Source organism: Spirosoma sordidisoli (assembly GCF_004138325.1).
Taxonomy (GTDB): Bacteria; Bacteroidota; Bacteroidia; order Cytophagales; family Spirosomataceae; genus Spirosoma; species Spirosoma sordidisoli.
On the sequence record NZ_SBLB01000002.1, the window covers coordinates 1 to 115343 of the forward strand.

At 57.0% G+C, this 115343-nt stretch carries 86 protein-coding genes; 39 read left to right on the forward strand and 47 right to left on the reverse strand.

The genetic code is table 11. The features are described 5' to 3' along the window. Positions 1-160 precede the first annotated feature (160 nt). Positions 161-1213 carry a transglutaminase domain-containing protein gene (locus EQG79_RS08545; protein ID WP_129601177.1) on the reverse strand — a complete coding sequence of 351 codons (1053 nt, stop codon included), beginning with the start codon at positions 1211-1213 and terminating at the stop codon, positions 161-163. A gap of 72 nt (positions 1214-1285) precedes the next feature. Between EQG79_RS08545 and EQG79_RS08550 the strand changes: the two genes are divergently transcribed. Next, positions 1286-1738 (forward strand): PPC domain-containing DNA-binding protein, encoded by a 453-nt coding sequence (locus tag EQG79_RS08550; protein WP_236648795.1) that lies wholly within the window; start codon positions 1286-1288, stop codon positions 1736-1738. 62 nt (positions 1739-1800) lie between these two features. Here EQG79_RS08550 and EQG79_RS08555 read toward each other — a convergent pair whose 3' ends face one another. From EQG79_RS08555 to EQG79_RS08565, 3 genes are all read right to left on the reverse strand, one after another. Next, entirely contained in the window at positions 1801-2400 is a 600-nt protein-coding gene (locus EQG79_RS08555; protein ID WP_077921930.1) for a bifunctional nuclease family protein, read from the reverse strand. A 132-nt stretch (positions 2401-2532) separates the two neighbouring features. Next, on the reverse strand, positions 2533-3495 hold the full coding sequence (locus tag EQG79_RS08560) for an electron transfer flavoprotein subunit alpha/FixB family protein (RefSeq protein ID WP_077921929.1): 963 nt from the start codon (positions 3493-3495) through the stop codon (positions 2533-2535). Positions 3496-3576: 81 nt separating this feature from the next. Next, positions 3577-4314 (reverse strand): electron transfer flavoprotein subunit beta/FixA family protein, encoded by a 738-nt coding sequence (locus EQG79_RS08565; RefSeq protein ID WP_077921928.1) that lies wholly within the window; start codon positions 4312-4314, stop codon positions 3577-3579. A 163-nt stretch (positions 4315-4477) separates the two neighbouring features. On the opposite strand from EQG79_RS08565, the gene EQG79_RS08570 reads away from it, so the two are divergent. Then, complete coding sequence (locus tag EQG79_RS08570; RefSeq protein WP_077921927.1) at positions 4478-4807, forward strand: enzyme of heme biosynthesis; 330 nt, start codon at positions 4478-4480, stop codon at positions 4805-4807. 6 nt (positions 4808-4813) lie between these two features. Here the strand turns inward: EQG79_RS08570 and EQG79_RS08575 are convergent, their stop codons facing one another. From EQG79_RS08575 to EQG79_RS08600, 6 genes are all read right to left on the reverse strand, one after another. Continuing rightward, on the reverse strand, positions 4814-5623 hold the full coding sequence (locus EQG79_RS08575; RefSeq protein WP_129601179.1) for a hypothetical protein: 810 nt from the start codon (positions 5621-5623) through the stop codon (positions 4814-4816). Between the two features lie 154 nt (positions 5624-5777). Beyond that, a complete protein-coding gene (locus tag EQG79_RS08580) occupies positions 5778-6971 on the reverse strand; it encodes an Nramp family divalent metal transporter (protein ID WP_129601180.1) in 1194 nt (397 codons plus the stop codon). An 84-nt stretch (positions 6972-7055) separates the two neighbouring features. Then, positions 7056-7580 (reverse strand): Dps family protein, encoded by a 525-nt coding sequence (locus EQG79_RS08585; RefSeq protein WP_077921924.1) that lies wholly within the window; start codon positions 7578-7580, stop codon positions 7056-7058. Positions 7581-7651: 71 nt separating this feature from the next. Beyond that, on the reverse strand, positions 7652-8590 hold the full coding sequence (locus EQG79_RS08590) for a sugar phosphate isomerase/epimerase family protein (RefSeq protein WP_077921923.1): 939 nt from the start codon (positions 8588-8590) through the stop codon (positions 7652-7654). A 176-nt stretch (positions 8591-8766) separates the two neighbouring features. After that, entirely contained in the window at positions 8767-12609 is a 3843-nt protein-coding gene (locus tag EQG79_RS08595) for a hydantoinase B/oxoprolinase family protein (protein ID WP_129601181.1), read from the reverse strand. A gap of 3 nt (positions 12610-12612) precedes the next feature. Continuing rightward, positions 12613-13365: a DeoR/GlpR family DNA-binding transcription regulator gene (locus EQG79_RS08600; RefSeq protein ID WP_129601182.1), complete on the reverse strand. Its 753-nt coding sequence runs from the start codon at positions 13363-13365 to the stop codon at positions 12613-12615. A gap of 53 nt (positions 13366-13418) precedes the next feature. On the opposite strand from EQG79_RS08600, the gene EQG79_RS08605 reads away from it, so the two are divergent. After that, positions 13419-14009, forward strand: a complete 591-nt coding sequence (locus EQG79_RS08605; protein ID WP_077921920.1) for an NUDIX domain-containing protein — start codon at positions 13419-13421, stop codon at positions 14007-14009. Between the two features lie 30 nt (positions 14010-14039). On the opposite strand, the gene EQG79_RS08610 is transcribed toward EQG79_RS08605, so the two are convergent. Further along, entirely contained in the window at positions 14040-16556 is a 2517-nt protein-coding gene (locus EQG79_RS08610) for a PIG-L family deacetylase (RefSeq protein ID WP_129601183.1), read from the reverse strand. Between the two features lie 225 nt (positions 16557-16781). Here EQG79_RS08610 and EQG79_RS08615 point away from each other — a divergent pair, with 225 nt between their 5' ends. Together EQG79_RS08615 and EQG79_RS08620 are read left to right on the forward strand one after the other, a co-directional pair. After that, complete coding sequence (locus EQG79_RS08615) at positions 16782-19478, forward strand: sodium-translocating pyrophosphatase (RefSeq protein ID WP_077921919.1); 2697 nt, start codon at positions 16782-16784, stop codon at positions 19476-19478. A 125-nt stretch (positions 19479-19603) separates the two neighbouring features. Further along, entirely contained in the window at positions 19604-20371 is a 768-nt protein-coding gene (locus EQG79_RS08620; protein ID WP_129601184.1) for a hypothetical protein, read from the forward strand. A 73-nt stretch (positions 20372-20444) separates the two neighbouring features. Here the strand turns inward: EQG79_RS08620 and EQG79_RS08625 are convergent, their stop codons facing one another. The 3 genes from EQG79_RS08625 to EQG79_RS08635 all read right to left on the reverse strand — a co-directional run bounded on the left by EQG79_RS08625 (position 20445) and on the right by EQG79_RS08635 (position 23216). Beyond that, complete coding sequence (locus tag EQG79_RS08625; protein WP_129601185.1) at positions 20445-21518, reverse strand: saccharopine dehydrogenase family protein; 1074 nt, start codon at positions 21516-21518, stop codon at positions 20445-20447. Positions 21519-21624: 106 nt separating this feature from the next. Next, complete coding sequence (locus EQG79_RS08630; protein ID WP_077921916.1) at positions 21625-22191, reverse strand: 50S ribosomal protein L25/general stress protein Ctc; 567 nt, start codon at positions 22189-22191, stop codon at positions 21625-21627. Between the two features lie 83 nt (positions 22192-22274). Next, a complete protein-coding gene (locus tag EQG79_RS08635) occupies positions 22275-23216 on the reverse strand; it encodes a ribose-phosphate pyrophosphokinase (protein WP_077921915.1) in 942 nt (313 codons plus the stop codon). Positions 23217-23388: 172 nt separating this feature from the next. On the opposite strand from EQG79_RS08635, the gene EQG79_RS08640 reads away from it, so the two are divergent. Then, a complete protein-coding gene (locus EQG79_RS08640; RefSeq protein ID WP_129601186.1) occupies positions 23389-24558 on the forward strand; it encodes an acyl-CoA dehydrogenase family protein in 1170 nt (389 codons plus the stop codon). Beyond that, complete coding sequence (locus EQG79_RS08645; RefSeq protein ID WP_129601187.1) at positions 24539-25300, forward strand: PIG-L deacetylase family protein; 762 nt, start codon at positions 24539-24541, stop codon at positions 25298-25300. The genes EQG79_RS08640 and EQG79_RS08645 overlap by 20 nt, the downstream gene beginning before the upstream one ends. Here the strand turns inward: EQG79_RS08645 and EQG79_RS08650 are convergent. Then, the gene (locus tag EQG79_RS08650) at positions 25254-26159 is read right to left on the reverse strand and encodes an aldo/keto reductase (RefSeq protein ID WP_129601188.1); all 906 of its coding nucleotides are present in this window, start codon (positions 26157-26159) and stop codon (positions 25254-25256) included. The genes EQG79_RS08645 and EQG79_RS08650 overlap by 47 nt on opposite strands. A 154-nt stretch (positions 26160-26313) precedes the next feature. Here EQG79_RS08650 and EQG79_RS08655 point away from each other — a divergent pair, with 154 nt between their 5' ends. Both EQG79_RS08655 and EQG79_RS08660 read left to right on the forward strand, forming a co-directional pair. Then, the gene (locus tag EQG79_RS08655) at positions 26314-27888 is read left to right on the forward strand and encodes a M81 family metallopeptidase (RefSeq protein WP_129601189.1); all 1575 of its coding nucleotides are present in this window, start codon (positions 26314-26316) and stop codon (positions 27886-27888) included. Positions 27889-28081: 193 nt separating this feature from the next. Then, positions 28082-28672 (forward strand): class I SAM-dependent DNA methyltransferase, encoded by a 591-nt coding sequence (locus EQG79_RS08660; RefSeq protein ID WP_129601190.1) that lies wholly within the window; start codon positions 28082-28084, stop codon positions 28670-28672. A gap of 62 nt (positions 28673-28734) precedes the next feature. Here the strand turns inward: EQG79_RS08660 and EQG79_RS08665 are convergent, their stop codons facing one another. After that, entirely contained in the window at positions 28735-29136 is a 402-nt protein-coding gene (locus EQG79_RS08665; RefSeq protein ID WP_077921758.1) for a c-type cytochrome, read from the reverse strand. Between the two features lie 172 nt (positions 29137-29308). Here EQG79_RS08665 and EQG79_RS08670 point away from each other — a divergent pair, with 172 nt between their 5' ends. The 5 genes from EQG79_RS08670 (at position 29309) to EQG79_RS08690 (ending at position 37289) form a co-directional block, all read left to right on the forward strand. Next, positions 29309-30046: a class I SAM-dependent methyltransferase gene (locus tag EQG79_RS08670; protein ID WP_129601191.1), complete on the forward strand. Its 738-nt coding sequence runs from the start codon at positions 29309-29311 to the stop codon at positions 30044-30046. Between the two features lie 143 nt (positions 30047-30189). Continuing rightward, positions 30190-33237 (forward strand): SusC/RagA family TonB-linked outer membrane protein, encoded by a 3048-nt coding sequence (locus tag EQG79_RS08675; protein ID WP_129601192.1) that lies wholly within the window; start codon positions 30190-30192, stop codon positions 33235-33237. A gap of 18 nt (positions 33238-33255) precedes the next feature. Continuing rightward, entirely contained in the window at positions 33256-34752 is a 1497-nt protein-coding gene (locus EQG79_RS08680) for a RagB/SusD family nutrient uptake outer membrane protein (RefSeq protein WP_129601193.1), read from the forward strand. 101 nt (positions 34753-34853) lie between these two features. Then, positions 34854-36275, forward strand: a complete 1422-nt coding sequence (locus tag EQG79_RS08685) for a glucoamylase family protein (RefSeq protein ID WP_129601194.1) — start codon at positions 34854-34856, stop codon at positions 36273-36275. A gap of 84 nt (positions 36276-36359) precedes the next feature. After that, positions 36360-37289 carry a heme-dependent oxidative N-demethylase family protein gene (locus tag EQG79_RS08690; RefSeq protein ID WP_129601195.1) on the forward strand — a complete coding sequence of 310 codons (930 nt, stop codon included), beginning with the start codon at positions 36360-36362 and terminating at the stop codon, positions 37287-37289. Between the two features lie 21 nt (positions 37290-37310). On the opposite strand, the gene EQG79_RS08695 is transcribed toward EQG79_RS08690, so the two are convergent. From EQG79_RS08695 to EQG79_RS08705, 3 genes are all read right to left on the reverse strand, one after another. Beyond that, the gene (locus tag EQG79_RS08695) at positions 37311-39485 is read right to left on the reverse strand and encodes a DUF5686 family protein (RefSeq protein ID WP_129601196.1); all 2175 of its coding nucleotides are present in this window, start codon (positions 39483-39485) and stop codon (positions 37311-37313) included. An 18-nt stretch (positions 39486-39503) separates the two neighbouring features. Continuing rightward, complete coding sequence (locus tag EQG79_RS08700) at positions 39504-39878, reverse strand: carboxypeptidase-like regulatory domain-containing protein (protein ID WP_129601197.1); 375 nt, start codon at positions 39876-39878, stop codon at positions 39504-39506. A gap of 594 nt (positions 39879-40472) precedes the next feature. Further along, positions 40473-42161, reverse strand: coding sequence for a VRR-NUC domain-containing protein (locus EQG79_RS08705; protein WP_129601198.1), 1689 nt, complete (start codon positions 42159-42161; stop codon positions 40473-40475). A gap of 108 nt (positions 42162-42269) precedes the next feature. Between EQG79_RS08705 and EQG79_RS08710 the strand changes: the two genes are divergently transcribed. The 3 genes from EQG79_RS08710 to EQG79_RS08720 all read left to right on the forward strand — a co-directional run bounded on the left by EQG79_RS08710 (position 42270) and on the right by EQG79_RS08720 (position 45867). Beyond that, positions 42270-43262 (forward strand): DUF2157 domain-containing protein, encoded by a 993-nt coding sequence (locus EQG79_RS08710; protein ID WP_077921766.1) that lies wholly within the window; start codon positions 42270-42272, stop codon positions 43260-43262. Beyond that, positions 43249-44475, forward strand: a complete 1227-nt coding sequence (locus EQG79_RS08715) for a hypothetical protein (protein ID WP_129601199.1) — start codon at positions 43249-43251, stop codon at positions 44473-44475. Before EQG79_RS08710 ends, EQG79_RS08715 begins: the two co-directional genes overlap by 14 nt. Before the next feature lie 204 nt (positions 44476-44679). Continuing rightward, on the forward strand, positions 44680-45867 hold the full coding sequence (locus EQG79_RS08720) for a phosphoglycerate kinase (protein ID WP_077921768.1): 1188 nt from the start codon (positions 44680-44682) through the stop codon (positions 45865-45867). Positions 45868-45951: 84 nt separating this feature from the next. Here EQG79_RS08720 and EQG79_RS08725 read toward each other — a convergent pair whose 3' ends face one another. The 3 genes from EQG79_RS08725 to EQG79_RS08735 are packed head-to-tail and all read right to left on the reverse strand — an operon-like array spanning position 45952 to position 49361. Continuing rightward, positions 45952-47472, reverse strand: coding sequence for a tetratricopeptide repeat protein (locus EQG79_RS08725; protein WP_129601200.1), 1521 nt, complete (start codon positions 47470-47472; stop codon positions 45952-45954). Positions 47473-47487: 15 nt separating this feature from the next. After that, the gene (locus tag EQG79_RS08730; RefSeq protein ID WP_077921770.1) at positions 47488-48243 is read right to left on the reverse strand and encodes a zinc ribbon domain-containing protein; all 756 of its coding nucleotides are present in this window, start codon (positions 48241-48243) and stop codon (positions 47488-47490) included. 17 nt (positions 48244-48260) lie between these two features. Then, positions 48261-49361, reverse strand: coding sequence for a Nif3-like dinuclear metal center hexameric protein (locus EQG79_RS08735; protein WP_129601201.1), 1101 nt, complete (start codon positions 49359-49361; stop codon positions 48261-48263). A gap of 147 nt (positions 49362-49508) precedes the next feature. Here EQG79_RS08735 and EQG79_RS08740 point away from each other — a divergent pair, with 147 nt between their 5' ends. Beyond that, positions 49509-50666: a patatin-like phospholipase family protein gene (locus EQG79_RS08740; RefSeq protein ID WP_077921772.1), complete on the forward strand. Its 1158-nt coding sequence runs from the start codon at positions 49509-49511 to the stop codon at positions 50664-50666. A gap of 10 nt (positions 50667-50676) precedes the next feature. Here EQG79_RS08740 and accC read toward each other — a convergent pair whose 3' ends face one another. After that, entirely contained in the window at positions 50677-52182 is a 1506-nt protein-coding gene (accC, locus tag EQG79_RS08745; protein ID WP_129601202.1) for an acetyl-CoA carboxylase biotin carboxylase subunit, read from the reverse strand. 224 nt (positions 52183-52406) lie between these two features. On the opposite strand from accC, the gene EQG79_RS08750 reads away from it, so the two are divergent. Together EQG79_RS08750 and EQG79_RS08755 are read left to right on the forward strand one after the other, a co-directional pair. Beyond that, positions 52407-53711 (forward strand): aminotransferase class I/II-fold pyridoxal phosphate-dependent enzyme, encoded by a 1305-nt coding sequence (locus EQG79_RS08750; protein ID WP_129601203.1) that lies wholly within the window; start codon positions 52407-52409, stop codon positions 53709-53711. A gap of 145 nt (positions 53712-53856) precedes the next feature. Then, a complete protein-coding gene (locus EQG79_RS08755) occupies positions 53857-54042 on the forward strand; it encodes a histone H1 (protein ID WP_077921775.1) in 186 nt (61 codons plus the stop codon). Between the two features lie 318 nt (positions 54043-54360). Here the strand turns inward: EQG79_RS08755 and EQG79_RS08760 are convergent, their stop codons facing one another. After that, a complete protein-coding gene (locus EQG79_RS08760) occupies positions 54361-54768 on the reverse strand; it encodes a MaoC family dehydratase (protein ID WP_077921776.1) in 408 nt (135 codons plus the stop codon). 132 nt (positions 54769-54900) lie between these two features. Here EQG79_RS08760 and EQG79_RS08765 point away from each other — a divergent pair, with 132 nt between their 5' ends. Beyond that, the gene (locus EQG79_RS08765) at positions 54901-56145 is read left to right on the forward strand and encodes an acyltransferase family protein (protein ID WP_077921777.1); all 1245 of its coding nucleotides are present in this window, start codon (positions 54901-54903) and stop codon (positions 56143-56145) included. Between the two features lie 11 nt (positions 56146-56156). Here EQG79_RS08765 and EQG79_RS08770 read toward each other — a convergent pair whose 3' ends face one another. Then, positions 56157-56618, reverse strand: a complete 462-nt coding sequence (locus EQG79_RS08770; RefSeq protein WP_077921778.1) for a YybH family protein — start codon at positions 56616-56618, stop codon at positions 56157-56159. Between the two features lie 66 nt (positions 56619-56684). Between EQG79_RS08770 and EQG79_RS08775 the strand changes: the two genes are divergently transcribed. The 5 genes from EQG79_RS08775 to argC all read left to right on the forward strand — a co-directional run bounded on the left by EQG79_RS08775 (position 56685) and on the right by argC (position 62400). Continuing rightward, positions 56685-57662: an NADPH:quinone oxidoreductase family protein gene (locus EQG79_RS08775; RefSeq protein ID WP_129601204.1), complete on the forward strand. Its 978-nt coding sequence runs from the start codon at positions 56685-56687 to the stop codon at positions 57660-57662. Between the two features lie 424 nt (positions 57663-58086). Next, on the forward strand, positions 58087-58824 hold the full coding sequence (gene fabG / locus EQG79_RS08780) for a 3-oxoacyl-ACP reductase FabG (RefSeq protein ID WP_129601205.1): 738 nt from the start codon (positions 58087-58089) through the stop codon (positions 58822-58824). Between the two features lie 223 nt (positions 58825-59047). Then, positions 59048-59941 carry a diacylglycerol/lipid kinase family protein gene (locus tag EQG79_RS08785; RefSeq protein ID WP_077921780.1) on the forward strand — a complete coding sequence of 298 codons (894 nt, stop codon included), beginning with the start codon at positions 59048-59050 and terminating at the stop codon, positions 59939-59941. Positions 59942-60040: 99 nt separating this feature from the next. Further along, positions 60041-61249, forward strand: a complete 1209-nt coding sequence (locus tag EQG79_RS08790) for an argininosuccinate synthase (protein ID WP_077921781.1) — start codon at positions 60041-60043, stop codon at positions 61247-61249. Positions 61250-61419: 170 nt separating this feature from the next. Beyond that, positions 61420-62400: an N-acetyl-gamma-glutamyl-phosphate reductase gene (gene argC, locus EQG79_RS08795; protein WP_077921900.1), complete on the forward strand. Its 981-nt coding sequence runs from the start codon at positions 61420-61422 to the stop codon at positions 62398-62400. Positions 62401-62405: 5 nt separating this feature from the next. Here the strand turns inward: argC and EQG79_RS08800 are convergent, their stop codons facing one another. The 13 genes from EQG79_RS08800 to EQG79_RS08860 form a co-directional block, all read right to left on the reverse strand. Further along, positions 62406-63506 (reverse strand): ABC transporter ATP-binding protein, encoded by a 1101-nt coding sequence (locus EQG79_RS08800; protein WP_129601206.1) that lies wholly within the window; start codon positions 63504-63506, stop codon positions 62406-62408. A 2-nt stretch (positions 63507-63508) separates the two neighbouring features. Next, on the reverse strand, positions 63509-64825 hold the full coding sequence (locus tag EQG79_RS31210) for a hypothetical protein (RefSeq protein ID WP_077921783.1): 1317 nt from the start codon (positions 64823-64825) through the stop codon (positions 63509-63511). Then, the gene (locus EQG79_RS08810; protein ID WP_129601207.1) at positions 64822-66276 is read right to left on the reverse strand and encodes a glycoside hydrolase family 130 protein; all 1455 of its coding nucleotides are present in this window, start codon (positions 66274-66276) and stop codon (positions 64822-64824) included. The genes EQG79_RS31210 and EQG79_RS08810 overlap by 4 nt, the downstream gene beginning before the upstream one ends. Positions 66277-66295: 19 nt before the next feature. Next, the gene (locus EQG79_RS08815) at positions 66296-67102 is read right to left on the reverse strand and encodes a carbohydrate ABC transporter permease (protein WP_129601208.1); all 807 of its coding nucleotides are present in this window, start codon (positions 67100-67102) and stop codon (positions 66296-66298) included. Positions 67103-67234: 132 nt separating this feature from the next. After that, on the reverse strand, positions 67235-68086 hold the full coding sequence (locus EQG79_RS08820) for a carbohydrate ABC transporter permease (protein ID WP_077921786.1): 852 nt from the start codon (positions 68084-68086) through the stop codon (positions 67235-67237). An 89-nt stretch (positions 68087-68175) separates the two neighbouring features. Continuing rightward, positions 68176-69471, reverse strand: coding sequence for an extracellular solute-binding protein (locus EQG79_RS08825; RefSeq protein WP_077921787.1), 1296 nt, complete (start codon positions 69469-69471; stop codon positions 68176-68178). A 76-nt stretch (positions 69472-69547) separates the two neighbouring features. Then, positions 69548-70612 carry a LamG domain-containing protein gene (locus EQG79_RS08830; protein ID WP_077921788.1) on the reverse strand — a complete coding sequence of 355 codons (1065 nt, stop codon included), beginning with the start codon at positions 70610-70612 and terminating at the stop codon, positions 69548-69550. Positions 70613-70657: 45 nt separating this feature from the next. Beyond that, positions 70658-72160: a RagB/SusD family nutrient uptake outer membrane protein gene (locus tag EQG79_RS08835; protein ID WP_129601209.1), complete on the reverse strand. Its 1503-nt coding sequence runs from the start codon at positions 72158-72160 to the stop codon at positions 70658-70660. Positions 72161-72171: 11 nt separating this feature from the next. Further along, on the reverse strand, positions 72172-75636 hold the full coding sequence (locus EQG79_RS08840) for a SusC/RagA family TonB-linked outer membrane protein (RefSeq protein WP_165358860.1): 3465 nt from the start codon (positions 75634-75636) through the stop codon (positions 72172-72174). A 38-nt stretch (positions 75637-75674) separates the two neighbouring features. After that, complete coding sequence (locus EQG79_RS08845; RefSeq protein WP_129601211.1) at positions 75675-76766, reverse strand: FecR family protein; 1092 nt, start codon at positions 76764-76766, stop codon at positions 75675-75677. 109 nt (positions 76767-76875) lie between these two features. Beyond that, positions 76876-77475, reverse strand: coding sequence for an RNA polymerase sigma factor (locus EQG79_RS08850; protein WP_129601212.1), 600 nt, complete (start codon positions 77473-77475; stop codon positions 76876-76878). A 187-nt stretch (positions 77476-77662) separates the two neighbouring features. Then, entirely contained in the window at positions 77663-77965 is a 303-nt protein-coding gene (locus EQG79_RS08855; RefSeq protein WP_129601213.1) for a hypothetical protein, read from the reverse strand. 30 nt (positions 77966-77995) lie between these two features. After that, positions 77996-78427: a hypothetical protein gene (locus tag EQG79_RS08860; protein WP_077921793.1), complete on the reverse strand. Its 432-nt coding sequence runs from the start codon at positions 78425-78427 to the stop codon at positions 77996-77998. A gap of 532 nt (positions 78428-78959) precedes the next feature. Here EQG79_RS08860 and EQG79_RS08865 point away from each other — a divergent pair. Beyond that, positions 78960-82760, forward strand: a complete 3801-nt coding sequence (locus EQG79_RS08865; RefSeq protein ID WP_129601214.1) for an endo-1,4-beta-xylanase — start codon at positions 78960-78962, stop codon at positions 82758-82760. Between the two features lie 136 nt (positions 82761-82896). Here EQG79_RS08865 and EQG79_RS08870 read toward each other — a convergent pair whose 3' ends face one another. Then, positions 82897-83733 carry a DUF2490 domain-containing protein gene (locus EQG79_RS08870; RefSeq protein WP_129601215.1) on the reverse strand — a complete coding sequence of 279 codons (837 nt, stop codon included), beginning with the start codon at positions 83731-83733 and terminating at the stop codon, positions 82897-82899. A gap of 151 nt (positions 83734-83884) precedes the next feature. After that, positions 83885-84625, reverse strand: coding sequence for a hypothetical protein (locus EQG79_RS08875; RefSeq protein WP_129601216.1), 741 nt, complete (start codon positions 84623-84625; stop codon positions 83885-83887). A gap of 364 nt (positions 84626-84989) precedes the next feature. Here EQG79_RS08875 and EQG79_RS08880 point away from each other — a divergent pair, with 364 nt between their 5' ends. Together EQG79_RS08880 and EQG79_RS08885 are read left to right on the forward strand one after the other, a co-directional pair. Further along, entirely contained in the window at positions 84990-85514 is a 525-nt protein-coding gene (locus tag EQG79_RS08880; RefSeq protein ID WP_077921797.1) for a hypothetical protein, read from the forward strand. A 317-nt stretch (positions 85515-85831) separates the two neighbouring features. Further along, entirely contained in the window at positions 85832-86200 is a 369-nt protein-coding gene (locus EQG79_RS08885) for a hypothetical protein (RefSeq protein WP_129601217.1), read from the forward strand. Between the two features lie 67 nt (positions 86201-86267). On the opposite strand, the gene EQG79_RS08890 is transcribed toward EQG79_RS08885, so the two are convergent. The 4 genes from EQG79_RS08890 to EQG79_RS08905 form a co-directional block, all read right to left on the reverse strand. Next, on the reverse strand, positions 86268-87413 hold the full coding sequence (locus EQG79_RS08890) for a glycerate kinase (RefSeq protein WP_129601218.1): 1146 nt from the start codon (positions 87411-87413) through the stop codon (positions 86268-86270). Positions 87414-87437: 24 nt separating this feature from the next. After that, positions 87438-88397, reverse strand: a complete 960-nt coding sequence (locus EQG79_RS08895; RefSeq protein ID WP_129601219.1) for a D-2-hydroxyacid dehydrogenase — start codon at positions 88395-88397, stop codon at positions 87438-87440. Positions 88398-88420: 23 nt separating this feature from the next. Beyond that, positions 88421-90193 carry an L-lactate permease gene (locus EQG79_RS08900; protein ID WP_077921801.1) on the reverse strand — a complete coding sequence of 591 codons (1773 nt, stop codon included), beginning with the start codon at positions 90191-90193 and terminating at the stop codon, positions 88421-88423. A gap of 73 nt (positions 90194-90266) precedes the next feature. Beyond that, positions 90267-92432, reverse strand: coding sequence for an alpha-amylase family protein (locus tag EQG79_RS08905; RefSeq protein WP_129601220.1), 2166 nt, complete (start codon positions 92430-92432; stop codon positions 90267-90269). 1281 nt (positions 92433-93713) lie between these two features. On the opposite strand from EQG79_RS08905, the gene EQG79_RS08910 reads away from it, so the two are divergent. Then, entirely contained in the window at positions 93714-94187 is a 474-nt protein-coding gene (locus tag EQG79_RS08910) for a hypothetical protein (RefSeq protein ID WP_077921803.1), read from the forward strand. Between the two features lie 105 nt (positions 94188-94292). Here EQG79_RS08910 and EQG79_RS08915 read toward each other — a convergent pair whose 3' ends face one another. Next, positions 94293-95516 (reverse strand): DUF4861 family protein, encoded by a 1224-nt coding sequence (locus tag EQG79_RS08915; RefSeq protein ID WP_077921804.1) that lies wholly within the window; start codon positions 95514-95516, stop codon positions 94293-94295. Positions 95517-95564: 48 nt separating this feature from the next. Continuing rightward, positions 95565-98090 carry a glycoside hydrolase family 95 protein gene (locus tag EQG79_RS08920; protein ID WP_394343301.1) on the reverse strand — a complete coding sequence of 842 codons (2526 nt, stop codon included), beginning with the start codon at positions 98088-98090 and terminating at the stop codon, positions 95565-95567. Between the two features lie 152 nt (positions 98091-98242). Between EQG79_RS08920 and EQG79_RS08925 the strand changes: the two genes are divergently transcribed. Continuing rightward, on the forward strand, positions 98243-99280 hold the full coding sequence (locus EQG79_RS08925) for a LacI family DNA-binding transcriptional regulator (RefSeq protein WP_129601221.1): 1038 nt from the start codon (positions 98243-98245) through the stop codon (positions 99278-99280). 61 nt (positions 99281-99341) lie between these two features. Here the strand turns inward: EQG79_RS08925 and EQG79_RS08930 are convergent, their stop codons facing one another. Then, positions 99342-100358 (reverse strand): LacI family DNA-binding transcriptional regulator, encoded by a 1017-nt coding sequence (locus tag EQG79_RS08930; protein WP_129601222.1) that lies wholly within the window; start codon positions 100356-100358, stop codon positions 99342-99344. A 277-nt stretch (positions 100359-100635) separates the two neighbouring features. Here EQG79_RS08930 and EQG79_RS08935 point away from each other — a divergent pair, with 277 nt between their 5' ends. The 8 genes from EQG79_RS08935 (at position 100636) to EQG79_RS08970 (ending at position 115273) form a co-directional block, all read left to right on the forward strand. Beyond that, on the forward strand, positions 100636-103665 hold the full coding sequence (locus tag EQG79_RS08935; protein WP_129601223.1) for a SusC/RagA family TonB-linked outer membrane protein: 3030 nt from the start codon (positions 100636-100638) through the stop codon (positions 103663-103665). Between the two features lie 71 nt (positions 103666-103736). Continuing rightward, positions 103737-105218, forward strand: a complete 1482-nt coding sequence (locus EQG79_RS08940) for a RagB/SusD family nutrient uptake outer membrane protein (RefSeq protein WP_129601224.1) — start codon at positions 103737-103739, stop codon at positions 105216-105218. Continuing rightward, positions 105215-107839, forward strand: a complete 2625-nt coding sequence (locus EQG79_RS08945) for a glycerophosphoryl diester phosphodiesterase (RefSeq protein WP_240699316.1) — start codon at positions 105215-105217, stop codon at positions 107837-107839. The genes EQG79_RS08940 and EQG79_RS08945 overlap by 4 nt, the downstream gene beginning before the upstream one ends. A 60-nt stretch (positions 107840-107899) precedes the next feature. Beyond that, a complete protein-coding gene (locus tag EQG79_RS08950; RefSeq protein WP_129601225.1) occupies positions 107900-109642 on the forward strand; it encodes a sodium:solute symporter family protein in 1743 nt (580 codons plus the stop codon). Between the two features lie 30 nt (positions 109643-109672). After that, positions 109673-111733 carry a glycoside hydrolase family 2 protein gene (locus EQG79_RS08955; RefSeq protein WP_240699317.1) on the forward strand — a complete coding sequence of 687 codons (2061 nt, stop codon included), beginning with the start codon at positions 109673-109675 and terminating at the stop codon, positions 111731-111733. Then, positions 111708-114050 carry an FAD-dependent oxidoreductase gene (locus EQG79_RS08960; protein WP_129601227.1) on the forward strand — a complete coding sequence of 781 codons (2343 nt, stop codon included), beginning with the start codon at positions 111708-111710 and terminating at the stop codon, positions 114048-114050. Before EQG79_RS08955 ends, EQG79_RS08960 begins: the two co-directional genes overlap by 26 nt. A 271-nt stretch (positions 114051-114321) precedes the next feature. Continuing rightward, complete coding sequence (locus EQG79_RS08965; protein WP_129601228.1) at positions 114322-114615, forward strand: hypothetical protein; 294 nt, start codon at positions 114322-114324, stop codon at positions 114613-114615. A 229-nt stretch (positions 114616-114844) separates the two neighbouring features. Then, on the forward strand, positions 114845-115273 hold the full coding sequence (locus EQG79_RS08970; protein WP_129601229.1) for a DoxX family protein: 429 nt from the start codon (positions 114845-114847) through the stop codon (positions 115271-115273). Positions 115274-115343: the final 70 nt, after the last annotated feature.

Sequence of the window (115343 nt, forward strand, 5' to 3'; positions counted from 1 at the left end):
TTTTTTGTGAGCATGTCGTTGACATAAAAAGACCTCCTTTCTGGCTTTGGCGTTGTGGTGATGCTCAAAGCTAAGAAAGGAGGTTCCTTTTTGTCAACTCCCTAAAATTCGGGATGACTCATGTTTTATTGGGTGCTGACTACGCAAGGAAAAAAGGTTATTAATTGACTATGGTAAAAGCAGAAATAGCTTCGTAGGATTTGTAGCGTTCGGTGCGGGTACCTTTGGGCTTGGCATATACGTGCAACGTATGAGTACCGCGCTGTTTGATCGGCACCGTTAACCGATAGCCATCAGCCGTTAACTGGATGCTGGCCGGAACATGGCTCGTGGTAGAGCCATTTTGCCAGCCCAGCGAGCAAATGAACTCAACGGGCTGGCTGGTTTGTAGCGTGAGTGTAACCGCATTGGTCGACCGGATCAGACCTGTTTTGGGAAAGTTGTCGTCGAATCCAAGTCTGAAGTAGGCATCATAGATCTTGGGAAACTGGTCGAACTGTGCTTTACTGAATGGCTTGTCAAGAAGCTGCCAGCGCTGGTCGGCCGGGAAATGGTTGGCGCCGAACGCAACGGGTTCTGTGAGGAAATAAAAGTCGTTTGGCTGACCACCTTTTGCTGTTGTTTGTGCCCAGGCAATATCGACCAGATACCAATCGCCATCGAGTCGGACCGCGTTCCATTCGTGATCAATGTAGCGAATCGGCTGGCCTGCCTCACTATCGTTGGTACGGGAGTAGCCCTTGACGTTCACGACCTCAATACCGGCCCGGTTGAGCAGGTGTTTATACAGCAGAGCGAAGCCCGTACAGACGGTCTTCCGGCTCCGGAGTACACGACCGGCATACTCGGTCTCGGAAGAGTAACGCTGACCGCTATAGGCATCCTCGTCATACTGCACATGCGACGTAATCCAGGCGTAGACCGAGCGGGCCTTGGCCAGTTCGCTGCGGGCGGGTGCTGTCAGGTAATCGCTGAGCGTATTCAAGTTTCGGGTTGCCGATTCCGGTGTCTTGCGGGCGTAAGCGTCAATTACGCCATAATCGACGGTAACGAATTTCGATGGGCGCGGTATGTCGGTTGTCGATATAGATGGTTGCACCGCCGATTTGTTTGGCCCTGAAAAGGCGGTGAAGAAAAGCAGGCAGAAACAGGCTTGCAGAGAGGGGAGCAGCAGGGTAATTTTCTGCCGAAACCAGGTTGTGTATGTTCGCATTCCTCAGTCAGTATCACTAATTTCATAACACCAATGCAGGCTTTTTTATTGCTGATTTTACCCCTTCTGGTCATGCTTCCAGACAACACATACGCCCAACCGACGCCCGTTGGGGCGGCCATGCAAACGTATTCATTCCGGCTCAGGCCGGGTCAGGATCTGAAGAAAGAGCTGGAGAATGTGGTGCAGCAACAGCGGATCGGGGCGGGGGCTATACTGACCTGTGTGGGCAGTCTGACTGACGTGACGCTGCGGTTGGCCAATCAGGAAGGACCCAGTACCTGGCATGGACACTTCGAAATCGTATCGCTGGTTGGGACTCTTTCCGCCAATGGAAGCCACATCCATCTGTCGGTATCCGACTCGACAGGGCGTACGCTGGGTGGTCATCTACTGGATGGCTGTACAATATACACCACTGCCGAATTGTTGATAGGCGTCATGCCCGAGATCACCTATACGCGTGAGCCCGACCCTGCGTTTGGGTACCGGGAACTGGTCGTAAGAAAACGCAGGAAGAAATAAGCGCAAAAGCCACTCCCTGACAGGAATGGCTTTTGCGTATACTTATGCTGAAAATAAATGATTTAGTTGCGTTTGCTCATCTCGTCACGAATCTTGGCAGCTCGCTCGTATTCCTCGTTGCCAAGAGCTTCTTCGAGCATCTTCTGCAATTCTTCCGACGACGCGTTTTTCAGCTGATCACCGAAAGAGCGTGACGAGGGCCGGTTGGGCGACGAGCGGACCAGCTCTTCCTGCTCTTCCTCTTCGTCGGTGCCACTTGCGGTGATTCCCGCTTCAGACAGAATCGACTCGTTCGTATAGATGGGTACATCGAACCGAATGCCGATAGCAATAGCGTCAGATGGGCGAGCATCGATGACCGTTTCGCGAACGCCGTCGAAACAGACGATTTTGGCGAAGAAGATGCCTTCGCGCAAATCAGAAATTACGATCTCGCGAACCGTAAACCGAAACTGCTCCGCAAACTGCTTGAACAGGTCGTGCGTCATCGGCCGATTCGGAACGATTTTTTCAATCTCAATGGCAATGGCCTGGGCCTCAAACATGCCAATGATGATTGGCAACCGCCGGTTGCCATATTCCTCACCCAGTACCAGCGCAAACGAACCCGACTGCGACTGACTGGGCGATAGTCCTAGTATTTCCAGCTTAATCTTATCCACAGCGCGAATTTAATCAAAAGTAGTAACAGGGCCACCTGGTGCACAATAAGTAAGCGTTTGTGTTGCTTACCAATTTATGAAATTAGTCATCTATATGACAATCGGGGTGGCTCTGTTGCTACTCCCGATCAGTTACAGCCCCTGCACTGCCTTCGTAAGCCGTGGTAATACGTCGAACACGTCGCCAACGATACCATAATCGGCCGACTTGAAGAACGGAGCCTCGGGGTCTTTGTTGATAACAACAATTACCTTCGAGGAGTTTACGCCAGCCAGGTGTTGTATAGCGCCTGAAATACCGGCGGCTATGTACAAATTCGGGCTTACTTTGATTCCGGTCTGACCAACGTGCTCATGGTGAGGGCGCCAGTCCAGATCCGACACCGGCTTCGAGCAGGCCGTTGCGGCTCCCAACGCCTTGGCCAGGTCTTCTACAATAGCCCAGTTTTCGGGACCTTTCAGACCGCGACCAGCCGACACAACCAGATCGGCTTCGGGTAGCAGGACATCGCCAGTGGCTTTTTCGGTTTTCTTAACGGTGATGACGAAATCGCTTTCGTTCAGGGCGGGCGAAAACGTCTCTACGGAGGCCGTTGCCTCAGTTTCTTCCGGCGTGATGGTGTTTTTCTTGATCGCCAGAATTTTTACGTCGGCTTTCAGATCATTGTAGGCAAAGGCTTTGCCGGTATATATGCTGCTTTTGACCCGGAAGCCAGCCGACAGATCGGGTAATTCGATCACATTAGCCGCTAGGCCCGCCTTAAGTTTGCCGGCCAGCCGCGCCGTCATCGCATCGGCCAGTGATGATTTGGCCAGTACAACTACTTTACTGCTTTCCTGCTGGGCTGCGGCCGCAACAACGGTTGAGTAGGCCATGCCGTTAGGTTCGTTAAGCTTACCGTCGGCCGCGTGGAGCACCTTGGTGGCGCCAAAACGACCGGCAGAAGCCAGCTCGCTGTCGTCGGCCTGGCCAATCACGATGGCGGTGGCCGATGTGCCGAGCATATCGGCGACTTTAGCGCCGTAAAAAATTGCTTCCTGTGAAGATTTTTTGAGTTTGCCTTCGTCTAATTCGGCAAATATGAGAACAGACATATACGAGGTTTCGGTTTATAGTTTTCGATACGCGGTTCACTGGACGAGGCCCGAAAACCGACAGGTGAAAACAGCATGTTATCAAATAACTTTAGCTTCGGTGCGCAGGAGCTGGATCAGGGTTTCGGCTTCTTCGGCCTTGATCATTTTCACGCTGCCACGGGGAGCGGGGAGTTCATAACTACCCACGGCCGTCAGTTTGTCTGTGCCGGTTGGCTCTACGATCTTCAGCGGCTTGGTGCGGGCGGTCATGATACCACGCATGTTCGGAATCTTCCATTCAGCAATCGGCTCCTGGCAACCCAGAACCAGCGGAAGCTTAGCCTCCAGCTCTTCTTTACCACCCTCAATTTCGCGGGTGATCTGAGCCGTGTCGCCGGCGATATCCAGCAGCATAACCGGTGAGATAGACGGAATACCAAGCATCTCGCCAACAATACCGTGTACCTGACCGCCATTGTAATCGATCGACTCGCGGCCCATCAGGATCAGGTCGTACTGCGCATCTTTGGCAATAGCCGCAATCTGTTCCGCTACAAAATAAGCGTCGGTTGGTTCGGCATTAACCCGGATCGCATCGTCGGCTCCGATAGCCAGACATTTACGAATAACGGGCTCGGCGTCGGCTTCTCCTACGTTCAGGACCGTTACGCTGGCGCCCAGTTTTTCTTTTAGCTCAACGGCCCGCGCCAGTGCGTAGTCGTCGTAAGGGCCGGTGATGAACGTTACACCCGCTTTGTTAAGCCTGGTGTTATTGTCCGTAAAGGCAATTTTGGTGGTGGTGTCGGGCACACTCGTCACACACACTAAAATCTTCATTGGCTATGCGGTTTTGGTTGATATAGTGACTGATGATCGGTTTTTTGAAGCCTGCTTTCTGCCGGTTGGCAGCAGACATCGGAAAACTAACCATTACTTTTACGGCGCAAAAGTAATCATACGCCTATAGAAAGTATGCATGCATACTAATTTTCTTACCTGAATGAATAACGAGCGTATCCAACAATTAATTCGATTTGTACAGGAAGAACCTGGAGAGCCGTTCAATGTTTATGCGCTGGCCATGGAATACATGAACAGTCAGCCCGAGCAGGCACGGACTTATTTGGACCAACTCCTGAGCGATCATCCTGATTATCTGCCAACGTATTACCACGCAGCTGCTTTGTACGCCGAGTTGGATGAGCGCGATAAGGCGGCCGGACTCTACGAAAAAGGAATCAGGCTGGCAGAGGTACAGAATAACCAGAAGGCGTTACAGGAGCTGCAGCGAGCCCGGCAGGCGTTTGACGATGACGACGACGAGTGGTAGGTTTGGCTAGTGCCGACGTTTTTTCTTTTCTGTTACGAAGCCCTGTTTGAAGAGCAGCGGTACGATGGCCTGTTCGGGCAAGGTATAGCTGAGGGCTATATAGTTGGCTGAGGCTACTTTAGGCAGGTATACAAACCCGCGTATCGACTCGTTAGGCCCAAGGGTATTGGCTTTAAGGGCCAGTTCACGCCAGCGGTATTCTTCATAATCGTAGCGTTGCATTCGGTTGGCGAAGGTGCCGTAATCGATGGCGCGCTTGGCGGCTATTCCCTGGTACATGAAATCATGGGTAATCCGCTTATTCACCCACTCCCGGTAAGAAGTTCGGTTTCGATTCGTAGAGGACGATACATCCGAGGCTACTGCAGCTACAAGCAGTACGGTATTCATGATCTTAGCCCGTTTCAGCCGCTTTTCTTCCTGCTTGCGTTTAATGCCGATCCGACTGGCTTCGTAGGTTGGGTCGGCGGCTGCACGAACAAGGGGCAGGCCGTTTCCGCGCGGGTCGGGCAGGGTGTCCTGGTGTGGGCCGAGCGCGACAAACCGGAAATCGGCGGGGTTGATGTCGATCGGGTGGTCGGTTCGGTTCTTGATTTCAATATCCAGTACAGCGTACTCCAGGTCTTCGCGTTCGAAAGACGCCACAACGCCTATGCCGTTATCTTCTGCTTTTGTAACGGGCCGACCGTCGATGGTAGTAATATCGCCCGAAGCGGGTTCCAGCTGGTAGGTCGTTATGGTAGGCGCACAGCCACTCAGTATTTGCAGTATAACGGCCGTGAATAAACTCCATTTAACGTAAATAGATGCTTTCATAACCTTCAGGGTAAGAGGCTATTTGCCTTATGAAATATGTGTAAAGGTAATGAGCGGCAGGATTTCTATGTATCCGATAATCCCCATTTTTTTACCGACTGTGTATCTATTCATTATCCGGCATAGGGAAGTTCGGGCTGGTAAGCGAGCTGCGCTAGAACTGCCCAGCTGCTATGGCCAGCCATACATTGCGTAAACCCAGAAAAGCAGTAAGCGCCACGACCAGCAGCATGGCTACATTCTGCCAGGGCCGGTTGCGGTATTGAGCTGGTAAAAGGGTTTTGTTGTTGACAGCCAGTAACAAAAAGACGGTCACCAGCGGAAGCAGCAGACCGTTTGCCGCCTGCGCCAGAATGATTACCGGAATGGGTTTTACGCCGAGCAGGCCAAACGTCAGTCCTATGGCCATGACGATAAGCCAGGTTGCCCGGTAGCGGCCGGATTGCTCAGACCAGCCCAGCAGACTCCGACCGGTAACGGCAGCGGCCAGGGGGGCAGTCAGGGCCGACGTAAACCCGGCGGCAAAGAGCCCGAAGCCAAACAGCGCACCTGCCCAGCTTCCCAGGCGTGCGGACAATGTCTGTTCAAATGTCTGAAAGGAGAAATCGCCCGTAACGAGCATACCCGAAACCAGGATCGCCATTGAAATGAAGCCGCCAATCAGTACGGCCAGCGCAATACCAAACCGCATTTCGGTCAGCGATTGACCCTGTCCTATGCCCGAGCCTAAAAACAGATTATAGGGAACAATGGTAGTGCCGATCAACCCAATGACCAGTACTGTAGACCCATCAGGCAAGGCAGGCATGAAAAGGGCAGTGGTTAATTCTGTCGTATTGGGTGATACGCTGACAGCTACATAGGCGAAGCAGAGCCCCATGGCGAAGACAATAAGACCCAGGAAATTAGCAATGAGTCGGGTCGATCCCTGCCACAGCAGCGCTACGCAGACAATACCGACTCCTACCGTTAACACCTGACTCGACACACCCGTTAGTAGCGCCAGCCCCGATACAGCCCCCAGAATATTACCGGCCTGATAAGCTGCGCAACCCAGCGCGACGGCCCCAAACAGTACCGTCATCAGCCAGCGTACCCGGGGGCCGTAGGTTTGCGTCAGCAATTCGCCCAGACTCAGGCCGGAGGCTATGGTTACCCGGGCTGCGGCTTCCTGCAACAGAATAGTACCGAGGGTGGAGAAGGTCAGTGCCCAGAGTAGCCGAAGGCCGAAGCCGGAGCCAGCCATAGCACAGGTGGTAACGGTGCCGGGACCAATAAAGGCCGCCGAGATGACCGACCAGAAAAGTACGCTGCCAAGACCAGCGCGGAAGGAGAGCGATTTAGGCACAAAAAAGCGATGAGTTAGGAGTGATCAGCGATGAATGTAAAACAAACTCGCTAAAACTCATAACTCATCGCTTATAACGCCTAACTACGACAGGTACTTCCGGAGCATCCACGCCATCTTCTCGTGGGCCTCCATCATACCGGTCAGGAAGTCGGCCGTACCGGCGTCGTTCAGGTCTTCGTCGCAGGTGTCAACGTCTTCGCGCAGTTCGCGGGTAATCTGCTCGTGATCGGCCAGCAGCCGATCGAACATATCGCGGGTTTTTACCTCACCGCTGGTGTCTTCTTCCAGGCTGGTTCCTTTGATGAATTCTGCCATGGTCGAGAGTGGCTTACCACCCAGGGTGCGGATTCGTTCGGCAACCTCGTCGATCATTTCTTCGAGCGCTTTGTATTGCTCTTCAAAAAACTCGTGGTATTCTTTGAAGCTCGGGCCCGCTACGTTCCAGTGATATTTACGGGTTTTGATATAGAGAACGTGCAGGTCGGCCAGGTAGGCATTGAGCAGTTCGTTCGCTTTTTTGAGCGAGTCTTTTTCCAGACCGATATTCGGTTGAATGTTCTTCGGCTCTTTCTGTTGGGTTTCCGGTTTGTTCAGATCGGTAGTCATAACATGAGTGTGTATGTATTGGAAGTATAACCCGACCACACAGAAATTGTTGCTAATACCGACTGATGGGCTCAGATGAGTCCGGCGAAGACTTCGTTCGAATAAGCGATGTTGCGTTTTTGGGCCTCAACCGCTCCCATCGTATTTGGAGAGCCTTTTTCGAGACATTGCTCCAGCACCAGCAGTGGCCGGCGGTTCTGCGCTTTCAGGGCGCTGGTCAGTCGCCGGTAGTCGATGTCGCCGTCGGAAAAAGACTCCTGCCAGATGCCGTTTTTCGACTGGCGGATGTGTACCTCAACGATGCGGTTACCGTAAAGCCGGACCACATCGAATAGGGCTATCTGCGAATTGCCCGACCCCCGGTATACCCAGTGGGCATCCAGGCAGAGCGACACGTTTTTAGGATCGGAGCCCAGCAGCATGTGGTGAAATTCGCGGGCCGCCTGCCGGTGTTCGGGCGCATGGGTATGGTAGGCCAGGGTCATTCCCCGTTGGCGGAGTTCGGCCCCGAGCCGGTCGAGATTTTTGACCTGTTCGACCAGTTGTTCATCGGTCTTGTCGTCGTCGGTACCCCAGCGGATGGGGTTAGGGTTGGTAACGATCACCCGCGAGCCCAGCGGCTTTACCGCGTCGGCAATAGCCAGTACCGACGCGATGGATTTTGGGGCTTCGTCGGGTTGGTGCAGCGAGCTGTTGACGTACAGAGACGGCATCGTCAGCTTGTACCTGGTCAGGTAAGGCGCCAGCTTTTTCACCTCATCGACGCTGGTAAACGACGGTTCGTAAGCGGTTAGCCCGGTCTTCACGTACTCGCTCAACGACGCGTCGGGGTCGGCCATCCAGTCTTTCTGCTCACGCCCGTAAAAGGTGCTCCAGGTATAGGCGTTGCAGGAGAGAGGCTGGCGCTCCGGCGCAGCCGGATGTCCTTCCGCTGGCTTGATATCGGGGAGCAGCGTCGCGCCGGTAAGTGCCGTGAGCGACGATAAAAAATTCCGTCTGGTTGACAACATAATTAGTAAACGATAATTGGCCTCCCCCCTGTAAGCCCGGTAGAGGCCCCCAAAAGCCGACTCGCCTGGTTAACGGGCTAGTTGTCGGGCAAATAGGGTGCTGACGGGCAAACGGTGGTTTTTTCTATCTATGGTCTGGCAGGATATTGGGGTGAAAAGGGGAGACCGATGCGGATTTACCCGATTCCGCCACCGCCGGGGGTTTCGATGCGGATGCGTTCGCCAGCCTGCATGGGTCGGGTGAAAATCCCGGGCATGTTTTCTTCACTGCCATCCTGCCGGAGCAGCGTTTGCCGGCCTACCGCACCGGGCTGGCCACCCCCTATGCCATACGGCGCCACCAGCCGGTGCTGACTCAGCAGGGTGGCCTGGGCGGGCTCCAGAAACTCGATCTCACGAACAATGCCATCGCCACCGCGCCACTGACCGCTGCCGCCCGAGCCGGGGCGTATGCCGAACTGATGGAGCCGGACGGGGTAGCGTCGTTCCAGTTCTTCGGGGTCGGTTAGTTTGGTGTTGGTCATATGCTGATGAACCGCCGAACGTCCGTCAGCGCCCGGCGTCGCTCCCGTGCCACCGCCAATGGTTTCGTAATAGCCCATCGTGGCGGTGCCGAACAGAAAATTGTTCATGGTGCCCTGGCTGCAGGCCGCCAGCCCCAGTGCCTTCAGCAGCGTATCGACCAGCCGCTGGCTCACCTCGGTATTGCCGCCCACCACAGCCGGACATTCCGTTTCATCGTCGGGAAAGATTGGGTTCAGGAATGAGGATTCGGGCAGAACCAGATCCACAGGCGCCATCAGCCCTTCGTTAAGTGGTATATCGCCGACGGTAGCGTCGGTCCCTACCCACAGCCGGAGCACATACAGAATGGCGCTATGCAGAATCGAAACGTTGGCGTTCAGATTCTGGGGATGTACGGCCGATGTGCCCGAAAAGTCGATGGTGATACGCCCATTGGCTACAGTCAGGCTCACCCGAATCGTATGCCCGTCGTCGAGTGATTCGTCGGCCGCGAAGGTCTGTCCGTCGAAGCGGTGCAGTACGGTTGTGATAATAGCGGTGGCAGCGTTCTTGAGCTGGGTCATGTACTGCTGAACCGTAGCCAGACCGTATTGCCGGACGAGGGTACGCAGGGCCGTTTCGCCCGCCCGTAGCGAGGCCAGGGCGGCTTCTATGTCGGCGCGGTTCTCGGCCAGGGAGCGGGTGGGGTAGGGTGCCTGCGTAAAGCGTGCCTGCAAGCCCGTTCCCGCACCGTCATCCCACAAAAACTGCCCTGCTTTGACGACATACTGGGGTTCCAGTACGACCCCTTCCTCGGCCAGCCGGGTAGCATCGGGCGGCATCGAGCCTGGCACTTTACCGCCTATTTCGGCGTGGTGAGCCCGGTTGATGACGTAGCCGATCAGCTGCTCATCGTCCGTAAAGACGCCCTGCAGGAGGGTGACGTCGGGCAGGTGAGAACCGCCGTATTTTGGGTGGTTGGTGATAAGAACGTCGCCGGGAGCCAGGGGGAGTTTATCGAGGCAAAGTCGGGCGCACACGCCCAGGCTACCCAGATGAACCGGAATATGGGGTGCGTTGGCTACCAGCTCGGCCCGGGCATCGAGCAGGGCGCAGGAAAAATCGAGTCGTTCTTTCACATTGGTCGAGAACGCAGTCCGCTGGAGCTGCGCGCCCATCTCTTCGGCAATGGCCCGAAAGCGCTGGGTGAATAGCTCCAGCTGAATAACGTCGGCCTGCTCCGCTTCGTCCGCTGAGGCCGGCGCGGGCTTAAAATCATCCGGAGAATCGTAGTCGGCAATGTAGTCGATAAGCGCATTCTGGTCAGCCTGAATGACTACGCGCCAGCCGGGTTCAATAAAGGCCGATGAGGTGGTATTCAGCAGCAACGCCGGGCCACGGAAGGTGTCGCCTTCCCGTAAGCGGGTCCAGTCATAGGCCGGGTAGGTATCCGTCTCGAACGACGGAACGGCATGCTGATGGCTGACCGGCGGCCCGTTTTCCGGAACGTCAGGGCTGATCGTACTGACAACAACCCGTAGGCTCCCCACATCGATCGGGCGGGGCTGGCCGGTGCTGGTGCCGGGATAGTGCCCGTAGAGTTGCTGGTACCTGGTTCGGAAATCGTCGGCCAGGTTATCGCTGAGTGGTATCTCCAGGCTGGCCTCCTGCCCCTGGAGCCGAAGAAATACGCTCACGGAGTCGGTTCTGGTAGCGGCATCCGCGGCTATATCCTGCCGCAGGGCCCGAGTAGCCTGCTCAACCAGCTCGCTGGCGATGGCCGGTAGCTGGTCGCTAACCTGATGAAGGGGCTGAAGCACCGATCGGGCAGCCATCCGTTCGATACGAGCCTGACCGATGCCATAGGCGCTGAGCAGACCCCCGTCGAAGGGAAGTATAATCCGTTCCATACCCAGAAGCCGGGCAATGGCGCAGCCGTGGAGTCCGCCGGCTCCGCCGAAGACCAGCAGGCTATAGTGGGCAGGATCAAACCCTTTGGCTACCGAAATTTTGCGGATGGCCCCGGCCATCGTTTCGTTTGCAATGCGTTCGAATCCGCGCAGCAGGGTAGCTGAATCGGGTCGGTTGCCGGTCTTCGACTCAATCTGAAGGCGTATGGTTTGCAGGGCATCCATAGCTTTATCAGGAAAGACCGGAATACCGAACTGGCTGGGATGAAGTTTGCCCAGCAGCAGGTTCACGTCGGTAATGGTCAACAGCGCCGGGGCCGACGCGGAGGTGGCCCCGTAACAGGCCGGACCGGGGTTGGCACCGGCACTCTGTGGCCCCACGCGCAGCTGGGCGCCGTCAAACCAGCAGATAGAGCCACCACCAGCTGCTACGGTTTCAATCGACAGCGACGGGAACTGCAGGTCAAACGGCCCTATAGGGGTCGAATAGCGATAGTCGGGGGTTCGCTGAATCCGGGCTACATCGGTGCTGGTGCCGCCCATGTCGAGGGTAAGCGTACCGGGTTGCATCAGGCTGCTGGCTACTGCCGCTGCCCCGATGACACCACCCGCGGGGCCGCTGAGCAGGCTGTCTTTGGGCCGGAACAGATCCGCCCGCACCAGTCCACCCGCACTGGTCATAACCCGCACGGGCTGTTCGCCCGCAGTACCGTTACCCAGCTGCGTCTGCACGTTGTTTAGGTACGATCGCAGCACCGGAGTAAGATACGCGTCGATGACGGCGGTCTGGGTACGGGAAACGTAGCCGGGGGCGGTCGATACGTCGGTGGAGAGAGTGATGACAGGAAATCCTTCGGCAGCCAGCCTATCGCGTAGCTGCTGCTCATGCGCCGGATTTCGATAAGCATTCAGCAGCGAGATCGCCACGGCCTCGGGTTTGAGCTGCCGGAGCTGATCGATGAGTGGCGCGAGCGCAGGCCCGGCCAGTGGCGTCAGTACCCGGCCGTCGGCAGCCATGCGTTCGTCAACCTCAAAGACCTCTTCGTACAGTACCTCGGCGGGCGGTATGGCCAGTTGGAACAGGTTGGGCCGTTGCTGGGTACCGATTCGGAGCAGATCCCGAAAACCTTTGGTGATCAGCAACGCAACCCGGGCCCCTTTTCGCTCGAGTAGCGCATTGGTGCCCCGGGTGGTACCCAGCCGCATCTCCAGGGGCGGGAAAGGCTGATGGAGCGGGGTTTGGGTCAGCAGCCGCGTGGCGAGTACCGGCGCTTCTTCGTTCGTAAACAGTTCTACCGTTAGCCGGTCCAGCCTCCGCGCCCGCAGTAGCGCCGAGCCGTCCAGGAGGCCGGTTGGGGTGTTTACGACTAATTGCCCGTCGGTGTTCAGCGAGGATACCGTAAACGTTTCGCCGGTTTCGATGAGCCGAAGCTGGTACCCGTCGAAGAGGGGAGCGGTCAGCCACGACGCGGTCAGTCGGCCATGAATCAGCTGGGCCCGCAGCCGGCTACTGCTGAGCACTTTCGTGCGGTGTAAAACACCGTTGGGGGCCAGGCCAAGCCCGTCGGTAAAGGTTCCGCCTGTATCAATCCAGATCTGCCACATGGGTTAGTTCATCACGGTAACCCCCGCCTGCCGGTAGGCGTCAACGACATCGGGTCGGGCCTCATTGTCCGTAATCAGGATGTCGAACAGGGTTAAGGGCGCAAAATAGAGGTATTTCTCGGTTTCTAATTTAGCGGAGTGACACAGCAGATACGTTGTTTCGGCCTGCCGGGCCATGGCTACGGCGGTGCTGGCTTCCCGTTCGCTATTGGCTGTCAGCCCTTTGCGCAGTGAAATGCCGTCAACGCCAATGAAGGCCCGGTTGGCTCGGTACCGCGCTATGTGCTCCTCGGCCATGAGCCCGTGTACTGCCTGCCGGTCTTTGTCCACTTCGCCCCCCACCAGATTCACCGATACCGAACTGTTTATCAACTCGGCTACGACCGGCAGCGAATTGGTGATGACCGTGATGCGCCGGTTGCGAATGAACGGGCATAACCGGAAAACGGTACTGCCACAATCCATAAAGAGTATGTCGCCTTCCTGAATGGTTTGAGCGGCCAGCTGGCAGATGTAATCTTTCTGGTCAGCGTTTACGGCGGCTTTGTTCTCAAATCGAAACGCATCGGTGGCCGCACTTACCTTCATAGCCCCGCCCCGCGTCCGGTAAACCAGCCCCTGGGCCGCCAGCTGTACCAAATCGCGCCGAACAGTCATGTCGGAGGTCTGCAACAAGTCGGCCAGTTCGCGTACATCCACCGAGCCGCGTTCCTCTACCGTTTGCACAATGAGCTGTTTGCGATTTTGGAAATTCATATCGTTTCTCTTCTTTTGTTCAAAAATAAACAACTTTAAACATAATCAAACAAATGGTAGCTGAACGCATTCGCATAACCGACGAGAAACTGCTGTCTGACAACTGGTATGTATTACGACGATATACCTTCGATTATCTGGGAAAAAACGGACAATGGACTACGCAGCAGCGCGAAGCCTATGATCGTGGCAACGGCGCGACCATCCTGCTGCACAATCCCGAAACCGACACCGTTATCCTGACCCGCCAGTTTCGGCTACCCACGTACGTAAACGGCAATGATACCGGTGGCCCACTGGCCGGTATGCTGATCGAAACCTGCGCCGGCCTGCTGGACAACGACGATCCGCAAACGGCTATTCTGCGCGAAACGGAAGAAGAAACCGGCTATCGGCTACAGTCGGTCGAGAAGGTAATGGAAGCGTATATGAGTCCCGGCTCGGTCACCGAGAAGCTATTCTTTTACCTCGCCGAATATACGGCCGATACCGAACGGGAAGCCGGTGGCGGGATCGACGAAGAGGAGATCGATATTCTGGAGCTGCCACTCAGTCAGGCCATGGCCATGATCGGAACAGGCGAGATCAGAGACGGCAAAACCATTATGCTGCTTCAGCACCTGCGGTTACGGCAACTGGCCTGACAATTCTGGTCAGGCCAGTTGATAGTCGGGCTATTTGCCGACCGAGATCAGGTTGGCAAACAGCCGGTAGGCGCCCGGTACACCCGCGGGCAGCTCCCGGAAAAAAACCAGTCCCGTATACATGTAATGGCCTTTGCCGTATCGGGCGTAAATCAGGCTACCCTTCTTGTCGGCTTCGTTCTGGTCATGGGCCGAGAAAATCGGTTCGTACGCTTTGTCCCAGTCCTGAGCGAAGTAGATGCCGCGTTCCTGCACCCAACCCGTAAAATCAGCGTCGGTAATTTTATTGGGTGTATTCAGGAGCGGGTGTTTCGGGTTCAGGAAGGTCATGGGCGCATCTTCTTCCGTAACCCGGTCGCGGCCAATCGTAAACGGATAAGGGCCCAGCTGAGCTACTTTGATGCCGCCATTGTTGACAAACCCACCCGGGGTCACGTACTGTACGATCATGGTGCCGCCGTTGCTGACGTAATCCATGAGTTTTTTCTGGTAGATACCGAGCCAGTCGTTGGTGTTGTAGGCCCGGACTCCGGCTATGATAGCGTCGTAGCCCGACAGGTCGCGGCTGAGCTCGGCGGGGCCGAGCTGGGTAACCCGGCACCCCATCTGTTGCAGGGCCGCGGGTACCTCATCCCCCGCGCCGACAATGTAGCCGATGTTTCTGGCCAGTACGTTCACATCCAGCTTCACCAGTTTGGCTTCGGCCGGCGGGAAGAGCGTCTGCGTCGGAATGTGTTTGTAGGCAATGGTCCGCAGCCCGGTCGTGAAGGTGCTGCCGTCGCCGGTTGTCATCGTGGCCCGGAGCAGCCCGTTCTGCGCCGTTGCCGCCGGCGATACGGTAAACGTCAGCCGCTGTTCATCGCCGGTATTGGCCAGGGAGAATGGCAGCGAAGCCGGCTCTACCCGCCAGCCAGCGGGCACGTTGAGCCGGAGGGTACCCGACACATTAGCTCGTCCGGCTTTCAGGATAACGTCGGCCGTTTTTGCTTTGGTATCGGCAAAGGTGAAGACGCGCTCGGAGAGATTAGCCGTTACGTCGGGCTGAATGATGAACGGCCGGTAAACTTCTCCCTCAACCGGATCGGTCGATTTGTAGACGACGGGACGGCGGTAGGCAAACCGCTGGCCGTCAATCTCGATGGTGTAGGTGGCCGACAAAGCCGCCGGGTTTTCGGGCAAACCGATCAGGGCCTGGTTGTCGACCTGAAAAACACCCTTCTCGATGGGTTTTTCGAGCCAGTAGGGCTGCGAGATTTTCTGCGTTTTCGGGATGGTCAGGGTGGTGGGCAGGGTTATTTGATCATTGGGTTTGAGCAGCACATTGAGCGTGCTGTCTTTGCCGGTTGAATATTGAACTTTTACCAGCCGCACCGGGCTGTCGGACCGGCCCACTACGGTGGTCGTCAGCTTGATGGTTTCGCCGGGTGTGGCGGCATAGCTGGCGGGGTTGGTTTCGAACCACAGGCCCAGGCATTGCTGAATCAGGGTCTGCACTTCCTCCCGCTTCGTGCGAACGTAGAGGTTAGTCGTGTCCAGCCGGCTGATGGCGCCGTACAGGCGTACTAGGCCACTAACCAGCCGGGCCGGCTGATCGGCCGAAAAGCTGCTGATCAGCTGGTCGACCTGCGGCTGAATAGCCTCGCCACCGGGCAGCCGTTTCCAACTCATGTCGATTCCTTCGAAAGGGTCGTTCTGAACCGGGTCGCCGTTTTTCAGCAGCAGGTAGTCTACTTTGGCTCCGCGGCTGGCCGGCACCCCAAACCCCTGGCTTTTGTGCTGACTGCGGCTTTCGGCGGCTATCTCGCCATACGATTTGCCCAGCAGCGGATTATAGAGCCCCGTTTCCAGTCCGATCAGGTTACCGGCTTCGTCGGGTTTTCGGTTGCTCAGAAACTGACCCGGGATAAACACATTCCAGAGAATGCGTTTTGCCTGCCAGGGTTTGACAAAGGCCAGCTGCTCCGGAAAGCGGGCGGGGTTGCCGGATATCTTGAACGCTTCTTCGGCCAGAAAACCCGAGGCACTATGATGGCCGTGACCCGCGCGGGCATCGGGCGGGAAACGGGTAATGATCACATCGGGCTGGTATTTACGAATCATCCAGACCACGTCGGCCAGCACTTTGTCCTGCCCCCAGGTGCGCACGGCCTCATCGGTCGACTTCGAAAAGCCGAAGTCATAGGCCCGGCTGAAGAACTGGTCGGGGCCGTCTATGCGCCGGGCGGCCAGCAACTCCTGGGTGCGGATGATACCGATGTTCTCGCCCTGTTCGGCACCGATCAGGTTTTGTCCGCCGTCGCCACGGGTCAATGACAGATAGCCCGTGCGCAGCAGCCGCTCTTTGGAGAGGTACGCCAGAAACAGCGTGTTTTCATCGTCGGGGTGGGCCGCTACGTACAGGACGGAGCCGAGTACATTCAGCTTTTTCAGGTTCGATAGGATCTCGCCCGGCGGGCTTGGCTTTATAGGGCCGTAAGGAACCTGAGCGGAGGTGATGGCGGCAGCAAACGCTGCGTATAGGGTAATCAGGTAGACAACAGGACGCACAGCGGGGTAGGTTTTCTGAAAAAGCAAAAATAAACAGCTAGCACACAGATTACTATTGGCGGCCCACTTTATACAGCCTCTTCGGGCGACAAACCCACATCGCTTGGAAAAAACGCAATTTTCCTCAGAAAAAGGCAAGTATTGGCGCTGTTTCGCTAGGTAATGCAGAGTCAAACTTTATCTTTGCGCGCAGTCCTATTTTTTCTAAACTCTATACAAAGTCGCATGAATAATAGTCTTTACATCGTCCCTTTTCTGGGTCTGGTGGGCCTGGCGGTGATGTTTGCCAAATTCGTATGGGTCTCCCGGCAGGACGCCGGTGACGCTCGAATGCAGGAAATCTCAGGGTATATTGCAGATGGTGCTATTGCCTTTCTAAAAGCCGAGTGGCGCGTCCTGATCATCTTCGGCCTCATTGTGGCCGTCCTCTTATCCTGGTCAGGCTCGCTGGTCGAAAATTCACACTGGAGCATCGGTATTGCCTTCGCCTTTGGGGCGTTCACTTCGGCGCTGGCCGGGTACATCGGCATGAAAATAGCCACCAAAGCCAACGTCCGCACGGCCCATGCCGCCCGCACCAGCCTGACGCGCGCCCTCGACGTATCCTTTACGGGCGGGTCAGTCATGGGGATCGGGGTAGCCGGTCTGGCCGTTTTAGGGCTTAGTGTGCTATTTATCATTCTTTATAATTTCTTCGTAGCCGGGGCCGAGTCGGTCAACGGCATATTGCCAGTCAATGGCATCCCGATGGAGCGCGCGCTCGAAGTACTGGCGGGTTTCTCGCTCGGCGCTGAGTCTATTGCGCTCTTTGCCCGGGTGGCTGGCGGAATTTATACCAAAGCGGCAGACGTAGGGGCCGACCTGGTTGGTAAAGTAGAAGCCGGCATTCCCGAAGATGACCCGCGCAACCCCGCTACCATTGCCGATAACGTAGGCGATAACGTGGGTGACGTGGCCGGTATGGGGGCTGACCTGTTCGGGTCCTATGTGGCTACGATTCTGGCTACCATGGTGCTGGGCCGCGAAATTATTATTCCGAACGACCCGATTATGGGTCATGCGCCCATCGTACTGCCGGTTCTGATTGCGGGTATGGGGCTGATCTTCTCGATTCTGGCCTGCTACCTCGTACGGGTGAAAGACGATAACGGCAACGTACAGGGGGCGCTGAACCTGGGCAACTGGGGGTCGATTATCCTGACCGTAGTGGCTTCGTACTTTCTGGTAGGCGCTATTCTCCCCGACACGACGATGCAGATTCGGGGGGTCGAGTTCACCCGTATGGACGTGTTCTACGCCATTCTGACGGGCCTGATCGTGGGGGCGCTGATGTCGACCATCACCGAGTATTACACCGCCATGGGCCGTCGGCCGGTGCTGTCCATTATCCGGCAGTCGGCAACGGGCGCGGCTACCAACATTATCGGGGGCCTGTCGGTCGGTATGGAATCGACGGTATTGCCCATTCTGGTACTGGCGGCTGGTATCTATACGTCCTATCATTTCGCAGGTCTGTACGGGGTGGCTATTTCGGCCGCCGGGATGATGGCGACTACCGCCATGCAGCTGGCCATCGATGCGTTCGGTCCCATTGCCGATAATGCCGGTGGTATCGCCGAAATGAGTTACCTGCCCGAAGAGGTACGGGGTCGTACGGATATTCTGGATGCGGTTGGTAACACCACCGCAGCTACCGGTAAAGGATTTGCCATTGCCTCCGCAGCGCTGACGGCGCTGGCGCTGTTTGCCGCTTTCGTTGGCATATCGGGTATTTCGGCCATCGATATTTACAAGGCCGATGTGTTGTCGGGCCTGTTCGTGGGCGGTATGATTCCGTATATTTTCTCCTCGCTGGCCATTGCGGCCGTGGGTCGGGCGGCCATGTCGATGGTTGAAGAGGTGCGCCGTCAGTTCCGCGAAATTCCGGGTATTATGGAAGGAACCGGCAAGCCGGAATACGAAAAATGCGTGGCTATCTCGACCCAGGCGTCTATCCGGGAGATGGTGCTGCCGGGGGCTATTGCGCTGACGGTGCCGGTGATCGTCGGTTTCATCTTCGGCCCCGAGGTGCTGGGCGGTCTGCTGGCCGGCGTAACGGTATCGGGGGTGCTGATGGGTATTTTCATGAACAACGCCGGTGGAGCCTGGGATAACGCCAAGAAGTCGTTCGAAAAAGGGGTGCTGATCAACGGCGAGATGTTCTACAAAAAATCGGAGCCGCACAAGGCGTCGGTAACGGGCGATACCGTGGGTGACCCGTTCAAAGATACATCGGGCCCATCGATGAACATCCTCATCAAGCTGATGTCGATCGTATCCCTGGTCATTGCGCCCTATATCGCCATCAAATCGTCGGATCAGCCGGGTCATGCCCGCGAAGGCATCGAAGCCGTTGGCGGTGTGGAAGGTGTCGATCTGGAAAAGTCGACCTCGGCCGATAACGCCAACGTGGCCACCCCCAACTTCACCCCAACCGACCTCACCCTCGATGGTGGCGTATTGCTGACGGGAGTCGACGTGGATGGGATCGAAGCCAGTCTGCTGAACTTCATTAAATCCGACAAACCCGTCGACAAAACGACCTGGTTCGATTTTGACCGGCTGACGTTCGAGACGGGCAGTGCTACCCTGAAGCCTGAGTCGCAGGAGCAGCTGAAGAACATTGCCGAAATCCTGAAAGCCTATCCGAACGTCAGCGTGAAGCTGGGCGGGTATACCGATAATACGGGCAACGCCGACGCCAACCTTAAGCTGTCGGGCGACCGCGCCCAGTCGGTAAAGAAAGAACTGACGGCGCTGGGTATTGCCGCTGATCGGCTGGAGTCGGAAGGGTATGGGCAGGAGCACCCGGTTGCCAGCAACGACACCGAAGAGGGCCGCGCTCAAAACCGCCGTATCTCCATCCGGGTGACGAAGAAATAACGAACGTACGCTTACTAAATAATACAGATCAAATGGCCAGTGTCGTAAGGAGACTGGCCATTTTTCGTTTATTTTAGCGAGATAAGGGCGTCTGGCAACCAGCGGCTTACACAACGGAAACCGTCATGAAGAAACGAGAGAAATTAGCGATCATTCGTCAGCATTACCCGAATGCAATGACCACTATTGATACCGTTAACCGGCTTATCGATTTTGTGGAAGATGAACTGGATCTGGAGCCCACGCAGATAATGATGGCCGACAGTATATGCAGCGATGACGTCAACAGCATCCAGTATCCGGCCCGGACGCATGAGTTTCTGGGGCCGTTTAAAATGGGCGGGCTAGATGGCTTTCCGTTTACCGGCCTGACCGGTATGGGGGCTTTTGCGAGCCACGTTCCGGATAACGGGGCCGTTTTTGTCTACTACGGTCCGCATATCGGGATCTCCAAAGACGGCACGGTTGGCCAGATTCATCGGTTTGGGCAGGCCAAGGTATCGAGCTGCTGCGGAGCCGCCAAAGGCGCGCTGAACCGGCTCCTGAACGATGCAATTGTAGCTGGCGAGGTGCGGGATATTGACTATCAGATGAACACCATTGAGCAGATTCTGCTGAACCACAAACAGCGAATCATCACGGCGCCGGTTCCGCTGTACGAAGCTACCGAAGTCATTTACGAGGCCATCGACGACCGAATCGGGGAGCTGGTGGCCAAAACCAGTTACAACTGTCAGTATGTGATTTTGATGGGAGCCATTCTGATCAATAGCGATACGGACATGGGCTCGTTCAGCGCTACCCGCCGGTTCGACGTCATCAATCTGACAACCAAAGCGCGTACAGACCTCCTCGACGCCCATTTTCCCTGCTATCAGCCTGTTCCGGCCTGAATGATTGGAGCCCCGCTGCCGTTGGCGTCAAAACCTACCCGTTGCCGTGAAAGCACGGCAACGGGTAGATGAGTTAAGCCGGCACGCTTGTTTCCTGCCGGAAGAATTGACCATTACGGGTTTCGAGAAAATCGGCGAAGGGAATATCTTCCTGCCTGATAAACCCTGTCTGGGGAAGCAGCCCATCCGCTACCAGTTCAACGACGGCCGCTACCGAACCGGCTGTGGTCCAGGAAATGGCCCGCCACGAATGACCGTCGATCAGACGGGGATGGTAGGCGCGGTAAAACTCTTCGCGGGCGAGCTGCCCGTTTTTCCAGCCTTCGACTACGGCATATACGTACACCACATCGTCCTGTACGGGTGGCTTGGCTTCGGTAAGCACTTTCTCGACCAGGGCGCGCTGATCTTTCAGGATCAGTTCATACAGCAAAAACCGCATCAGCCGGCAATGGCCCGGGTAGCGGATGGTTTTGTAGTTGAGCGTGTCGACCCGACCGGCGTAGGTTTCGCACATGGTACCCAGTCCGCCCGAGGTGCTGAAAGCTTCGAACTCCTGCCCTTCAATGTTGATCTGCTCGATGCCATCGAGGGCCGGTACCATCTTCACCTGTCCGTTGGCAATGACCTCGCAGTCGTTCAGGTATTCGTTGATGACGCCGGCCGGCGACCAGGTAAACGAGTACCCCAGCAGGCCGTTCGGATAGCGGGGCAGCGCACCCACGCGCAATTCAATATCGCGAAGCGTATCGAAGCGACCAGCCAGTTCGGCACCAACGATGCCGATCAGGCCCGGAGCCAGACCGCATTGGGGCGCCATAACGCCCCGTGCCGTTTTAGCCATCTCCCGAATCGCAGTCGTGGTGGGCACGTCTTCGGTAAGGTCGAAATAATGAATACCGGCCTCGTAGGCGGCACGGGCAATCGGGAGGTTGAGGTTATACGGCAGGCAGGACACCACGGCATCGAAACCGCTGACGGTATCGGCTAAGGTGCCCTCGTCGGTAACGTCGCCCGTTACTACCGGAAAAGGGACAGCTTCGGCGGGTGCCTGCCGATCGAGACCCGTTACGGTAAACCGCTTGTTGAGCAGCGTACCGACCAGCGAGCCAACTTTGCCCAGGCCTACCACTAGAATGGTCTTCATATGTAATGAATGGAAGTTGATGAGCGGGCAAAATACGCAAAAAGCCCACTCGGGTGAGTGGGCTTCCGCTAATCTATTAGTTTTACTGAACGACTTGCCAATCGGCTTATTTGCCAACCGTACCCCGCAGTGCGCGTGGGATTTCGATGCTGGCAACGGGGTTCGACGCCTGTTCGAGCATTTCGATGTTCGAAACCGGAATCTGACCCACACGAACTGATTTACCCAGATCGAGGCCGGTTACGTCCACGTCGATAAACTCAGGAATATTCTCGATGGTGCCTTTCACGCGCAGTTTCCGAACGCGGGTTACCAGCTTACCACCTTTCTGCACACCCGGTGCTGTACCGACCAGACGAACGGGTACGGCCAGTTTAACGGGTTTGCCCGGTACCACTTCCAGGAAGTCAACGTGCAGCAGCACATCACTTACCGGGTGGAATTGAGCCTCCTGCAGAACCGCCCGGTACTCGGTACCTTCGATGTTCAGCAGCACCTCAAATACATTGGGCGTATAGAGCAACTGGCGGAACAGAATAGCCGGTGCATAGAAATGTACCTGGCTCTCTCCGCCATACAATACGCACGGAACGTTGCCCTCGGCCCGAATCGCTTGTGATTCCGCACGGCCGAGATTCGCTCGTTGATACCCTACAATCTCGATTTGTTTCATACTGATAAAATTTAACTGGGTGAATAAGTGCCTGAGTGCTTCCGCGACGGGCAAAAAGCGCCATCTCGTAGTCACTCCATCACTTAATATCTAATAAACAAAGAACTAATAGATTCGTGATCACGGATGCGGCCGATGGCTTTGGCGAATAGCTCAGCCACGGATAGCACCTTAATTTTACTGTTCGGCTGTCGCAGCGGTAACGTATCAGCAACAACCAGTTCATCGAGTACCGAGCCGGCTATGTTTTCGTGGGCTTTGCCCGACATGACGGGGTGAGTACAAACCGCCCGCACCGACTGTGCGCCTTTCTCCAGGATAATCTGAGCCGCTTTGGCCATGGTACCGCCCGTATCGATCAAATCATCGACCAGTACGACGTTGGCGCCCTCTACATCGCCGATGACCTGCATCGACGCGATTTCGTTGGCCCGTTTGCGGTGTTTGTCGCACAGCACAATGTCGGCGTTGAAATGCTTGGCGAACGTACGGGCGCGGTTGGCGCCACCCACGTCCGGCGAGGCAATGACCAGATTGTCGAGGTTAAGACTCTTGATATAAGGCACAAACACCGACGTTCCTTCCAGATGGTCGACCGGGAAGTCGAAGAAACCCTGAATCTGTCCGGCGTGCAGGTCAATGGTCATCAGGCGATCGGCTCCCGATGCGGCCAGCATGTTAGCCATCAGTTTGGCCGCAATGGCAACGCGGGGCCGGTCCTTGCGGTCCTGACGGGCATAGCCAAAATAAGGAATGACCACCGTGACATAGTGCGCCGATGCGCGCCGGGCGGCATCGACCATCAGCAGCAGTTCCATCAGGTTATCGCCCGGAGGGGGCGTCGACTGGATCAGGAACACGTCGCATCCCCGAACCGATTCTTCAAAGCTGGGCGACATCTCGCCATCACTGAATCGCCGGCAGGTATAGCCGCCAAGATCTTTGCCGTAATAATGTGCAATTTTCTCAGCCAGATAGGTGGATTGACTGCCCGAAAAAATCTTAACCGGATTAAACGAAGCCATTGATGCTGGACAAATTTCCCGCAAAGGTACGAAAAAAACGGGCGTCCCCAGCAGGTTTCCCGCATATTATGGACGAAGATCGGCGATCCATCCCGACGGACCTCTCGATAAGATAGTGGTTTGAAAGGGAAAGTGGACTAAACATTTGGCTCGAACCGGGCCTTGTCTGGCTATGACAGTAGTTCAGACCGACAGCCCCAGACCGACGGCGCCGACCATGCCCGATGCCGGACAGCTGCACCAGCTTATCCAGAACATAGCCGATCAGGCTGCTCAGACCGATCGTGACGATGCCTTTCCAGAGGCTGTTTTTGCGTGGCTGGCCGAAGCCGGTTTGCTGGCCGTTACCCTGCCCGGCCATCCCCTCGACCCCCAACAGGCCAACACGGCCTGGTTGCTCCAGTTGCTGAAACGTATCGGCGCCGGTAATCTGGCCGTGGGGCGGGTTTATGAAGGACATATCAACGCCTTGCAACTGATAGCCCAGTATGCCAGTACGGAGCAGAAACAGAGATGGTATGCCGACGTAGAACAGGCCAACCGGCTCTTCAGTGTCTGGAACACCCAGGCGGGCGACGGCGTCCGTATCCACGCGCTGGGTGGAGGGCGATATGAGCTCGAAGGCGCTAAAACATTCGGCTCGGGCTCGGGCTGGATTCAGCGACCACTGGTAACCGGTGAGCTGGTAGGGCAGGGCCGCTCAGGCTGGCAGATGTGCATCGTTCCAACCGAACAAGTGAAAGCCATTCCGCAGGACGATCAGTTCTGGCAACCCCTGGGCATGCGGGCGTCGGTAAGCTATAAACTCGACTTTACGGGGGTAGTGCTGGACGAGGCCGACCTGCTGGGCCAGCCCGGCGATTACTTCCGGCAGCCGCACTTCAGCGGGGGAGCAATCCGGTTTGCAGCGGTACAACTGGGCGGGGCCGAAGCGCTGTATGAAGCAACTCGCTCTTTCCTGTCGTCGATGAACCGAACCGACGATCCGTTTCAGCAGGCCCGGCTCGCTGAGATGGCCTATCTGATCGAATCGGGCAATCAGTGGATCAACGCGGCTGGTGCCAAAGCCGACGACTGGCTGGCACAAGAACAGGAAGCCGGACGACTGGTCGCCTATGCGAACATGACCCGGACTGCTATCGAAGAAATATGCCTGCGCGTAATGCCGCTGGCGGAACGCTCGGTGGGAGCCAGGGGACTAATGCGACCGCTGCCCTTTGAACGGATTCACCGCGACCTGACCTTCTACCTGCGCCAACCCGCCCCCGACGCCACCCTGGTCGACATTGGCCGGTACGTGCTGCATAATACCACCCCCGCTCATGATCTCTGGCATAGATAAAAAACACGTGCTGGACGAGCGGGCTCACCCCATCGATCCGGCTGACCTGCACCAGATTGGCAACGCGCTGATCATTGCTCCTCACCCGGACGATGAGTCGCTAGGCTGCGGAGGGACCATTGCCTTACTACGGCAGCAGGGATATGAGGTACATGTACTATTCGTGAGTGATGGCACCATGTCGCACCCCAACTCGCCCAGCTACCCCGCCGACCGACTGCGCCAGGTTCGGGAAGCCGAAGCCCTCCAGGCTGTCGACCGGCTGGATGTCCCGGCCAGCAACGCCCTGTTCATGCGGCTGAAAGACCGGCAGGTACCCACACCAGCCCAAGCCAGCTTCCCGGATGCGGTTGCGCAGATGCGGCAGTTGCTGATCAGGAGTAAACCTACTACGGTGTTTGTGCCCTGGCGCCGTGATCCTCACCCCGACCATCGGGCGTCGTGGCAGATACTAAACGCGGTCTTGGCGGACTTGCCCTACCAGCCGCGGGTGCTCGAATACCTGATCTGGCTCTGGGAGCTGGGCGACGAGCGCGATATGCCCGGTCCTGAAGAAATGCGGGTTTGGCAGGTTCCAATCGGCTCGGTCATGGCCCAGCGCGACGAAGCCATTGCGGCCCATCGCTCGCAGGTGACGCGAATGATCGACGATGACCCCACCGCGTTCTACCTGTCGCCGGAGCTGCTGGCCCACTTCAACGCTCCGCGTGAGCTGTTTCTGGAAGCCATCCAAAAGGAATAATCCTGATATAAAGTAACCAGTCGGGGTTCAGGCCTGATCCGCCAATGTAGGGCAGCTTGTTGATGGCCAGCATGTCGGCCTCGCTGATGGTAAAATCAAAAACGTCTGTATTGGCTTTGATTCGCTCGGGCGTCACCGATTTGGGCAGGGGCAGGGTTCCGTTCTGCAGGCACCAGCGGATACACAACTGGGCTACCGACTTGTTATAATGACTGGCTAGTTCGGCCAGCGTTTCGTTACCGAGCATTTTGCCGGTACCCAGCGGTCCCCAGGCTTCGATCAGGATGTTGTGCTGCCGGCAGAAGTCGACCGTTTCGGCCTGTGTCTGCCCCGGGTGGTATTCGATCTGGTTGATGGCTGGTATTACATCGGCTTTGTCCATCAGCGCGTCCAGGTGGTGGGGCAGGAAGTTACTGGTGCCGATGGCCTTGATCCGTCCGTCTTGGTGCAGCTGCTCAAACGCCCGCCAGGTATCGGCGTTGATGGCCTGCCAATCTGAATACCGGCGCGCATTGGCGGGCCAGTGAATCAGGTATAGGTCGAGGTAGTCGAGTTGCAGGTCAGCCAGCGTTTTCTCAAACGCCTTCATGGTTTTATCGTAGCCGCGCTCCGTATTCCATAGCTTACTGGTGATGAATAGTTCCGTCCTGTCGACGCCCGACTCGGCCAGGGCGGTTCCGATGCTGGTTTCGTTGCCATAGACTGCCGCCGTGTCAATGTGTCGATAACCGGCATCGAGAGCGGCTTTGACGGCCGAGATGGCAGTATCGCCGTCGGGTGTTTGCCAGGTTCCGAAGCCAACGCCCGGAATGGAGGTACCGTTGTTTAAGGTGTATGTGTCTGTGATCGACTCAATCATGATACAGGTACTGTTTATTTGGGTTATTGTACCTATAAACTACCCGACCGGGCGGCTTTGTTCATACCTGTTCGGGCCCGGCAGGGTCCGTCTAAACCCTATGTACAGTATAGAGTGTCTTCGGAAAACAGGCCGTATCGCTTAACTTGGGGCCATGAAACAGCTTCTCGCAGGATTTGTCATCTGGTTTTCGGTCAGTACCAACGGACTGGCCCAGTCGACGGGGCAGCCCGGTCCCGCCAAACTACCCCGCATTGCCATTGCCGGTCTGGGCATTGAGTCGAGCACGTTTTCGCCGGCGCTGACCCACGAAGAAGCATTCCATGCGCGGTATGGCCCGGAGGTGTTCAATGCCTATCCGTTCATGATGCCGGTGTCGCCCCTGCGTAAACAGGCGCTCTGGCTGCCTACCGTTGTCGGTAAATCGCTGCCGGGCGGAGCCGTAACGCGGGAGGCCTACGAGTCGCTGGTGACCAAAACCCTCGATTCACTGAAGAAGTACGGCCCTTACGACGGACTCTATTTCGACATCCACGGCGCTATGAGTGTGGTCGGACTCGACGATCCGGAAGGGGATTTCCTGACTCGCATCCGGCAGGTGATTGGCTACAAAACGATTGTTTCGACATCTATGGATCTGCATGGCAACGTGTCGTGGCGATTGGCTCAGCAGACAGACCTGATGACCTGCTACCGGATGGCTCCGCACGAAGACGCCATGCAAACCAAAGAACGGGCCGTAGTCAACCTGCTCGAGCGTATCAAAAGCGGGAAGGGCAAACCCGCCTACAAAGCCTGGATACCCGTGCCAATCCTGCTGCCGGGCGAGAAAACCAGCACCCGCATCGAGCCAGGCCGGAGCCTGTATCAGCAGGTAGAACCAGCCTCGAAGCAGGTTGGTATTGTTGATGCCGCCATCTGGATCGGCTACGCCTGGGCCGACGAACCCCGCAATCAGGCGGTGGTGATGGTTACCGGCGACGATAAAGCCGCCGTAACCCAGGCGGCTGAGAAACTGGCCCGCAACTTCTGGAGCGTTCGGCATCAGTTCGACTTCGTTGCTCCTACCGGTCCGCTGGAAAAATGCCTGGCCGACGCGCTGGCCAGCCCCAAACATCCGTTTTTTATCAGCGATACGGGCGATAACCCGACGGCGGGTGGAGCGGGCGACGTAACCTGGACCCTCACCCAGCTGCTGGCCCGACCCGAATTTCAAAAAGCCGACGGCCCGTCGCTGATTTACGCGTCGATTCCCGATGCGGACCTGGTGCAGAAAGCCATCGCGGCCGGTGTGGGTGGTTTGGTAGAAGGAACGGCTGGTGCCCGGGTTGATGCGCGGTTTGCGTCCCCCGTCAAACTTAAAGGAACGGTAACCTCAATCGTTCGTGGGGATAAAGATGCGGAAGTGGAAGTCGTCGTCAACGTGGGCAGTATCTACGTCATCGTCACCCAGAAACGGAAGCCCTACCATAAGGAAATCGATTTTACCCGGCTCGGCCTCAAGCCCCGCGAAGCCGATATCGTTGTGGTCAAGATTGGCTATCTCGAACCTGAGCTCTATGCCATGCAGCAGGGCTGGATTATGGCCCTGACACCCGGTGGCGTCAATCAGGATCTGGCCCGGCTTCCCTACAAGCGCATCCGACGGCCCATGTTCCCGTTCGACAAAGACATGAAAACGCCCGATCTGTCGGCCCAACTGGTGCCCATCTCCGGAACGTCGAAATAAGCGCTGCCCGTCCGTTAATTGAACGATTGCCGAAAGGCGACGGGCGATAAGCTGGTATGGCTCTTAACTGGTTTGCTGAACGACTGAGGGTATGAACGGGCGGCTGTAGCAACGCTTATCTGATCAAACAATCTGCCTGCTTTGGGCTTTCTTACAGTATTGGAATCATCAGCAATCAGATAACCTGCTCAACGTGGCTACTAACACCCTTCCAGCAACTTACTTCGACGATGTATACCGCGCCAGCGATGATCCGTGGGCGTTTGCAACAAGCCCCTACGAACGAGCTAAATACGAAGCAACCGTAGCCGCTCTGCCCAATGCCCACTATCACAACGGGTTTGAAATAGGCTGCTCGATCGGGGTGCTGAGCGAGATGCTGGCCCGCCGTTGTGAGCAGCTGCTGTCGGTCGATGCCAGTGAACTGCCGCTGAAAACGGCCCGGCAGCGACTGGCTCCCTATACACATGTCAGCATCGAACAGATGGCCATTCCGGACCAGTTTCCGGACGGACCGTTCGATCTGATTCTGCTGTCGGAGGTGGGCTATTACCTCTCGCTCGATGACCTGACCCGGGCGCGGCAGCGAATGATCGATACCCTCTCGCCCGGTGGGCACCTGCTGCTCGTACACTGGACACCCGTAGTCCCTGACTATCCGCTGACGGGCGATCAGGTGCATGACCATTTCATGGCTATTGCCGGCGCTGGCCAGCCCCTGACCCATCGGCTGAACCAGCGGGCCGACACCTACCGGCTCGATTTGTTTCAGAAACAGCTGTGACATTGACGGCACAAAAAAACGCGATGGATGGCTCCACCGCGTTTTTTTGTGCCGTCAACAACCTACGATTTCTTGGTTGTCGTCTTTTTGGTCGTTGTCGACTTTTTGGTGCTGGTCTTCTTGCCCGTATCATCGAGCGAGTTGATCCAGACGGCCAGTTTCATCGCATCTTCCTTGGGAACCTGCTTCATGGCAGCCATTGGAGGGTAGCCCGGCCAGTTGGTAGGAACGGGATTGTAGATCAGGTCTACAATCTTCTCATTCGAATAGTTTTTCTTGGCCACATCAACGTACGCCGGACCTACCAGCCGCTGGTTGGGGCGGTGGCAGGCAATGCAGGTATATTTGCTCATCAGCGCATTCATATCTGCCGGAATATCGGCTGTTGGTGCCTGTGCGTTAACGTTGAATGCAGCTACGGTCAAAGCGGTCGTAGCGAGGAGGGTACCAAACAATTTTTTCATGTGAACCGGGTAAGCGATTAATTGGAAAAAAGAATAGCAGGCTATAGGCAAGCCTCACAAAAATAGAGGCTTCAGGATGATAAGCCAATCGAGGCTTGGGATTTTCCTACTAAAACAATTGTCAGACAATAGTTTCTTTAAATCGTTTAAAATAAAAACACATTTTTTTTCAATGACACCCATCGACCGTTTCTCCGGGCATGCCGGCCTGTACGCTCAGTATCGGATTGATTATCCGGCCGAGTTATTCGATTTCGTGCTCTCATTCGTCACAGATCGGCAAAACGCCTGGGATTGTGCCACGGGTAACGGGCAGGTGGCGGGTGCTCTGGCCGAGGTGTTTTCGCATGTCGACGCTACCGATATCAGCGAAGCCCAGCTGGCGCAGGCCGTACAGCACCCGGCCATACATTATCAGCTCTGCACAGCCGAACAGACGCCCTTCGCCGACCATACGTTCGATCTCGTCACGGTGGCGCAGGCGCTCCACTGGTTCGACGTAGAGGCTTTTCACCGGGAGGTTCGGCGGGTGGCCAAACCGGGTGCCGTACTGGCCGAGTGGGGGTACGGTCTGGTAGCACTGGGGGAGGAGCTCGACGCTGTGCTGGTTGATTTCTACCGGAACCGGGTCGGGCCGTACTGGGATCCGCAACGCGCCTACATCGATAATGCCTACGCCACGCTGCCATTTCCGTTTGCCGATCGGCAGCAGGCGTCGTTCACCATTCGGCGCAGCTGGACACTGGATCGGTTCCTGAACTACCTCCGAACGTGGTCGGCTGTACGTCAGTATATGCACGAGAACGAAGAAGATCCGGTCATCCACCTGGGCGAAACGCTCAAACCCGTTTGGGGGGCGGGAGAGCGGGAGGTTCAGTTTCCGGTGTTTCTGCGGCTGGGGCGGGTGTAAGTTTCGACCCGGGGCCAGGTCGGGCGTATCGACCTGAAAAAAAACGATTTATGGCCGTTTTGTATGGTTCTGCAAAGATTAAATAGTACAGACGTATGAGTCAGTTGTATATTTGCTCTGTAGAACCTAAAACTCAACGATCCATGTGTAGAATACGTTATACACTTCTCCTGGTGTGGGTGGCCGTCTGTGGACTGGCCCATGCCCAGAATCAACAAATTACGGGACGAGTCACGTCACAAAGTGACAAACAGGGGTTGCCGGGGGTGAGCGTCATCATCAAAGGCAGCACAACCGGTACCGCCACGGATGCCAACGGCGCCTACACCCTGTCAGCGGGGCAGGGCGCTGTGCTACAGTTCAGCATGATCGGCATGAAGCCGCAGGAAGTGACGGTGGGCAATCAGACCCAGATCAACGTTGAACTGGCCGATGATGCCAAAGCGCTCGAAGAAGTCGTGGTGGTAGGCTACGGTACCCAGCGCAAGATCGACGTGACAGGGGCCGTTGCGCAGGTAAAAGGCGAAGAGCTGGTTCGGCAACCCGTTCTGTCGGCAACGCAGGCCCTGCAGAGCAAGGTAGCGGGCGTGCAGGTCATCAACTCCGGCGCCCCCGGTCAGGCGCCCGTTGTCCGGATTCGGGGTACGGGTACGCTGCTGGGCGGGGCCGATCCGCTGTACGTCGTTGACGGGATTATCACTGAAGATATCCGGAACATCAACACCTCCGACATCACCTCGGTCGATATCCTGAAAGACGCATCCGCCACCGCCATTTACGGGGTTCGGGCCGCCAACGGGGTGGTGCTGATTACGACAAAGCGCGGTCGGTCGGGAGCTCCGCAGGTCACCTACGATGGCTACGTGGGAATTCGCACGCCAGCCAGCCGGGTGAAGATGGCCGATGCACCGTTGTTTGCGCAGTATAACAACGAAGCCGTTCGCTACGACAGCCAGACCGACCCGCTTCCGTTCGATCCGGCTGCCATTACGGCCAACACCGACTGGTTTCGCGAAATTACCCGTACGGGCATCCAGCATAACCACGCCCTGTCGGTCAGTGGCGGCACCGAGAAAACGACCTATCTCTTCAGCGCCAGCTACTTCAACGAGAAAGGGATTCTGCGCGGCAATGACTACAACCGGCTGGTGTTGCGCCTGAACAACGACTATACCCTGTCGCCAGCCCTGAAACTGGGGCATAACCTGAGCCTGGCCAACAGCAACTCGGTCCTGGCCGATGCGGGTAGCGCCCTGCTCGAAACCACCGACAACATCAGCACGACCTCGCCCGTTCGGGGCAGCGGCTCGGTATATTCGGCCTTCACGAACGCCTACCGGCAGGCCCCGCTGGTACCGGTCTACAATCCGGACGGGACCTACGGTTTCACAGCCCGGAACAACGTAGCCAACCCCATTGCGCAGCTCGACTACACCAACTTCGAAGCCAAGGGACTGCGGTTGCAGGGGTCGTTTTTCGCGAACCTGACCATTGCCAAGCACATCACCGTTATTTCCAACTTCGGTATCGAGTCCAACGTGCTGCGGTCGTACAATTACTCGCCCGTGTACCGGGTGTCGGCTAACCAGCAGAATGCGGTCAGTACCCTAACGGTGGGACGGTCGAACAACGCGCGCTGGCTCTGGACCAACACGGCCGAATACGCCAATACCTTTGCCGAACGCCATACGGTGAAAGTCTTGGCCGGTTTCGTGAACGAACGGTTCCAGGGCGATGTGCTGCGGAGCGCCCGGCAGGATGTGCCGCCCCAGTCGAACTACTTCTACCTGAACACGGGAAATGCCTCAACGGCCACCAACGAACAGACCGGAACCCTCGAAACCCGCCAGTCGTACATTGGCCGGGTCAATTATAACTTCGCCGACCGGTACCTGCTGACTGCTACGGCCCGCTATGACGGATCGAGCAAATTCCCGACCAGCAACCGCTGGGGTTTCTTCCCCTCTATCGGGGCCGGCTGGGTAATCAGTGAGGAGTCGTTCATGCGGGGAAAAACGCCGTTCGATGTGTTGAAAGCCCGCGTCAGCTGGGGGCAGACGGGTAACGACCGCATTCCGGCCAGTGCGTTCCAGTACACCATTGCCAGCGGACTCGACTACGCGTTCGGACCCGACCAGAGTTCGCAACAGGGCCGAACCATCACGAACCTGATCGACCCTAACCTCCGGTGGGAAATCACGACCGGTACCGACGTCGGGCTGGAGTTTGCGCTGGCCAAGAACCGGCTGAGTGGCGAGGTGGCCTACTACCAGAAACGCACCCGGGATGCCCTCTTTCTGCGGCCCATCGACGCTATTTTCGGCGACCTGGATGGGTCGTACCTGACCAATGCGGCTACGGTACTGAACAAAGGGGTAGAGTTCGGTCTGAACTGGCGCAACTCGGTAAATACTAGTTTCCAGTATAACATCGGGGCCAACGTGACCATGAACCGCAACCGGCTCGAAGACGTGCAGGGTGGTCTGCCCATCAACGACGGCGGCATCGGCAACGGCCAGTTCACGACCCGCACCGCCGTGGGGCAACCCGTAGGGTCGTTCTGGGTATGGCAAACGGATGGTATTTTTCAGACGCAGGAGCAGGTCAACAACACGTCAGCTAAGATAGAAGGCACCAAACCCGGCGATTTCCGGTACGTAGATCAGAACGGAGACGGCACTATCGATGATGAAGACCGCGTCTTCGTTGGATCGTACCAGCCCAGGCTGTACTTCGGCGTCAACGGCGGGTTTACCTACCGCAGCATCGACTTCTCGACGGACTGGTACGCCAACTTCGGAAACCAGGTCTACAACGGTAAGAAAGCCCAGCGGTTCGGTAACGAGAACATCGAAGCCTCGCGGGCTGACCGGTGGACACCCACCAACCCCAGCAATACCGAACCCCGCGCCAGCAATGCCGTACCGGTCTCGTCGACCTACTACGTCGAGTCCGGCTCGTTTTTCCGGATCAACAATATAACGCTGGGGTACACGCTGCCCAAAACGCTGGTATCGAAGGCAAAACTTAACCGCGCTCGGCTGTACGTGACGGCGCAGAACGCACTGACCATCAAGTCGTTTTCGGGTTATTCGCCCGAGCTGCCCGGCGGACCGCTCAACTCGGGTATCGAGCTGAATGCATATCCCGTTACATCAGCTTATCTGGTAGGTATCAATCTCGGATTTTAAGTTAAGCACTCAACAGACATGAAACGGATTCATAAATCAATGGCTATAGCCCTGGTAGGCGGGCTTTCACTGGTAACCTCGTGCCAGAATTTTCTGGACGTACCACCGCAGGGGCAGCAAACCCCAACCGACTTCTTCTCGAGTAACCCCGACGCGGCTACCACGCTCGTGAACGCCGTTTACGCCAAGATGCTCGACTGGAATTTTCACTCGTTCTCCTGGAACGGGGTAACAAGTATGACCTCCGACGATGCGGAGAAAGGTAGCTCGCCGGGCGATACGGGTACGGACAAAGACCAGCTCGACAACCTGACCTTTACGCCGTCGAGCCTGTCGTTCAACGAAGTATGGGTTGGGCAGTACGAAGGCGTTGCCCGCGCCAATCAGGCGTTGACCAACCTGCCAAACCTGACGATCGGCGATACGCTCAAAAACCGGCTCGTTGGCGAGGCTAGTTTTCTGCGGGCTTATTTTTACTTCAATCTGGTCCGCTGTTTCGGGGGCGTGCCGCTGATCACTACAGTGGCCGACCCGACCAACCCAACCGATATTGAGCAGGGGCGGGTCAGGGCCACGCGTGAACAGGTCTACGCGCTGATTGAACGTGATCTGCAAACGGCCGTCACGAATCTGCCCGAAAAAACGCAGTATGGCACCGCCGATCTGGGCCGGGCCAGCAAAGGTGCCGCCAAAGCGCTGCTGGCCAAAGTGTCGATGTACCAGAAAAAATGGAATGTGGTGCAGCAGCTGACCGACGAGATCATTGCATCGGGCCAGTATTCGCTGTTGCCGAACTACGGTGAGATCTGGCGCGAGTCGTCGGAGAACGGGCCGGAGTCGGTTTTCGAGATTCAGGGTAAAGGAACGACGCCCAACCGGGGGGTGCAGGGGTATTTTGAAAGTCAGGGCGCCCGGGGCGACGGTGGCTGGGGCTGGGGTTTCAACGTGCCGACCGAAGACCTGGAAAAAGCCTATAGCGTGGGTGATACCCGCAAAGACGGTACGATCATCCGGCGCGGCACTACGCTCTGGGACGGGCAGGTGGTAAGCGCCAATGCCGAAAATCCACGGTATAATTTCAAGGCGTACATCAGCCGCACCCGCGAGTCCTATAACGGCGACAACTGGGAAACCAACAAGAATATTCGGGTATTGCGTTATGCCGAAGTGCTGCTCATGAATGCCGAAGCGGCCAACGAACTCGGTCAGTCGGCCAAGGCGCTGACATCGCTCAACCTGGTTCGGGCGCGGGCGCGGGGTGGTGCTACGGGGGTTGTGCCCAACGTAACCACCACGGCGCAGGCCGCCCTGCGGACGGCCATCTGGAACGAACGGCGTCTGGAGCTGGCCTTCGAGCATGATCGCTGGTTCGACCTGGTGCGTCAGGGACGGGCTGCCGAGGTGCTGCGGGCCCAGGGCAAGAATTTTGTGGTGGGTAAGCACGAACTGTTCCCCATTCCGCAGAACCAGATTCAGCTGAGCGGGGGCGCGCTAACCCAGAACCCCGGCTACTAACCAGACCGAAATCGTTTTACTGGCCCGTGAGGATCGATACTCCGACCTCACGGGCTTTTTTACCCGCTCCGAAACGAGCCTGGTCAATTGGACGAAACCCTATGAAACATATTCTTACGATTCTCACGCTGTGCGGATCGCTTTCCATCGTTTGTTGCCAGCCCCGGACGCAGGCCGTTGCGCCCGTTCCTAAACCGGCGGGGCTGACCGCGTCGGACCAGTCGTTTCTCGACAGTCTTCAGCGCGACACGTTCCGGTATTTCTGGGAAACTGCCAATCCCGAAAACGGCCTCGTGCCCGACCGGGCGCCAACCCCGTCGTTCAGCAGTGTGGCTGCCGTAGGTTTTGGGCTGACGTCGTATCTGGTCGGGGTAGAGCGGGGGTACGTCACCCGCCAGCAGGCCGCCGACCGTACCGTGCGCACGCTTCGGTTTTTTGCCAGCGCGCCCCAGTCAGAAAAAGCAACGGGTGTGGCGGGGTACAAAGGCTTTTTTTACCACTTTCTGGATATGAAAACCGGTGAGCGATTCCGGCAGGTCGAGCTGTCGACGATCGATACGGCCTTGCTGCTGGGCGGCATCCTGAGTGCTCAGTCCTACTTCGATCAGAACACGCCCGTCGAAACGGAAATCCGACAACTGGCCGAGCAGATCTACGCCCGGGTCGACTGGACCTGGATTCAGGGCAAGAACGGCCCGGCCTCCAGACCGTTTGTGTCCATGGGCTGGCATCCCGAAACGGGCTTCATCAAAAACGACTGGACAGGCTATAACGAAGCCATGCTCCTGTACGTGCTCGCGCTGGGGTCGCCTACGCACCCGGTCGGAACCGACACCTGGGCCGCCTGGACAAAATCATATCCCTGGGCTACGTTCTACGATCAGCCGCATGTCAATTTCGACCCGCTGTTTGGCCACCAGTATTCGCACGTCTGGATCGACTTTCGCGGTATCCGTGACGAGTACATGCGCGGCAAAGGCATCGACTACGCCGAAAACTCGCGCCGGGCTACCTATGCTAACCGCGCTTACTGCCTGAACAACCCGGCCAACTGGCAGGATTACGGCCCAACGATCTGGGGACTGACGGCCTGCGACGGACCGAAAGATACCACGGTGGCAGGCCGAACATTCTTTTCGTACCGCGCCCGCGGAGCCGCATCGACGCAGATTGTAGACGACGGCACCATTGCGCCTACGGCGGCTGGCGGGTCGATGGCGTTTGCGCCCGAAATCTGCATACCGGCGTTGCGGACCATGAAAACGAAATACGGAGATAAGCTCTACGGCCCCTACGGCTTCCGAGATGCTTTTAATCCGACGTACCGCTATCCGTCGGCTTTTGCCAACGGCTCAACCCAGGCGGGTTGGTTCGATGTCGACTACCTGGGTATTGACCAGGGCCCCATTCTGCTCATGGCCGAAAACCTGCGAACAGAATTTGTCTGGAACCTGATGAAGAAAAATCCTCACATCCGGCGTGGGCTGGTGAAAGCCGGTTTTTCGGGGGGCTGGCTGAACTAGCCCGTCGGGTAGAGTGCGAGCAGGCATTACCTTTGCTGACCATATGAACGCTGGCAACCGTAACGCCTGTTCAGCTACCCGCCTATGCTCCCGTACTTTCCGTTTGGTCCGCAGTTTAACGACAAGATTGGCACCCGCCTGCTGACCGACGCCGATCCGCTGATCGACATCGATGACCACTATCTGGCCGAGGTGCTGTTAAAACGCCAGTTGCTGACCGGGCAGCCCGGCTATTATTACCAGTCGCAGCCAGGCCACGAGACGGCGCAGTGGGACGTAGTGGCGCTGGTGCTGCAAGAGGCTGCCCGCCGGGCACCCGACGCCTTTACGCTCCAGCAGCAGGGCGACGAATGGCACTGGCAGAACCACCGGCTCAACGAAGCCTGCACCTTTACCGTTGGTAAGGTCGATACGCTGCCGCAGGAGCCACTCGACTGGGTAGGTCGGCAGGTGGCCGAAGATCTGCTGGTATTATCGGGAGAAGGCGTTCGGCTCGTGGCGGGGCAGTTGTGCTTCGGCAACGGCTGGTGCCTGGACGATAAGCTGGGATTACCCTTCTGGGACATTCACGCGCCCATCAACCCCATTGTCGAGTCGATGATGCGGGCTGCGTTGGTCCTAATGGAGAGGATACCCCTCGGTCGACCCGTCTGGCGGCTCAACTGGAGCCTCAAACTCAGCGATCAGCTCGACATGACCAGCCGCCATACGCCCGCGCTCGATCGGCTGCTGGCCGAACGGCTCCCTCAACTGGCCCTCGATACCATAGCGCAGCAGCTTTTTGTCCGTATCGAGCGGCAAACCCTTACCCGACTTCAGCGATCCGGCGCGGTGCTGTTCGGCATCCACACCTACCAGAACCGACTCGATCGCGAGCTGGCCGAACGGCCTGGTGCAGCTCAGAACCTGGCGGCCGTACTGGAAACCGCTCCGCCCGCCCTGCTCGACTACAAAGGCATCAGTCCGTTTCTGGAACCCCTGCTGACGGGTCTGAAACAGGAAAAAACTTCATGAAGCCCCCTTTTAGATCTGTTTTTACAGCGATACATGAATAGCAGCCCGAATGCCAAAAGACCGTGTGCCGGGTGCGTTCAGGTGGGTTAACCGATGGACAGCCGCAACCCGCAGAAAGCGAAAAATATTGTCGATCCCATATCCGAGTTCTACATAAGGGGTAGGCCCGATTGATTTAGGTAGATATAGTTGAGGTAAGTACTCGGGACTAGATTCGAAGTACTTGGAGACTAACTCCTCATTATCAACCCGTAAACTTCCGTAGAGTAGTTTGCCCACTGCAAACGTCCTTAAACCCCACCGATTAAGTAACGGGATTCGGTTCGTTACTAACCCTTCAAACGAGTGATGAAAGGATAAGGACAGATACCGGTCGCTGGCAAATTCCGAGTAGTTCATCAGGTTGAACGCATTTTTGGCGTAAACAAAGGTCTCATTGCCCAGGTGTACGTTCAACAGGTTGATTGGCAATAGCGAAGGCGTATACAAACCTTCGATGGTATAGTCTGTTTTTCCAAACAGGCCAAAGCGCAGCATGTGCGAAAAATCGACTTTGACAATATGGTAGTTCCCCAATTGGGACCCAACAGACGCTAACAGTGTATCGCTAACATGACCGAATGTGTATTTCAAACCAATAACGGGAGCTGATTTGCCGGCCCGGGTTCTTATTCGGTTAGGGTTGCGGCTGGGTATCCGGTTGGGAATATACCGTAGGGCAAAGCTGGCTTCCGGCGCATTGAAGGGCGTGACAATCGAGAATCGCTCCTTACTAAATTCTTCTGGATAGAAGTAATCGAGTGGATAAAACGCACGGTGGCGCAGAGTCAGTGTCGTCGTGATATTTTGAGAAAAGTCTTTCTGGAAAAACACTTGATAGTCTCGCTGATAAAATGCTCCGTTTGATCGGCCAAAGCGGGAGGCCAGCCGAAATAACGCATTATCACCGATATCCTCCTGGCGAATACCAATCTGATCGATATCAAGATTGGCTTTCAAGCCGAAACGGGTAAGGGGTGCCGTTGATGGGACGTAGGTGATTTCTAAATCTCGTTTCAGTATTTTATCGCGGGTTCCGTAGGCAAGATACCCGTTTATCTGCCATTTTTTGCTGAATCCGGGGCTGGTGCGCATTCCGAGCCAGAAACGATTCTGCTCTATGTTATTCCGCGCGTAGCTAAAGAATGCAGATCCTAATTCAACAGCTTTCGTAAGGCGCACATAACCGCCGTTGACAAAAAAATTGACTGCTTTTGATAGCCGCCTGAACGACGGCACCTGACTAACTGTGTCGATCAGTGCAAGTGATAGCTGTTCATCTTTGGTCAGTTTTTCCTGCCGTTGCTGGGTCCAGAAGGCATCATCGGCTTCTTTACTATCGGCCCTGATTTCAACGGGGGCATCAAAAAAAGCCAGCTCTTTTGGCTTGTTGACAATTACATCTTTCAAGTTGATAGCCAGGCCGATAACAACGCCTGTCGATTTATCGAAAAGCTCAGATGCATCGATAACCAGTCGCGTCTTTTCGGGCATCCAGGTATCCTCTTTTTCGCCAAGCTGTTCATATTCCTGTTGAATCTGTATTTTATCAATGAAATTGATGTTTGCGGTTTTGTCGATATTGGCGTCAATCTGCACGAGTGCGTACGAGGTCGTGTCTATCCAGAGCGTACCTCTAAAGGCCAGGTCGCGGGTATTTTTCGGGTCGAAATCAATTCGGAAGCAGGTATGTAATCCGACCTGGGTTGTGTCCCGTAAAAAATATGTGTAAACTCCGGTTCCGCCTTTTGCCAGAGGGGACATAAATTCTTTACGAAAAAGTCCAATCCAGTTCTGGTAAAAATTAATCGTATTATAGCCCGAAGCGGTAAGTTGTGTTATAAAATCGTTATCAGCAATCCCAAGACCTTTTGAGTAACTTTTCTGAACAATTTCTTTCATCCGCATCGGATTTTTTTTGAAATAAATTGTCGAAATAGCTTCTGATAAATATATAGGGATAACCAGATTTGCATTCTTGTCGCGCAGAGATTCTATCTGAGCTAATTTTTGGTAAATGTCGCGGATAATTCTTTTCTGCTTGAATTTTTCGGATAAGTTCTGGACGGAAATGCTTATTCGGTTGTAAGCCTCACATTCGTAGGCATTTATTTCGGCAAAATTATTTTTACTCCTGTGCTCATCGACTTTACGCATAATTCGATAGGCAGGGTCCTAGCCACGAGTACGAACGATTACCTCTTTAAGTTGCTGTGCGCTGGCAGATAACTGAATATTAATCGTTTGTTGAGCTACAATGCTCACCGGTTTCCGGCTGGTGATATACCCAATGGACGAAGTAACCAGCGAGTCTGCCAGCGTCTGTACCGTCAGTTTGTAATTTCCATCAAAATCGGACTGGGTGCCTACTGATTTTCCCTTTAATGCAATCGATGCAAAAGGAATGCCTTCGCCTGTTTGCGCATCGGTTACTTTGCCTGTGATGGAGTAAATAGGCTGGGCAGAGATGTTATGAACAGTTAGCAAAAAAGCAAGTGGTAGCAGGCGGAAAAGCATTCGCTTTGCTACTGGTACAATGAACGCGAACATAGTGTTACGGTAGGTAAATATAAGCTAAGCAAGCAGTTCAGAAGCTTGCGAAGTAGTTGGAATAGACGTAATCTGTAAATGTATTTCGATAAATAAGCCGGGATAATTAAGTCGGTACTTTCAGAGAAATAATGGCCCTCATTCTTATGTATTAACCGAATAGGATTTATTGCATAGGCTCGTCAATTTATTCAAGAATGATCAGCACTTATTGCCTGTAGGTTTGTCTTTTCTAATTATTCACTAGACGAAACACGAGGTGAAAAGTTTCTCTATGTATTGGATTTATTTGAAGTGTTAATGATGTATTGTTGTACTATCAAACTAGTATTTTTTAGGCAGTCTAGAAAGGAGAGGGGGTAAATAGCTATGAGGCAAAAGGCGGGACTGAACAGACCATAACCGTGTGTAGCGGGGAACTCTCAGGAGTTGTTCGACCAGGTCATGGACTGGTCCGGCGGAGAAAATGCAAAGGCAGGGAGATTATCCCTGCCATAGGAAAACCGACCGCATCGGCTACCGTTTGCTGTCGCTACTCAGCAGTTGCCAAACGGCCCCAACTCAGCAGAGAAAGAAGTCTTTTTGTATATAGGATCAAAGCTCCCAGATAACCCGCACGACCTTACCGTGAACGCCGATGGTCTGGAAAAATTCGAGCCAGTGTAGCTGCTGCGGGCCGAGGTGGTCGGTGGGTGATTTGACTTCCACGAATTCATAATGCCCGGCCTGGTTCCAGATCAGCAGGTCGGGAAAGCCGCGCGTATGTTCGCGAACATTCCGGGCCATTTCGAGCAGGATAAGCCGGAGCTGCTCCAGATCGAGGAGGTCGATAAGGCGCTGAACCAGCGTCAGCAGCTCATCCGACCAGTCGACGAGTACGTTGGTGATGCCGTACTTGGCGTTGAACATGCGGCCCGTATGCCGTCGCCAGTCGTCGCGGGTAGTTAGTTCGGTCAGGCGCTTTTTGAGCAGCTCTTCGCGTTTCAGGTAAAAATCGGGCAGGTAAAAGTCCGACGGCGCGCGCTGCAGCGGGTGATGAATGGCCGATACGTTGGCGTCGTAGATGATATCCCAGAACACCAGCCCGAACAGCCCGCGCCAGGGGTAGTTTTCGGTAAAAGCCGCGTCGTAGCCCGACTCGAGGTAATAGTTCATCACGCCAGCCTCTACATGATGCCGATAGGCGGCTGGTATGTTCAGGCTTTCGGCATCGGACAGGAAGCGGGTGGTAGCCTTACGGGGGCGCTTTTTCTCGCCGACGCTCAGGATTTTCTCGCGGAAGTCGTTCGCAAAATAGCGTTCTTCGGCATTGAGGGGCGCTACGGCAATCTCGTCGCAGAGGGCCAGGGCTTCGTCGACGGCGCCGTTGCGGAACAGCAGCCGGACGCGTCGTTCCCGGGCCGGCACGCGGTCGCTCAGCTCATAAACAGCCAGGGCCTGCTCGGGTAGCTTTTGTCGTTCCAGGTAGCCACCCACCTTGCATACCAGTTTCTGATAGCCCGGAATGGCAATTTCGGTTAGCTCAGGCCGGGTTTCGTTCCAGTTCAGAAACCAGTTGTAAATATCTTCGGCGGGCGTTTCGCTGGTTTTCAGTTCGTAAAACTCCTCGTTCGTCAGCGAGATCATCAGCTTATCCTCCACCTCTTTACGGGTACGAAAGCGGGCCGTCATCTTGCTGTCGTCGTAGCGCTCGAAGTTGACCATGCCCAGATCGCGGACCACAAAATCAGTCATGCTGCCGCCCCGGTTGCCGAAGAACAAGTACTTGACCATCATCCCCTCGGCTTCGAAGTTCATCCGGATAACCGTTTCGTGGGTAGTCAGGCTGGTGACTATTTCGCCGAAATCGAGTTCATGTAATGCGTACCGAACTACACCCTCCTTCTTTTCCTTGTTGAGCGGGCGTACTTCTTCCGGCGAAAGCGGAAGCAGATCCAGGAGTTCGGGTTTGGTGAAAACACCGAGTGCGTCGTCGCCCATACCTTCGTGGTGTGGTGATAAACGTTCGATAAAGCCAGTTGTCAGGAGTTCGCCAATGGCCGCCGGTAGGTCGGTAATTTCGGCATACTGCAGTTTGTTGACACGAAAAAAGAGTCCTTTTCGGTTACTGAGTCGTACGTATACACACTGGGCGTCGAGGCCGAGGGCTTCGAACCGGCGGATAAAATCCCACTCGGCCTCGTTAAGCAAGCCCCCGTACAGCCGTTTGACAAAGTCCAGCACGTAGCGGAAATTGTCGAGGTAATACCGGGGGGTAAGAATAACTTTCTGTCGTCCGACCATGCCAGGGATTAGTGATTCGGTTTCCCGGTAGCTACTGTCGGGAGACCAGTTTTGGAGCCGCCCGACGGAGCCGTGCTGACCATATAGACAACAAAAAAAACGCTGGATATGTCCCCAACAGACAGCCTGAATGAGTTCGTAAAGCAAGGTATTCTATCGGCCCAGCAAGCGGCAACGATCGATCGGTTTGAACGCGAAAAACCCCTTTCGCTACACTGGGAGCTACGTTCGCTGCTCTACGGGGGAATCCTGTTGCTGAGTTCCGGGCTGGGGTTACTGGTATACGATAACTTCGATCAGATTGGTCATGGCGCGCTGCTGCTGGCTATGGCGGCTGGCTGCGGAGCCTGCTTCTTTTTCGCCTGGCGCCACCGGCCCGACTGGACGTTTGAGCTGGCCCGAAGCCGGTCATCGTTTGGCGATTATGCCTTACTGCTAGGCTGTCTTCTGTTTCTTACACTGGAAGGTTATGCCCAGTATGCCTACACCGTTTTCGGTACCCGATACGGGCTGGTCACCCTGTTGCCGGCGGTTCTGTTTTTGCCCCTGGCCTACCGGTTCGACCACCGGGGGGTATTGAGTATGGCGCTTACGGCCCTTATCTCGTGGGTAGGCGTCACCATACGGCCGCTCGAACTGTATGTCAAAACCAACTTCTTCGATCAGAAAACGGTGTATTCGGCCATCGTGCTGGCGCTGGTGCTAATCGGGGCCGCGCTGCTGCTGGAGCGTCGGCGCATCAAACCCCACTTCACGTACACCTACCTGACCATTGCGGGTAATCTGTTGCTGGTGGCGCTGCTGGGCGGGCTCTTCAATTTTGACTCCGTTCGCCCGCTGTTCGGCCTGGCCCTGATCGGAACCTGCGTCGCCTTCGACCAGTTTGCCCGGCGCAAACGGGCTGTCGACAGCGGGCTGGTATTATTTATTCTGATGAGTGCCATCTACGGCTACATCGGTATTACCTATCTGGTGTTTCATTACCTGGATTTTACAGCCGCCAGCAGTTATTACTGGTATTTTATCCTGACCGGTATTGGCTTTGTGGCGTACCTGCTCAGCCAGTTGCCTAATCGGAAACCAACGAATGAAAGCGTATAACGACGAATGGATTTATAACCGGGAGCTGGTCCGACAGGCCGAACGGTGGCACAAACGCGGCCTGCTGACCGACATGCAGATCGGCACCGTACAGCAAAACTACCCGCTTGGATTCCGGCAAACGAACGGTATTCTGGAGGTAGGTCTGTTTCTGTTCACGACGCTGGCGATACTGGGTACGTTTTTACTGACAACAACGCTGGTGTCGGGTCTGCTCGATGAGCGCACCTCCTTCGGTACAGTGAGTGTAGTGTTCAGTCTGGGGTTGGGGGTGCTGGGGCAACAGGTAATTAACCGGCGGCTGCTCTACAGAAATGGCGTCGATAATGCCATAGCGGTGCTGGCAGCGGGCTTCCTCGTGCTGGGGCTGCTGATGTTTCTGCCCGAGAACCTTCGGCTGTCTACCTACTGCCTGGCCGCGTTGCCCATCCTGCTGCTGGCGCTCTGGTACTACGGCGATACCATTCTGGCCTTTCTGTCGCTGGCTACGTTCTACACGTTTATGTTTAATGGCATGCTGGCGTTTAGCTGGGGCAAAGATGCACTACCGTTTGTCATGATGACCGTATCGGGTGGATTATACGGGCTGTCGCGTAGTCGCTGGCTGGTTGGCGGCCCGGGCGACACTCTGACCAAAGCACAAACGTATTATGCCGATCCGATCAACCTGATGGAGTCGCTGTCGCTGGTGGTGCTGATCGCCAGCGGTAATTATTTTGTAGTGCGCGAACTGAACGGCCTGTTGCTGGAGTCTACGCCCGACCGGCCCCGTTTTGCCGAAGCGCCCGAGATTGGCCTACCGGCGCTGTTCTGGCTACTGACCTTTCTGATACCGGGCGCCTGCTTCGGCTATGGGCTGCGGACTCGCAACCGGATTCTGCTGTCGATGGGGGCGCTGGGGCTCGTTGCGGCCGTGGCTACGCTACACGAATATGCCGCGATCGTATCGCTCAATACCGCGCTGACGCTCGGCGGACTGGCGCTGATCGGAATCGCCGTAGGCTGTATTCGCTACCTGCAGAGCCGCCCGGCCGACCAAACCCGGGGCCGCTTCTCGGATACTCCCGACGACGACTCGCCCGCGGGTATTCTTGGCCATGCCGACACGATAGCGGCCATACAAGCGGCTACGCAGGCCCAGCCTGCTCAGCGGGAGAGCCTGCGGTTTGGCGAAGGTAACTTCGGCGGGGGTGGGAGCGAAGGTCGCTACTAATGCATGGATACAGGGTCAGCAGGGCTGTAACACCTGCATAGGGTTGAGATCGGGCCGGGGCAAACAGAGGTGATCCTGACTGGCTAACGGGTTGGGTCAGGCAGGAGACGTAGGCTTCATCGCGTCAATCAGCCGGGTTCTGCGGTGGGTCTGGCGAAAAAGTCCTAAGTTTGACCCCGTAAACTAACCAATGATTGCCCTCGCATGAAGACCGTAGACGCCTACAACTTTGCTGGCAAAAAAGCCCTTGTCCGGGTTGATTTTAACGTGCCGCTCGACAAAGAATTCAACATCACCGACGATACCCGCATCCGGGCAACGATCCCGACCGTGATGAAAATTGTCAATGATGGTGGGTCGGCCATACTGATGTCGCACCTGGGGCGGCCCAAAGGAGGCCCCGAAGAAAAATATTCACTCAAGCATATCATTCCGGCGCTAAACGAAGCATTTGGCCGGGAGGTGAAGTTCGCTGACGACTGCATTGGTCAGTCGGCCGCGGACCTGGCAGCCTCGCTGCAACCGGGCGAGATTCTGCTGCTCGAAAACCTGCGTTTCTACAAGGAAGAGGAAAAAGGCGATGTAGCCTTTGCCGAAAAGCTTGCAAAACTCGGCGATGTCTGGGTAAACGATGCCTTCGGTACCGCTCACCGCGCCCACGCCAGCACCGCCGTGATGGGGCAGTTCTTTACCGACCGGGTGGCTGGTTACGTGATGGAAGCCGAGCTGGTCAACGCCAAAAAAGTGCTGGGCGAAGCCGAACGGCCTTTCACGGCGATTATGGGTGGGGCCAAAATTTCGGACAAGATCCTGATCATCGAGAAACTGCTCGACACCGTCGACAACCTGATTATTGGCGGGGGGATGACCTATACCTTTACCAAAGCGCAGGGTGGTCAGATCGGTAAGTCGCTGCTCGAAGCTGACAAGCAGGAGCTGGCGCTGGAGCTGCTGAAGAAGGCAGAGCAGAAAGGCGTCAAGATTTACATGCCTGTCGATAACGTCTGCGCCGATGATTTCTCGAACGACGCCAACCGGCAGGTGGTGCGTACGGGGCAAATTCCGGATGGCTGGGAAGGCCTGGACATCGGACCCGAGACGGTGAAACTGTTCACGGAGGTCGTGCTGGCTTCGAAAACCATTCTCTGGAACGGACCTATGGGCGTATTCGAGTTCGAAAACTTCGCTACGGGTACAAACGCCATTGCCGAAGCGGTGGTAAAAGCTACCGAAGAAAACGGTGCTTTCTCGCTCATTGGCGGTGGTGATTCGGCTTCGGCCGTCAATCAGGCAGGCTACGGCGACCGGGTGAGCTACGTCTCTACCGGCGGTGGTGCCCTGCTCGAGTACATGGAAGGCAAAACCCTGCCAGGCGTAGCGGCACTCGACTAAACGTCACACAACCTATCCCACGTGGAGACGCGAGGGGTCTCGTCTCTACATGGGGTAGCAGCAACAAGCCCGAAAATAAACGCCTTACAGTCCACCCAGGGCCGCTTTCGCTTTGTTGTCGACGCTGTTTTTGTACTCGTGGCGCTTGAAAGACAGGGCTTTTTCGAAGAACGACCGGGCGCGCGTCCGGTCGTTCTTTTGTTGGTAGATATAGCCCAGCTGAAGCGCCGAGGAGGCTCCAAACGAAAGATTCTGCTGCCGGGCTGCCGGGCTATCGGCCAGGGTCAGCGCCCGGCTCAGATAGGGAGCCGCTGTGTCGGGCGCGTTCCGGCGCTGGTAGATGCGACCCAGCCGGTAGTTGTACTCGATCTGTTCGGCCAGCGCCGGAAAACGCGCTTCGGTGTAAGGCCGAAGGTACGCCAGCGCGCTATCCGTATAGCCTCCATCAGCCGCCAGCCGCGCCCGCATCAGTACTTTCTGCTGGGCAGAGGGGCTGCGTTTCAGGTATTGTTCAGCCAGCCGCTGGGCGGCTTTGTCCGACTCGACGGCCTGCCGACCCACGCGGGTAACCTGCACGAGCAACGGCCGGGCGCTGGCGTCGGGTTCGTTAGCCAGCCACTGGCAGAGAAACAGTTTGTAATAGGAGTCCTTCAGGAAATTACGCCCCCGGTAGGTAGACAGAAATCGCTGAAAATGGCGTGTAGCGGTACCGTACTGCCCTTTTTGCAGGTAGATGTCGCCCAGAATATTGTCCATAACGGGAATGGGCTGGTACGACGCAGCCGTAGGGCGAGCGTTCAGATACGTCAGCGCCTGCTCGCTATGACCGTTCTTCTGTTCTATCGTGGCTCCGAAGAAATGGAGCAGCAGATTATCCGGGTTAGCCCGAATCAGTTGCTGTAACGTCTGGCTGTCGGCTTCGGTGAAGCGGAGCACGTAAGCCCGTACCATCAGATCGATGAGCCGGGCCTCCAGACCAAAAACGGGATCGCGCTGCGCCCGGCTGATCTCCTGCTGCCCCTGCTGAATAGTACCCCGCAGGCCGAGCAGGCTGGCTACCCAGCTATAGCTTTCCGGTACGGAGCCGATCATGATGTGCAGGGTTCCCAGCGACTTATAGGTGGGCAAAAAATCCGGAAACCGTTTCTGGTTATCGGCCAGCAGTTTGTACGCGCGGATGACATCCCAGCTGGCGCTCATCTCTTTGCCAAACTTCAGCTTGATAAACGCCCAGTGGAGCCGCACTTCGGCCTGAAGCACCCGTTGCCAGGGCGACGTATCGTCCAGCGACTGCAGGCCGTCGAGCCGTTCGGCTTCGCGGTCGCTCCAGGTGGCAAACAGCTGATCATCGTCGGAGGTGACCAGCGTGAGCATGTCGGCGTAATCGTCGACGAAAATACGAATGCCGTTATGGGTTGGCTCGCGGGCCAGCAATTGCCGGGCGGGCTGGACGTTGGCTTTCTGCAGATCGGTATAGACGCGCTGCAGCCCGGGTGTCCAGACAAAGTCCTGCGCCTGCACGGGGGCCGCCAGCCAGACGAGTACCCAAAAAACAACGGATCGACACAGGGTTTCTGGTAAGAAAGCTGTGTCGATCCGTCGCATCAGAGTAGGCTGTACTTAGCGTCCGCGGCCTACTACAGCCGGCTCGGGAACGCCTTCTACATCGGCAAAAATCCGTCCGCAGTGTTCGCAAACGATGATCTTTTTCTTGTCTTTGATGTCGGCCTGGCGCTGGGGTGGTACTACGTTGAAGCAGCCGCCACAGGCTCCGCGTTTCACCATCACAACGGCTAGTCCGTTGAGGGCGTTACCGCGAATTTTGTTGTACGAGTTCAGCAGTCGCGGCTCAATGGTCGTTGCCTGCTGGTCGCGCTGCCGGATCAGTTCTTTCTCCTCTTCCTGACTTTCGGAGGTAATCTGATCGAGCTCCTGCTTTTTGGCTTTCAGGTCTTCTTTCCGTTCGTTCAGGGCTTCCTGGGTCGTCTTGATCTCCTCTTCTTTGCCCCGAACCCGAAACTGGGCTTCGCTGATCCGTTTATCGGCCAGCTCGATCTCGAGCGACTGCAGTTCGATTTCTTTCGAGATCGCATCAAACTCGCGGTTGTTGCGGACGTTCATCTGCTGATCCTTGTATTTGGTGATCAGCTTCTCGGCGTCTTTCTTGGCAACCCGGTTCCGCTCGATTTCCTCGTCCAGCGTTTTGATTTCGGCCTGGAACTTCCCGATCCGCGTCTCGAAACCGGCAATATCGTCTTCCAGATCGCGCACCTCTTCGGGCAAACCTCCCCGGATTTTTATGAGTTCGTCGAGTTGAGAGTCGAAGGATTGCAGTTTCAGAAGAGCGTCTAGTTTTTGCGCAATCGTCAGTTCCATTCGGAATGTATTTAGTGCTACGTGAAGTATTGTACCGGATTCGTGTCTATTCCGGATAAAATTACCGCAAAAGTAGTGAATTTTTTTGCCAAAAGCCCGCCGATCAACTCTTTCGTACAGACTTCGCTTTCATAATGGCCAATGTCGCAGATGATTAGGCGACCTTCGGCGTCGAAGAACTCATGATACTTATAGTCGGCTGTAACAAAGGCATCGGCTCCGGCGCGCAGGGCATCGGCCAGTAAAAAGCTACCCGCTCCGCCACAAACGGCAATACGCTGTATGGGGCGGTCGGGGAGGGCGGTATGGCGGATGAGGGGCAACTGCATCGTTTCTTTCAGATACGTGAGCCAGTCCGCGCCCGTCATTGGCGCTGGGAGGTTGCCCACGGCGCCTGACCCGACGGTCTGATTGCTGTTGGTGAGGGCGTACAGATCGTAGGCCGGCACCTCATACGAATGCGCCTGCTTCATGGCTGCCACAATAGCGCCTTCCAGATGGGTCGGCAGCAGCACTTCAAGCCGCTGCTCCTGCACGGTTTCATCGCGATCTACTGCCCCTACAACCGGATTGGCTCCGCTTAGGGGTCTGAACGTTCCCGTTCCGCCCACCCGAAACGAACAGTGGTCATAGGCCCCAATGCGGCCCGCCCCGGCCTCATACACAGCCCGCAAGACCGCCGGCAGGTCGGCGTCGGGGGTGTAGACAACGAGTTTGCTCAACGTCTGCGCTTTGGGCGCCAGAATCTGCACCTGCTGCAGGCCCAGCTTTTCCGCGATTTTTGCGTTGACGCCCCCGGCCACATTGTCCAGGTTGGTATGGCTGGCGTAGATGGCCACCTCGTTTTTTATGGCTTTAATGACCGTTCGCTCTACGTAATTTTTTCCATTCAGTTTTTTCAGCCCCCGGAAAACGATAGGGTGGTGTGCCACAACCAGGTTACACCCCCTGGCTAAGGCTTCGTCGATAACGGCTTCGGTGGCGTCGAGGGTAACCAGCACGCCGGTGATGAGCGTGTTGGGGTCCCCTACAATCAGGCCGGCATTATCATAGGATTCCTGATAGGCCAGGGGGGCAATGGTTTCCAGATAAGCGGTAAGCTGGCGGATGGTTGTCATAAATAGAAAAAACGATTGGTCGAAAATTACACCCTTCGGCTGGTTTCCCCAAAATCGACTCGTTGCGACTAATGCCTAACGGCTTGCCTTCGCTCAGATTGTCAGTAACTTATCCGCTTGTCACTGCTAGACCAACCTTACCCAATCATGAAACTGTTACTTCTTTCCGCTCTTTTTTTGCCGTTGTTGTCTACCGTTATGGCTCAGACTGACCCACCTCCCAAACGATTGCTCGTGGTGTCGGGTGGTGGGGCGCGGGGGGCCTGGGGAGTTGGAATCGCTAATTTTCTGGATTCGACCGGAAAACGCTATGCCCACGTAGTTGGCACCAGTACCGGTAGTCTGATGGCTCCACTGATCCTGCTTCGTAAATACGATGTGCTTAACCGGGCCTATACGTCCGTGACGCAAAAAGATATTTTTACCGTTAACCCGTTCAATAAGCGAGGGGCCATTCGGCTGCTGAATGCCCTGTGCCGATTCAACAAACCCTCGTTGGGAACGACCGAAAACCTCCGGAATCTGATCCGTACGTTCGTTACGCCAGCCGATTATGCTCAGATCCGTACCAGTCCGCTGGGCCTTGACTTTACAGTGTCAGTGGTGAACCTCCGAACCCTCGAAGCGGCCTATAAGTCGGCCAGTCAGCATTCCGATTATGAAGAAATGGTAAACTGGACCTGGGCATCGGCCAACCAGCCCGTATTTATGTCGCCTTATATCACCAGAAATGAAGCAGGTGCTGACGATTTTTGGGTCGATGGTGGTGTTAGAAATCCAATTCCGATTCGGGAAGGCCTGCAACTGGCATTCGACAAGCGGTACGAAGCCGTCGACGTAATTATAAATAGCCTGCCCAGCGCCGACGAACCCGCAGCCAGCTGGCCCGATGGGAAAGCCACCGTCTTCAAGGCGCTCACCCGGACACTAGCTACCTACGGTAGTGGCACCCGCGAAATGAATATAGCCATTGGGCGGTTGCTGAACAGACTGAATCAACTCACCCTCCCGCAACTGGCTGAACAGGCTTCGCTGAGCAGCCAGCCAGTAGGGACTGAAGCTGCCGAACCAAGCCTGGTGCTGACGTTTTATTTTATGCCGCACGACCTGTACGCGCTGATTCCGAACGAGCTGATATTTGACCCGGCCACCATGACTACCCTGCTGGAGGCAGGCCGTCGCGGGCGATACGTTACCCAGGTACAGGAGGCCATAGCTACCCCCGGCTTACCCGTTGAAGGAACCTACTCCTTTCAGCTGTCAAGAACGACACTGGGGCGGTTGTTAAGGGAGCTAAATCCCTAATGCTGTCCGACTACCCGATTCGGTTGGTTTTCCATTTACTTCTCGACGCCATTGGCCTCTCATTAACTGCTTCGCTGCGTCTGGGGGTGTTTGTTTCCAGCAGCCAGGCCGCCAGCACAGCCGCCACGCTGGTTTCATTGGGGTCCGGGCTGGTAGTGGTCAGCATTTCCGGTTTGAAGTAGTTGGCAACAAAGCCGGTATCGAACTGACCCGACCGGAAGGCCTCATGCTCCATCACGAACCGGCCAAAGGGGAGTGTCGTCTGAACCCCCGAAATCTGGTATTCGTCAATAGCCCGGATCATTTTCTGGATGGCCTCGTCGCGGCTGTCGCCGTAGGTAACGAGCTTGGCGATCATCGGATCGTAATAAATCGGGATGGCCATCCCCTGCTCAAACCCATCGTCGACCCGCACACCATTTCCCTGGGGACGAACGTAGGTGTCGAGCGTGCCTACGTCGGGCAGAAAGTTATTGGTCGGGTCTTCGGCATAGACCCGTACTTCAATGGCGTGCCCTTTGATGTGCAGATCTTCCTGCCGGATGGTCAGGGGTTTCCCTTCGGCAATGTAGATCATCTGTTTTACCAGGTCGACGCCCGTAATCTGTTCGGTAACGGGGTGCTCGACCTGAAGGCGCGTGTTCATCTCCAGGAAATAGAAGTCGAGCTGATCATTGACGATGAACTCCACCGTACCGGCCCCGTAGTAGCCGCAGGCGCGGGCTACATCGACAGCCGCCCGGCCCATGGCGTCGCGGATGTCGGGTGTCAGGATCGCCGAGGGGGCTTCTTCAACGACTTTCTGATGGCGTCGCTGTACGGAGCATTCGCGTTCGAAGAGATGAATGATATTGCCGTGCTGATCGCCCAGGACCTGAATTTCGACGTGCCGGGGCGAGGTGACGTACTTCTCAATGAACACCGACCCGTCGCCGAAGGCCGATATGGCTTCGCTGACAGCGCGGTCCATCTGCTCGTCGAATTCGGCATCGCTTTCAACAACCCGCATGCCTTTGCCCCCGCCCCCGGCCGAGGCTTTGATCAATATTGGGTAACCAATCTGGGCCGAAATGGCCTTGGCTTCGGCCCGGTCGGTAATGGCGCTGGGCGTGCCGGGAACCATCGGGATATCGTACCCGGCCACGGCGGCTTTGGCGGCCAGTTTACTGCCCATAACCTCGATGCTTTCCGGTGAGGGGCCGATGAAAATCAGGCCGGCCTCCCGCACCTGTCGGGCAAAAGCCGCGTTTTCGGAGAGGAAGCCATAGCCGGGGTGAATAGCATCGACGTTGAGCCGCTTACAGACATCAATGATGGTGTCGGCTCGCAGGTACGATTCGGAAGAGGGGGCCGGCCCCACGCAAACGGCTTCGTCGGCGTAGCGGACATGAAGGGCGTTACGGTCCGCTTCTGAGTAGATCGCAACGGTTTGTATGCCCATTTCGCGGGCGGTACGCATGATCCGAAGGGCAATTTCGCCCCGGTTGGCGACCAGTAGTTTATGGATGGCTGGCATTACGTATGTTGATAAAGGAACCGCCCCAGGCGGCTTTTCCAGACGCAGATTTACGCAAAGATGGGCAAAGGGTGAACACGCTGCCAACAAATGCGTACCGACGGCGAACCGGATCGGTCAAAATCGAATTTATGAGGTGCAATTTTGTCCGAGAAAAAGTTAACCGTACTTTTGCACTTATGGCTTTAAAAACAAGGGTTTAACCCATAAAACGACAATAAAAAGTGGATTTATTCGAGAAACTGCGCACCAACCTAGGCCCAATCGGCTCGCCGGCACGGGAGTTTAATGGCCACCACTATTTTGCATTTCCTAAACTAGAAGGTGAGCTGGGCCCCCGGATGCGCTTTCGGGGAAAAGAGGTACTGAACTGGAGTTTGAATAACTACCTGGGGCTGGCCAACCACCCTGAAATTCGTCAAGCCGATGCCGACGCTACGGCGCAGTGGGGGCTGGCTTATCCGATGGGCGCCCGTATGATGTCCGGTAACTCAGACCTGCACGAGCAATTTGAAAAAGAACTGGCGGAGTTTGTTGGCAAAGAAGATGCTTTCTTGCTCAACTACGGATATCAGGGCGTTATGTCGGCCATCGAAGCCGTGGTCGACCATCGGGACATCATTGTTTACGACGCCGAAAGTCATGCCTGCCTGATCGACGGTATCCGGCTCCACAAGGCGAAGATGGGTGACTATTATAAGTTCAACCATAACGACATGGCCAGTCTGGAGAAAAACCTCCAGCGAGCTACCCGGCGCGTAGCCGAAACGGGCGGCAGCATTCTGGTCGTTACCGAAGGCGTTTTTGGGATGTCGGGTAAGGTAGGGAGTCTGGACAAGATCGTAGCGCTGAAAGAAAAATACGAGTTCCGGTTGCTGGTCGACGATGCACACGGTTTCGGCACTATGGGCGAAACGGGTGCGGGCGTTGGCGAAATGCTCGGCTGCCAGGCTGGCATCGATCTGTATTTCTCGACGTTTGCCAAGTCGATGGCAGCGATCGGGGCGTTCATTGCCGCCGACCATGACATCATCATGTACCTCAAATACAACATGCGGTCGCAGACGTACGCGAAAGCGCTGCCCATGCCTTACGTAGTTGGCGGCCTGAAACGGCTGGAGATGGTACGGCGGTCGTCGGAGCTGCGCGATAAACTCTGGACCAACGTTCGCGCCCTGCAGGACGGACTGCGTGAGCGTGGTTTCGATATTGGCGATACACAGTCGCCGGTAACGCCGGTGTTCCTGCAGAACATTGAAGGGGGCGTGGCCGAAGTAGCTACCCTGACCATGGATCTGCGCGAGAATATGGGTGTGTTCTGTTCGATCGTTGTGTATCCGGTTGTACCCAAAGGAACGATCATGTTGCGTATCATTCCAACGGCGGCTCACACCCTGGACGATGTGAACTATACGCTGGATGCTTTCTCCAAAATGGGCGAAAAGCTCAAGAATGGCCTCTATCGTCAAAATTCAACGATTACGGCCCCAAAAACGGTCGAAATGTCAGCCGAAGCGGCATCTGAATAAGGTTTTTTGGAGAAAAGTTGCATTTTTCAACTAATTTTTTGGCTCACCTATTGCGCTGTATAGGAGAATCACTAAATTTCAGCCGAAAAACCGCGTTTTTAGCGGGATTTGGGCATTTTTCACACTTAAACCCATACGCATCGCTATGGCACGCTTCGATGAAGTAAAGAATCTGGTTATGTCGCTGGAAGGTGATTTCGAGAAGTTCTACGAAAAAAATAACCAGGCCGCCGGTACTCGTGTTCGTAAAGGAATGCAGGATCTGAAGACACTGGCGCAGACCATTCGCTCGGAAGTTCAGGACACCAAGAACAAAGCCGAGAAAGCGTAAATCACCCGGGCAGTCTGTCCTACTGATAGCGCATCCGGCCGTTTTGGCCAAACCAATCTATCCCCGCCCGGCTGCTAGCCCGGCGGGTTTTTTTTTCACCGGCTGGTGGGAATGCGTCGCCGTGGTTTGTGTCCTCACGGACCACAGTAGGGAGGGGTACCTGGAGGAAGTTCGTTGCTGACGCGCATGTGGTCCGTGGGGACACGGACCACGGTGGTGAGAGATAATGGGGACCGACCGCACAGACCACGGTGGGTTCGGGCGGGGCAGGATGGGAGGCTGAGCCGGAAAGCCGGTCAGCGTGTTTGGCACCCGCGTTTATATTTTCTCGCGGTGCATGAGGGTGGCAATGCCCCGGGTGGTCACTTTTTTGGTTTGCACGTCACGAATTTCGCCCAGGATCTGCGCGGTATGTTTAGCCGGATCCATCGACTGAACAGTGAAGGTGGCTTCGTAATCGGTGTCGACGAACATGGGGCGCAGAAACTCGAGTGTCTGACCCAGGTAAACGGACCCGTAACCGGGAAACTCGGTGCCCAGCACTTTCGTAAATACACTGGCTCCCAGCATGCCATGAATAATAGGGCGCTTAAACGGCGTTGTCGCTGCAAAATCAGCGTCGAGGTGAAGGGGGTTGTTATCGCCGGTAACCCGGGCAAAATCGGTAACGTCGGCCTGCGAAAACCGGAACGCGTAGCGGTGAACAGCGTCGAGGGTAAATTCCATATAACTATATATTGAACGTCAGGGCGTATATATCCCGAGGTTGATAGTGGGCAAAGTTCAGTGTTAGCGGTCGCAAATCATTATCTACCGTCCATTATTCATTGTGCAATACGTCCTACCTTCGCGTCTGTTATGCTGAATCAATTGTTTTCGCTGGGTGTATCGCCTGCCAAACGGGTGTTTGGTCTGGACGTGATGCGGGCGGCTGCTATCCTGATTGTGGTAGATGCCCACGCCACCGTTGCGCTGAAGGAGTATTATAATGGAGCGTTTTGGCATCATCTGCTGCCCGATGGAGTTGAACTGTTTTTTGTACTGAGTGGCTTTCTGATCGGTGGAATCCTGATTCGTTCGTACGAAAAGAAAAGTCATTTCGACGCAGGCCTGCTGCTTAATTTCTGGACACGCCGGTGGTTCCGGACGTTACCCAACTACTACCTGGTTTTGCTGGGTCTGATCGGGCTGTCGCTGGTTCGGGCCTATCGGGCTGGCGTACATCATTCGCTGCCTCAGCGCGATACGCTGATCCGCTATTTTTTCTTTCTGCAGAACTTCACCACCTACGTACCCGACTTTTTCACCGAAACCTGGAGTCTGGCTATCGAAGAGTGGTCGTACATAACCCTGCCCCTGATTCTGTGGCTGATGCAGACCCTGCTGCCAGCCTCCTGGCCCCGCCAGCGTATCGTACTGGCGGCCATCCTGACGGTTATTCTGGGTACTAACCTGTGTCGGCTGGTACTATCGGCACAGGTCCCGTTGCCGGCCGGTGAGCTCGGGTTTCGCGGTATTGTGCTGACGCGGCTGGATGCTATCTCGTACGGCGTGCTGGCGGCCTATGCCAAACACTACTTCCCGACCCGCTGGACCAATGAGCGGCTCCGGCAGCGGCTGTTCGTAATCGGCCTGGTGCTGACGGGTCTTACCGCCTTTACATCGTCTGTTTTTTTAATAGGCTATTACGGTGAGTGGGGCGTACAGCCTGCCTACGTCTTCTACAAACGGACCTTTTATTTTCCGGTCATCGGGCTGAGTATGGCGCTGCTGATGCCGTATATGGATGGCTGGCGGGCCGCGTCGGGGCTTTGGGCGCGGTTCGGGATTGCCCAGGCCATCACGCATATCAGTCTGATATCGTACTCCATGTATCTGCTGAACCTGACGCCCATTATGATCAGCTTCCTCGAACGAATTCCGACGACCTCGTTCGAAACGGCCTGGATGAAGGTATTTCTGTTCTGGGGGCTGGTCCTGTTCCTGTCGACGCTGCTGTTTAAATACTTCGAGCGCCCCGTCACCGAACTCCGCGAACGCCTGTCGGCTAAAGAACCGACCGAACTGGTGAAAGAGCGCAGGAACGAGCGAGTGAATGAGTAAAGAACTAAACGCTAGCTCGAGTGGTCGCTGACGATCACCCAGCGCTTTTTGATCTTGCGCCAGAGCAGGGTAAAATGACCATCGAGGTTGCCCACGGTGGGGCGGGTCAGGTGCCAGCGGCCGATGACATAGGCCACGTTGGGCGATGGCATGTCCAGCTGCAGGATATCGAATTTTAGGGTCCCCATCGACTGCCGGTCCGGGTAGCGCTTCCGGTAATTGGCCAGGGTAGCCTGATACCCATAGGTGACCCCGGCTTTGCCGATAAACGTAAGTGAGTCGGAAGGCCAGTAGCCATTCATGAATTTTTCAACTCGTCCGGCGTTCCAGTCTTCTGTCTGACGTTTCAGGATGAGTAGAATGGCCCGCCGGTCAGCTGCCACCGTCTTGGCTGCCGATGTGTTGCGGGCCGACTGGCTGTAGGCCGGTGCGATTACCAGCAGGAGCAGGGCAAAAGCGATCAGTCGTTGCATGTGGAAATTGGTTTTCTGGTAAAACTACGGCAATAGTGCTAGGTTTGCACACGAACCTTTATGTTTATGAAAGCCATCCTGTGCGAACAATACGGCCCGCCCGAACAACTCGTTCTGACCGATGTGGCTCAGCCCAAAGCGGGCGCTGGTCAGGTCGTTATTCAGGTCGAAGCCTGCGGGGTCAACTTCCCCGATACGCTCATCATCGAAGGAAAATACCAGATTAAGCCGCCGATGCCCTTTTCGCCGGGTGGTGAGGTGGCGGGTATCGTTACCGAAGTGGGTGAGGGGGTGAGCCACCTTCGGGCTGGCGACCGGGTGTTTTCGCTGACGGGATACGGCGGGTTTGCCGAGCAGGTTGCGGCCGATGCCGCCACGACGCTTCCCATGCTGCCGGATATGGATTTTGTAACGGCGGCTTCCACCATGTACACCTACGGGACATCGTACCACGCCCTGAAAGACCGCGCTTCGCTGCAACCGGGCGAGACCCTACTGATTCTGGGGGCTGCCGGGGGGGTGGGGCTGGCAGCGGTTCAGCTGGGCGTGCTGATGGGCGCTCGCGTTCTTGCAGCCGCTTCGAGCGATGAAAAGCTGGAGGTATGCCGACGCCTGGGTGCTGCCGAGACCATCAATTATACGACCGAAACGCTACGCGACCGCATCAAAGAGCTGACCGATGGGAAAGGCGTTGATGTTGTCTACGATCCCGTCGGCGACCGCTACGCCGAGCCCGCTATCCGGTCGCTGGCCTGGAAGGGCCGGTACCTGGTTGTAGGGTTTGCCGGTGGCGACATACCCAGTATTCCGCTTAACCTGGCTTTGCTCAAGGGGGCTTCCATTGTCGGTGTGTTCTGGGGGTCTTTCGCCCAGCGCGAACCCAAAACCAGCCTGCAGAATTTTCGCCAGATCCTCGACTGGATTTCAGCGGGCCAGCTAAACCAGCACATCCACAAAACCTATTCGCTCGCCGACTCTCCCAAAGCCCTGCGCGACCTTCTCGAGCGCCGGGTTGTTGGCAAAGCGGTCGTCGTGATGCATTGATTTCTGCCGGGGTCGGGTAATGAAAACGGTTTTCCCGGCATAAATGCCGGTGCTAATCATAGGCAGAATGGGTGAGAATCAGGATTGAGGGAGAAACACGAATAGGCCCGGTATTCATGCCGGGCAACATGATGAAAAATGGTTTCCCGGGTATTTATGCCGGGGCTAATCATGATCAGGATGGGCGAGAATCTGGATTGAGGGAGCAATATGAATAGGCCCGGCATTCATGCCGGGGACCGGATAATGAAAAATGGTTTCCCCGGCATAAATGCCGGAGCTAATCATAGGCAGAATGGGTGAGAATCAGGATTGAGGGAGAGACATGAATAGGCCCGGCATTTATGCCGGGCAACACATGATTGAAAATTATTTTCCCGGCATTTATGCCGGGAAACCGGAGCAATTAGAAAATAGATAACCCATGCGATTGCAACATAAAGTAGCCATTATAACCGGCGCGGCCCGGGGTATTGGGCAGGGTGCTGCGGAGGTTTTTTGCCGGGAAGGCGCTACGGTGATCATCTGGGATCTGCTTGATGAGGGGGAGTCAACGGCGCAAACCCTGCGCGACCAGGGGTACCGATGCGACTTCATGAAGGTCAGCACCACCGACGTGCCCGCCATCGAAGCCGCCACCCGCGAGGTAGTTGACCGCTACGGGCAGATCGATATTCTGATCAACAACGCCGGGATCACGCGCGACAAAACCCTGCTGAAAATGTCGTTTGATGAATGGCAGCAGGTCATCGATGTAAACCTGACGGGCGTTTTTAACTGCACCAAAGTAGTAGCCCCTTACATGGTAGAGCGCAAATACGGCCGGATCATCTGTACCTCATCCATCAACGGCGTACATGGTGCATTTGGTCAAACAAACTACGCTGCTGCCAAAGCCGGTATCATTGGCATGGTTCGGTCGTGGGCCAAGGAGCTTGGGCCGAAAGGCATTACCGCCAATGCAGTAGCCCCCGGATTTATCCAGACCGCCATGACCGACGCGATGCCGGAAGAAGTTCGCAATGCCGCCGTAGCAACCGTGCCGGTCCGGCGCATCGGTAAACCCGACGATATTGCGTATGCATACCTGTACCTGGCGTCTGACGAAGCGTCGTTTGTCAATGGGCATGTGCTGGCCGTAAATGGCGGGCAGGCTATCTAACTTTTGTCAACGAGCCGTCTTCCGCCGACAGCAGCTATCGAGCCAAGTCATACGAGAACGCCCCGACTAACCCGTAACTGTCCGTAAACAGAAACCGTACTCCACCTGCTATGAACCGCGTCCGTAAGTTTTACAACGAGTACAAACCCTACATCTTCTCGGATGGTTGGTACTACGTGTTTATTGTTCTGTTCATCATTCTGCTGTTCGTTTTCTTTTCCTGATGGCCCAGCTGTCGGCCGTTCTGGCCATAATTAATCCGCTTTCGGGAACCTTGTCGATCGCGCAGAAGACCCGCCTGCGCGACACCTTCCTGCAACGGGCCGAGGGGATGGGGTTTGCTCCGGAGGCTATCTTTACCGACTATCCCGGTCATGCCACCGAGCTGGCAACAGCGGCCGTTACGCGGGGCGTCAGCCGGGTGCTGGCCGTTGGGGGCGACGGTACCATCAACGAAACGGCCCGGGCGCTGCGCCGGTCGGCCTCGGTACTGGGTATTGTGCCGATGGGGTCCGGAAACGGACTGGCGCGCCATCTCGGTTTGCCCCTGCATCCGCTAAAAGCCATTGATCGGGCCCTGGCAGGACGTCCGGTGGTTATCGACAGTGGCGAAATCAACGAACATGCGTTCTTCTGTACCGCCGGGCTGGGGTTCGAAGCCTACGTGGCCCATCAGTTTGCCCTACAGCCGGTACGAGGCTTACCAACCTACCTCCGTACCGCCTTCCGGTCGTTCTGGTCGTATCAGCCTGACCGGTACTGGATCGATGGCGAAGAGCGCCGACTGTTTTCGCTCAGTTTTGCCAATGCAGGGCAGTTTGGCAACAACGCCTGGGTGGCGCCAACGGCTAATATTGCCGACGGGAAGCTGGAACAGTGTGAAATCAGACCTTTTCCGGCTCAGACGGGTGCCCTGCTCACCTGGAGGCTGTTCAACAAGAGTCTAAACCTGTCGCCCTACTGGCAGGGCCGGTCCGTGACAAAAGCGTCGGTACGGGTTGACCTCCAGACGCATCGGGGGCCGCTGCTCATTCATGCCGACGGGGAGCCGATTACGATACCGGACGGGCAGGCCGAGGTGCGGGTGCTGCCGGGAAGTTTGCTGGTTTTGCTGTGAGGTTGCGCAATTCATTCGCGCAACTTAACGGAACAAGCCCGATATTTGCCCCGCCAAAACCATTCCGACGGCGGGCGTGTGTCCGGTGTTTCCTAGCTGATGTCCCAACAAAAAGTAGTTCTTGCCTTTAGCGGAGGTCTCGATACCTCCTTCTGTGTTAAGTATCTGTCCGAAGATCGGGGGATGGAAGTCCACTCGGTCCTGGTCGACACGGGCGGTTTCTCCGACGACGAACTTCGTGCCATCGAAGATCGGGCTTATTCACTCGGGGTAAAATCGCACGTGACGATCTCGAAAACGGATGATTACTACCAGCAGTGCCTCAAATTTCTGGTATACGGCAATGTGTTGAAAAACAACACGTACCCGCTCTGCGTCAGTGCTGAACGTATTTTTCAGGCCATTGCCGCGGCTGAATACGCCCGCGAGATCGGCGCTACCGCCATTGCGCATGGCAGCACCGGCGCCGGTAACGACCAGGTGCGGTTCGATATGGCGTTCCGGATTATAGCGCCCGAAGCCGAAATCATTACCCCCATTCGCGACCTGCGGCTCTCGCGCGAGGCCGAAATCGAGTATCTGAAAAACAAAGGCGTAGAGCAGGAGTGGCATAAAGCGGCCTATTCGATCAACAAAGGCCTGTGGGGCACGTCGGTAGGCGGTAAGGAAACGCTGACATCGAGCCAGTTCCTGCCCGAGTCGGCCTGGCCAACCCCCGTTACCAAAACCGAGCCCGAAACCATTACCCTGACGTTCGAACACGGCGAAATCAAAGGCATTTCCGGGGCTGCAACGGGCGATGAGTCGTTCGCGAATCCGGTCGACGCCATCCGGCGGTTAACCGAACTGGCTGGTCCGTTCGGCATCGGGCGCGACATTCACGTGGGCGATACGATCATCGGCATCAAAGGCCGGGTCGGTTTCGAGGCACCAGCACCGCTGATTCTGATCAAAGCGCATCATACGCTCGAAAAACACGTGCTGACCAAGTGGCAGCTGTACTGGAAAGATCAGCTCGCCAACTGGTACGGCACCATGCTGCACGAAGGTCAGTTCATGGACCCGGTTATGCGCAACACGGAAACCTTCCTGGCCGACACGCAGGGCCACGTGACGGGGAAAGTGCATGTGCTGCTGGCTCCGTACCGCTTCCAGGTGCTGGGCATCGAATCGGATTACGACCTGATGTCGGCCAAGTTTGGCTCCTACGGCGAGATGAACAACGCCTGGACCGGCGACGACGTGCGGGGCTTCTCTAAAGTGGCCTCGAACCAAGTGATGATTTATGAGAAAATCAGCAATCAGTAATCTATACCGTCCGGAACGATTCATGGCCCCGCTGTGTAGCTGCTTCAACCGCTCAACCAGGCGGTGAGCGCCTGCGCAGCGGGGCAGACTGTACCCAACCCGATCACTGGCCTTGTTCTAACCGGTCCAAATGACCGTTGTGGGCCGGTTGCTTCAACTCGTATTCCATTATGAACGATAAAATTCAGGTAGGTATCATCGGCGGAGCCGGCTATACCGGGGGCGAATTGCTCCGTTTGCTGATCAATCACCCTTTTGTCAACGTCTCGTTTGTGCAGAGCAACAGCCAGGCCGGTAAACCTGTCTGGACAATTCATACCGACCTGCTGGGCGATACCGATCTGGAGTTCAGCGCCCCCGCCGATGCCGACGACGAACTCGATCTGGATGTAATCTTCCTGTGCTCGGGCCATGGTGCATCGCATACGTTCATGGCTGAACATGATATCTCCGACGATGTGGCCGTAATCGATCTGAGCGCCGACTTCCGCGACGAACACGATGATTTCGTTTATGGCCTGCCCGAGCTGAACCGCGACCGGATTGCCGAGGCTACCCGGATTGCCAACCCTGGCTGTTTCGCCACCAGTATTCAGCTGGCCCTGTTGCCGCTGGCCAAGGCGGGCCTGCTACAGGGCGACGTACATGTCAGCGCCATTACGGGTAGTACCGGAGCCGGTCAGGCGCTGGTACCTACGACTGGCTTTACCTGGCGCAACAACAACGTGTCGATCTATAAGGCGTTTACCCACCAGCACCTGGCCGAGATTCGCCAGAGTCTGACCCAGCTCGACCCTGATTTTGGGAAGGCCATCAACTTCGTTCCCTACCGGGGCGATTATACCCGGGGTATCATGGCCAACGTTTACACGGCCTTTGCCGGCACGATCGACGAGGCTAAAGACCTCTACCAGCGTTATTACGAGGAACATCCGTTTACCCACCTGAGCCACACGCCGATCGATCTGAAGCAGGTTGTCAATACCAACAAATGCCTGCTGCATCTGGAAGTGCACGACGGGCAGTTGCTCATCACCAGCATCATCGACAACCTCACCAAAGGGGCGTCGGGCCAGGCCGTACAGAATATGAACCTGCTCTTCGGACTACCCGAAGAAACGGGCCTGCGGCTAAAAGCGGTCGCGTTCTAAGCCGGTCAGATAGCCTGCCCGGTCTGGGCGTCGAAAAAATGGGCTTTGTCCAGATTCCAGAACAGCCGGATCGGTTGCCCGAACGTGGTTGCGTACCCCGCCGGTAGCCGTGCAATCAGCTGACCGGTGTCGATCGGGCAGTAGACCAGCGTTTCGTTGCCCATGTTTTCGACGGCTTCTACCGCGAGGGCCTGCTCGTGAACAGACCGTGCGGCCGGTGGCTGCTCGCTGAGGTGTTCGGCCCGGATGCCAAACGTAATGGGTTTGCCGCGATGGGCCTGTAACCGGGCTTCGGGCTGGCTGTTACTGAGGTCGATCTGTACCTGACCCCCTTTGCTGGTGAAGTGCAGCGGCCCCGTTTCGCTGAGTCGACCGGGTACGAAGTTCATGGGGGGCGTACCGATGAACCCGGCCACAAACTGCGTAGCGGGCTGGTTGTAGAGGTTGATGGGCGTATCCTGCTGCACTACGTCGCCATCGCGCAGCACCACAATCCGGTCGCCGAGGGTCATGGCCTCGACCTGGTCGTGGGTAACGTAGATGATGGTGGCGTTCAGTTCGCGGTGGAGCTTCTGGAGTTCGATCCGGGTCTGTACGCGCAGTTTGGCGTCGAGGTTGCTCAGCGGTTCGTCGAACAGAAACACTTTCGGGTTGCGGACAATAGCCCGGCCGATGGCCACCCGCTGCCGCTGTCCCCCCGACATATCCTTGGGTTTCCGGTTCAGTAGCGCATCGATTTCCAGCAAATGGGCCGCCCGGCTGACTCGCTGCCGGATGTCATCTTTGGGCAAACCGGCCAGCTTCAGCCCAAACGCCATGTTTTCATAGACGGTCATGTGGGGGTAGAGGGCGTAGTTCTGAAAGACCATGGCAATATCGCGGTCTTTGGGCGGTACGTCGTTCATGCGTTTGCCATCGATCAGCAGGTCGCCGTCGGTAATATCTTCCAGACCCGCAATCATGCGGAGCAGCGTCGATTTGCCGCAGCCGGAGGGACCCACCAGTACCAGAAACTCGCGGTCCTGTACGGTAATGGTCGCATCCCGAATCACGCGCGGACCGTTTTCATAGGCCTTGGCCACGTGCACCAGTTTAACTTCTGCCATACTTAGCGGTATTTATTGGCCTGCGTAACGGCGTCGGGGTATTTCTCCAGCCGCTGAAAAGCCATCAGGGATTCGATCGTCGATTCGGCTCCCGAATTTTTGTTGATCTGCGTGTCTGAGCTAATGCCGTCATAGCCCAGGCCCGACGCGCTGTCGTACATGATGGCTTTGGCGGGGTTATTACCCAGAAACCACCCGGCCAGCTGTCCCGCCAGGGTGAGGTAGCGGGCATCGCGGGTCTGATCATAGAGTTCGAGGGTAGCCCAGACCATGGGCCGGACGCCGTAGGCAATCTGCGAAAAACGTGATTTTCGGCCAATAGCCAGCGCGGTCCCCTGTCCACTCACGGTAAACGATTCCAGAAACCCTTCGTTGAGTAAAAAAGGGTAAAAGGTGTCGACCTCGCGCCGGGCAACCGCAATCCAGTCGGGCCGGTTCAGGGCCTTTCCCGCCCGCAGTAGGGCGTAAGACTGATCGCTGCCGTAGGCGTGCCAGCTGTTGTCGAAACTCAGAATGGCGCCGTAGGGTGGCTGGCTGGCCGCACCAAACTGCATCTGAACAATACCATCGGCCAGGGTTTCGATCAGTTTCTGCACCTGGCCGTCCGGCGTTTGCTGCTGGTAGTTCAGCAGGCCGAGAATCATCACGGCCGCCTGATCCGAACCGGAGCCAAACGGGAGCCAGCCCGGTATTTTGAGCCCGCCCGGAAAGGTATAGGTCCGGGCTTTGCTGCCGAAATCGCGGATCATGTTGCCGACAAGCCGCTGGCTGGCGGTCTGGAGTCGGGTGGCCAGGGCCGGATCGGTCGTCTTGTAATACGGATATACTTCGGTCAGGCTCCAGAGGGCGCGCCACGACCACCAGTTGGGCTGGTTGATGCTGGTCACGCCGGTCCGGTTAATGGCCCCGTTGCCGAAGATGAAATTGTAGAAATAGCCGGCCCCGCTGCCGCCGTCGCTGGCCTGCATCTGCAAGACAAATTCGGTGAGTTTGCGCAGCTTGTCCTGCTTGCTGGTGCTGGTAGCCAGATCGGGTTCGTGGGCCAGGAACACCACCGTCCGGGCTATGTCGTCGATACAGGCGGCCCCTTCGTCGTCGTCGGCCACCCACTTGTAGTCCGGATACTCGCTGTAAATATTGATCAGACCCACATCGGCGCCGTTCAGCTTAACCACCTGGTAGAGCTGGTCGAGGTGGGCTGTGTTGACCAGGCGGCCACTGTCGGGCGCGGGCTGGCTGGGTTGATTTTTATGGCACGAAACCGACAGCAGCGGAAACTGAAGCAGGAGCAGCCAGAGCAGTCGTTGATAGATTTTCATAACGCAGGAGCGGTTAGGAGGTCGTGAAGTAATTCCTGTTTCGACACGGTAATGATCCCGCAGGCCGAGTCCGACATGGCATAGGGAATAATGATCAGGTCGCCGTGGTCGAGCCAGCCGCAGGTGTAGACCACGTTGGGTACGTAGCCTTCCCGTTCCGACTCGAGCGGGTAGATAAGCGGTTCCGGTAGCCGGGCCAGAACGCGGGTCGGGTCGTTGAGATCGAGCAATACGGCCGAGATGACATAGCGACGGACTGGCCCAACGCCGTGGGTGAGCAGCAGCCAGCCCTGGTCGGTTTTAAGGGGCGAGCCGCAGTTGCCCAGCTGAACGACTTCCCAGGGAAAAACCGGCTCCAGCAGCGTCTGAACGTGGTTCCAGACGTATAGATCGTCGGAGAACATAATGTTTATGTATTCGCCCCCCTGCCGGCTGATCATCGCATACTGCCCGTTTATCTTCTCCGGAAACAACGCCATGCCTTTGTCCTGAACGGCATCGCCGTACAGGGTTCGGACGCTGAACCGCACAAAGTCGGTTGTCTCCATCAGCTGGGTTTTGATGGTTTCGCCGTCGTAGGCCGTGTAGGAACTGTAGTAACGTTCAGCCCCGTCGTCGTCGCGGAATTTCACGAACCGGACGTCTTCCATGCCTTTGCTTTCGCCTTTGGCGTTGGGGAAGATAAGCCGCTCGTGTAGCGGGGCGTCGGCATCGGTCACTACGTCGTAGTTCGTGTCCAGCATGGTCAGGATCGCCTTCCGGGTCGTCTGTACGGCCGGGTCGACGGGTGACGTTGCCGTCAGCTCGTTCAGTAGCCGGGTGGCCTGCTGTAGATCGAACTCGTCGGGTAACTGCTCCAGCAGGCCTTCGTCGGTATGGGGGAAGTAGGCGAGCCGATGCCGGACAAACGCGCGGGTGTAGGTTTTGCGCCAGTCTTTTTCGGAACTGGTGGCGTATCGATCCGCTTCGTCGAGGTGGATCAGACCCGCCTGGTTGACGGTTCCGGTCCGGAACTCGATGGACGAGATATGCCCTTCGCCGGTGGCGCGTAAACTCATGATGAACCGAAGCGTGCCGGGCTCCAGACCCGACTGGTCGGGGTGGGGCACGATCGACGGGTTGAAGAGTGCTGCCGACTGGGTCGAGTATTCCATAGTCAGGCAGGCGCCGAGCAGTAGCCGGCGGTTGGCCGAAAAATCGGTGGGCGGTTGCGCCAGTGTTTCGACCGCCCGCTGGTAGTTTCGCTCGAAAGCCGCGTCGAGGTGGCGGTGGCGTTCGCCAAACTGCCGCCGGGCATCGGCCAGCATCGTGTCGACCTCGGCCTCAGAAAACCGGGCGATCCGTTCGCAGATGTGCAGCACGCGGTGGGGGCCGTGCAGGGTGAGGTATCGGGCAATGACTCGCTCGGGGTTAGCCGAAAAACGAATGGCGGTACGGGTTACCTGGGTCATACGTTGAGGGAAATAAAACTTAATCTTTCAGGCCCGACGAGGCCATACTTCGGATAAAATGTTTCTGAAAAAACAGGTACACGATAAGGATAGGTAAAGCCAGCATAACCGCTGCCGCAATTTTTACCCCCAGCTGCGCGTCGGCACGACCCCCGACCGAGAAGAGCGTCACCATCTGCGGCATGGTCATCGTCGACTCGTCGCGGATAACGATCAGGGGCCAGAGCGCTTCGTTCCACAGGCCCATGAAGGTCAGAATTGTGATGGTCAGCACCGTCGGAACAATGTTGGGCAGCAGGATCTGGAAAATAATCCGCAGCTCGCTACAGCCGTCTATCCGGGCGGCATCGATCAGCGCCTGGGGCAGGCCGGCAAACGCCTGCCGGAAAAGCAGGACCGCCAGCGAGTTCATAACGAAAGGAACAATGAGCGCAAAATAAGTGTCGACCCAGCCCAGCTTCACCATCGTGATGTAGTTGGGAATGAGCGTGATCTGAAAGGGCAGCGTCATCGTGAAAATGATCAGGTAGAAGATCAGGTCACGCCCCCTGAACCGCAACCGGGCCAGCGCATAGCCGACCATGGCTCCCAGCACCAGCACCAGACCCGTTGTCACGAGCGCCACGAACAAACTGTTCAGGAAGGCCCGGCCCAGCGGTATGCGCTCAAAAACAGTCGTGTAATTGCTGATCGTCAGACCAACCGGCAGTAACGTCAGCGACCCGATCCCCTGCTCCGACGAAAGCGACGCGCTGATCATCCAGACAAACGGATAAATGAACGACAAAGCCGCCAGGAGGAGTAGCGCGTAGCGGAGTAGTTTCATGGGCTTTTTATTGAGCGAATGAGTGATTGGTGATTGAGTGGGTTAGTGATTGTGTGGATGGTGAATGATTCCGGGCGTCGCTCAATCACTCAACCGCTAACTCGCTCAATAAGAATCACTCAATGAAAAAGGTTAGTTTTCCTGTTCGACATATCGTTTCTGGATGGCTACGACGCCCAGGATCAGCAGGGCGAAGAAGAAGCCGAGCGTAGCTGAGTAGCCCATATGGTAGTACTGAAACGCCTGTTTATAGATATACATGACGGCCGACAGGGTGCTGTTCAGCGGGCCGCCCTCGGTCATGATGTAGGGTTCGATAAACAGCGAAAACCCACCGATGGTCGAGAGTACGACGACCATAAAAATGGTGGGGTTGATCATGGGTAGGGTGATGTAACGAAACTTCTGCCAGGCGGTAGCGCCTTCCATATCGGCGGCTTCGTAGTACTGAACCGGTACGGTTTGCAGGCCAACCAGAAACAGAATCACGTACAGCCCTACGTTTTTCCAGGTGGCCATCAGCGCAATGGCGTACATGGCGATACCGGGTTCTTCGAGCCAGGCCACGCGGGGGAGCGACAGCGCCGTCAGGCCCCGGTTCAGGATGCCCGCGTTGAAACCCAGCAGCTGTTGCCAGAGAATGGTCACGACCACGCCCGATACAATGACCGGCAGAAAAAACGCCCCCCGAAAGAAAGCTTGACCCCGTATTTTCTGGTTGAGAAACTCGGCCAGCGCCAGCGCGACCACGATCTGCAACGGAATATGCACCAGCAGGAAGCGGAGCGTGTTGTAGATGGCCTGCCAGAACAGCCGGTCACTGAACAGCCGCCGGTAATTATCAAGCCCCACAAACGTCATGGGCGAAATGATATTCCAGCTGTGGAACGTCAGCACCACCGAGAACGCCACCGGAAACGCCACGAAGACCGCGAAGTACAGTAGGTATGGCGAAACCAGCCAGTAAGGAATCTGTTTTTTCATAAGCTCTTTTTATTGAGTGAGTTAGTGATTGAGCGATTGAGTGGTTCACCTGTTAAGACCTTCACTAACTCAATCACTCATTCGCTAACTCATTCATTGGCCGGTTCGCTCCTTAGTAAGACATCAACGGCTTCGGCGGCATCGCGGATGGCGGCTTCGGGGGTTTTGCGGTCGTACACCACACAAGCTTCGTATTCCTGCGAGATGATGTCGAACACTTCGACGATGACTTCGCTGTTATCGACGCCCCGGATGTAGCGTGACTGCCGGGCAAAGGGAATCAGTTTCGGGTTCTTCTGCAAAAACGGCTGAAAATACGGGTCGGTGTCCACGTTGAGCCGGTTCGGGAACTGGCCCGTCAGCTCCATCAGCCGCAGGTCGCCGGGTTTGTCGACGAGGGTTTTGATAAAGGCCCAGGCGGCTGTGGGGTCGGGGCAGGTATTGAAGATGACAATGTTTTTGGGGTCGCCGTAAGTATAGGCCGGGCCGGTATGGGTGTCGGGAACGGGCATTGGCCAGGTGTCGTACTGGAGGCTGGTGTCTTTGTATTTCTCCAGAAAACCCACCTGCCAGGGCCCTGTAAACGAAGTAGCGATGCGCTGGTCGAGGAAAGGGTCGCGCGTGGCCGACAGGCGTTCTTTCGAGAAATAGCCGTTGCGGTAAAGCTGTTGTAAAAACCGGAAGACGCCCACCGCGTGTCGGTTATTGAACGCAGCCCGGTTGTTTTTGATGAGTGGCGCACCGTTCGACGCGGCCAGGTAGAGCGGGTAGAAGTTGAAAAAACGCTGGTACCAGATCACTTTCACCTCCGTATAACCCAGCCACTGGTCCGTATAGCCGTCCTGGTTTACGTCTTTTTTGAGCCGCTGGCCCGCGTTCAGGTAGCTCGAATAGGTATAGGGTGGGGGTTGTAAACCCGGCCCTTTGACCTGTCGTGTGTTGCAGAGGGTCATAATAGGGTTCACCTTCCAGGGGACCTGGTAAATATGGCCGTCCGAGGAGGTAATTTCCCGTATGACGGCCGTGTCGCAGCGGGCGCGCAGGAACGACATAAACCCGCTGATGGTGTCGAGCGGTACGAGGACGCCGGCTTTGGCGTACATCTCCACGCTGCCCTGCCACATGTTGGCGTAGATATCGGGCGTTGTTTTGCCCACTACCGAGGCCAGAATGATTTCTTCGCTCGACTGCCCCTCCGGAATGGGCTGGTAGCGCAGGGGTTTGTCGGGGCGGGTGCGTTGCCAGCGGTCCGTAAACTCCCGCGCAAAGGTAATTTCAGCGGCATTGTTGGAACACCAGAACAGCAGCGGTCGCGATGCCTGCTCCTGTTGGCATCCGCTGGCCAGCAGCCACAACGCACCAATCAACCATCCAGTTTTTTGCATACTCAAAGCTAAACAAAGCCCGGTAAGGGCGGTGCTCCTTAAATCGGTGCACCGCCCCTGCCGGACATAAACAGTACTATTGGCTCTTCTCGGCGTTGTAGAGCGAGGTAATCTGGGTACTGGTCAGCACGGCGTTGTAGATACGAACGTCGTCCATCGCCCCGGTATAATAGCCGCCCCACGGCCCGTTGAAGTTGTTGCCGTCGGCATCGTCTTTCTCGTTATTCTGGTACAGGCTCGTGGGCAGATCCTGACCGATGGTCATGTTGATCGTGCTTTTTACGGGGGCCAGATCGCCCGTTACGTCGGTCCAGCTTTTCACCAGCGTGCCATCGATGTAAAAATTCATCTCACCCGACTTGTAGGTGGTGGCAATGTGGTACCACTTGTTGCGGGCCAGCGTAACCGACTCGTTATCCTTGTCTTTGGCGCCGGTCGTGGTCTTCACCGTGAAGAATACCTTATTGGCCTCCTGCAGCTGGATTTTGTAGCCGTTCCAGCGGTTCAGCGCCAGCAGGTAGTTGCTGGCCCGGGTGGTATCGCGCTTGATCCACATGCTGATCGTAATCTCTTTCGAAGGGTTCAGTACCGAGTTGTACGGAATCTCGATGTTGCCGCCCTTGTCGAAGTAATACGCCTGGTTCGCGTTACCGAACCGATCGGCCGTCAGCACCGGCAGGCCCGCGCCCCACTGTGCACCACCCGTTTTCAGCGTACCGTTGAACCCTTTACCCGATGCGTCGTTGGCGTTGCCGTTAAACAGCATGTGCAGCACGAGTTTGTCGGGGGCGATTTCGGCTACCTGCTTGCTGCGGAAGGTCGTGATGGCCTGACCCAGGTTTACGTTGGCGTTGTTAACGGCCGTCTGCGTCGCGTTGTTGTCGTTACTTACCGTCGTAGCGGCATCGATGGCAGTCTTGAAAACGGCTTTCGAGCCTACTTCGTAGCGGCCGATGGCGGTGCCTTCTACTGCGTTGTTATGCAGGGTGTTGGCGCTGTCGAGCCGGGCCCGGAGCGCAGCTTTGTCGACCGGGGCTACATCCGGGCCGTCGTCTTTCTTACAGGCCTGAAACAGGGTAAACAGCAGGCAAAGCATCAGCAGACTGCGAAGCACAGGGGTACTGGTTGTTACGTTTTTCATACGTGTATTGGGATTTTATAGGATTACTGAAAAAAGGAAACTGGGTTAAAAACGAAGCTTTTTGTTGGTATCCCGCTCACTCTGCGGTATCGGGAAGTACCGGTCGGTGTCGTAGCTGAACGATGGTTTGTCGCGCAGGGCGGCCTGGGCGTAGTCTTTGCCGTAGCGGATCAGGTCGAAGTAGCGATGAAACTCGAAGCCCAGCTCGACCCGGCGTTCGCGCCGGATTATGTCGCGCAGGCTGGACTGGCTCGTAGTCGTGATGTCGGGCAGCAGCCCCGTGGGTACGGCCGGGCTGGCAGCGCTCAGGCGCGTATCGTAGAGGTAGCTTTCGCGGGCGCGTTTCCGAACCCGGTTCAGCGGCACCAGCGCATCGGCCGACCGACCGGCTTCGTTCAGCGCTTCGGCCTGGATCAGCAGCACTTCGGCATAACGAATCGTCACGTAGTTGAGGTTGCCGTCGCCTTTGGTGCTTCTGGGAACTTCCGTTACCGGCTGCACGTGTTTTTTGTTGAGATAACCCGTGGGCGACCATTGCGGGTCATAGGCGGTGCCGTCGATCCAGGGCTGACCCGCGCGGGCTACGGTATAGTCGAGCCGGGGGTCAACCACGCCTGCGCTCGTTTTCTCGAAGGCGTCGACGAAGTTCTGGGTCGGCACGTTGAAGAAATAGCCGTTCTCGGTGTTGCGCGGGGCAAACCACTGGTTCAGCCGGTTGCCGGTAAACGGAACCTGCCCCGTCAGGTGCTGTACGGCGAAAACTGTTTCTGAACTGTTCTTATGCGCCTGGTCGAAGTTCTGGCTGTAGACTGGCAGCAACTCGTAGGTGCCGCTGCTGACAACCTGCCCGGCGGTTTCGGCCGCCTGCTGCCATTTGCCCTGAAACAGATACGCCTTGGCCAGCAGCGCCTGCGCGGCCCCTTTGGTAGCCCGACCTACGTCGGCGCCGGTATATACAGCGGGTAAGCTCCGAATGGCTTCCTGCAGATCGGGTTCGATAGCCGTCGTATACACCTGGGCCACCGGCGACTGTTCGATCTGAAGCTGGTCGGCATTTTTAGGTTCCAGCAGGACCGGCACCGGCCCGTAGATGTTGACCAGGTAGAAGTAATTCAGCGCCCGCAGAAACCGGGCTTCGCCCACAATCCGCGCCTTCAGCTCGGCCGCCATCTCGATGGTCGGTACCTGCTGAATAACCCGATTGCAGCGGCTGATTCCTTCGTACAGAACCCCCCACTGCGACTCGACCGGTCCGTTGTTGGGAAATACCGTGAAGTCATCGATCAGACCGATGTCGGCCTGGTCGCCGGGGTCGCCCCCCTTGGCCGCATCGTCAGAGGCTACGTCGCCGAACACCCACAGTCGGTTATTGTCCGACGCAAACGTCAGGGTTTGGTAGGCGGCATTGAGGGCCTGCAGGGCCTGGGCCTGGGTTTTATAAAAAGTTTCTTCCGAATAGGCCGCCCGCACCTCTTCGTTCAGGAAGTTGGAGCAGCTGCTGGCCGTAATCAGCAGGGCCGTGGCAACAAGTATCGTCTTCTTTTTCATAACGAATGGCGCTAAAAACTGACCGTTAATCCAGCCGTGTAGATGCGGGCGCTGGGGTAGGTGCCCCAGTCGATTCCCACGGCTACGTCGCCCCGGAACTGTTCATTGTTGAGGTTGTCGCTGCTCTGCTGTTCGGGATCCAGGCCGGGATACTTCGTCAGGGTGAACAGGTTCTGGCCGCTGAGGTAGACCCGCAGGCCCGTTGATCCGAACTTTTTGGCCAGCGTGGCGGGTAGGTTATAGCCGATCTGGAGGTTCTTCAGGCGGGTATAGGCGCCATCTTCCAGAAAACGGGTGGAGGGCTGTTTGTTGTTGGCCGATCCGCTCCACGAGACGCGCGGCTGGCTGTTGCTGGTCCCCTCGCCCCGCCACCGACCGTCGACAACGCGTTTGGTGACGTTGAAAGCCCGGTAAAACCCTTCGATGTCGGTAGCCACCTGGTAATAGATCTTGTTGCCCGATACGCCCTGAAAAAAGGCCGACAGATCGAAGTTTTTCCATTGCAGGTTGGCCGTCAGCCCGTAGGTCAGCGTCGGAATCGGGCTACCCACGTGCGACCGGTCGAGTTGGGTGATCAGCCCGTCGCCGTTGGTGTCCACGAACCGGACGTCGCCGGGGCGGATGGTGTTGCCCTGAAAAGCGCGGGTGAAAATCTGCCCTTCGTTCTGGAAAATACCGTCCTGCTGAAGCAGGTAAAAAGACCCGATCGGATGGCCCGGTTCGGTCAGGGTAGCGAAGACGCCATTGTCGATCCGGCCACCGGGAATGGGGCGCCCGTCGCTGAGCGAGAGAACTTTGTTGCGGATGAACGACGCATTGGCCGTAATATCATACGAGAAATCGCCTTTTTTGTCGCGGTAGATCAGGTCCAGTTCCAGCCCCCGGTTTTCTACTTTGCCGGCGTTCACGTAAGGAGCGGCTGCGCTGCCCCCCGAGCGCGGCACCGGTATCGGCACCAGGATGTCGGACGTCTGCTTCACGAAATAGTCGGCCGTGAGCTGAAGCTTGTTCTGAAGCACTCCGATTTCCAGGCCAATATCCGCCTGGGTCGACGATTCCCATTTCACGTTGGTATTTCCCCGGCTCACGACGGCATAGCCAGCTACCGGCTGCGGACTGGCGCCCAGCACGTAATTGTAGCCACTGCCGATGAGCGACGCGTACGGGTAGTTACCAATGTCCTGGTTACCCAGCTGGCCGATGCTGGCCCGTAGTTTCAGCTGGGAGATCGTTTGGGCGAGGGGTTGAAAAAAGGCTTCCCGATCGATGTTCCAGCCAACCGAGCCCGAGTAAAAATTGGCGTAGCGGTTGCTGGGCGAAAAGCGCGACGAGCCGTCGCGCCGAACGTTGACCGACGCCAGGTATTTGTCTTTATAGGCGTAGTTGACCCGGCCGAAGAGCGAGAACAAAGCCCAGCGCGAATCCCCTTCGAACGACTGCCGGCCGGTGATGTCGGCGCCCTGCCCGAGGTAACGCAGGTTGGCGACCTGGTCGATGAAGTTACGGTCCGAGCCGCCAATGTCGCGGCTGACGCTGCGGATGGCTTCGGTACCGGCCAGGGCGTTGATCTGATGGTCGGTACCCAGGGTCAGGTTGTAGTTGAGGGTATTGTTCCAGGTCACGGTGCTGGCCGGGCTGAACCGGTTGACCAGCGTGGAGGGGCTGTTGATGCGGTTGTTGGTACCCCAGTTTTCGTTGAAGGTTTTGCGGTTAACGATGTTGAGATCGAGTCCGCCGGCCGTCCGGAACCGCAGATTCTTCAGTATCTGCCACTCGCCGAAAATGTCGCCGAAGACCCGGTACTGCTGTTCCTTGTTGTCCTGTTTCTCGGCGAGACCCACCGGGTTATAGCCATCCCCGAAGAAAGCCGGGAACTGGGGCAGGTCGGCATAGTCGCCGTTCTGGTCATAGATCGGGGTAGCGGGCGTATGAAACAGGGCATACCGGACAATACTACCCCCGTTGCCGCCGTAGCCATCGCCCGAGCTGCCGACAATAGACCGTTGCGAATAAGTAATGTTCAGGTTGGTGCCAATCTTTACTTTGCGGGCAATCTCGGTGTCGACGCTGGTGCGGAGGGCGTAGCGTTTGTAGCCCGAGTTCAGTATGATACCCTGCTGGTCGAAGTAATTGCCCGATATCAGGTAGTGAGAGCGTTCGGTGCCGCCACTGATCGACAGCTGGTAGTTCTGGATGGGGGCGGGGCGGAAGATCGCCTGCTGCCAGTCGGTATCGGGTACCTGGAGCGAGGTCGGGATCAGGGGCCGTTGCAGGCTGGGGTTGGTGATCGTGGCGTTGTCGTTGGTGGCCGCTTCGTTATAAATGCTGATGTACTCCTGAGCGTTGGCCATCGGAATCAGCCGGCCGTGCTGCTGAACGCCCGAATAGGCGTTGAGCGTAACCCTCGGGGCGCCGGTCTTGCCCCGTTTGGTCGTGACAACGATTACCCCGTTGGCGGCCCGCGCGCCGTAGATCGCAGCCGACGACGCATCTTTCAGCACCGACATGCTCTCGATATCAGCCGGATTCAGCACGCTGAACGCATCCTTGGTTGGCACACCGTCGATGATGAAAAGCGGGCTGTTGTCGTTGATCGTGCCGACCCCCCGAATCCGTACGGACACGCCTTCGCCCGGTGCGCCCGTGGCCTGGGTGACCCGCACACCCGACGATTTTCCCTGCAGCGCCTGATCGATGCCCGCTACCGGCAGCCGGTCAATATCCTTGGCCGTTACCGTCGATACCGCTCCCGTCAGGTCCGACTTTTTCTGGGTGCCGTAGCCGACCACTACTACTTCCGACAGCGATTTGTTGTCTTCGACCAGCGTAACGGTCAGGGTACTGCGGCTGCCCACCGGAACCTCCTGGCCCAGATAACCCACCGACGAAAACTGAAGAACGGCCTGATCGTCGGCCACGGCAATCCGGAAGTTGCCCTGCGCATCGGTGCTGGTGCCGGTCCGGGTGCCTTTGACAACCAGATTGACCCCCGGTATGGGCTGATTATTGGCGTCGACGACCGTACCCGTAATGGTTCGGTCGACCGAAGCCGGGGCGTCGGGGGCTACCGAGGCCCGGAAGTCCGTGGCGGGTGCCAGCCCGGCCTCACCCGCTTTCGGGCGCAGGATGATCAGTCGGCTGCCCGTTACGGCATAGTCGATCTGGAGCGGGTTGAGCAGGTCGTTCAGGACCTTTTCGAGCCGTTCGTTCCGGGCGTTCAGGCTGGCCCGCCGGTCGGCCCGGATCAGCTCGTAGCTATAGGCAAACTGAACGTCGACAATCTTTTCGAGCCGCTCCAGAATGGTCTCGATCGGCTGGTTGGCCATCGACAGGCTAACCGTGCGCTTCAGCGGGTTCTGGCCGCGAACCGGCTCGGCCAGCAGGGTGCCTACAAGGCTGGTGAGTAAAAGAAACGGAAGCAGGGTAAGTCGCATGAGCCAGCGGTGACGGGAGCGATGGAGTAGCGTTTTCTTCATGGATGGAGTTGAGTACGGGGTGAAAAGAAAGGATAAGGTCATCGACAACCCGCCGACTGAACAACGAGCTGGCCGTCCTGGAGGGCGTAGGTCGAGCCGGTACTGGCGGCAATGATGTCGAGCCGGGCCAGCAGCGACGGATCGTCGAGCCGGGCAGTGAGCGTACAACCCGACAGCGCTTCCCGGTCGTACTGAATAGCGATGCCATAGGCTTTGGCCAGCGCGTCGAGCACGATCGGCAGGGGCGTGCGCCGGAACGAAAAGGCCTGGGTGGTGGCCGGAAGCGTAGTCGCCGTAGCCCGGTTCACCTCGCTCTTTACCAGGCGCGCATCATCGGTCGAGAACGTAGCCTGCTGGTTGGGTAGCAGCACAACGGCGGCTGGCCGGGGCCGGTGGCGGGTGGACCGACTGGCGAAGTCCGGGTTCGTCGATACGGTTACCTTTCCGGTTTTGACCACTACGTTGACCGTGCCGCCCGTTTCGGGGGCGCTGATCAGAAAGCTGGTCCCGAGTACTTCGGTCGTTAGCTCACGGGCAAACACCCGAAACGGCTTTTGGGGGTTGCGGACCACTTCGAAAAAGGCCTTGCCGGTCAGGTAAACGTCGCGCCGGGAACCGTCGAACCGGGTTGGATACCGAACGCGGGCGTGATGCTGCAGAACGACCAGGCTCCCATCGGCCAGCTTCACCAGTCGGGGAGCCGCCTGCGTATTACTGACCTCGACCAGGGCTGCGGTCAGGGGTGTATTCTGTACGGTACGGCTGGCTATCGGGGGTGTCTGCTGCTGCCAGTACCACCAGCCCAGCCCGCCGGCCGTCAGCAACAGTGCCACCGAAGCGGCTACCCGCAGCGGCTGCCAGCCCGACCGGCTCCATAGCGGGCGAACGGGCGTCTGGCGCTGCGACGGAGCTGCCGACAGAAGCTGCCCCACGGCGTCGCTGATCTGCTGGTCGGTTACCGGGGGAAGCTCGCCCCGGGCCGTGAGCAGAAAGGTGCGCGCCAGGTCGGCACTTTCCTGCTGCTCGGGGTGCTGGGCCAGGTAACGCGGCCAGTACGCGGCTTCGTCGGGCGGGTTAACGAACACCCACCGGCGAAACGATTCGTTGTCAATGAAATCCTGCGGAGTCAAGGCCGTTGTCCGGTCTACTCAAGGGGCGTCGGTGCCGCTTGTAGCACGAGGAGTCGGCCGGGCAGAAAAAGTAATCGCCGGGTATGAAAATTTTATCAAAAAATAAAAATTAAAGCAGGAATGACAGCAGAAACAGGGCGTAGGAGAGGTCCTGCCAGTGGTCGCGGAGGTTGTGCAGGGCGTGCTGGAGGTAGTTGGCCACGACCTGCCGGCTGAGGCCCATGGCCGTAGCGATCTCTTCGTAGCTCAGGTTTTCGTAATAGCGGAGGTAAATGGCCTCGCGCTGCCGTTTGGGGAGCCGTTCGAGTGCTTGCCGGAGGCTCTCGTGCAGCGATTGTTCGTGCTCGGCCTGTACGTAAAGCGTTTCGGGATTGGCGAGCCAGTCGGTAGCCACCAGGTCGGAATCCACATCGGTACTGGTGCCGTTCTGTTTCACCTGGCGTAAGACGTTATTGCGCAGTGACACAAAGAGATAAGCTTTGACCGAATGCAGCGCCGGAATGGTCTGCTGCTTCTCCCACACGGTCAGAAACAGGTCCTGAATACAGTCCTGAATAAGGGCGTGATTGGTCGTTAGTTTGGTGCCGTAATGAAACAGGGCGCGGTAGTGCCGCTCCGCCAGTAAACCCAACGCTTGCTTATCTCCCGTTCGTAGCTTCTCCCACAGTGCATCATCCGATAAGGTACTGGGGGCCGATGAATCAGACATGTGTAGGTATCCTCTCTAGAAACAGACCCTAATATTACAATTAATTAAGGGGAAAGTTTAAGTATATATACTAAGCCGACATTTATTATAGTGTTTTTGCCAGTCAAAGGGCCTGCCTGTCTGGAGGCAGCAACAAAAATCCCCGACACGAGTGCGCCGGGGATTCTGAGCATTAACCTAACCTAACTTAGTTTCGTCGATGGGTGGTCGTTGCCACGGGCTGGGGCGCTGGGGCCTGCTGAGCAACGGCTGGCTTAGGCTTATAGATGGCTCCGGTAGCGAAATCGACCGGAATGCTGATCAGCGGGAACAGCAGAATATCGGCAACCAGCGCGCCCGCCCGTACCCGGCGCTGGGGTTCGCCCGGCATGGGTCTGCGTTTTTGCGATTCGGTGACGCGTCCGCCGAATACGGTAGCACAACTGGTTAGCGAGCTGCCCAGCGTAAGCGCCGTCAGCAGCAGGAGCAGGTAGTGTCTGGGTGATTTCATGCGATTGGGGGAAAAAGAGGACGATTCGGGTTATTTGGTAGCGGTAAGCGTAAACGGATTGTTGGCGGTGTCGCGGCCGTTGACCACGAATTGGTTGGCTTTGCCCTGGGCAAACGTCTGGCCGCTGTATTCGTAGGTAAAGGCGCTGCCATTTTCCCGAACGGTTACGTCGTTCAATACGTCGTTCAGAAAGGGGTTGCCGTTCCGGAGCGATATGGCAAAGGCGATGCGTACGGTGGTTTCGGTCTGGCGGCTAATGGTTACCGTTCCGCGCAGGTTGGTTTCGTCGGCGGGAAGTGTCTGGCCGTTTGAACTCAGCTCGGAATACGTATAGGTGCCCGCTACGCGGTCAGACAGGTCGGTGGGTTGCGGAACGACATTGTCTTTTTTACAGGCGGTCACCAGTGTGGCGCTCAACAACAGAGCCAGCCAGACCAGTCGGAAATGGAGTAGAGGTTTCATCGGTATTGTTGTGTTTTGGGTTGTCGCCGAAGCGGTTATAAAAAGAGGATTGGGGCCGTCTGGCTCGTTGGTGGCCGGCCGGTGATACAAAGTTGGCAGGGAGCCGTGGCCCGGCGAAGTAGCGGATGGGCCAACCGACAGATGAGCGTCCTGAAGCGGTTGAAAGCGGGACTGAACTGACGAGGTGTAGTGACAGCAGGAACGTTACAGGAAGCGGGTAAACAAGGTCTGATGAGCAGACAGCCCTGTTCCGATGGACTCGTCTGTGCATTGTATGGCATCGGATTTGGCGCTCGCCCGCTGTTGCAATCAATTGCAGTAATGCAGAATATGGGCGCTGCATACGGTTACCTGTTTACGCGCTGTTTGTATAAATTAGTAGTATGAATCAGGGTGTGAATAGGACTATACGTTACTAATTAATAAAAAAATATAATTTATAGGTCGTATTGTTCTATCCGGTTTTTCCATATATACTTGTGCAATCGATTGCAAAATTTCCATTGCTCAACCTTTACCCATCAATTAACCCATGCACACTGTTTACCGACGGTGGCTGTACTTATGCAGTATGGCCCTGTTGCCCAGCTTATCGAAAGGGCAGCTACCAATAATTATCGAAGCAGAAACCGGTACCATCGGCACCACCGCGCCAACGGCTTTCCCGGCCGAGTGGTTCGTGGCCACAACGGGGGGCGTCTCCTACGTCCGGAATGCCGTCACGCTCAATACCGGCACCGCCAACGCCGGGTCGGGAACCCGGGCCAACAGCAACATCCCCGACCGGGCCGAACGGATCATTACCTACTCGATCAACGTTCCGGCGCCGGGCACCTACGACCTGTTTGCCCGCGTCAACGTGCGCGGAGGATCTGGTAATGACGCATTTTTCTACGGAAGCAGCTTCGGCACCAAGCCTATTGGAACGGATAACAGCAATACCGACCCGGCCAATGACTGGATCAACGCCAACAACCTGGGTAACACCGGCGGAGGAGGGGCCGCCGGCGTTGGTCATAACTGCAGCAGTCAGGTGGTCGACATCACCGATACGTACCTGCGGAGCGTGACGAACGGTAACTCGACCGGTACGCTGGTCAACTGGAAGTGGATCAAACTATCGGCCATCACCCTGACCAATCTGGGCCCGGGTGTTCCGGGTAACTACGAGAACGGGGTGTCGTTTACCGTGCCATCGGCGGGTACCTATACGTTCCAGATCGCCGGTCGGGATGCCGAACTCTGGATCGACAAGCTGGCCTTCTGCCTCAGTACCGATGGAGCTTCGCCAACCCCCAACCGCCTGTATTATACCGTCAGCAATCTCGACAGCGGAACCGCCGGGTCAACAACGCCACCCGCTCCGCCCTATACACCCCCCACCACGCAGCTACCGATCGCTACGGGGAAAAATAAATTTCTGGGGTCGGTCTATTCGGGTAGTCAGATCGCCAACTTCAACCGGTACTTCAACCAGGTAACCCCCGAAAACGACGGCAAATGGGGATCCGTAGAGGGTACGCGCGGCACCTTTAACTGGACCGCCCTCGACGCGGCCCGTAATCTGGCCAAAAGCAACGGCTTTCCATTTCGCATGCACGTGCTGGTGTGGGGACGGCAGCAGCCAACCTGGATGAAGACACTCTCCGATGCCGAACAGGTCGTCGAAATCAAAGAGTGGTTCCAGGCGGTGGCGAATCGTTATCCGGATCTCGAATTTCTGGAGGTCGTCAACGAAGCGCTGAACGATCCGCCGAATAACGAAGGTGCCAACGCATCGGATGCGGGCAGCGGCAACTACCTCAAAGCGCTCCGCTCGCTGAATGCCGAACTGAACACCACCCCCGGTACCTACGACTGGGTCGTGAACGCGTTCAAGCTGGCCCGGCAGTATTTCCCCTGCACCACTAAGCTGGTCATCAACGACTACGGTATCGAGAATAATACGGCGCTGGCCACGACCTATCTGGGCATTATCAACCAGCTGAAAGCCGACAACCTGCTCGATGTGGTGGGAATTCAGGCCCATTCGTTCTCGACTAAAAAATACAGCGCCAGCCAGAGCTTCGAGGATCATACGGCTTTTCTGCGGAGTAACCTGGACCTGCTGGCGTCGGCCGGCATCCCGATCCAGATCACCGAACTGGATATCGACGGCGACGTGGGTGCCACGGATGCCGAACGCGATGCGAACCAACTATCCGAGTACCAGCGCATTTTCGGGTTGTACTGGAACCACCCGGCCGTTACGGGTATAACGCTATGGGGGTATCTGAACGGCCACTGGCGGAGTGCGCAGCTGGCCTATCTGGTCGACCCCTGTACCAATACCGAACGGCCAGCCCTGCGCGATTACCTGAACAATACGCTCGGCAATACCCCCAACAGCGTGCGGGCATCGGGCAATCCTGACCTCGGTAACCGCTTCATACCGTCCATCTGTGGCGTACCGGCTTCGCTGACGGTGGCCTGTCTCTCCAGCGTTCCGGTGGCCAGTACAGCCGCCATTACCGTAACGCCCACCAACTGCTCCGGACCGGTAGCGATTACCGTAGCCGATGTGGCCACAGCCGCTACGGCCGACTCGCCCTACCTGATTACCCGAACCTGGTCGACTACCGATGCCTGTGGTAACAGCCGCAGCGCGTCGCAGCGGATTACCGTAACCAACCCCGGCTCCGTAAGCCTGGAGGCCGCGACCACTACGCTGACCTGCACGCAGCCCGTTGTTAGCCTGTCGGCAGTAGGGGCGGGAACCCTGCTGTGGTCGACGGGCGAAACAACCTCCGCTATCTCGGTCAGTGCCGCCGGGCCGTATTCGGTTACGCTCACGGGCGCGGGCGGGTGCGAATCGACCGCGTCGGTGACGGTTTCGCAGAGCCTGACGATTCCCGAAGCGCCCAACGCCAGCAGCCTGACGGTAACGCTGGGGGTAACGAACGTGAACCTGACGGTAACCAACTGCGCCGGTACGGTCAGCTGGAACGGGGTCGACGGAACGGCGTCGCTGCCGGTATCGGCTACGGCCGTCGGTACCGTCAGCTATACCGCTGTCTGTAAAGTAGGCAGCTGTGCCAGTGTCCCCACCCAGGTAAGCCTGACGGTGGTGCTGCCCGCCCCGACCCTGAGCGTCTCGCACCGCGACGACGACCGGGGCCGGACCGACAACAACATCATCCGACCTTACCTGCAACTCAATAACGAAAGCAGCAGCCCGATTCCCTACAGCGAGATTACGATTCGCTACTGGCTGACGGTTGAGGATTTTGCGCCCATGACGAACCTGTTTGTGGACTGGGCCCAGCTGGGTACGAACCGGGTGAAGATGACGTATGTACCACTGACGCAGCCGCGCGCGGGTGCCCTGGGGTATGTCGAATACAGCTTCGATGCATCGGCCGGTCAGCTGCCCGCCAACGGGAACTCCGGTGAGATCCAGAGCCGGATCGGTAAACAGAACTGGACCAACCTCAACGAACTGGACGACTACTCGTTTGCCAACCGCACGGCCTACACCAAAACCGATCGTATTACGGTATACCGCAACGGGGTGCTGGCCGGAGGGGTTGAGCCGGCGGTGGTAGCACCGGTACGCGCGCTGGCTGTTTATTCGGAGAACAAGAACGCCCGGCCCAATACCAACCAGATCAGAACCCATCTGAAACTGGCCAACGAAGGCAGCGTACCGGTCGATTACAGCCAGCTGACGCTCCGCTACTGGTTCAGTGCGGAAGGGAATCAGCCGCTGGTCTATACCGTCGATTATGCCGAACTGGGGAACAGCCGCGTACAGGGACGGTTCGTGAAAGAGAATCGGGCCGGTACGGATACGTATCTCGAACTACGTTTCGCGCCCGATCTGGGTCAGCTGAACCCGCTCAGCTCGACCGGTATCATCCAGCAGCGGATCAACAAGTCAGACTGGTCGGACTTTAACGAAACCAACGACTACTCGTACCGGCTACCGGCTTCGCTGGCGGCCAACCCAACCATTACGGCCTATCTGAATGGGTCGCTGGTATACGGTCAGGAGCCGGGTGCCGCGGGGGCGCGGCTGGCGGCCGGTGAGATGCCGTCGGGCCTGCAGGTGTCGGTGCTGGGTAACCCAATTCAGGGTGATGTCGTTCAGGTGGCTGTGCGCGGGGTTGAAGGACAGCCGTTGCGGTTTGTGCTGACCGATACCGAAGGTCGGCTGGTGGCCGAGCGGTCGGTGGCCCAGTCGGAGGCAGTAGAGCGCCACCAGTTCTCCATTCGCCAGTCGTCGGCGGGAGTGCTGTTGCTGAACGTGAGCACCAACCAGCAAAGCCAGACCATCAAACTGCTGAAGCCCTGATTGGCGGGTATAGGTAACCAGCTGATCAATGCATAAAAAAGGCCTGCGACCTCGTGTTGCAGGCCTTTTTTATGGACAGATAAACCACATAGCCAGGCCGTCAAGCCGTCGTTTGGAGAAGGCTTCCCGATGCTGCCTATTTTCGGCTGAAGTCGAGCGTATGGTTGAGGTTGAGCCGGAAGCCGTTGTTGATTTCAAATACCGACTGGCCCGAAGCGGGATCCGGCTCGGCATGCTGAAGAATCTGGTTGAGATAATTCAGTTCCAGCTGAAATCCGTTTTTGAACTGATAGCCCAGTCCACCCGAAATCCGGTTCTGGTTGAACACATTCTCGCCCACGTTTTGGCCGAAACCGATGAACAGTTCGTCGAAGAAGTTCAGGTAAAACTCCTGATCGTCGATGGTGGGGCCGTGCAGCGCCAGATCGCCGGAAACCTGGTAGCGAGCCCGGTTCTGAAAAGTCCAGCTGGTAATGCGGCCGACGGGCCCCTCGGTCGACGCGGTTTCGGCCTGTTCGGCCAGCCAGCGCTGTTCGAGCCGGAACCGGTGGCTCAGCGTAAGTCGCCCGTAGCTGTCCTGAAGCTGAATATCCTGGTGAGTCCGGTGTTCGGGATAGGGGATGCCCAGGTCGGCCTGCGGGTAATCGCCGAAGGGAAAGGTCACAAAATACGTGTACCCCCCCGCCAGCGACACCCGGTCCGACAGGGCGTAGGTGGCGCCGAGCCGCGCCAGCGACTGCTGCCAGCTGCGGATCAGATCGATCCGGCGCCACTGATATTCGGCGTGGATTCCCCATTTTTTGGTCAGGTTGTAATCGCCATTATAAACGTACCAGCCAATGGCGTTACGATCCAGCAATCGCTGACGCTGGGCAAAGCCGGGGGTTGCCAGCAGCAGTAAAAGGCCAGTAAGGAGTAGGGGGTACCAACCGCGTACGGCTACTGATTCTTTCTGGCGTATACGGCTGATCATGGATGGGGAAGTTACCATTGCTTACCTATATACATACGTACAGGGTAAACGGTTCAGGTACCTACAGCGCCGACACGCCCCGGACCGACAGCCAGAATGATAAAGACCGGCTCTGTTCGGGCCGGTCCTGTCAGGTGGGTAAGGGAACTGATTAAAACTTGGCGGTAACTCCCAGGCGCAGTGCTGACACACCGTAGCCAACTTCGGCAAAACCACCCACTTTATCGCTGAACATATAGCGGCTTCCCAGGTGTACGCCCAGAAACAGACCGCTGTTATACGGACTTACGTAATCGTTGTAGCCGTAGTTATCGCGGTAGCCGGCATAGCGGAAGCCCAGCGTAGCGCCAACGTACGGGTCGAACTTGTCATTTTCTACGCTCAGCAGCTCACCCAGGTGGTACGAAGCCCGGGCACCAGCGTAGACGAAGGTGTAGTTCCACTTATAGCCCCCCGAGTTATAACCGTAGCGGAGGTAATCGACGGAGCCGCCGACCGATATGTTGTTTTTCATGTCAACTTCAAACGAAGCGCCCAGGGGTAAGCCGCCACCGTAATAAGCGGCCAGGCCGATGCCCAGGTTCAGGTATTTCTGACGGGCCAGCTGCGCCGAAGCGGCCGGCCGCGGAGCTACCGACGGGCTGGTCTTCGGGGCCGGTGCTGCATGAGCCTGGGCAGCGGGGGCGCTGGTCTGGGTAGCTACCGGTTTTTGGGCCGAGGCCACCGGCTGGGCGGTTGCGGTGCGTGGCGCGGTCGACGCAGGGCGGGTGGTGACGGTCGGTTTGGCAGGGGTGGCTTTGCGGGCCGGTTGCTGCGCCAGGGCTGGTCCGGCGGTGCCGAGGGTCACGGCCATAAGGGCGAACAGGGCGATGCGGGTACAGGAGATAGTCATGAGTATTTGGTTGTTTGGCGGTTGAAAAGAGGTTTGTGAAAGCCGCTAGATCGGCGATGCTGGCACAAACCTACCGCCTGCCGGTAGCCCTTGTCGATGCTCGTATACACCAACTGTCATTTTGGGTAAGTCAACGGGTACTTTTCGCGGGTGAAGCGGGAAAGCGGGCTCATCCGCGCGGGAAAAGCCTGTTTTTAGCCTTCTGGGCGGGGTCTGGTCAGTTGAGCGGAAGCTTGTGCGGGTTCATCCGCAACTTATGCCGGTTCATGCGGCTAGCGGTTCCGGTTAGGGTGGGCCCCGGTCAATCTTTGCATCGTCAGTTCGCCGATGGGCTGACTAACCAAAACCAAAAACAACTGGACTAATGAAAACGTCAACCTTCCTCTTTACCCTCAAAACCGCCCTGTTTGGTCTGTTGCTCCTGACCGCTTCCTGTAAAAAAGATACCGAAGAGGCCGTTACACCCGATGGCGGTAGCGGATCTACGCTGGCCTGCGCAGGAAAAAACCTGCGCCTGGCGGCTCTGAATTTCGACCCGGCTATCGACCTCGACGGGGATGGTAAGCTGGATAACGATCTGCTGAAGTTCATGGACGACTGCGCCCGCGACAACACCATCGTTTTCGAAAAGAACGGGAAGCTGTCGGGCAGCGAGGGCGCCAAGGTTTGCCCGAACACCGGCGACGACAGCCCAACCAGCTACGGCCCGAGTACCTGGACCTATAACCCACAAACCCGACTCCTGCGAATCGTTGCTAATGGCGATGCCACCGACGTGACCGAATGGAAAGTGCTCGACGTTTCGGGTAGCCAGCTGAAAGCAACCATCGCCACCGAATCTGGCGACGGTACTGAAATGAAAATGGTGATGACCTGGCAGGCCCAGTAAGCGATCCTGCTCTTTGCGTACCCCTGCGGCATCGGCGTCACAGCTTCCCGATCCGCAGGGGTTTTTCGTGTGCGCGGGATGGAGACTGCCTACGCGCTGGAGCGCATAACGGCTCGGGATCGAATGGCCCGGTGGGCGGCCTGAACGGGGCGGATTTGCTGGTTACAGTTCAGGCCATTTTTCGTCGGCTTCAACCAGTATTAGCGGCATCCCAGCGGGTATCGATTGCGCTTGGGGGTGGGCATCTGCCATCTTTGATTCATCAGACCGCCGAAACCGTTTCGGCGGCTGAAACATCCTCTAAACAACAACTACCGATGAACACTTTCTTTGCCCTTGCTCTCGCCTGCACACTCAGCACGGCCCCCAACACCGACGACAAAACCCTGTCCCGGGAAACGACAACCTACGTCGTGACCAACAAGATGGCGATCTGGCTAACCGAAGCCGGCAAGCTCAAACTGTCGGTTGGTCAGCACGATGGCAGCGCGGTCATCAAACTCTTCGACCACAAAGGCACGCTGTATACCAATCGGGTGGGCCTTCGGAAGGGAATCCATCAGACGTTCGATCTGACGCAGATTACCGAAGGTACGTACCACATCGAGGTAACCATTGGCGACGAGGTTGTGGTCAAAACGATCCGCGTCGAGCGCCACCAGTCGCCCGTGTTTCGGTTGGGCTAGTTTAGCCGAACGCCGGGAGACGGGAACGGAGGGTCTGCTTATAGCGGCATTCTGTTCCCGTCTTTTTTTAGGGCGACGATACCGGCCCGTGGGCAGCCAGCAGATTCCCCAGCTGCCGGGCGGTACGCGTCAGATTCGTTTCGGTATGCAGGAAGGCGGCAGGCAGGTCGGTGGGTTCATGGCCGATGGCGAGCAGCGTATCGAAGTACTGACCAAGGGCTTCGCTGGGGTGCAGTGGAATCCGGCCGGCCAGCCCGACAACGGGCAGCCGACGTTGTTTGGCGCGGAATGCTACCCCGTAGGGCCCTTTGCCGTGCAGGGTCTGCTCGTCGATACTCCCTTCGCCGGTAATGACCAGATCTGTCTTTTCCAGAAAGCGGTCGAAGCCGGTGAACGTCAGAAAAAAATCGATCCCGTTGACGAGGCTGGCGCGGAGAAAGGTGCGCAAGCCAGCCGCTACCCCCCCGGCCGCTCCGCCATGCCTGACCGTAGCCATGTCGACCCCCGTTTGCTGCCGGGCCACTTCGGCCAGGCGGGCCAGGCCTGCGTCGAGACGCTGCACTTGGGCTGGCGTGGCGCCTTTCTGGGGGCCAAATACCGCGGCTGACCCCGCCGGTCCGACCAGCGTGTTGTCAACATCGCAAAGAATGGTCAGGTCGCTGGTCAGCAGCCTGAAGTCGAGCCCGGCCGTGTCGACGCGGGCGAGGGCGGTTAGCTGATCGGGCGTGGTCAGTTCCGCACCGGTGGCGTCGAGAAACCGGACGCCCAGCGCGCGCAGGATGCCGGTGCCGCCATCGACCGTGGCCGACCCGCCAACCGCCAGCACAAACCGGGTCGCGCCCGCGTCGAGCGCATGTCGGATCAGTTCACCCGTACCGAACGAAGTAGCCCGCAGCGGGTTCAACTCGTGGGGCGGCAGCAGGCGCAGCCCCGAGGCATCGGCCATCTCGATAATAGCCGTCTGGCCTTCGTCAACCAGCCCGAACGATGACATAATGGGCCGCCCAAACGGATCGGCAACCGTGGCCGGCACCCGCTTTCCCCGACGGTGGTCTACCATCAGCGACCCCGTTCCGTCGCCACCATCGCCAATCGGAAAGCAGGTACAGATGCAGTCGAGACGGCTCTGCAACAGGCCGTTCTGGATAGCCAGGGCCACTTCCGGCGCGTTCAGGCTGTGCTTGAAGGCGTTGGGCGCGATGAGAATATGCATAGGCTATAGGGGCCAGCGGCCTGTTCAGGAACGAACCTGGTTGACTGGATTTCCGGCCTGAAAAGCCGCCAGGTTGCTGACCGCAATCTCCATCAGTCGGGCGCGGGCTTCCTGGGTGGCCCAGGCGATGTGGGGCGTGATGAGGCAGTTTTTGGCGCTGAACAGCGGGTTGTCGGCCGCGGGCGGTTCGGTCGATAAGACGTCGATACCGGCCCCGGCAATGACGCCTTCGTTGAGGGCGTCGGCCAGGTCCTGTTCAACGATGACGGGCCCTCGGGAGGTGTTGAGCAGAAAGGCCGTAGACTTCATGCGGGCCAGGTTCTGGCGGTCGATCAGGCCTTTGGTTTCCGGAACGAGGGGCGTATGAATACTGACCACGTCGGCCTGCTCCAGCAAGTCCGGAATGTCGGCCCACCGGAAATTGGGACGGTGCGACTGGTCTGTCCGGTGGCGTTTGGACCCGATGACGTTCATGCCGAAGGCCGTGGCTACATCGGCCACTTTTTCGCCAATGCTCCCGAACCCGATGATACCCATCGTTTTGCCGGCCAGTTCGATCAGCGGATAGTCCCAGAACGAGAAATCGGCCGAGCGGGCCCACTTGCCGTCCCGGACCGAATCGCTGTGGTGCTGAACGTGCAGGGTTAGCTCGAGCAGCAGCGCAAAGGTCAGCTGCACCACCGACGCCGTTCCGTAGCCTGGTACGTTGGTCACAACGACCCCCTTTTCGGTGGCGGTCTTAACGTCGACGATATTATAGCCCGTGGCCAGCACGCCAATGTACCGGAGGGCGGGCAGTTGTTTCAGCACGGCTTCGCCCAGGGGCGTTTTGTTGGTCAGGAGAATGTCGGCATCCTGGGCTCGTTCCAGCACCTGATCCGCGGAGGTTCGGTCATATACCGTTACCTCGCCCAGTTTTTCGAGCCCTTCCCAGGACAAATCGCCCGGATTTAATGTATACCCATCGAGTACGACAATCTTCATAGTACGCGGTTGATTTCTCGTTGCTAGTTTTCCGTCGATGCGCTGACCGGGGCGGCAGGTTTGGCCGTCCGCAGAATAACCGATACCAGCCCGGCCAACAGGACCGCCAGGCCGACAAGATACGGGTAGCCATTCGATGGATTGGGTGGAGCCGGGGTATTTTTTACGTCGGTCAGCTCATAGGTCGGAATAATCCAGCTGATCAGATAAGCCTGCGCCAGGGTAATGAAGCAGATGAAGAGCAGCATGAAAAAGCTGTGCTTGACCGTAAACCGGAACAGCTGCGACTCATGACCAACCAGGTTACCGGCAGCCGCAGCCACGGCGATGGACTGCGGGGAGATCATCTTGCCAACGACCCCGCCCGATACGTTAGCTCCTACCGTCACGACCGGATCGACTCCGATCGATTCGGCCGTAGCGTATTGGAGTTTACTGAACAGCGCATTGGCCGAGGTGTCTGAGCCGGTGATAAACACGCCCAGCCAGCCCAGCACCGGCGCAAAGAACGGAAACAGAACGCCCGTGCTGGCCAGCACCCGCGCCAGCGTGAGGGTGATGCCCGAATCGTTCAGGATATACGCAAACCCCAGCACGGCCGCTACCGTCAGAATCGGGAATTTCAGCTGGCTGAGCGTGGCGCCAAAAATCGTTAGTCCCTGCCGGTAGGGTAAGCCAACCAGCGGCAGCGCAAGGAGAGCCGCCAGCAGAATAGCGGTACCGGCTGCCGACAGATAGTTAAGCTTGAATAGCTTGGGTAGCAGGGCTCCGCTTTCGCTTTGAATGGCATTATGAAGGCCCGGAAATTCGAACTGTACCTGACCAGTTGCGTTCAGCACCTCTTTGATCGGCTGAAGTCCCCAGGCAATGATGAGTACGGTCAGCACGATAAACGGCGACCACGCCCGAATGATCTGCCCGCCCGAATAGTGAACGGCTGTAGTCGGGGTGGGGGCCGGTTCGTTGTCGAAGCGCCAGATCGTCCTGGGCTTCCAGAACCGCAGAAACACCATCAGGCTCAGGATAGAACCCAGGCCCGCGATGACGTCGGGCAGGGCCGGCCCCAGAAAGTTGGACGATGCAAATTGCAGCAGCGCGAACGATAAGCCGGATACCAGCAGGGCCGGGGTAATTTCGCGGGCTTTCCGCAGCCCGGCAATGATGCTCACCAGATAAAACGGCAGGAGCGCCGACAGAATCGGGAGGGTGCGGCCCACCATCTGCGAAATGGGCAACTCCGGGATACCCGACACCTGCGACGCTACCGTGATGGGGATTCCGATAGACCCAAACGCAACGGGGGCCGTATTGGCAATCAGGCAGATACCCGACGCGTAGAGCGGGTTGAACCCCAGCCCCACCAGCATGGCCGCCGTAATGGCCACGGGAGCCCCGAATCCGGCGGTGCCTTCGAGAAACGAACCGAACGAAAACGCAATCAGCAGGGCCTGTAACCGACGGTCGGCGGTAATCGAAGCCATGACGTGTTTGATGATCTCGAACTGACCGCTGGCTACGGTGATGTTGAACAGAAAAACGGCCATGATCACCAGCCAGCAGATCGGAAACAGGCCGTACAATGCCCCGTGGGCTACCGACAGCAGCGCCAGCCCGGCCGGCATGCCATACAGGCCGATGGCCAGCAGCAGCGCCAGACCCGTGGCGATCAGGCTGGCCTGATACCCTTTCATCCGGCGAATGATCAAGGCCCAGAAAATAAACAGAATCGGGATGGCCGCGACCAGAACGGACAGGGTAATGTTGTTGAACGGATCGGTAACTTGTTTCCAGACCATGGGCAGGCGTTGGTTAAGCGGTAGATAAACTCCGTTGCGGGTTGTTGAGTCGAAGCAGATAGCACCGGCCCGGCTACACCAGGTCGAGGGCAACGATCTCGTGGTCGAGGATGCTGGGTACGGTGACGAGGATCTGGTCGTTTTGGCGGGTGAAAGCCGGTATCTGACCGCTCATAAGCAGTTTCACGCCTGTCACCGTAGTGCCTGCCGGAACCCGGACCGTTACCTGCGCGGCCACCGGAATAAGCTCCCGAAAAGGCCCTTTCAGCATCATCGGATTGGTCAGGTTAACGAGATGAACGGTCATCGATTTCTGTTGACGCCATACGTTGATGTCGAGTACGCCCGGTCCGGTTACGCTCACAATAGGCTCTTCGCCGAGCGCCCAGCGGATGACGTTGCCGAGCAGCTGACCATGATCGGTGTTGAGCAGCTGCCAGAACGATCGATCCAGGTCGCCGGGCAGGTAAGCCACCCGCGACCTGCCAATCTGGCGCAGGTACAGCTCGCGCGTATCGGTCTCGGCCACCCGTGGGTAAACGTCTTCCATCGGCAAATCCGGATAGGTCGGAATCAGGGTTACCGGACTGGGGAAGGGCATCGTTGGGGTGACCTTTACCCGGTGAATGGCATTGATAATCCGGGGCGTATCGGCCAGGCCGTTCAGGATGGCCTGGCTCTGGCGATCGGCGGGGGTGTGGCGCAGGTGCAGGTAGCTGTTGCGCAGGGGGCCTTCTACCTGGCTGGCGTAAGACACGCCGAAGAGGCTCGCCAGTCCGAAGTCGGGCCGCTGCTGACCGTCTTCGGTATATAATGAGGTCTCGAAGGTGGCGATCAGGCTGCCGCCCGCGTCAACGAAAGCCCGCAGCTGCTGACACTGGGCATCGGACAGCGCTGCCGTGTTGGGCAGGATCAACAGCCTGAATCGGTCCAGATCGCGGGGCGTAAGCAGCCGGTCGTTGACCATATCGAAGGGGACGCGGCTCTCGACCAGCGCCTGGTACATACCGTCGAGGTGGTCGCTGCTTTTCTGCTGCCAGGGTTTGCCGCCGTAATTACGGTCGGTCTGCTCGGAATAAATCACCCCCACGCGCGCCATCGACGCCGTGTTGCGCAGGTAGGACTCGTTTTTATAGTAGCCTTCGTACAGGCGGGCTACGGCTTCCATCCAGCGTTTGTCGTAAATGTCGCCCCCGAATTTGACGAAGCACGGGCGCATGCCGTTGGCCGTCCCTTCGGCTACCCAGATACGAATTTCGGCGTCGCTCTGCACCGAGTCTTTCCACCGGAATTCTTCTTCGATGCCGACGCTGAAAATGCCGATGAGCGGTTTCATGCCGAGCGTAGCGCGTAGTTCCTTGGCGCCTTTGCCATTGGCCCAGGGTGCCATCAAACCGCGCCGGGCCTGCTGATCGGCGAAGAAAAGATCGGCTTCTTTACCGGTCATCACCTTGTCCGGAAACCCATTGGGAATAAAGCGGGAGGCCGGGCGCTGTTTCCGGATCTCCGAATCCCAGTGCATCCACAGCGCCCGTAGCCGGGTCATACGCCACTCGGCCCACTTCCGGTAGGTTGGTTCGAGTCGGTCGATCTTTGCCGGCAGCGCCAGCCCCGTGGCCTGTTTGAATTGCCGGGTACAGTGCTCGCAGTAGCAGATGTCATGGCCTGCCCAGCGGTTGGAGAAGATGCCTTCGGGCTGGTACCGCTGCATGATCTCGGTGTTGACCCGGGTCATAAACTCGAAGTTGTACGGCCCCAGCGCGCAGGTTACCCACAGGTCGGGATTGGCCCAGTGCCGACGCTTCTGGCCATCGGCCGTTACGGCAATCCAGTCGGGGTGCGCGTCGTACACATCCTGCCGGGCCGCGTGCGGATCAGTCCGGAGCATGATCGTCATACCCTGTTTTTTACAGCCCTCAACCAGGTAGCCGAGCGTGTCGGTATTACCCAGAAAATCGCTCCGGTGGTGCAGCGGTATCTGAGTCGGGTAAAACGCGACCACGCCCCCGGCGCTCAGCAAGGCTCCATCGGCATGAATGCGTTTGAAGTAGCGGAGCCAGAAATCCGGATCGTAATGGCCGGGGTCGCGCTCAACGAAGGCCAGCTGTGCCCACCGCATCGGCCCGTCGAGCCAGAGTGGTTCGGCAGGGGTCGCTCCCGTGGCCAGTACTGATGGCCCCGACAGGGCATAGGCACCACCCAGCAGGCTGGTTGTTCGGATAAACGTTCTTCGTTTCATGCGGGTAGGGGTTGGGCTTCGGCTGATCAGCGGAGCGGAAAAGGTGACAGATCGATAAAGCGAAGAGTTGGGTTGGTTTACCGGTTTTCAGGCAATCGGGTTCGCTCCGTGAAATTTGGCGCCGGTCTCAAAACATTCAAGCCGATTCTCAGTCGATACCGGATTGATACCATTTATTTATTCGCCTGTAATCCTAAAAAATCCGTCCTTTTTTTTAGGATTACAGTTTTTAGATCAATGAGTAGCGGGCTAACCTACGGGGGAGCAACCTGGTTAATTCTTCTTTAGAGTTTGACTGTGAATGGTCGACCGTATGATATGACTGACGAAGTATGGCCCCATTTTCATGGCGCTGACTAGGCCGTCGAACCAGAAAACGTTCCCCAAAAAGAGGCATAATTATTCACGTACGTCGTTCTCAGTTTTAGGTCGGCAGCGTTGATAGCTGACGTTATCGGTTAACGAAAAAGTTAGCTTACCAGAAAGGGCCATTCGCCTGACTTCAGACACATCGGCACTTGTTAGCTCAAATGGAATAGTAGAAAAATACTTGACCTGATTCAGGAATTACGCGTAACCCGGTTGCTAACTGGAAAATAATTAGTTGTTGTTATGAAAGATTATGTTTCCGTAAAAGAGAAAATCTTAATAAAGTCTATATGTAGAATATACTTTGTTGTAATACATTTATTTGGAAAGGTCAGCCAGGTATGTCATACGCCCGACTATCAGGTGATGGGCTCAGTAGTCGCGTCCGCCAGAGAACGTTGCCTGTTTTTAGTTTAGAAAGAGCACCGGCTGGCGTAGCAAGGGCCTTGTTTTCGAAACCTATGGTGCATTTAATTACCGGAGCAACCTGGTTAGCATACCATTATTTTTGTAGATGACCGCAGTTTAATTTGTTCGATTCGCCTGTAAATGTTCGATTCTTTTCCCGTGCATAAAGCGTCTTTATACAGTCTGGCATAAGTAACCGAGGATTCGTGTTTAAGTAGATTTAAACAATGATGGTCGGTTTAATTAGGCGAATAAATTGAAAAATAAAACGGTTAGTTTGATCAATATCAGCCGGGGTAAGTTGCATCGTTTAGTCCATTATTGATACGGATGCCCCATTTATTTAAACTAATACACCTGTATAGATCAATACTTTAGAACCGGTCTGTGAGAAATAAAGAAAAAAATAAGATTAAAAAATTTTAAGGGTGATTGGATAAGGCTACTTATTAATAATTGATTACGTTTGCACTGATATACTGATAAAACACTACTTCTGTCGCAATGAAAGCAAAATCAATTGAATTTTTCTCTCCTCAGGATAACAGCCAGCCTGCTAAAAAAAGTGTCGCTAAAGCGCCTAAACTGACAGGCTATATTTCGGCAGCAGGCAAGCTTGTATTTCCACACAAGACGGTTGAACAGCTGGGTCTGGATCCGCAGGCAACCCGGTTTAAAATTGGTACTCAGGAAGGAAAGCGCAAGTTGAAATCGCTGTACCTGATTCCGGGTTCGGCCAGTGAGTCCGATGCTTTCGAATTGGTTGAAGGAGCTAAAAGTTATTCTATTCCGCTGGGTGTAATCCTGCAGAAAAAGGGTGTCGATTACGCGAATACAAAGTACAACTTTACCATCCAGCCTTTTGATTATGAGGGAGATGTGACGGGGTACGAGCTTGAATTCGAGCAACCAGGGCCCAAAGCCGAGTACACCGGCAAGCCCCGGGGCCGTAAGCCCAAGGCGAGCTCGGACGAATAAGCTGTCCTGAATAAACGAGTCCCGGTTTTGTCAGCAACGTTACTGACAAAACCGGGATTCGCTGTTTTATAGCCTCCGGTCCGGACCCAGGTTAGGGAAGCCCGGTTACCGGCCTTTTCGGGGAGCAGAACCGCCGGCAGTTTCGGCTGAAATAACCAGCGGCTGGCGAAGCTGGTTGGCGTATGATTGCAGGTAGGCAAACCAGGCGTCGGCTGAAGTAATCTGTCCGGCTTTATCCCAGGCGGCTCCGCTGTAATAGACGAAGGGTTTGTCCGACGGTAGGGCTGTACCGGCCAGCGCGTGATTGCGCTGCTGACGCAGGGTCGCCATCGGTACGGGAAAAACGCAGCCGATGCCAAGGGTGCCATCGTTCCCGTGTGCAGGCTCCCAGTAGCTCATAATTCCTGAGCTTTTGTCGAAGCGTACCTGACGCGGTTCCGGACGGAGGGTAATACCGACTACGATCGGCAGGGGCTGCGAAGGCGTATGGGCCAGCTGTACCTCGATCCGGCTGAGCTGTGAGCCCGCATCCAGCGAAAACGTTTTGATGGCGTTGACCGTTATGGGCCCAAACTGATAGGGCGAAAAACGAACCCGGAAGGTAGACCGGAGCGGCCCGTTGTCCAGTACCTGCCAGCTGGTGTAATTATGGATGTAGTTGATGGAGTCGCCCAGCCATATGCCTACGTCACCTGCGCCCAGGGTCAGCCCTACCTGATAATAGTCGAGACCCTGGCCGTGGTCTTTGTGGTAATCTCCGCTTTTATACCAGTCGTTGATCACCAGCTGGCTGGTTCGCTTGGCCCACACATCGGTGCCATAGGCGTTGTCGGACCGGCCGTTCAGGGATTTGCCGTAGATCCGGAAGGCGATCCGGTCGTTTTCCCAGGCAAAATCATCATACCGCTCCGGTACGAAACGGCAGTAGGTTTTTTGGGCAACGGGAGCGGGCTGCCCCTTACGCAAGGTTAGCAGGATGGTTTGTTTGGGCGCTACGGTCAGCTGTACCAGCAGGTTCTGTACGGTTCTCTGGCCCCGCCGTTCGAACTGATACGGCACCGGCTCACCCGTCGATGCCTGTACGATCTGCAACTGGGTGGTATCTACGGCGGGGTAGGCCTGCCGCACAACGGACCACGGAATCTCCAGCACGGCCTGGGTCCAGGGGGTGGTACCCGGGTTCATGATCCGGACCTGTCCCGATGTCGCTGACCGACTGGCCGACTGAGCCGTTACGGGGTTCGGGATAAGGCATAAACCACCGTTTAGAAGGAGGAGCAGGAGGGCAAGCCGACCCGCCTGGGATAACAGATAAGAGGTTGTTCGCATGAGATTAAGTGGATTGGCCAGCCAAAGAAGAGGCAGCTGACCGGATGGTTATTTTTTTAGGACCAGCGTATAGGTTCGTCCGGGCTGGGTCGCGAAACTGTATACCGACCCGATCCGGGGTTTCATCATCCGTAGCTGAGCCGCTGGCGATACGATCGGTTCTTTCACCGTTGTCAGCTGGTAAAAGGGGTTAGGGTTTTGGGCGGGGTTGAGTTCAACCGAAAACCCCTTGCCCTGCATGGCGTTGGGCACCCGGATCTGGCACTGCCCGCCCAGGGTCGATCGGATAACCACACTGGTAACCTGGCCGTCCTGCCAGTCGAGAGAAACCAGCTCGAAGCCTCCGCGGGCCCGTAGCCCGGTAATGTGGCCCGCAGGCCAGCGGTCGGGGAGGGCCGGCAGCAGATGAATGGCTCCGTCGTGGCTTTGCATGAGCATTTCGGCAATACCGGCCGTACAGCCAAAGTTGCCGTCGATCTGGAAGGGCGGGTGGGCATCGAAGAGGTTTTTGTACGTACCGCCAACGCCTGTGCCACCGACGCGTTTCCGGCCGCTTTCGTCGACCGGCGATAGCTGATTGGTAATGAGTGTATAGGCCCGGTTCCCGTCGAGCAGCCGTGCCCACCAGTTTACCTTCCAGCCCATACTCCAGCCCGTTGAGGCATCGCCCCGCTGCTCCAGGGTGTTGCGGGCGGCCGTAAACAGCTGTGGCGTACGAAAGGCCGATACCTGCGCCGACGGATAGAGGCCGTACAGGTGCGAGATATGCCGGTGTTTATCGTTTGGATCGTCGAGGTCGTCGAGCCACTCCTGAAGCTGGCCGTGTTTACCGACCTGCATGGGCGGTAGCTGCGCCAGTTTCTCTCGAACGATACGGACAAAATCGGCGTCTGTATTCAATTCCTGCGCGGCCCGGATAACGCTGGTGAACAGATCGAAGACCAGCTGGTTGTCCATCGTCACCCCCGCGTCGATGGAGGTTTTGGGGCGGGTGACCGGCGCGTTTTCGGGCGACATGCCGGGGCATACGACCAGGTAATGGTGGTTGGGGTCTTCGACCAGGTAGTCGACGAAGAATTGAGCGGCTCCTTTCAGCGCCGGGTATACCGACGCAAGGTACACTTTGTTGCCCGAGTAGAGGTATCGCTCCCACAGGTGCTGACTAAGCCAGGCCCCGCTCATGGGCCACATGGCGTAGTAGATGGGATCGCAGGGGCCGGCAATTCGCCAGAGGTCGGTGTTGTGGTGCGATACCCAGCCCCGGGCGCCGTACATGACCCGGGCTGTTTCCTGCCCCGTCTGCGACAGGTCGTTCACCAGCCGGACCAGCGGCTGGTGCATCTCGGTCAGGTTCGTGACTTCGGCAGGCCAGTAGTTCATCTCCGTGTTGATGTTGATGGTGTACTTACTGTCCCAGGGTGGGTCCATGCGGTCGTTCCAGAGGCCCTGTAGCGTGGCTGCCTGCCCGATCTCGCCGTTCGGGCCGGGTTGCGAGGTGGCGATGAGCAGGTACCGGCCAAACTGAAAATACAGCGACACCAGTTGCGGATCGTTACTCGTGGCAAACTGCCGGATGCGTTCGTCGGTGGGCAGTCTGGCGGCATCGGTCGTGCCCAGATCGAGTCTGACGCGGTTAAAGTAGCGCTGGTAGGCAGCTACGTGGGTGGCCAGCAGGGCAGAGAAAGGCCGTTGAGCCGCCCGGTTTAGATACCCGTCGGCCAGCGCCTGCGGGTTGGCCGATAATGTCTTGTAATCCACCACGTTGGTGGCCATCGACACGTAGAGGGTGACCGCGCTGGCTCCGCGCACAACGACCGATGTATCGGTGCGGCTCGTCTGCCCGCCTTCGGTCCGTATTCGCACGTGGGCGTTGAAGCGCACCTGCCCCGGCACGCCCTCATGGTCGCTGGTGATACCCGACAAAACGAGTTTGTCAGTTCCTGCAACGCTGCGTTCGGTTCGCTGGGGGCTGTTCATGAACGCCGAGAACGACAGCTTGCCGGGCTGGCTGGCCGTAAGCCGAATGGCAATGACCTGATCGGGTGCCGACGCCATGACCTGTCGGGTGTAACGTACGCCATCTACGGTATAGGCCGTAGTAGCCACCGCCTTGCTGATGTCCAGATCGCGGTAATAGTCGGTATAGGTCTGGTGATTCGGGAAGTCGAGCAGCAGGTTTCCTACCGGCTGGTACTTCATGCCGCTATTCGTTTTAGACTCAATTTTTTGGGCGGCCAGTTGCTGAGCTTCGGCCTGTTTGCCCGCAAAAATCAGGCGTCTGATCTCGGGCAGGGCCGCCAGCGCATCGGGATTGTCGTTGCGGTTGGGGCCACCTGACCATACCGACGATTCGTTGAGCTTGATCACCTCCTGAGCCGGGTTACCGTAGACCATGGCGCCCAGCCGACCGTTGCCAAGAGGGAGCGCATCGGTCCAGACGTTACCCGCCGGTTGCGTATACCAAAGCGTGAGTGGACCCGGTTTGGGGCGTTGCTGGGCCAGGCCAGTGTGGGCCAGTAAGGTCCCTGCCAGCAGGAGAGCGTGGCCTGATAGCCGGAAGGTGAGGTTGCGCACGGAAAGAAAAGTTAGTAATAAAAAGTACCGGTACGCGTAGTAAAGCAGCAAACCAATGCTTCTTTACCTGAAAAAAGCCTGCTTATCCCCGAACCGCGGATCTGAATCAGCCGCCCGGAGATAAAGCACGATTGATTTAGTAGATTACACCTATGAAAACCGCTCCCGTTACGATCAAAGACATTGCCCGCTCGTTGAACATCTCGATTTCAACCGTTTCGCGGGCGTTGCGGGGCATGCCGGAAATCCACCCCGATACGCGCTCTGCGGTGATCCGGCTGGCTCAGGAGCTGGATTATCAGCCGAATCAGGTTGCTAAAAACCTGGTCAAGAGCCGAACCCGCACTATTGGCGTGATCGTACCGAACCTGAGCTACCACTACTTTTCGGCCATGCTCAACAGCATCGAAGAAGCCGCGTTGCAGGCAGGGTATAGCGTACTGGTGGCCCAGACCAACGAATCGTACCTGCGCGAAACAACCAATATTCAAAACCTGCTCCGCAGCCAGGTAGAGGGGCTGATCATTTCGTTGTCGCGCGATACCGACAATTACGCCCACGTTGACCGGCTGGTTCGTAAAAACGTGCCCCTGGTGCTTTTCGACCGCTATGCCGATAATATCGACGCGTCGAAAGTCATTGTCGACAACTACGCGGCTTCCTTCAAGGCTACCGAGCACCTGATTGAGCAGGGGTGTCGGCGAATCGGGTTTCTGGCTGGCCCGGCGCATCTGCTGTTGAGCAACCAGCGGGTCGATGGCTACCGCGCTGCCGCAGCCCAGCACGGGGTCGTTGCGGGCGGTCCGTACGTCCTTCACTGCGATTATACCCAGGAGAATACCATCGTGCAGACGCTGGCTATGATGAGCCTGCCCAATCCGCCCGATGGCGTCGTGACCATCAGCGACCGGGTGGCTTATCCGGCCATATACGCCATGAAACAGAAAGGCCTGGCGATACCTGACGATGTGGCGATTGTCAGTTTTAATAACGAGCCTGTGTCCGCTTTTTTTTCGCCAACCCTCAGCAGCATCAGCCAGCCCATCCAGGAAATGGCCGCCGAAACCGTTCGACTGCTGCTCCGCCAGATCGAGACGACCGACGCCACCGTGCCGCGCGAAACCAAGATCATGGAAACGCAGCTCGTGGTGCGCGCGTCGTCGCTCCGGACCGGCTACACCCTCAACTGAACAGTGACTGGCGCTTCGGCAGCTACTGCCCCGGCTGGCCGAACAGGGCTACTGGCGTTGATCACCCAACGGTCGAGCTACGAACAATCAGCTCGGTAGGCAGAATAACCGTTTCGGGTTCAGCTGCTGCTTCGGCAGCCAGTTGCCGGAGCAGCAGCCGCGCCGACTGCTGACCAATCTCGCTGACGGGCTGGGCTACGGTGGTCAGACCGGGTTCTACCAGGGCTGAGGCCGGGTCGTTGCTGAACCCGACGATGGCAATATCATCGGGAATGCGCAGCCCCCGGCCTTTTATGACTTTGAGGGCCTCGATGGCGGTCGGGTCGTTCACGGCAAAAAGTGCGTCGGGCGGTTGAGGCAGATTGAGCAGGTGATTTACGTAAATATTGGCCTTCTCAAGGGTCAGATCATAGGAAATGACCAGTTCGGCTTCTTCCGGAATCTGGTAGTGGCGCAGGGCATCGCGGTAGCCATTCAGCCGGTGGCGGCTGTTGGGAAGGCTGTCGGGTCCGGCCAGGTGTGCAATCCGGCGTCGACCGGTCTGGATCAGGTGTTCAACAGCCCGGAAAGCCCCTTCGTAATCATCGACGGTAACCTTCGACACGCTCATGTCCTCACAAACCCGGTTGAAAAAGACGACCGGGATACCCTTCCGTTGAAAAATTCGGAAGTGGTCAAAATTACGCGTGTCTTTCGTGTGCGACACCAGCAGTCCATCGACCCGGCTGGCCATTAGCGCCCGGGCGTTGGTGACTTCCGTTTCGTACGATTCATTGGAATGGCAGATCACCACGTTGTAGCCCGCTTCGGCCAGTACCTCTTGCGCCCCGATGATCACCTTCGGAAAGAAAAAACTTAAAAATTCGGGTACGATGATACCAATCGTGCGGGTCTGGCTGGTCAGCAGGGAGATGGCCAGCTGGTTCCGCTGGTAGTCGAGCTGCTCGGCCAGGTCGAGCACGCGCTGGCGGGTTTTGCTATTTACGTTGGGATGCCCCGTGAGCGCCCGCGACACCGTCGATTTGGAGATGCCCAGCTGTTGGGCAATGTCGACTATGGTAGGGAGGTGCTGCTGCATAGAATTGTATTTTTCTGATAAAGCAAGTCGGGTAGTGTTTATATCGGCTTAAACGTACAACTTTTTTTGGGAACATTCCCAATGGCAATTGGGAATGTTCCCAAAAAAATAATCAAAATATTCCTTGACAAAAGCTAGTTATGGAGGGAAATTAGAAGGAGTCGTAGGTAAGAAATGGCCCAATTGCTTCGCAAAGAGCTTTTTGTCTGATTCGGTCCGTTCAGGGTACCTACGATTGAAAAACAACAAAAAATTTAACTATTCCTATATACCCCTTATGGAGAAAGTAATACGTTTTATGGGTTGTCTGTGGCTGCTGATGGCCTGCACAGTAGCAGCCGCCCTGGCGCAGAACCGTTCGGTAAACGGTCAGGTTACCGGGCCCGACGGCATCGCGCTGCCGGGTGTCAACGTGGTTGTGAAAGGAACCCAGCAGGGCACCACCACGAATGCAGATGGTCGGTACTCGTTGTCGGTGCCGGGGCCGAACAGTATACTGGCGTTCTCGTACATCGGCTACCAGCCGCAGGACGTACCCATCGGAAACCGCGCCACTATCGATGTCATCTTACAGACCGACGACCGTTCGCTGAGCGAAGTGGTGGTGGTGGGCTATGGTACGCAGCGAAAGATCGAAACAACGGGGTCTATTGCCTCGGTAAAGTCGGCCGATCTGGTACAAACGCCCGTGTCGAACGTAGCTCAGGGCCTGCAGGCGCGGGTATCGGGGGTACAGATCAGCCAGAATTCGGGTGCACCGGGCGGCAACATCAGCGTCCGGATTCGGGGCACCAACTCGATCAACGGCACATCGGAGCCGCTGTATATCGTGGATGGGATTCAGATTTCAAACGGGGGAGGTATTACCGACGTAAGCCCGCTGTCGACTATCAACCCGAGCGATATCGAGTCGGTCGAGGTGCTGAAAGACGCGTCGGCAACGGCCATTTACGGCTCACGGGCCGCCAACGGGGTGGTGCTGATCACGACCAAACGGGGTAGGGCCGGCGTAACCCGGGTCACGTACGATGGCTATTACGGCACCCAGCAGGTGGCCAAAACGCTGCCAGTACTGAATGCCGCCGAGTTTGCCCAGCTCGAAAACGAGGTGTTCAAAAACAATTTCTACCCTAACCCCGGCAGTCTCGGCGAGGGGGTAAATTGGCAGAACCTGGTGTTTCAGTCGGCTCCGATTCAAAATCATCAGCTCAGCATTAACGGCGGTTCGGAGAAAACGCAGCTAGCCGTGTCGGGCAACTATTTCGCGCAGGATGGCATCGTCATCAACTCGGGCTTCAGGCGCTATTCCATGCGCGTCAACCTCGACCATCGTATCAGCGAGCGGGTCAAAATGGGGGCCAGTATTCTGGGAAGCTACTCGCAGAGCAAAAACGTTCCGTACGGGGTTACCAGCCTGGGCGATGGCGATGTGGTGACGAGCAGTATTCTGGGGGCGGCTGTTGGGGCTCCGCCAACGCTGCGGGCCTACCGCGACGATGGCAGTATTTTTCCGTTCGGCGAACAGGGTAACGGCCAGTACCGCGAAGTAGCCAACCCGCTGGGGCTGGCCTCGATCACCAACCAGATCGGCATCCGGCGGACGCTGGCCAATTTTTACGGCGAAGCCAGCCTGATCAAGGGACTGACTTATCGCGCGTCGTTCAACATAGACCTGCAAAGCAGCCTGCGCGATACGTATTCGCCCCGGTCCATTATTTCCCGAAACGACCTGAACGACAACTCGGGTTCCGGCTCCAAAGTAAACGCGAATAGCACCGTTCTGCTGCACGAGAGTATACTGACCTACGTGGCTACCCTGGCCAGTCAGCACAGCCTGAAGTTTACGGGCGTATTTGCGACCCAGAACAACCTGTCGAACTCGAACACGATCAATGCTACCGGTTTCCCTAACGACGCGACCGGCAACGAAGCCCTGCAGCTGGCGCTGGCCCGAACGGTAAGCAGCGGCCGCAGCAAAGAGCGGCTGGACTCCTACCTGGGGCGGGTCAACTATGGCTACAAGGATAAGTACTTCATAGACCTGACGGCCCGGGCCGATGGATCGAGCAAATTCGGCGCCAACCACAAATACGGGTTCTTTCCGGCGGTATCGGCGGCCTGGCGCCTGATCGAAGAACCCTTCCTGAAGAACGTAAGCTGGCTGACCGACCTGAAACTACGCGCGAGCTGGGGCATCACCGGCAACGCGGGTGGCATCAACCCGTACCAGTCGCTGGCTACGGTAGCCTCGTCGGGCAGCGATTATCAGTTCAACCACGTATATCTGACCGGTATCAACCCGTCGGGTATTGCCAACCCTGACCTGCGCTGGGAGAAGTCGGCGCAGACAAACATTGGTCTGGATGTCAGTCTGTTCAATAACCGACTGAGTCTGGTTGTCGACGTTTACGACAAAAACACCCGCGATCTGCTGTATATAAAGACTCTCCCGCTGTCGTCGGGATACGGGAGCATCACGGGTAATTTCGCGGGTCTTCAGAACCGGGGTGTCGAAGTGGCCGCCAATGCGCGCATCCTGCAGGGCGCTTTGCGCTGGGATGTATCGGCCAACGCGACTGTGAACCGGAACAAAATACTGGATCTGGACGGCGGCACCACCCGGGAGCGGTTCGTAACCACGTACAGTATTCTGGGCGTCGGACAGCCGCTGGGCCTGTTCAAAACCTACGTGTTCGACGGTATCAACCAGACGGGTGAAACCATCCTGCCGGGGTATGACGGGCGCCTGGGCGGTCATAAAGTGAAAGACATAAACGGCGACGGTACCATTACGGCGGCCGATCAGATCATTACGGGTAATCCGAACCCATCGTTTATCTTCGGGTTCTCCACCAATCTGGCCTACCGGAACTTCGACCTGGGTGCGTTCCTGTCGGGTACGCAGGGCAACGATATCTTCAACCAGGCCCGCTTTGCCTTTGAGACCCCGCTGGGGCAGCGAAACCTGCTGAAAGGCGTAGCCAACCGCTGGTCGCCCACGAACCCGAACAACGAGTTTGCCAGTGCGGCCCAGGGCAGCCGCCTGCCCGTGAGCGATCGCTTCGTAGAAGACGGCTCGTACATACGCTGCAAGAATATTACGCTGGGCTACACCCTGCCCAGGGTGAAAGGCATCGAGCGCATTCGGATTTATGCCAGCGCCAATAACCTCTTCACCCTGACGAGCTATACCGGCTTCGATCCGGAGGTAAACACCTACGCGGGCAGCAATACCGTGATCGGTGTCGACAATCTGGTCTACCCACCGGCCCGTTCCTTCCTCGGCGGTCTGCAGGTCACATTCTAATTGGCGACTGAGCGATTGAGCGAAATCCGCTCGATTGCTCAGCTGCTCAATCCCTCAATCTATTTTCTGCCATGAGAAAGACACTTATTCCTATACTGGCCTTTGTGCTGACGCTTAGCTCGTGTGAGCTGGAGGAAACAATCTACTCCTCTATTTATACCGAAGCCTTCTACAAAACCGCAGCTGACGCCGAAAAAGGCCTGATTGCGGTATATGACCCCATTGCCGATATGTGTGTGGGGCCGGCACTGACTATTGTTTCGGACTTCAGCGCCGATCAGTGCTACCCGCGGGCGGTGGTCGGGCGCAACACGCTTACGCTGTTTTCGTACGATCCCAACTACACGACCCAGCGCACCGCCGGCCGGTTAAGCGAAGCTCCGCAACAGATCTGGACCTCCTGCTACGACGGTATCGAAAAGGCCAACTGGATCATCGAAAAGGTGCCCAGCGCCAGCATGGACGCTACCCGCCGGGCGCAGATCGTGGGCGAAGCCTATTTCCTGCGGGCATTTTATCACTGGACACTGACCAAAAATTTTGGGGATGTACCGGTTAAAATCAAAGCCAGTGTCGATCAGGCCGAAGCGATAGTAGGCAAAAGCGCTCGAGCCGATGTCTACAAACAGATTTACAGCGATCTCGATCAGGCCGTAGCGGCCGGACTGGTATCCGGGCCGACGGTTGAGAAAGGACGCCCCTCTAAAGAAGCGGTCAATGCCCTGTACGCCAAAGTAGCGCTGTATAACGAAGACTGGGCCAGGGCGCTGCAGAAAGCCCAGGAAGTAATTAACGCCGGCAAATACTCGCTCATGCCCGATGTACGTGACGTGTACCGCTACGACCGCGAAGATCTGGCTCGGGTCGAGAATATCTGGGCGTATGAGTCCGAAGGCGGCTTCAGTCCCAGCCGGGGCCATCAGTTGTCGGGTCTCTGTGGCCCGCCAAACAGCGCCGGTGCCGAGTATTCACGGGCTTCGTTCGGGTCGATGTTTGCCTACCAGTCGTTCTTCAACTCGTTCGACCCCAGGGACAAACGGCGGCAGTTGCTCGACACGAGCTATGTGGACCGGAGCAACCGGGTGGTGCCGCAGCGTAGTATCACCCCGATCACGACCCAGGGGGTACTCATCAAAAAATACCAGGACCCGGTTTCGACGGTGGGCAACCTGCCCAATATCCCGATTCTTCGGCTGCCCGATATGTATCTGGTTGCTGCCGAAGCCGAAGCGCGTCAGAATGGGCCGACCGCGCTGGCCTACGGGTTCATCAACGTGGTTCGGAAACGGGCCGGGCTGGACGATTTGCGGACCGGATTGAGTAAAGATGCGTTCATTGATGCTGTCATACAGGAGCGGTCGTGGGAGTTTTTTGCCGAAGGCGACCGCTGGTACGACCTGACCCGTACGGGCAAGTACCTGACCGAGGTGCCCAAAGCCGTTAACAACGTTTACCCAACGCGCCCTGTACAGGCCCGAAACCGGTATTTTCCGATACCGCTCGACGAACTGAATGCCAACCCGAAACTGGAGCAGAACCCCGACTGGAAATGACCATAACCACCAATCAGATGATCAGAAACCGGACGAGTAGCGCGTACGTACGCCGGGGCCTTTGGCTGCTGGTCGGTCTGCTGCCGGCATCCGTAGCCTGGGCGCAGTCGGCTAAGTCGATAGCGCTGGGCAACGAGCAGATTCGGCTTCGCTGGTGGGCGGGTGCCAGCGGCTATCAGCTGGCCGAGCTGTCGGTCAGGCAGGCCAGGCAGTGGAAACCGGTAGCCAATCCGTCGGGCGAGTTTACCCTGCTCTATACGGCCAGTAAACCCGCTGCCGAACCCGAACGGACTTTTACTGACAATACGGGCCAGGCGTTTCCGGGCGAGGCCTATCATTATCAGCGCGACCAGTGGCGCCAGACGACCAACAGCGTGGGCCTCAACACCGCCGGTACGGCTTATCACTTCTTTCCGCAGGAAGCGAGCCAGTCAGGGCCGAACCGCATTCGGTTCCGGCACGAAACCGAGGTCGCTACCATCGTGTCGGACTGGTCGATCGATGCCAAACATCCGTCCGATCTGCTTGTTAGTCAAACGGTTACGGTTAAAAAGCCGGGTTTCTATTCATCGGCCAGCCCTACGGTGGCTACTGTGGCCGAAACGGATATGCGCTGGGCTGCGGTTCCGGGCTACTGTCAGGGCGATGCCATCCAGCGTGATTTTGTGCGGGCCTATGCCTACGGGCAGGGGGTTCCCGACCTGCCCGTCATCTACCGGGAGCGGTGTGCCAGTACCTTATGCCCGATGGTCAGTACAAAAAGTGGTCAGACCCTGGCCGTCATTCCCGATCCGTCGCTGGGCCGCGATCCATGGGCCGTCGATAAAATTACCCAGGAAGACTGGAATATTGGTTTGTCGCACAAAAACCGGCGTTCGCAGCTGAGCCCGACCCTGTATTTTCCGGTGCTGGGCGAGCCGAAATCGGAGCGTAAAGCCGGGGAGGTATTTACGTACTCGGTGCGGATCAGCCTGCTCGATGGCGACTGGTACAAGATGCTGAACCATGCCGTTTATGATGTCTTTCGTTTCGGCGAGTCGGTAGCGCTGCGGCAAAACAGGCAATCGTTGACGGATCGTATTCATCAGATGCACCAGTACCTGACCAACCCCAAAACGTCGCTGTGGAATGTTGAAGAGTTTGAAGGTAAAAAAATTGGGGCGCAGTCGTACCTGGGCGGGGTTGTTGGCTCCAACAAGGACGCCATGAAAAACTCCGACTACGGCGCCATGTGGATGCTGGCCGGGGCTACCCAGGACCCCTTGCTCACCCAGAACGTATTACCTTATGCGCTGAATTTCAAGCTGGCGCAGCAGGAAACCAACGACGATTTTTTCAAGGGAGCGGTAGAAGGGCAGTATTACCTGGCCAAATCCAAAAAGTTCGTGGAGGAGTGGGGCCCCGTGGTCGAACCCATTGGCCTGACCTATTATACCATGCTCGATATCGGCAATATGCTGCTCTTCGAGCCGGACAACGCCGACCTGAAAACCCGGCTTCGGCTGGGTGCTGACCGGCTGCTGGTCTGGCAAAAGCCGGCGGGTAACTGGGCGGTGGCCTATGACAAAGCTACCGACCAGGAAGTATTTCTGGACATTCCGGACGTTCGCCCCACGTTCTACGGTCTCATTGTCGCATACCGGCTGTTGCGGGACGAAAAGTACCTGCGGGCCGCCCGGAAAGGCGCCGACTGGTTCCTGACCAATGCCGTCGACAAAGGGCATTTTCTGGGTGTGTGTGGCGATGCCCGTTACGCGCCCGACTTTGCAACCGGTCAGGCGGCCCAGGCGTTGCTGGACCTGTACGACCTCACCAAAGACCAGCGCTATAAGGACGCGGCCATCAGAACCGCCAGACTCTATACGACTTCGATCTATACCCACCCGATAGTAAGCCAGGCCGCCAAGCAGGTGAACGGCACCAGCCGTCAGGATTGGGAAATTACGCAGTCGGGCCTCAGCTTCGAGCACGGTGGTATTTTCGGATCGGCCAACCGGCATGGCCCCATCCAGCTGGCCAGCCATGCCGGGTTGTTCGTGCGGATGTATGGCCTGACCAAAGAGCCGATTTTTGCCGATATGGCGCGTTCGGCGGCCATTGGGCGCCATGCGTTTGTCGATGACAAAACGAGTGTGGCCTCTTACTACTGGAATACCATGAACCGGGGCGCAGGCCCGTATCCGCACCATGCGTGGTGGCAGATCGGGTGGATCACCGACTACCTGATGGCCGAAGCCGAACTGCGGTCGGGTGGGAAGGTGTCGTTTCCGCGCGGGTTCGTCACGCCCAAAGTAGGACCCCATCAGACCTATGGGTTTGCGCCTGGCCAGATTTACGGTCAGCCGGCCAGTCTGCTCATTCGCGACGAGCTGGTAACCCCTGCCGACCCCAACATCGATTACATAACGGCGGTATCGCCCGATCAGAAAAAACTGTTTGTCGTACTGCTGAACAGCCGGGCGCAGGCCACTACGACAACCGTACGGCTGCAACCGGCTGGTATCCGTACCGGAACGGGGCGACTGAAAAGCCTGACCAGCCAAAAAAATCTGGATGCGCAGCGGGCCAGCCTGACCTTGCCTCCCTTCGGTATCGACGTCTGGCAGTTCGACTGGCAGTAGGGTGAACCAGGGTATACGAACTGCCACTCAACCGCCAATCGATTATTCAACCCATAGTATATGAATACAACCATTGACACCGCCGTTATCGTCATTTTCTCCGCGTTTGTGCTGGGAATCGGGATGCTGTTTGCCCGGACGGGGCGTAACCTGAAATCGTTTTTTGCGGGGGGCGAAGCCGTACCCTGGTTTATCGGCGGGCTATCGCTGTTCATGAGTTTCTTCTCGGCGGGTACGTTCGTGGCCTGGGGTTCCATTGCCTACAAGTACGGCTGGGTGGCCATTACCATTCAGTGGACCATGTGCATCGGGGCGCTGGTGACGGGGCTTTACCTGGCTCCGCGCTGGAAACGGGCCGGTGCGCTGACGGCCGCCGAGTTTATTCGGGAGCGACTCGGTCTGACGGTACAGAAAGTGTACATCTTTATTTTTACCCTCGTATCGGTATTCATTAAAGGCTCGGTGCTGTATCCGGTAGCCAGGCTGGTTAGCTCCTCGCTGAATCTGCCGCTGGTGCCCTGTACGATCGGGCTCGGTATCTTCATGATTGCCTACACCGCCGTGGGCGGGTTATGGGCTGTTATGGTAACCGATATTCTGCAGTTCGTGGTGCTGTCGGCGGCCGTGTTTATCCTGCTGCCCCTGTCGCTGGATCGGGTGGGGGGGCTGACGGGCTTCACCCAGGCCGTTCCCGACGATTTCTTCAACCTGCTCAACGGCGAATACACCATTGGGTTTATCCTGGCGTTTGTCTTCTATCACATTGCCTACATCGGCGGCAACTGGACGTTTGTACAGCGTTACACCAGCGTCGATAGCCCGAAGTCAGCCCGGAAAGTTGCGTTTCTGTTTGCGGGCCTGTACCTCATCAGCCCCGTTATCTGGATGCTGCCGCCTATGATCTACAAAGCGATCAACCCGTCGCTGGCCGGGCTCGACACCGAAAATGCGTATCTCAAAATCTGTCAGCTGGTGCTCCCGCCGGGATTGCTGGGGCTCATGCTCACGGGTATGTACTTTTCGACTTCCGCCAGTGCCAACACGGCGCTCAATGTGGTGTCGGCTGTGTTTACCAACGACATTTACAAGGGGCTCATCAGGCCCAATGCTTCCGACAGGCAACTCATTCGGGTAGCCCGTGGCTCGTCGTGGGTGTTTGGGCTGGGCATGATCGGGATTGCGCTGCTGGTGCCAGCTGCGGGTGGGATTGTGGAGGTGGTACTGAGTATTTCGGCTATCTCGGGTGGGCCATTGCTGGCGCCCCCGCTCTGGGCGCTGTTTTCGAAGCGACTGACCAGCCGGGCAACCCTCTGGATCACCAGTATTGGCCTTTTTGTCAATCTTTTTTTCAAGGTGCTTTCGCCCTGGTTGCTGGATTACAGGCTGTCCCGGTCCTGGGAAACGGCCATCGGTGTTGGATTGCCGCTGCTGCTGCTATTGATCTACGAGGTCTGGAAAGCCCGGCAGTCTGCCGCCCCGGCCGACGAGTACCTGAGCTACCGGCTGGCCCGCGCCCAGAAGCAGGATCGGGCCCTCCTCGAACCCGACCAGCCCGAAGAAGCGCAGGCCATTCGGCAGCAGAACCGGTTTGGGCTGCAGGTAATAGCCGGCTCACTGGTGTTTACCTCGTTGATGCTGTTGGGCCTGAGTTTTCTGGCTACGTCGGGAGCGGCTACAACGGCGGGTATTGCCGTAGTCATCTTACTGGCCGCCCTGATTCCCTGGCAGGCTTCCCGGCGGGTTCAGGTGCTGGCGTCTGACCCGCCCGTACCGGATGCCCCCAGCACCCTCACCAATGTATAACCCCTACGGCAACGCCCCTAAACAGCCTTTATGCATCACGCTATGAAATACCTGCTCACATTACTAGGCATCGCCGGCAGTATCCTGTCGCTGGCTCAGCACACCATTCGCGAGCCGAAAGCCATACGCTTACACGGGGCCGAATGGCAGTTTGCGCTCGATCCCGCCGGGGTGGGTGAAACGGGCGAATGGTACTCGGCCAAAGTACCCGCCAGCCGATTCGACAAAGTATCCGTTCCGCACTGTTTTTCCGTTGACCCCCGGTATCAGTTTTATACCGGCACGGTCTGGTATCGCCGGGCGTTTCCGTGGCGGCCCGCCGGGGGGAAACGCGTATTGCTGCATCTCGACGGCGCCTATTATGCCACCACTGTTTACCTCAACAACCGGAAAGTAGGGGCGCATGAAGGCGGGTATACACCCTTTAAACTCGACATCACGGACTACCTGAAAACAGACGGTACCGACAATCTGCTGGCCATCTCGGTCAACAACAATACCTGGTTGCCGGGCAGCATACCGGGAGCCAAAGACAACAACCAGCCCAACGACCCGTTCCCGGGCTGGATGAACTACGGTGGCCTGATACGGCCGGTCTACCTGACCGTTGAACCCGCCGTGTATGTCGACAACATCAAAGTTGAAACAACCCCCGATCTGGCCAAAGGCACGGCCGTGCTGACCGTCAGGACCCGCCTGCGCAACACGTCCGGGCAGGCCGTCTCGCCCGCTATGCAGCTACAGGTCCGGCAGGGTGAGCGGCCGCTGACGCTCAGCTGGAAAACCACGACGGGCCCCATTGCCCCGAACCAGACGGGTGTGCTGGAGGCAACAGCCTCGCTGAAAGCGGCCGATGTGAAGCTGTGGAGCGTTGATCAGCCCACCCTCTACGATCTGCAGGTAATTAGCGGGTCGGATACGGCCCATACGCCTTTCGGCATACGGAAGGTAGAGGCCCGGAATGGTCAGCTGCTGCTGAACGGCAAACCTATCCGGGTAGCGGGCGGTAACCGGGTTGTCGACTATCCGGCCCTCGGATCGATGGAGCCCGACTGGCTGGTCGAGAAAGATCTTCGGCTCATGAAAGAAGCCGGCATGGAGCTGCACCGCCTGACCCACTACACCCCGTCTGAAACGGTCTACGACTGGGCCGACCGGCATGGCATGCTCATCATCACGGAAGCCGGCAACTGGCAGCTGACTCCCCGGCAGATGGATAACGACACCATTCGGGCCAAGTTCAGGCAGCAGTTTCGGGAGATGGCCGAGCGCGACTGGAACCACCCCAGCGTCATTGCCTATAGCGTAGGGAATGAATACCTCTCCGAAACGCCTTCGGGACAGCGCTGGACCAACGACATGATTCAGTACGCCCGGCAGCTCGACCCGACCCGGCTTTACACGTTTGCTTCGATGCGGTTGAACATATTACCCAAAACCGCCGATGGCGAAGCCAGTCAGTACTGCGATTTCGTGTCGACCAATACGTATGGTAACCATGCCGTCGTTCTCGACCACATTCACCGGCTCTATCCCGATAAACCCGTATTCATCAGCGAGTGGGGCCGCCGGGCCGATACGGAAACCGGTGAAGCCGGTCAGGTAACCCACCTGGAGGAGGTTATGGTCGAGATCAGAAAACGGCCCTATGTTATCGGCGCGTCGTGGTGGTCATTCAACGATTACCAGAGCCGCCATCAGGGTACGAACCCGAACGGATACCGACCCTGGGGCCTAGTAGGACCGGAGCGGACAAAACGCCCGCTATATGCGGCCCACCAGCGCGAGATGGCCCCGCTGACCGTCCAGAAACTAAGCTTCACTCCGGGGGCCGAAGGGGTCCATACGTTGCAGCTCCGGGTGGTGGCCCGCGCTGATTTTCCGGCCTATACGCTTCAGAATTATCGGTTGCAGGCTGCCGATGCCAACCTGCTTATTCCGCCGTTGCAGCCCGGGCAGCACGTCGACCTGGCTGTGCCTGTTCGTGGCTTCGACCGAACACTCAACGTAACCGTCCTGAAACCGACGGGCTTTTCTGTTCTTTTTCAATCTATTGACTTAACGAATGATACGCGAACAAGCAACCGATAAACGATCCCTCAAAACCATTCGACACCAGGCCGATCTGATCGTAACGGGTGGTGGGTTATCCGGCACCTGTTGCGCCATTACGGCCGCCCGGGCTGGGATTCAGGTTATTTTAGTGCAGGACAGGCCCGTGCTGGGTGGGAATGCTTCGAGCGAAGTTCGGCTGTGGGTACTGGGCGCTACATCTCACATGGGCAACAACAACCGCTGGGCTCGCGAAGGGGGCGTTATCGACGAACTGCTGGTTGAAAACCTGTACCGAAACCCCGAAGGGAACCCGCTCATCTTCGATACCATCCTGCTCGAAAAAGTAATGAACGAGCCCAACATTCGGCTGTTGCTGAATACGGCGGTATACGAGGTAGAAAAGTCCGACGCCGATACGATCAGCGGGCTGAAAGCCTTCTGTAGTCAGAACAGTACCCTTTACGAGCTGTCGGCTCCTTTGTTCTGTGATGCATCGGGCGATGGGATTGTGGCGTTTCAGGCCGGAGCCGCCTTTCGGATGGGGGCGGAGTCGCGCGAGGAGTTTGGGGAGAAGTTTGCCCCAACAGCCGAGTACGGTGAGTTGCTGGGCCACTCGCTATATTTCTATACCAAAGATACAGGCAGGCCCGTCCGGTTTGTACCACCGGCCTATGCGCTCGATGACATCACCAAAATTCCGCGCTATCGACGGTTCAACGCCCAGGAGTACGGCTGCCAGCTCTGGTGGATCGAATACGGGGGTCGGCTCGATACCGTTCACGATACGGAAGCTATCAAGTGGGAGCTGTGGAAGGTCGTATACGGCGTCTGGAACCACATCAAAAACTCCGGTCTGTTTCCGGAAGCCGAAACGATGACGCTCGAGTGGGTCGGTCATATTCCCGGCAAGCGCGAAAGCCGCCGGTTCGAGGGCGACTACCTGCTGACACAACAGGATATCGTAGAGCAGCGTACCCATGCCGATGCGGTCGCGTTCGGGGGCTGGTCGATCGATCTGCACCCGGCCGATGGTGTGTTTTCCGAAAAGCCGGGCTGCAACCAGTGGCATAGTAAAGGTATCTATCAGATTCCGTACCGCTGTCTGTACAGCCGGAACATCACCAACCTCTTCCTGGCCGGGCGTATCATCAGCGCTACCCATGTAGCCTTCGGATCGTCGCGGGTGATGGGAACAAGCGCTCACGTAGGCCAGGCCGTCGGTATGGCAGCCGCGCTTTGTACACGGCATACCCTATTACCCCGCCAGTTGGTAGCCCCCGTAGAGACGCAACCCTTTGCGTCTCATGTGCGCCAGCCGGTTTCAGCTGACGCGCCAGAGACGCAAAGGGTTGCGTCTCTACAGGTGGAACTGCTGAAAACGGGGCACCATATTCCTGGCTTTCGGCTGAATGACCCGGACGATCTGGTTCAGCAGGCTTCGCTTCGGGCGTCGAGTGAGTACCGGCTGGCGGCCTTTCCGCCCGATGGGCCACTGCTGCCGCTGGCGCAATCGGCCGCGCAGATGCTGCCGCTGCCGGCCGGTCCCGTTCCCGGTCTGACGGCCTGGGTAGTGGCCGATGAAGAGACAGAACTGACGGTTGAGCTACGGCGAAGCAGCAAGGCCGATAACCATACGCCCGATGTGACCCTGGAGACGGTCCGCATCCCGCTGCAGAAAGGACGCCAGGCCCTGGATCTGCACTTCCAGGCCCATGTTGAGGAGCCCTGCTACGTGTTTGTCATGTTTCTCAAAAACAACTCCGTTCAGCTCCAGTACAGTCTGTTTCGGGTAACGGGGGTATTGTCGGTTTTCAACAAGATCAATCCCGCAGTGTCCAACTACGGCAAGCAGGAGCCAACGGAAGACATCGGAGTCGATACGTTCGAATTCTGGTGCCCTGAACGTCGTCCGCTGGGGTATAATATTGCCCTGACGCTGGATACGCCGATCCGGCTGTTCGGAGCCGGGAATGTACGCAACGGCATTCAGCGCCCCACCCGACAGCCCAACGCCTACGTGGCCGATCCGGCCGATCCGAACCCGACTGTAACCCTGAGCTGGCCCACGACCCAGCGCATTGCCCGCGTCGATCTTTTTTTTGATACCGATTATGATCACCCGCTGGAGTCGGTTATTATGATTCATCCCGAAACGGCTTCGCCTTTCTGCGTGCGGGAGTACATCCTGTGTAACGACAGGCAGGAGCGGGTCTGGCATGAGACGGCCAACCATCAAAGCCATACCGTCATCCGATTCGATCAGCCGGTTGTGACCAGCAGTCTAACCATTCATCTGAAAGCCACGAACGGCACCGCCCCGGCCAGCCTGATGGAGGTTCGATGTTACGCGTAACGTCAAGGTCTGTAATCGGTCGGTGACGACGCCAACAGGTCACTGATTTCTGTCAAAAGCCCCATGAACTGGGGCTTTTTTTGTAAAAAAATACCTTTAAAGAACTAAAATGGCTGAAATGAGGAAAACTGTGACCGAAATGCGTTAATATCCATTGTGAACAAAAAACAATATTTGTTTATTATTTATGTCTGTCTACGAAGCCGCTGGACTATCACACATCAACAAACGGCCAGCGCTTTTTTTGTACGACTGATAATTCCAGACTCCTATGCAATATATTGATGAATCGAAAGCCTTTAAGCGAGTTACCTGTACCATCAGGCTCGGCCGTCAGCCAGTCAGCAAAAGTCAGCACCAGACTCTTCCCGAGCAGACGATCCCTTTTCTACGCAAAACGCTTTTAGACAGAAACTGGTCTGCCGAAAACAAGCTACCCGAAGTCGGAGAACCGCAGGGGGTACCGATGGACGAGTTTGAACGGCTCTTTCAACAGTATAAACGAGCTGGGCATGAGTACTACCAAAGGCTAAGTCAGCAGACCGATAAAACAGATCCCCGCTAGGCTACTGTTTTTCTGCTCTCCTAAAACGGCCACCGACCCGCTTATCTACAGGCGGGCCAGTGGCCGTTCTCATGGGCGCCAGCTTTACCATCTATTGGCTTCGTCGGTACGGGGTCCGCTACGGGAAAAGATGGCCTGATCACCCCCCGAATTTGCCCCGTTTACCCCCTGTCGGGCCGGGTGCCGGGCGGTATATTTACCTGATCAATCAACCAAACGACAGGTAAACATGGCTACGAAAAAGACAAAAATCATGTACTGGATCTTCACCGGTTTGTTCGCCTTTGTGATGCTGGGCTCCGCTGTTCCTAATATCATGGTCGATCCCATGTCGGTTCAGGGATTTCGTGAGATGGGGTACCCCGTCTATCTGATTCCGTTTCTGGGCTGGGCCAAGCTGCTGGGGGTTGTAGCCATCCTCGTGCCTGGTTTTCCCCGGCTTAAAGAGTGGGCCTATGCTGGTTTATTCTTCGACCTGCTGGGGGCTGCGTATTCCATTCAGGCTATTGGGAAGCCCGTTGTCTACTGGGCACCGATTCTGCTCTTTGTAGCCGTTGGGGTGGGTTCGTATGTGTGCTATCACACCCTGCAGCGGCTGGCTACCGGTACCCACAAAGACCCGCAACCGGCCACCGGGCCCGTTGTGTCAATTTTATAAGGTACCGGAAAGCGTGCGGGTGAGTCGCTGAGTGCTTCGCTGGCGGTCTGAGTCATAGAGGATTCAGACC

What these genes read in the sequence shown, in the direction of transcription:
- EQG79_RS08545 (WP_129601177.1), bottom strand. Translation starts at nt 1,213, where the DNA reads ATGCGAACATACACAACCTGGTTTCGGCAGAAAATTACCCTGCTGCTC.
- EQG79_RS08550 (WP_236648795.1), top strand. Translation starts at nt 1,286, where the DNA reads ATGCTTCCAGACAACACATACGCCCAACCGACGCCCGTTGGGGCGGCC.
- EQG79_RS08560 (WP_077921929.1), bottom strand. Translation starts at nt 3,495, where the DNA reads ATGTCTGTTCTCATATTTGCCGAATTAGACGAAGGCAAACTCAAAAAA.
- EQG79_RS08565 (WP_077921928.1), bottom strand. Translation starts at nt 4,314, where the DNA reads ATGAAGATTTTAGTGTGTGTGACGAGTGTGCCCGACACCACCACCAAA.
- EQG79_RS08570 (WP_077921927.1), top strand. Translation starts at nt 4,478, where the DNA reads ATGAATAACGAGCGTATCCAACAATTAATTCGATTTGTACAGGAAGAA.
- EQG79_RS08575 (WP_129601179.1), bottom strand. Translation starts at nt 5,623, where the DNA reads ATGAAAGCATCTATTTACGTTAAATGGAGTTTATTCACGGCCGTTATA.
- EQG79_RS08585 (WP_077921924.1), bottom strand. Translation starts at nt 7,580, where the DNA reads ATGACTACCGATCTGAACAAACCGGAAACCCAACAGAAAGAGCCGAAG.
- EQG79_RS08590 (WP_077921923.1), bottom strand. Translation starts at nt 8,590, where the DNA reads ATGTTGTCAACCAGACGGAATTTTTTATCGTCGCTCACGGCACTTACC.
- EQG79_RS08595 (WP_129601181.1), bottom strand. Translation starts at nt 12,609, where the DNA reads ATGTGGCAGATCTGGATTGATACAGGCGGAACCTTTACCGACGGGCTT.
- EQG79_RS08600 (WP_129601182.1), bottom strand. Translation starts at nt 13,365, where the DNA reads ATGAATTTCCAAAATCGCAAACAGCTCATTGTGCAAACGGTAGAGGAA.
- EQG79_RS08605 (WP_077921920.1), top strand. Translation starts at nt 13,419, where the DNA reads ATGGTAGCTGAACGCATTCGCATAACCGACGAGAAACTGCTGTCTGAC.
- EQG79_RS08615 (WP_077921919.1), top strand. Translation starts at nt 16,782, where the DNA reads ATGAATAATAGTCTTTACATCGTCCCTTTTCTGGGTCTGGTGGGCCTG.
- EQG79_RS08620 (WP_129601184.1), top strand. Translation starts at nt 19,604, where the DNA reads ATGAAGAAACGAGAGAAATTAGCGATCATTCGTCAGCATTACCCGAAT.
- EQG79_RS08625 (WP_129601185.1), bottom strand. Translation starts at nt 21,518, where the DNA reads ATGAAGACCATTCTAGTGGTAGGCCTGGGCAAAGTTGGCTCGCTGGTC.
- EQG79_RS08630 (WP_077921916.1), bottom strand. Translation starts at nt 22,191, where the DNA reads ATGAAACAAATCGAGATTGTAGGGTATCAACGAGCGAATCTCGGCCGT.
- EQG79_RS08635 (WP_077921915.1), bottom strand. Translation starts at nt 23,216, where the DNA reads ATGGCTTCGTTTAATCCGGTTAAGATTTTTTCGGGCAGTCAATCCACC.
- EQG79_RS08640 (WP_129601186.1), top strand. Translation starts at nt 23,389, where the DNA reads ATGACAGTAGTTCAGACCGACAGCCCCAGACCGACGGCGCCGACCATG.
- EQG79_RS08645 (WP_129601187.1), top strand. Translation starts at nt 24,539, where the DNA reads ATGATCTCTGGCATAGATAAAAAACACGTGCTGGACGAGCGGGCTCAC.
- EQG79_RS08650 (WP_129601188.1), bottom strand. Translation starts at nt 26,159, where the DNA reads ATGATTGAGTCGATCACAGACACATACACCTTAAACAACGGTACCTCC.
- EQG79_RS08655 (WP_129601189.1), top strand. Translation starts at nt 26,314, where the DNA reads ATGAAACAGCTTCTCGCAGGATTTGTCATCTGGTTTTCGGTCAGTACC.
- EQG79_RS08665 (WP_077921758.1), bottom strand. Translation starts at nt 29,136, where the DNA reads ATGAAAAAATTGTTTGGTACCCTCCTCGCTACGACCGCTTTGACCGTA.
- EQG79_RS08670 (WP_129601191.1), top strand. Translation starts at nt 29,309, where the DNA reads ATGACACCCATCGACCGTTTCTCCGGGCATGCCGGCCTGTACGCTCAG.
- EQG79_RS08675 (WP_129601192.1), top strand. Translation starts at nt 30,190, where the DNA reads ATGTGTAGAATACGTTATACACTTCTCCTGGTGTGGGTGGCCGTCTGT.
- EQG79_RS08680 (WP_129601193.1), top strand. Translation starts at nt 33,256, where the DNA reads ATGAAACGGATTCATAAATCAATGGCTATAGCCCTGGTAGGCGGGCTT.
- EQG79_RS08685 (WP_129601194.1), top strand. Translation starts at nt 34,854, where the DNA reads ATGAAACATATTCTTACGATTCTCACGCTGTGCGGATCGCTTTCCATC.
- EQG79_RS08690 (WP_129601195.1), top strand. Translation starts at nt 36,360, where the DNA reads ATGCTCCCGTACTTTCCGTTTGGTCCGCAGTTTAACGACAAGATTGGC.
- EQG79_RS08695 (WP_129601196.1), bottom strand. Translation starts at nt 39,485, where the DNA reads ATGCGTAAAGTCGATGAGCACAGGAGTAAAAATAATTTTGCCGAAATA.
- EQG79_RS08700 (WP_129601197.1), bottom strand. Translation starts at nt 39,878, where the DNA reads ATGTTCGCGTTCATTGTACCAGTAGCAAAGCGAATGCTTTTCCGCCTG.
- EQG79_RS08705 (WP_129601198.1), bottom strand. Translation starts at nt 42,161, where the DNA reads ATGGTCGGACGACAGAAAGTTATTCTTACCCCCCGGTATTACCTCGAC.
- EQG79_RS08710 (WP_077921766.1), top strand. Translation starts at nt 42,270, where the DNA reads ATGTCCCCAACAGACAGCCTGAATGAGTTCGTAAAGCAAGGTATTCTA.
- EQG79_RS08715 (WP_129601199.1), top strand. Translation starts at nt 43,249, where the DNA reads ATGAAAGCGTATAACGACGAATGGATTTATAACCGGGAGCTGGTCCGA.
- EQG79_RS08720 (WP_077921768.1), top strand. Translation starts at nt 44,680, where the DNA reads ATGAAGACCGTAGACGCCTACAACTTTGCTGGCAAAAAAGCCCTTGTC.
- EQG79_RS08725 (WP_129601200.1), bottom strand. Translation starts at nt 47,472, where the DNA reads ATGCGACGGATCGACACAGCTTTCTTACCAGAAACCCTGTGTCGATCC.
- EQG79_RS08730 (WP_077921770.1), bottom strand. Translation starts at nt 48,243, where the DNA reads ATGGAACTGACGATTGCGCAAAAACTAGACGCTCTTCTGAAACTGCAA.
- EQG79_RS08735 (WP_129601201.1), bottom strand. Translation starts at nt 49,361, where the DNA reads ATGACAACCATCCGCCAGCTTACCGCTTATCTGGAAACCATTGCCCCC.
- EQG79_RS08740 (WP_077921772.1), top strand. Translation starts at nt 49,509, where the DNA reads ATGAAACTGTTACTTCTTTCCGCTCTTTTTTTGCCGTTGTTGTCTACC.
- accC (WP_129601202.1), bottom strand. Translation starts at nt 52,182, where the DNA reads ATGCCAGCCATCCATAAACTACTGGTCGCCAACCGGGGCGAAATTGCC.
- EQG79_RS08755 (WP_077921775.1), top strand. Translation starts at nt 53,857, where the DNA reads ATGGCACGCTTCGATGAAGTAAAGAATCTGGTTATGTCGCTGGAAGGT.
- EQG79_RS08760 (WP_077921776.1), bottom strand. Translation starts at nt 54,768, where the DNA reads ATGGAATTTACCCTCGACGCTGTTCACCGCTACGCGTTCCGGTTTTCG.
- EQG79_RS08765 (WP_077921777.1), top strand. Translation starts at nt 54,901, where the DNA reads ATGCTGAATCAATTGTTTTCGCTGGGTGTATCGCCTGCCAAACGGGTG.
- EQG79_RS08770 (WP_077921778.1), bottom strand. Translation starts at nt 56,618, where the DNA reads ATGCAACGACTGATCGCTTTTGCCCTGCTCCTGCTGGTAATCGCACCG.
- EQG79_RS08775 (WP_129601204.1), top strand. Translation starts at nt 56,685, where the DNA reads ATGAAAGCCATCCTGTGCGAACAATACGGCCCGCCCGAACAACTCGTT.
- fabG (WP_129601205.1), top strand. Translation starts at nt 58,087, where the DNA reads ATGCGATTGCAACATAAAGTAGCCATTATAACCGGCGCGGCCCGGGGT.
- EQG79_RS08785 (WP_077921780.1), top strand. Translation starts at nt 59,048, where the DNA reads ATGGCCCAGCTGTCGGCCGTTCTGGCCATAATTAATCCGCTTTCGGGA.
- EQG79_RS08790 (WP_077921781.1), top strand. Translation starts at nt 60,041, where the DNA reads ATGTCCCAACAAAAAGTAGTTCTTGCCTTTAGCGGAGGTCTCGATACC.
- argC (WP_077921900.1), top strand. Translation starts at nt 61,420, where the DNA reads ATGAACGATAAAATTCAGGTAGGTATCATCGGCGGAGCCGGCTATACC.
- EQG79_RS08800 (WP_129601206.1), bottom strand. Translation starts at nt 63,506, where the DNA reads ATGGCAGAAGTTAAACTGGTGCACGTGGCCAAGGCCTATGAAAACGGT.
- EQG79_RS31210 (WP_077921783.1), bottom strand. Translation starts at nt 64,825, where the DNA reads ATGAAAATCTATCAACGACTGCTCTGGCTGCTCCTGCTTCAGTTTCCG.
- EQG79_RS08810 (WP_129601207.1), bottom strand. Translation starts at nt 66,276, where the DNA reads ATGACCCAGGTAACCCGTACCGCCATTCGTTTTTCGGCTAACCCCGAG.
- EQG79_RS08815 (WP_129601208.1), bottom strand. Translation starts at nt 67,102, where the DNA reads ATGAAACTACTCCGCTACGCGCTACTCCTCCTGGCGGCTTTGTCGTTC.
- EQG79_RS08820 (WP_077921786.1), bottom strand. Translation starts at nt 68,086, where the DNA reads ATGAAAAAACAGATTCCTTACTGGCTGGTTTCGCCATACCTACTGTAC.
- EQG79_RS08825 (WP_077921787.1), bottom strand. Translation starts at nt 69,471, where the DNA reads ATGCAAAAAACTGGATGGTTGATTGGTGCGTTGTGGCTGCTGGCCAGC.
- EQG79_RS08830 (WP_077921788.1), bottom strand. Translation starts at nt 70,612, where the DNA reads ATGAAAAACGTAACAACCAGTACCCCTGTGCTTCGCAGTCTGCTGATG.
- EQG79_RS08835 (WP_129601209.1), bottom strand. Translation starts at nt 72,160, where the DNA reads ATGAAAAAGAAGACGATACTTGTTGCCACGGCCCTGCTGATTACGGCC.
- EQG79_RS08840 (WP_165358860.1), bottom strand. Translation starts at nt 75,636, where the DNA reads ATGAAGAAAACGCTACTCCATCGCTCCCGTCACCGCTGGCTCATGCGA.
- EQG79_RS08850 (WP_129601212.1), bottom strand. Translation starts at nt 77,475, where the DNA reads ATGTCTGATTCATCGGCCCCCAGTACCTTATCGGATGATGCACTGTGG.
- EQG79_RS08855 (WP_129601213.1), bottom strand. Translation starts at nt 77,965, where the DNA reads ATGAAATCACCCAGACACTACCTGCTCCTGCTGCTGACGGCGCTTACG.
- EQG79_RS08860 (WP_077921793.1), bottom strand. Translation starts at nt 78,427, where the DNA reads ATGAAACCTCTACTCCATTTCCGACTGGTCTGGCTGGCTCTGTTGTTG.
- EQG79_RS08865 (WP_129601214.1), top strand. Translation starts at nt 78,960, where the DNA reads ATGCACACTGTTTACCGACGGTGGCTGTACTTATGCAGTATGGCCCTG.
- EQG79_RS08870 (WP_129601215.1), bottom strand. Translation starts at nt 83,733, where the DNA reads ATGATCAGCCGTATACGCCAGAAAGAATCAGTAGCCGTACGCGGTTGG.
- EQG79_RS08875 (WP_129601216.1), bottom strand. Translation starts at nt 84,625, where the DNA reads ATGACTATCTCCTGTACCCGCATCGCCCTGTTCGCCCTTATGGCCGTG.
- EQG79_RS08880 (WP_077921797.1), top strand. Translation starts at nt 84,990, where the DNA reads ATGAAAACGTCAACCTTCCTCTTTACCCTCAAAACCGCCCTGTTTGGT.
- EQG79_RS08885 (WP_129601217.1), top strand. Translation starts at nt 85,832, where the DNA reads ATGAACACTTTCTTTGCCCTTGCTCTCGCCTGCACACTCAGCACGGCC.
- EQG79_RS08890 (WP_129601218.1), bottom strand. Translation starts at nt 87,413, where the DNA reads ATGCATATTCTCATCGCGCCCAACGCCTTCAAGCACAGCCTGAACGCG.
- EQG79_RS08895 (WP_129601219.1), bottom strand. Translation starts at nt 88,397, where the DNA reads ATGAAGATTGTCGTACTCGATGGGTATACATTAAATCCGGGCGATTTG.
- EQG79_RS08900 (WP_077921801.1), bottom strand. Translation starts at nt 90,193, where the DNA reads ATGGTCTGGAAACAAGTTACCGATCCGTTCAACAACATTACCCTGTCC.
- EQG79_RS08905 (WP_129601220.1), bottom strand. Translation starts at nt 92,432, where the DNA reads ATGAAACGAAGAACGTTTATCCGAACAACCAGCCTGCTGGGTGGTGCC.
- EQG79_RS08910 (WP_077921803.1), top strand. Translation starts at nt 93,714, where the DNA reads ATGAAAGCAAAATCAATTGAATTTTTCTCTCCTCAGGATAACAGCCAG.
- EQG79_RS08915 (WP_077921804.1), bottom strand. Translation starts at nt 95,516, where the DNA reads ATGCGAACAACCTCTTATCTGTTATCCCAGGCGGGTCGGCTTGCCCTC.
- EQG79_RS08925 (WP_129601221.1), top strand. Translation starts at nt 98,243, where the DNA reads ATGAAAACCGCTCCCGTTACGATCAAAGACATTGCCCGCTCGTTGAAC.
- EQG79_RS08930 (WP_129601222.1), bottom strand. Translation starts at nt 100,358, where the DNA reads ATGCAGCAGCACCTCCCTACCATAGTCGACATTGCCCAACAGCTGGGC.
- EQG79_RS08935 (WP_129601223.1), top strand. Translation starts at nt 100,636, where the DNA reads ATGGAGAAAGTAATACGTTTTATGGGTTGTCTGTGGCTGCTGATGGCC.
- EQG79_RS08940 (WP_129601224.1), top strand. Translation starts at nt 103,737, where the DNA reads ATGAGAAAGACACTTATTCCTATACTGGCCTTTGTGCTGACGCTTAGC.
- EQG79_RS08945 (WP_240699316.1), top strand. Translation starts at nt 105,215, where the DNA reads ATGACCATAACCACCAATCAGATGATCAGAAACCGGACGAGTAGCGCG.
- EQG79_RS08950 (WP_129601225.1), top strand. Translation starts at nt 107,900, where the DNA reads ATGAATACAACCATTGACACCGCCGTTATCGTCATTTTCTCCGCGTTT.
- EQG79_RS08955 (WP_240699317.1), top strand. Translation starts at nt 109,673, where the DNA reads ATGCATCACGCTATGAAATACCTGCTCACATTACTAGGCATCGCCGGC.
- EQG79_RS08960 (WP_129601227.1), top strand. Translation starts at nt 111,708, where the DNA reads ATGATACGCGAACAAGCAACCGATAAACGATCCCTCAAAACCATTCGA.
- EQG79_RS08965 (WP_129601228.1), top strand. Translation starts at nt 114,322, where the DNA reads ATGCAATATATTGATGAATCGAAAGCCTTTAAGCGAGTTACCTGTACC.
- EQG79_RS08970 (WP_129601229.1), top strand. Translation starts at nt 114,845, where the DNA reads ATGGCTACGAAAAAGACAAAAATCATGTACTGGATCTTCACCGGTTTG.